Source organism: Rhodoferax sp. GW821-FHT07F03 (assembly GCF_059418745.1).
The window spans coordinates 1-111,611 of the sequence record NZ_JBWKQM010000007.1 but is presented as its reverse complement, the minus strand read 5'-3'; the positions used below and the strand labels follow the sequence as shown (position 1 = coordinate 111,611).

Below are 111,611 nucleotides of genomic sequence, written 5' to 3'. Positions count from 1 at the left end.
GTGCTGGAAAACATCCTGCGCAGCGCCAGTGCCCGCGCCCTGCTGCTGCGGCCCGACCGCTATGTGCTGGCCTACCTTGGCTGCGCTGGCACACCGGACCAACAGCGCCTACAGCAACTGGCCCCTTATTTCAATCGACCTACCGTTACTTTAGAAAGCGCAGCATGAAACTGATCAGTTATCTCTACCAAGACCAACCCGGCTGGGGTATGGTCACCGATGCCGGCGTGCAGCCCTTGGGCAGTGCCCGCTACCCGAGCTTGCTGAGCGCGCTGCAAGCGGGCCAGCTGGATGCCATCGCCGCCGAGGCCAGTGCGGCCGTGTTGCCGCTGGCCGACATCGTGTTCCTGCCGGTGATTCCCGCACCGGGCAAGATTTTTTGCGTAGGCCACAACTACGAGGAACACCGCATCGAGACCGCACGCGACAAGACCCAGTTCCCCCTGCTGTTTATGCGGGTGGCTGAATCGCAGACGGCCCATGGCCAGGCTATCTTGCTGCCGCCTGAATCCACCCAGTTGGACTATGAGGGCGAGATCGCCATCGTTATCGGCAAGGCCGGGCGCCGTATCCGCGAGGAAGACGCATGGGAGCATGTGGCCGGCTACAGCGCTTACAACGACGGCTCCATCCGTGATTGGCAGCGCCATACCCTGCAGTTCACCGCTGGCAAGAACTTCACAGGTACTGGCGCCTTTGGCCCCTGGCTGGTGACGCGCGGCGAGATCGCCGACGGCGCCGAACTGACGCTGGAGACGCGCCTCAACGGCGAGACCATGCAGCGCACCACCACCGCGTCGATGATCTTCCCCATTCCGGTGCTGATCCACTACATCTCCACCTTCACCACGCTGCAGCCCGGGGATGTGATCGTCACCGGCACCCCCGGTGGTGTGGGCGCAAAGCGCAATCCCCCCGTGTGGATGCAACCGGGCGACCGCGTCGAGGTGGAGGTCAGCCAGGTGGGCGTGCTGACGAATACGGTAGAGCGCGACCCTGGTTGAACCCGCCGGCTTGCCGGGGGCGGGCTCAGGCCAGCGCCAGCGCCGTCCTGTCCACCACCCTACGCAGCACAAAGCTGGAATGCACACCGGTCACGCCCTCAATGCGCGTCAGCTTGTTCAGCAGCAAGTCCTGGTAGTGGTCCATGTCGCGCACCGCCACCTTGATCTGGTAGTCGGCAGACTGGCCGGTGATCAGCAAGCACTCCAGCACCTCGGGCAATACGTTTACCGAGGCCTCGAAGTTGGCGAAGCGTTCCGGCGTGTGCCGGTCCATGGAGATGTGCACCAGCGCCATCAGCGACAGCCCCAGCTTCTTCGCATCCAGCAGGGCGCGGTAGCCCAGAATCAGGCCGGACTCTTCCAGCGCCCGCACCCGCCGCAGGCAGGGCGAGGGCGACAAGCCAATGCGGTCCGCCAGGTCCTGGTTGTTGACCCGGCCATCGACCTGCAGAATATCCAGAATTTGCCTGTCATACCGGTCTAAATCCATGTGTATGCCTTGAATCTTAAGAATTTTGGCAGATTATGCCAAGAATAAAGAATTTAGAGCCAATAACGCAATATTCTGCCCCTGGCCTTGGCCTACACTGAAGTCTCTGCAACACACAGACCCCCGCCACCCTGGTCACAAGCCAGCAGCGCACCCACCGACCCCACAAAGGTCGCGACCACCAAGCCGAATCCCCGGGCGTATCCAGGCCCGGGGAGCATGCTTCCCCCTCCCCATCCAGCGCCGTGCGGACATTCCGCTCCCCATCTTTACTTGCCCCTGGCCCAAAGGTTTGCAGGGTGGCCGAGTGAGGTTCGTCTTCGCGATTGCTACCAAATAGATAGCTACTACCGTAGGTAAATACTGCGCCAGAGGCCATTTCGACCTATATCCTGCGGACACAAACCCGGCCCGCTTGCCCCATTTCCACAGAACCGTCGTTTGTTGATCTAGGTCACTGAAGCCGGCTGGTGGCAGGCCTAGAGTGACATGGTGCGCGCTGCCAAGCGCGCGTTACGGGCTGGTCAGCCTGCAGTCGTTGGTTGCCTCTTTAAAACCACAGTGATCGCAGGCCAGCTAAGGGATTTAACGGTGTGTCACTGGAGATGAATATGTCAGTTGTTGAACAAACATTTGGTTTTTTTACGCCCACGGTAGCTTTGATGGGTGTGGGTTGCGCCAAGGAGATTGGGCCGCAGGCCAAGTCCCTGGGGGCCCGCCATACCTTTCTGTGCACCGACGCCGGCATGGTGAAGCTGGGCCTGGCGGCCAAGGTCACGCAGATGCTGGAAGCGGCGGACATCCAGGTTACTGTATTTGGCGGGGCCGAGCCCAATCCCACGGACCGCAATGTGCATGACGGTGTGAAGCTGTACCAGGCTAAAGGCTGTGACTCCATCGTCACGCTGGGCGGTGGTAGCGCACATGACTGTGGCAAGGGCATTGGCATGGTGATTGGCAATGGCGGCCACATTCGGGACTACGAAGGTCTGGACAAAACGACCAAGCCCATGCCGCCGTTTCTGGCGGTCAACACCACAGCTGGTACCGCCGCAGAGATGACGCGGTTTTGCATCATCACCAACACCGACACGCATGTGAAGATGGCGCTGGTGGACTGGCGCTGCACACCCAATATCGCCATCAACGACCCGCTGTTGATGGTGGACATGCCCCCCGGCCTGACCGCCGCCACCGGCATGGACGCTTTGACACACGCCATTGAAGCCTATGTGTCCACCATTGCCACACCTATTACCGATGCGTGTGCGTTGCAGGCCATCCGCCTGATTTCCGAATGGCTGCGCCCGGCTGTGGCTTGCGGCACCAACGTACAGGCGCGCGACAAGATGGCTTACGCCGAGTACCTGGCGGGCATGGCCTTCAACAGTGCCAGCCTGGGCTATGTGCACGCCATGGCGCACCAGTTGGGTGGCTTCTACAACCTGCCGCATGGGGTGTGCAATGCCGTATTGCTGCCCGAGGTGTGCACCTTCAACCTGATTGCGTGCCCGCAGCGCTTTGCCGACATTGCGCAGGCCTTGGGAGAAAACACCCGCGGCCTGTCCACCATCGCCGCAGCCGAGAAGGCCATCAGCGCCATCCGCCGCCTGGCGCGGGATGTGGGCATTCCCCCAAACCTTACCGCCTTGGGCGTGCTGGAAAAAGACCTGGAAGTCATGGCCGTCAACGCCAAGAAGGATGCCTGCCAACTGACCAACCCGCGCACCGCCACGCTGGCGCAGGTCGTGGACATCTTCAAGGTAGCGCTGGTCGCCTAAGAGTTAAAGGCGCCCGTCATTGCTTTCCTGCACAAGTCGATGGGCGTGTTTTTTTATAACGTGCAGGTCTGGAGAATGTAGTGAAAGTTTCTGACCATATCGATAGCAATTACCAGCTTTTCATCAACGGAGAATGGGTGGATGGCGCCTCGGGCAAGACCTTCGAAACCTTCAGCCCCTCCACCGGCGAGCGCTTGGCCACCTGTGCTGCGGCTGACAAAGAAGACGTGGACGCCGCCGTCAAAGCCGCCTGGGATGCATTTGCCACCTGGAAGCACACCAGCCCCACCGAGCGCGCTGCCTATCTCACCAGAATCGCCGATGCAATGGAGGCCAAGGCCCAGCACCTGGCCATGGTGGAGACGCTGGACAACGGCAAACCGCTGCGCGAAACCACCGGCGCGGATGTGCCCTTGTCGATTGACCATTTCCGATACTTTGCCGCTGCGATCCGCACCGAAGAAGGTAGCTCCACGCTGCTGGACAAAGACACGCTGAGCCTGGTGATGCGCGAACCGCTGGGCGTGATTGGGCAAATCATTCCGTGGAACTTCCCGCTGCTGATGGCGGCGTGGAAGATTTCGCCCGCGCTGGCCGCAGGCAATTGCATCGTGATAAAGCCCTCGTCCGACACACCTTTGAGCCTGCTGGAGCTGGCCAAGATCTTGGCCGACATCTTGCCCAAAGGCGTGGTCAACGTGGTCACCGGCAAGGGCTCCACCACTGGCGACTACATGCTGCAACACGAGGGTTTCCGCAAGCTGGCGTTTACCGGCTCTACCGATGTGGGCTACACCGTGGCCGAGGCCGCCGCCAAAAAGCTCATCCCCGCCACGCTGGAGTTGGGCGGCAAATCGGCCAACATCATCTTCCCCGATGCACCTTGGGACAAGGCCCTGGAAGGCGTACAACTGGGCATTCTTTTTAACCAGGGACAGGTCTGCTGCGCCGGCTCGCGCCTGTTTGTGCACGCCGACATCTACAACAAGTTTGTGGACGAAACCGTCAAGGCGTTCAACAAGGTCAACGTCAATCTGCCCTGGCTCAGCGGTACGCAAATGGGCCCGCAAGTCAACCGCAAGCAGCTCAACGGCATCCTGGAATATGTGGACATTGGCCGCAAAGAAGGTGAGGTGCTGGCCGGCGGCTCGGCCGTCACCGAGGGCGAGCTGGCAAATGGATGCTTCATGCGCCCGACGCTCATCGCGGTGCGCAACAACCAGGCCCGGCTCTCGCAAGAGGAAATCTTTGGCCCCGTGGCCACGGTGGTCAAATTCACCGAGGTGGATGAAGTCATCGCCATGGCCAACGACAGCGAATACGGACTGGCAGGCGCCGTCTGGACCCGCGACCTCAACCGCGCATTGCGCGTGGCCATGGGCGTAGAGACCGGGCGTATGTGGGTCAACACCTACAACCAACTTCCCGCGCACGCGCCGTTTGGCGGCTACAAAAAATCCGGCATTGGCCGCGAGAACCACAAGATGATGCTGGACCACTACTCTCAGTGCAAAAACATCTTCATTAGCATGGCCGAATCCAAAGTCGGCATGTATTGACCATGGCGACACCTTGCTGCCCAGCAGCGAGGTGTGTGCGATAGGGGTTCCATCGCCCAGACTCCTTGCTACTTTGGAAGAATCCGGTTGCTCTTAATTTGAGAGCTGCTTGCGCAGGTTTTATGTGCGCTGGAGCACGATTTAACCTCAAGGAATTGTGGGGGTACTTTGGGGGCGATTGGCGCCTACTCGTCTTCCGAGCCATCGGCCATCCAGGCTGGGATGTCGCGCTGCACATGGAGCACGCGCCATACGTCGATATGGTCAGTGCGCTCAACATAGAAAACCAGGTAGGGATACTTGCTGAGACTAAGGCATGCGCGTAGCGTGGGGACCTTGTGGCGGGGTGCTTGCCGATATGGATATAGGCACGCTCCAACGCATCCACAAAACCCAGCACCGCTGCCCCGGCGTCTTGTTCCAGGTAATGCGTGATGGCCTGGTCCACGTCGTCCAGCGCCTTGGGCTTCACTTGGATTTCTTGTTGCTGATGCGCTGGCGCAGGGCGTCGAAGTAGGCGGTATCTGCAGGCGTTGCAGGTGCTGACTGGGCACCTGCCAGCAACAGACCGCGCAACTGTTGCCGGTCTTGGTCCTTGCGGATCAGCTCGCGCACGTACTCGCTGCTGGTTTCATAGCCTCGCGAATTGACTTGCGTGTCCACGAAATCCTTGAGGCTGTCGGACAGGGAAATATTCATGGTGCTCATACCAGTAATCCTATGGATTTTGGCAAAATCAGACGGATCGATAGAGGACGTTGCTGGACTACGTTGCAGCCAAAATCACCCGCCCGCTACCGCCGAGGCACCGACCGGATCGATTCGTACCGGGGTAACTGCCGGATTTAGGGTTATTCGACAATGTACGCCGTTTGTACTAACATCGGTATCTCCATTTGCTTCCCCGAGTTAAAGCCATGAGCGCTGTCACTGTCGATCCTTTCGCCCCCAACCCCCGTTCTGCACGCTTGGGTCTGCGTGCCACGCCGGCCCAGGAGGCAGTGTTGCGCCGCGCGGCGGACGTGGCGCATAAATCCTTGACCGACTACATCCTCGACAGCGCTTGCCGCGCTGCCGAACAGACCTTGATAGACCAGCGTCTGTTCACCGTTTCGGGCCTGCAGTACGAGGATTTCCTGGCTTTGTTGGACCGCCCGGCGCAAGACAACGCGGGCTTGCGTGACCTGTTTTCTCGGCCTGCTCCCTGGGCTACGCTGTGAGCTTGAGCGGCCCGCAGCCGCTGACCGCACAACACGTTCTGGAGCCGTTTGATTGCGGCAAGCCCGCGCTCAACGAATGGTTGTTGCGGCATGCCCGGCAAGCCCAGGCCAGCGGTTCCGCCAAGACCTACGTGGTGTTGGATGGCGAGAGCATCGCCGCCTACTACAGCCTGACAGTCGGCCAGGTCGAACCCGTGGACGCGCCTGAGCGGGTGCGCAAAGGCATGGGCCAGTACCCGATTCCTGTGGTGATTTTGGCGCGCTTGGCAGTGTCCTTGCGCCACCAAAAACAAGGCCTGGGTGTCGGCCTGCTGCAAGATGCCATCCGTCGCACCGTGTTGGTGGCCGAGCAGGCCGGTATCCGTGCCATGCTTACGCACCCCATTGACGAACAGGCCGCTCAGTTCTATGTCCGGTTTGGGTTCGAGGGTTCGGATTTGCGGCCACAGCAGTTGCTGCTGCTGTTGAAGGATGCGAAGCGGTGGGTGGGGTGAGCTTGTCGGAGTGGATGCTGGAGGCCGTCGCTAGGAAGCGGCGTTCGGCAGGTGCATGGCACCAAGCTTTTTGTGGTGAACCATACCGACATACTCACCAATCTGTTCCCAAGGTCGCAGGGATAGCGCGTTCGTTCGGGGAATGCGAACAGTAATCGTAGTTTGGTCCCTTTTGGGTTGGGGTACATCTTTCAACAAAAGCCAATAGGCCTCTTGCTCGGACGAGACATACTTGACGATTACCGCCACCTCAAGGAGCTGACGTAGATAGTTGAACGTCGTAACTTTAAGTCGGACGGTTACTGTGGGGCCTTTAGGTGCGTTATCACTTGCCTTGAGCTGAACCACGAATGCTTGGCCGTTGAGATAGTCTTTGTTAGCTAAGCCAATGCGTAGATCAACACCGTAGTCATTATTTGGTTCGTCGCATGTCCACCCGACTTCTAAGTTGTTGCGGAAGAACTGATTTGACTCAGTCTCTAATTGATGCGCTCTTGGGCGCTTTGGAAACTGAGTAGCCATGGATGTCGATGGAATATTGTTTATGAGTAGCTAGCCTGACTACGTCGTAATGCCCGCGAGCAAATCTGGGATCCACGGGACTTGCTAGTCATGAATTTCTCTTGAGAATGGCTCTGAGTCTTTGATTCCTGGGTTTATCTAATATGGTTGATTTAACCAGAATCTAGCAAATAACAGTCTCAAAAAAGTGGCCCCAATTTGCTACCAAATAAGGAGCTGCTTACGCTGATTCCACCAGCACAAGAGGCCAATTCCGCTTAAATACAGCAATTCAAGTCCCCGCCCGCTCCAACATCGCATGCAACAGCACATTGCACCCAGCGGTAATGTGCTCCGGCTTGGCATCCTCGATCTCGTTGTGGCTGATGCCGTCTTTGCAGGGGATGAAGATCATGCCGCTGGAGGTCAGCTTGGCCATGTAGACGGCGTCGTGGCCGGCGCCGGATACGACGGGCATGTTGGAGTAACCCAGGCTTTTGGCGGCGCGGGCCACGGCGTCCACGCAGTTGTCGTGGAAGGCGATCGCGTTGTAGCTGGAGACCATCTCGATCTTCACGTCCACGCCGTGCTCTGTGGCCACGGTAGCGGCAAAGGCTTTGACTTCTTCGACCATCTGGTCTACCAGTGCGTCGGTGCTGTTGCGCAGGTCGATGCTGAACTTCACGCGGCCGGGAATCACGTTGCGGCTGTTCGGGAACACCTGGACCATGCCCACGGTGCCACGGCCGTGCGGCGGGTGGCGGTGGGCTGCGGCCACTACGTCTTGCATGATGCGGGTGGCGGCCAGCATGGCGTCTTTGCGCAGCGCCATGGGCGTGGGGCCGGCGTGGGCTTCCATGCCGGTGACGGTGCAGTCGAACCAGCGGATGCCCAGCACGCCCTGCACCACGCCGATGGTCACGTCGTTGTCTTCCAGCACCGGGCCTTGCTCGATGTGGGTTTCAAAGTACGCGCCAATCGGGTGGTCGCCGGGCTCCTGGTCGCCGATGTAGCCGATGCTCTGCAGCTCGCTTTGCACGCTCTTGCCCTCGGTGTCCACCGCAGCGTAGGCATGCTCCAGCGTGAAGGCCTTGGCGAACACGCCCGAGCCCATCATCACCGGCACAAAACGCGAGCCCTCTTCGTTGGTCCAGAACGCGACTTCAATCGGCGCCTCGGTCTCGATGCCGTGGTCGTTCAGCGTGCGTACCACCTCGATACCGGCCAGCACGCCGTAGTTGCCGTCGAACTTGCCGCCTGTCGGCTGGGTGTCGATGTGGCTGCCGGTCATGATGGGTGGCAGGCTGTTGTTGCGGCCAGGGCGGCGCATGAAGCCGTTGCCGATCTTGTCGATGGTGACGGTCATGCCGGCCTCTGTGGCCCAGCGGGTGACCAGGTCGCGGCCTTGTTTGTCCAGCTCGGTCAGGGCCAGGCGGCAGACGCCGCCCTTGGGCGTGGCGCCGATCTGGGCCAGCTCCATCAGCGAGGACCACAAGCGGTCGCCGTTGATGCGCAAGGCCTGGATTTTTTCGGAAAGAGGGGCGAGTGCGGTGTCCATATGGAACTCCAGATTAGCGGGCGACGGGGTGGGGCGCATGTAGTGCGGTCTTCTTGGCCAGCGCGTCAAACTGCGGGCCGAATGGTGGGCGCTTCACGTACTTGCCGACGCCGCGCTCGGCGCGCAGGTCGCCGTTGGCGTAGACCACCTTGCCCTGGCTCAGTGTGTGGCTGGGCACGCCGGTGACGGTGCGGCCTTCGAAGATGTTGAAGTCGCCCAGCGACTTTTGCGTCTTGACGGACAAGGTCTTGGTGCCCGCCGGGTCCCACACCACCAGGTCGGCATCGGCGCCGGCCACCACGCAGCCTTTGCGCGGGTAGATGTTGAACAGCTTGGCGGCGTTGGCCGAGGTAATGGCGACGAACTCGCTGGGCGTGAGCCGGCCGCTGTTCACACCTTCGTCCCAGATCACGGCCAGGCGTTCTTCCACGCCACCGCAGCCGTTGGGGATCTTGCTGAAGTCGTCTTTGCCGGCGGCCTTTTGCGCGGCGCAGAAGGTGCAGTGGTCGGTGGCCGTGGTGTGCAGATGGCCGGCCTGCAGGCCGTGCCACAGCGCGTCCTGGTTGGTCTTGTTGCGGAACGGCGGGCTCATCACGTGACCGGCGGCGTAGGCGAAATCGGGGTTGCGGTACACGCTGTCGTCCACCGTCAAATGCCCGGCCAGCACCTCGCCGTACACGCGCTGGCCGGCGGCGCGGGCGCGGGCAATGGCCTCGGCCGATTCGGCACACGACACATGCACCACGTAGATCGGCACGTTCAGCACATTGGCGATGGCGATGGCGCGCTGCGCGGCCTCGGCCTCTACCGCGGGTGGGCGCGACAGCGGGTGGCCTTCGGGGCCGAGGATGCCCTTGGCCTTCATGTCGGCTTGCAGCAGATACACCAGTTCGCCGTTCTCGGCGTGCACCGTGGGCATGGCGCCCAGTTCCAGCGCGCGCTTGAAGCTGTTCACCAGGGTTTCGTCGTCGCACATGATGGCGTTTTTATAGGCCATGAAGTGCTTGAAGCTGTTCACGCCTTCGTCTTGCACCAGGGTGCCCATGTCGCGGTGCACGGTTTCGTCCCACCAGGTCACGGCAACGTGGAAGCTGTAGTCGGCGGCGGACTTTTCAGCCCATTCGCGCCAGGTGCGGTAGGCGTCCATCAGCGGCTGCTTCGGCGATGGGATCACGAAGTCAATGATGCTGGTGGTGCCGCCGGCCAGGCCGGCCGCCGTGCCGCTGTAGAAGTCGTCCATGGTCACCGTGCCCATGAACGGCAGTTGCATATGCGTGTGCGGGTCGATGCCGCCGGGCATCACATACTGGCCGCCGGCATCCACCACCTGGGCGCCCGCAGGTGCTGCCAGGTTGTCGCCGACTTCGGCGATCTTGCCGTCGATACACAAGACATCGGCGCGGAATGCGCGGTCGGCGTTAACTACCGTGCCGCCTCGGATCAAAACACTGGTCATGGTTGCTCCTAAATTAGTAGCTGGTGGCGCAGTTATTGTCTGCGCTACAAGCATATTTAATGCCTGAATAACGACTCACCCCCAGGCTCCACACTTCGTGTTTCCGCCAACCCCCTTGCAGGGGGCGAACCCAGTGGCCCGGCAAAGCCGGTTCCACGGGTTCCCGGATTGAAAACCGTCATGTCCGTCGTTGGTTGGTGAGTAGTTGTCCTAAATGGACGCTCGCATCGGATTGTTTCTATGCGTCGTCCAATCCGCATGTTTATCGCTCACGATGAGGCCGGTGCGCAAGTCTTTTTCGCCGGGCTGCAAATCGCGCAGGCTGATGGTGTTCGGCACGGGGCAGACGGTGACGCACAGGTTGCAGCCCACGCATTCGTCTTCCATCACCTCGAAGTGGCGCACGCCGTCTTTCATCTTGGTGATGGCCTGGTGCGAGGTGTCTTCGCAGGCGATGTGGCAGCGGCCGCAGGAGATGCACGAGTCCTGGTTGATCACGGCCTTGCTGACGTGGTTCAGGTTCAGGTTCTTCCATTCCTTCACCGTCGGCAGGGCCGCGCCACGGAAGTCGTCCAGGCTCTTGAAGCCCTTGCTGTCCATGTAGTCCGACAGGCCGGATGCCATCTCCTGCACGATCTTGAAGCCAAACACCATGGCCGCGGTACACACCTGCACCGTGCCGGCGCCCAGGGCGATGAAGTCCAGCGCATCGCGCCAGTTGCCCACGCCGCCGATGCCGCTGATAGGCAGGCCGCGGGTTTCGGCGTCGCGGCCGATCTCGGCCACCATGTTCAGCGCGATGGGTTTTACTGCCGGGCCGCAGTAGCCGCCGTGCGAGCCCAGGCCACCGGTGGTGGGCGACATCATCAGCGTGTCCGGGTCCACGCCGATGATGGAGTTGATGGTGTTGATGAGAGACACCGCGTCGGCTCCGCCGCGCTTGGCGGCGCGGGCCGGCATGCGGATGTCGGTGATATTGGGCGTGAGCTTCACGATGACCGGCAGCTTGCTGTACTGCTTGCACCAGGCGGTGACCATCTCGATGTATTCGGGCACCTGGCCCACGGCAGCGCCCATGCCGCGCTCGCTCATGCCGTGCGGGCAGCCGAAGTTCAGCTCGATGGCGTCGGCGCCGGTGTCTTCGACGCGCGGCAGGATGGCCTTCCAGGATTCTTCGACGCAGGGCACCATCAGCGAGACGATCATCGCGCGGTCGGCCCAGTTGCGCTTCACCTCGGTGATCTCGCGCAGGTTCAGTTCCAGGTCGCGGTCGGTGATCAACTCGATGTTGTTGAAGCCCAGCATGCGGCGGTCATTCGACAGCAGCGCGCCGTAGCGCGGGCCGTTGACGTTGACCACCGGCGGGCCGGCTTCGCCCAGCGTCTTCCAGACCACGCCGCCCCAGCCGGCTTCGAAAGCGCGGTTCACGTTGTAGGCCTTGTCGGTGGGCGGCGCGGAGGCCAGCCAGAAGGGGTTGGGCGTCTTCACGCCGGCGAAGGTGGTGGACAGATCAGCCATGGTTCAATTCCTTGTGCATGCTTTCAGCGGCGCGTTTGCCGTGCTCTACGGCTTCTACAGTCAGGTCGCGGCCGCCGGCGCGGCAGTCGCCACCGGCCCATACGCCATTTAGGTTGGTCTTGCCGTCTTCGGCGGTCACGATGCGGCCGCCTTGCAGGGTCAGGCCTGTGGCTTGCAGCGGGCTGTCGTCCAGCTTCTGGCCGATGGCTTTGAACACCATGTCGGCGCCTAGGACCAGCTCTTTGCCGGTGGCCTGCAGCTTGCCGTCCACCAGGGCTTGCTCGGCAAAGCGCACGCCGGTGGCGTGGCTGCTGCCCAGCACTTCCACCGGGGCCAGCCAGTGGTGCAGCACCACGCCGTTGGTTTGCGCCCACTCTTGCTCGGCCGCCGACGCACCCATGGTTTCCACGCCGCGGCGGTAGACCATGTGCACCTCTTCAGCGCCCAGCAGCTTGGCCTGCACGGCGGCGTCCACAGCGGTCATGCCGCCGCCGATCACCACTACGCGGCGGCCCACGGGCAGTTGGTTCACGTGTTCGATCTGGCGCAGCTCGGCGATAAAGTCCACCGCGTTGCGCACGTTCGCCAGCGCCTCACCGGGCACGCCCAGGGCTTGCACCTTGGACAGGCCCAGGCCCAGAAACACGGCGTCGTATTCGGTCTGCAGCTTGTCGAGCGAGGCGGCGCCGTCAAAGCGCCAGTCGTTTTGGATGCTGATGCCGCCGATGTCCAGCAGCCACTGCACTTCCTTCTGTGCGAAGTCGTCGGTGGTTTTGTAGCTGGCCAGGCCGTATTCGTTCAGGCCTCCGGCCTTGGGCTTGGCGTCGAAGATGACCACATCGTTGCCCAACCGCGCCAGGCGGTGTGCGCAGGCCAGACCGGCCGGGCCGGAGCCGACCACGGCGATGCGCTTGCCGGTGGGGGCTGCGCGGGTAAACAGCTGTGGCTGGGGGCTGGCCATCAGCGCATCGACGGCGTGGCGCTGCAGGCGGCCGATCTGGATGGGCGTGTCGGTTTGGGTGTTGCGCACACAAGATTGTTCGCACAGCACCTCGGTGGGGCAGACCCGGGCGCACATGCCGCCCAGCGGGTTGGCTTCCAGGATGGTGCGCGCCGCGCCGCGCAGGTTGCCATCGGAGATGCTTTTGATGAAGCTGGGCACGTCGATGTCGGTAGGGCAGGCCGTTTGGCAGGGCGCGTCGAAGCAGTACAGGCAGCGCTCGGATTCGAGCATGGCCTGGGATGCGTTCATGGGGGGCGTGGCGTCGGCAAAGTGCTGCGCGTACTGCGCGGCGCTGAGGCGGCCGGCGCGGATGTCCGGTGCGGCCGGTGTGGATAGTTCTGGCACGGTAACTCCTGTGGCTGTGGTTCCCAGGTGGGGCGTACTGCACCAATCTGCAGCACGCCATGCCCGGAATTGGCTGGGGGCGTCCAAATCCTGACCAAATGGTCAAGAAGTGCCGACGATATTGCAAAAGCCATGCCAGGCGCATAGGGAATCTACTGAGCTGCTTTGGGGCTATGTCGCAGAACGCAAAGCTGCCGCCTAATTACCCCTAGACTGCGGCCATGGACTTCTTCACCACCGTCTTCCGCCCCTTCGCCCCCCATGACAGCTTCTGGACCCAGCGCACGGAGGACTACGGCGCCATCCGTGCCTCGCGTGCCTATCTGTGCCAATGCGGGCGGCCGGTCTTCTTTCGCAACAGTGCCTGCCTGTCCTGCGGCACGCCGCTGGGTTTTGTGGTTGAAAGCTCGCGCCTGGAGCCATTGGCGCAAGTGGCCGATGCGCCGGGCCAATGGACGCTGTGGAGTACCCCTGACGGGCCGCGTTTTCGGCGTTGTGCCAATCTGGACATGGTGGGCTGCAACTGGTTGGTGTCGGGCGATGCAGCGCCCGGCACGGTGTGCCTGGCCTGCAGCTTGAACCGCACAGTGTCCAACCCGTCGGACCCCATGAACCTGGCCGCCTGGCGTGCGTTGGAGATGGCCAAGCGCCATCTGGTGGCGCAGCTGTTGGCCATGGGCTTGCCGGTGGAGCCACGCAACGCGCAAGCGCCGGAGGTTTTGGGCCTGGCATTCGACTTCCTGCGGCCCACGCCTGAGCAGCCGGTGCTGACCGGCCACGACCACGGCCTGATCACGCTGAATATGGACGAGGCCGACGACGCCCGTCGCGAGCAGGTGCGCACGCAGATGGGCGAGTCCTACCGTACGCTGCTAGGGCATTTTCGGCACGAGGTGGGCCACTACTACTGGGACCGGCTGGTGCTGAACAGCACCTGGCTGGACGACTACCGCAGCCTGTTTGGCGACGAGCGGGCCAACTATGCCGAGGCCCTGCAGCGCAACTACACCCAGGGCCCGCCGCCCGACTGGGCGCAGCATTTTGTCAGCAGCTATGCCAGCACCCACCCTTGGGAAGACTGGGCCGAGACCTGGGCGCACTACCTGCACATGGTGGATACCCTGGGCACGGCCATGCGCTTTGGCCTGGACGCGAAAGATGTGGAGCTGCCCTACGCGCCGTTCACGGTCGATGCGCTGTGGCGCCCGCAAAACCCGGATGCCGAGGGTTTTCTACAGATCGTCAATGGTTGGGTGGAGTTGACCGGCGTGCTCAACGAGATGTCGCGCAGCATGGGCGAGCCAGACTTCTACCCCTTTGTGCTAACGCCGGCCGTGGTGGCCAAGCTGCAGTTCATCCACTGCGTGGTGCTGCAGGCGCGCCAGCCAGGGCCGGCGGATGCGCCGGCTCCGATGCAGACACAAACGCAAACGCAGGCGCAGCAGACTACTTCTTAAAACGCAGCCCAGTCGTCATCGTTGGGCTTGGCCACCGGTGCCGCGGCGCGCGGGGCGGCTAGTGGCGGGCCTGCAGGCTTTTTGGCCAATGCCTTGGGTGCCGCTGGTGGCTTGGGCATGGCCGGGCGGTGCGGTGCCGCCACTGCGGGCCGCGAGGGCGCAGACACCCTGTGGCTGTCTTCCAGCTTGAACAGCGACACCACCTGTACCAAGTCGGCGGCCTGGGTTTGCAGGCTGCCTGCCGCAGCGGCCATCTGTTCCACCAGGGCGGCGTTTTGTTGCGTGACCTGGTCGATCTGGTTGATAGCCTCGCCCACCTGGGACACACCCTGGCTTTGCTCACTGCTGGCTGCGCTGATTTCTCCCACGATGTCGGTCACGCGGCGGATGGAGCTGACCACCTCGGTCATGGTGGTGCCGGCCTGGTCCACCAGTACCGTGCCCTGGGCCACCCGTTCCACGCTGGCATTGATGAGTTGTTTGATCTCCTTGGCGGCCTCGGCGCTGCGCCCGGCCAGGCTGCGCACCTCGCTGGCCACCACGGCGAAACCACGGCCTTGCTCGCCGGCCCGGGCGGCTTCCACGGCGGCATTGAGCGCCAGGATGTTGGTCTGGAAGGCGATGCCGTCGATCACGCTGATGATGTCGGCGATCTTCTGCGAGCTTTCGTTGATGCCCTTCATGGTCTGCACCACCTGGCCCACGACCTCGCCGCCCTGTATGGCCACGGTGGAGGCCTGCATGGCCAACTGGTTGGCCTGGCGCGCGTTGTCGGCGTTTTGCTTGACGGTGGAGTTCAACTCTTCCATGGACGCGGCGGTCTGCTCCAGTGCGCTGGCCTGGTTCTCGGTGCGCGCGCTCAGGTCGTTATTGCCCTGGGCGATTTCGGCGCTGGCGGTGGATACGCCGTCTGCCCCCTGGCGTACGCTGGACACCACCTTGACCAGGTTGGCCTGCATGTCCTGCAGGCTGGACAGCAGCTGGCCGACTTCGTCGTTACCACTTTTCTCGATATGCCCGGTCAGGTCGCCGGTGGCTACCTGGCGCGCCGCACCATTGGCCTGGGCCAGTGGGAGGATGATGGAGCGCGACAGCCACCAGGCGCAGCCCACGCCGAACACCACGCCGAACAGGCCCAGCCCGATCAGCAGGTTGCGGCCCTGGGTGCTGCTGTCGGCTAGGCCTTGAGCGTGTCGGTCGATTTCCTTACGCTGGGCCTGCATCAGGGCGTCCAGCGTGTCCATATACGCCTTGCCCGCTGGAGTGACTTTTTGCGCCAGCAACTGGTTGGCTTCGTCCGATTTGTCTTCTTTCTTCAGCGCGGATACCGCGTCGCGGTTCGCGACATAGGTCTTGCGTGCCTCGAGAATGGCGGCAAACAGCTTCTTTTCTTCGTCGGTGCGCATCAGTGCTTCCACCGCCTTCTGGGCCTTGCTGGAGCGTTCAGTCGCCTCGGCAATGTCTTGTGCGAAATAGGTTACCAAGGAGGGATCGCTACTCTTGGCTATCGCCATGGTGCGGCGCACGCTGGTGTGGATGTCCCGGTACCAGTCGCTGATGATGCGCTCTGTCTGGATCGGGTTGTTCAGCATGTATTGGGTCGAGTCCGCCGAGCTGTTGAGCTTGCTGATACCTACCAGCATGGAGATCAGCGAAAGCAGCAGAATGAACGCGAATCCCAAACCCAGGCGCTTGGTGATGGAGAGGTTGGAACTGGAGACTGCCATGGCGGGGTCCTTGTAGCGTAGAAGGTGTTGCTTTGTACAAGCGCCGTGCATGAATTACAAGCGCGATTGCGCTCTTGCACATTGTTGCAAATAGGCATTAGTAATTTGACAATCGCTATGGGGTGGCACCGTACGCCACAATGTGTGGATTCGCCCGCGTGGGCCTGTTTGATCTCTTTCTATGGCTCGTAGCAGCAAAATCCTGGCCCTGTTGATCGCCGTACTGTTGGCCGTTTACGCGGCTATTGCGGTCGTCCAGCTGAAGCAGCAGGATGGTTTGAGCCAGGTCAGCCGGCGCGGTGACCGGGACGTGGTGTGGAGCGTGGTGCAGCTGGAGGTTGAGTATTTCCGTTTCTCTGCTGCGCTGGACCACCGCATCTTCAGTCCCCAGGATGCCGCCCAGGATGAACTGCAGCTGCGCTACGACCTGTTTGTGAGCCGCGTGGCCTCGCTCTATACCGGCGAGTCGGCGGCCTTGCTGAGGAACCAGAAACTGATGCAGGAGGTGCGCTCTTCGGTACAGCAGTTTGTCGCGCAGGCCGATGCGGTATTGGACCCGGCGGCCAGGCCTCCAACCCGGGAGCAGCTGCTGGCATTGCAAAGCCATGTGGCCACGTTGCGCGAGCCCATACGCAATCTGTCGCTGGAGGCCGCGCAGTCCGCATCCGAGGTGGTGGACCGGCGTACGGTGGAGGTGCATCGCCAGACCACCACCACCCGGCTGTTGACGCTGTTCCAGGCATTGCTGACCTTTGGCCTGGTGCTGGCGTTCTATCTTCAGTACCGCCAGCGTGAGGCGGCCCGTCAACAGGCGCAGACGCAGCGCCTGCAAGTGCTGGAGGCGGGAGCCCGGTTGGAGACCGAGGCCGTGCAACGCGCTGCCCAGGCCGATCTGCAGGAGATCACGGCCGCGCTGCCCCTGGTGGTGTACCGCCTGCAGTGCTTTCCCGACGGCCGCCGCCGCTATACCTATATGAGCGATCGGGCGCAGGAGATTCTGGGTATCTCGGTGGACGCGGTGTTGCGCGATCCTGCGGAACTGGACCGCGTGGTGCATGCCGCCGACCGGGCTGATCGGGTGCGGCTGGAAGCCGAGGCCCTGCTGCATATGCAGCCCGCCGCGCAGGACCTGCGCATCTGGCATCCGAATGGCAACACGCACTGGGTGCACTGCGCCTCGGTACCCCGGGCCTTGCCTGATGGCTCGGTGCTGTTCACCGGCTATCTGCAGGTGGTGGACGCCATCAAGGAGCGTGAAAACCGCCTGCGCGAGGTGACCGAGCAGCAGCAAGTCATTTTTGACAACATTCCCTCGGGCGTAGTGTTCGCCGCTGACGGCCTGATTCGCCAGTACAACGCCGGTTTTGCCAGCATCGTCGGCCTGCCCGGCGTGGACCTGGGCGAGCGCAGCCTGGCCATGCTGTTTGACACGCCGCAGGCTTTTGCCGAGTTTGAGGCCGAGGTGGGGCTGCCGCTGGCCAATGGCGAGCGGGTGGAGTTGGAGCGCAGCTTCTGCCGGGCCGATGGCAGTACTTTCGAGGGGCGTCTGGTCGGCTTGCGGGTTGCCGTGGCGGCCTATGTGGAGGCGGTAATCTGGCTGCTGGATGACATCAGCGAGCGCAAACACGCCGAAGCCGAGATGCGCCGCGCCAAAGAGCTGGCCGAGGACACCAACCGTTTCAAGAGCGACTTTCTGGCCAATATGAGCCATGAAATCCGTACGCCCATGAACGCCGTCATCGGCATGTCCTACCTGGCCCTGAAGACCGACCTGTCGCCGCGCCAGCGCGACTACCTGGGCAAGATCCACCAGTCCGGCCAGCACCTGTTGGGCGTGATTAACGACATTCTGGACTTCTCCAAGGTCGAGGCCGGCAAGCTGACGGTGGAAAACCAGCCCTTCACGCTGGACGACCTGCTGAACAACGTAGCCAATGTGGTGGCCGAGAAGGCCAGCGCCAAGGGCCTGGAGCTGGTCTGCGATGTGCGCTCCGACGTGCCGCAAAGTCTGAGCGGTGACGTGCTGCGCCTGGGCCAGGTTTTGATCAATCTGGTCAACAACGCCGTCAAGTTCACCGAGCAGGGCGAGATCAGCATTACCGTGCGCGTGCAGGACAGCACGGCCGAGCACATCCTGTTGCGCTTTGAGGTGCGTGATACCGGCATTGGCATGACGGCCGAGCAGCAAGGCCGCCTGTTCCAGAGCTTCAGCCAGGCCGATAGCTCCATCACCCGCAAATACGGCGGTACCGGCCTGGGCCTGGCCATCAGCAAGGCGCTGGCCGAGGCCATGGGCGGCGCGGTGGGGGTCAGCAGCGAATTTGGCGAGGGTTCGACCTTCTGGTTCACCGCCCGCGTCGGCCTGGATAGCACACGCCCGTCTCAGCGCCGGGCCGACCTGGACCTGCGCGGCCGCCGGGTGCTGGTGGTGGACGACAACGCGCACGCCGCCCAGGTGCTGGCCGAGATGCTGCAGGCCATGGGTTTCGAAGTGGAGGCCGTACATTCCGGGGTGCTGGCGGTGGCTGCGGTCAGAGACGCCGCGGCCCGGGCCCAGGCTTTCGACATCGCTCTGCTGGACTGGCAGATGCCCGGCATGGACGGCCTGCAAACCGCCCGCGCCATCGCTGCACTGCCCTTACCCAAACAGCCCAAGCCCATACTCGTGACCGCCTACGGCCGCGAGGAATTGGTACCTAACGCGCACGACGCCGGCATCCAGGATCTGCTGATCAAGCCGGTCAACGCCTCGCTGCTGTTCGACACCCTGATGCAGGCCATGGGGCGCGGCGTGCAGTCGGCCCGCGTGGTGGACGATGCCCGCGCCGGGCTGGATGCGCTGGCCCCCCTGGCCGGTGCCCGGGTCTTGCTGGTGGAAGACAACGACCTCAACCAGCAGGTCGCCAGCGAGCTGCTGGCCGAGGCCGGCATGCTGGTGGTCCTGGCCGACAACGGCCAGCAGGCGCTGGACATGATTGCCCAGTCGCATGCCACCCAAACCTACGACCTGGTGCTGATGGACATGCAGATGCCGGAGCTTGACGGTGTGAGCGCCACCCGCCTGATCCGCCAGGATAGCCGTAGCACCGCGCTGCCGGTTATTGCCATGACGGCCAATGCCATGGCCACCGATCGCCAGCGCTGCCTGGATGCCGGCATGAACGACTTTGTGGCCAAACCCGTAGAACCCGAAGAGCTGTGGCGCGTTCTGGCCCGCTGGATACGCCCGCACCGTGGCCTGGGCCAGGTACGGCGCACCGAGGGCACTTTTGGCAGTCCGACCGACGAGGCCCACATGGCCGCCTTGCGTGCGATTTCCGGGCTGGATGTGGCATCCGGCCTGCGCCGCGCCATGGGCAAGCCGCAGCGCTACTTCGACATGTTGCGCAGCTTTGCCGCCGGCCAGGGCGGGGCGGTGGATGCGGTGCTGGAGCGCTTGCGGGCCGGTGATCTCGCCAGCGCCGAGCGTGCTGCCCACACGCTGAAGGGCACGGCGGGCAATATTGGCGCCACGGCTCTGCAGGCCGCGGCCGAGGCGCTGGAGCAGGCTCTTCACCACCAACCCGCAGATACGGTGCAGGCCCTGGCCGACCGCACCCGCCAACAGCTGGACGCCCTGGTTGCCGCCATCACTCCGCTGTTGCCGGCAGAGCGCGCGCCAGCGGAGCCGCTGGTGGTGGATCTGGAGCAGGCCCAAGCCGTGCGTGCGCAGCTGGCCCGCCTGCTGCGGGAGGACGATGCCGAAGCCATTGAGTTGCTGCAGCAGCACGCCAGCCTGCTGCGCCACGGCCTGCAAGACGCCTATGCCGGCATCGCCGCTGCGATAGCGCGCTACGACTTCGGGGCTGCGCTGCAACAGCTGGAGCAGGCGCAGGCCTGAATGCTATTGAATTAAGAGCTGCTTGCGCAGATAGAACCTGCGCTGCAGGCCATTTTGGCAGTGAATTTTTGAACGTTCAACCGTTCAACCGCTCAGTCGTTTGCCAGATAGGCTGGATGGCTGGTGCGGATCTGGTCCACCTGGTTGAGCGTACCTGACAAATGCTTGCGCAGCGTCGCTTGGGCGGCCGTGGCATCGCCTTGTTCAATGGCATCTACGATCTCGGTATGGTCGCGCACCACCGCCAAGGTTTTGCCCTCGACTGGCAGATGCAGGCGGCGCAACCGGTCGATGTGGCCGCTCAGTCTGCGTACCAGGTTCCACAACTCGGGCACGCCGGCGGCTTCATACATCTGGCGGTGAAAAGCCTGGTCGTACAGCGCGAATTGCTCGTAGTTCTTCAGGTCGCACAGCTCGGTCTGCCGGACAATGGTTGTGCGCAGCTGCGTGATCAAGCCGGCGTCGCGCCGTTCCGACAGGGTGCGCACCACTTCCAGCTCGATGGAGCGGCGCAGGAAGTGCGCCTGCAGTGCCGAGGTCACGTTGATCTGGCTGACCACGGTGGCGTGCTGCGGAAAGATGTCTACCAGCCCCTCTTCGCCCAGTTTCATGAGCGCATCGCGCACCGGCGTCTGGCTCAGACCATAGCGGCTGGCTAGCTCGGCACGGGACAGTACCGTGCCGGGGGCGAGTTCCAGAGACAAGATCATGTCGCGCAAACGCTCGAAAACTTGCGGCGCCGCGTGGCGGGAACGGTCTAGGCGGGTGACCGGTAGTGGGGAATCGCTGGCTGGCATAAGCACTTATTACAGAAATAACCAGGCGGATTATAGGTAGTACTTACCCTGTTGACGCACTAATACATTAGTACTTTAATAGAGGGTCTAGCGCAAATGCCCCACCACTACTACTGCCACGTTCCATGACACGCCAAACCACCATTACCCATGTCCGCATCACCCCGATCGCCTTTCGCGACGGCCCCTTGCTAAATGCCGCCGGCATCCACGAACCGTGGGCGCTGCGCTCCATCGTTGAATGCGAGACCAGCGATGGGCGGGTCGGCATTTCCGAGACCTATGGCGATGAGCCCATGCTGCGCGTGCTGGAGCAGGCCAAATCCCTGGTGTTGGGGCTGTCGCCGTTTGACCTGAACGCCATGGAGCAGCGGGTGCGTGCCACCATCCAGCCCAGCGTCGGGGCCATCGAGTTTGAACTGGCCCCGGGCTCGCACACCGCGAAGAACGCAGCCAAGGTGATCAGCACTTTCGAGGTCGCCATGTTGGATTTGCAGGGCCAGATCGTCGGCGCGCCCATCGTGGATCTGCTCGGTGGCAAAGTGCGTGATGCCGTGCCCTACAGCGCCTACCTCTTCTTCAAGTACGCCGAGCACGTGGACAAGCCCTATGCGCCAGATGCCTGGGGCGAAGGCCTGAGCCCGGAACAAATCGTGGCCCAGGCACGCCGCATGATCGATCTGTATGGCTTTCAAAGCATCAAGCTGAAGGGCGGCGTGTTTGAACCGGCGCACGAGATCGCCTGCATGCGCGCGCTGCACCAAGCCTTCCCCGGCCTGCCTCTGCGCCTGGACCCGAACGCCAACTGGTCGCTGCAAACCAGCATCCAGGCCGCACCCGAGCTGGACGAATTGTTGGAGTATTACGAAGACCCCTGCCCCGGTCTGGCCGGCATGGCGACGCTGGCCACGCATACCCGTTTGCCCTTGGCCACGAATATGGTGATCACCACCATGGAGGACTTCCGCCGTGGTGCCGAGATGGGTTCGGTCAAGGTTCTGCTGTCTGACCACCATTACTGGGGGGGCCTGCGTGTGACGCAGACCCTGGCCCGCATGTGTGCGCTGTGGGGGTTGGGCATGTCCATGCATTCCAACTCGCACCTGGGCATCAGCCTGATGGCCATGACCCATGTGGCCGCGAGTATTCCCAACCTGACCTATGCCTGCGATACCCACTACCCCTGGCAGGAGGAAGAGGTCATCCAGGGCGGCCGCGTGGTATTCGACAACGGCGCGGTACGCGTACCCACCACGCCCGGCCTGGGTGTGGAACTGGACCGCGAGCGCCTGGCCGAGTTGCATGCGCAGTACCTGTCCTGTGGCGTACGCAACCGCGACGACCTGAAGCAGATGCAGAAGTACGAGCCCAGCTTCACCGGCAAGAACCCGCGTTTTTAAGCAGAGACAAGGGCCACCAGTGCCTCACCCGTGCCAATAAGGAAACCAGTCCATGAATACATCCCATCCGTCCGCGTCCCGGTCCGCCAGGGCCGATACGCTGGCCCGCGCCGTCAGCAAGATCAAGTGGCATGTGCTGCCACTATTTGTCGTGATGTTCATAGTGAACTACATCGACCGGGTGAACATCGGCTTTGTCCGCCAGCATCTGGCGACAGACCTGGGCATAGGCGCGGCAGCCTACGGACTGGGTGCCGGGCTGTTTTTTGTCAGCTATGCGCTGTTTGAAGTGCCGTCCAACATGATGCTGCAGCGCTTTGGTGCGAAGGTGTGGTTGACCCGCATCATGGTCACCTGGGGGCTGGCCGCCACCGGCATGGCTTTCGTGCAGGGCGAGACTTCGTTCTATGTGATGCGGCTGCTGCTGGGCGCAGCCGAGGCGGGCTTTTTTCCCGGCGTGCTGTACTACTTCACCCAGTGGTTGCCACGCGACCAGCGCGGCAAGGCTATGGCGATCTTTCTCAGCGGATCTGCGCTGGCGTCGGTTCTGTCTGGGCCGATTTCGGGTGGGCTGATGCTGATCAACGGCGCAGGCCTGCATGGCTGGCAGTGGATGTTTCTTATCGAAGGCATGGCCTCGGTGGTGCTGGCTGGCTTTGTGTGGTTCTGGCTGGACTCCAAGCCACAGGATGCGCAATGGCTGAGCCGCGCGGAGCAGGACGCGGTGGTGGATGAGATCGCCGAGGAACAGCGCGAGCGTGACGCCATGCACACGGCCAAGCCCTCGGTCTGGAGCTTGTTGCGTGATCCACAAATATTGATCTTCTGCCTGATCTATTTCTCGATCTCTCTGACCATTTACGGCGCCACCTTCTGGCTGCCCAGCATCATCCGCAAGATGGGCCAATTGAACGACTTCCAGGTTGGGCTGTACAACTCGATTCCCTGGCTGATCTCCATCGTGGCGATGTATTTCTTCGCCGGCATGGCGGGGCGCTTCAAATTCCAGCAAGCCTGGGTGTCTTGCGTGCTGGTCATTGCGGCACTGGGCATGTACGCCGCAGGCAAGGGCAGCCCGGCGTTCTCGTTTGTCGCTATCTGTTTCGCGGCCATCGGCTTCAAGGCAGCGTCTTCTTTGTTCTGGCCGATTCCACAGGGCTATCTGGACGCACGCATTGCGGCGGCGGTACTGGCGCTGATCAATTCCATCGGCAATCTCGGCGGCTTTGTGGCGCCAGCCACCTTTGGCTACTTGGAGCAGCAAAGCGGCTCGATCGAGGGCGGCATGACCGGGCTGGCTGCGATGTCCATCCTCGCCGCAGTGGTGGTTTTCTTTGCGCGCATGACGCCGCGCGGGGGCAAACCTGCCGCCGCACGAGGCGTGGCCATCTGAGTGGTATGTGCGGGTGCCGTCGGGTTAAAACCTTGAACGGGCAATCAGGAATAGACGCCCTGCATGTGCTTCATCCGTGTATCCGTTGGCCCCAAAGCCGTGCGCTCAAAGCCCGAGGGCGTGGGGAACATGCGCTGCAGGCTTTTGCGTACGCGGGCCAGACGCGGGTCCTGCGGCATGGCGTTGTCGGTGGTGTCGTTCAGGCAAAAGAAGTCCACCGCGCCTATGGCGGCCTCTAGCTGGGCCAGGCCGACCTGGCTGTTGCTGTCGCCGGTGGACAAGTGCATATGGCGGTATTCGCGCAGCTGCGCCATGCCATGCGCCAACGCCCAGCGCAGCACGAAGTCGGACACGATGGCCGGCTTGTCCCAGCTGCGGAACACGGTGGAGCGCACGCTGGCAAACATCTCCGGCGCCTCGCGCTCCAGCAGGCTCAGCAGCGACTTGCGCAGTGGGCGCGGCGCATGGGCAAAGGTGCGGAAGGTGTGCTGGTAGCCCGGCTTCAGCGGCGGATGCGCCCGCAACCACTGGTGCGACAGCCGGCAGGCGTTTTCCAGCGCGGTGGCATCGGGGCGCAGCGCCTCGTCGCTGACGGCGGGCTCGTCCGACCAGGCAACAAACACGCCGTCGGCCGAGAACCAGTCTGCGGTGTGTACAGGTGCACCAAAGAACACGTCGTCGTTGAGGTAGAAGTAGCGCTCGGACAGGCCCGGAATGCGGTGTACATAGGACTCGATATGGCCCGAGTCAAACGTGGGCAGCTGCGTCGCAGGCATCAGCGTGCGGTGGTCCACCACCGTCAGGCCGTCGTTGGGCTCCAGCCAGGAGGGCGTCTGGCCGTCGGTCACGATGTACACATGGCCATGCTGCGGAAAGAACCGCTCCAGCGCCCGCAGGCTGTAGCGCAGCTCATCGTTGTCGCGGTAGCGGCCCTCCACATTGCCGTACAAGGCCATGTGGTCCAGGGTGTCGCTGCTCAGGGCAGCGGCCGCACGCTGCCGTTTGGCACGCCATACGGGGTCGTTGCCATCGACCCACAGGTAGACGACATCAATCGCTGGCTCGTTAAACGCAAAGTGATCCATGGGCCCGTGGTTGTTGCGTGGAATACAGCCTGTGGGCGGCCAGAAGGAGGAGGGCGCCACCCGCAGGCAAGTCGCGCATATTAGCCAGATTTGCCGAGTCTCTTTGTAAAGTCGTTAAATTGACTTACTTCTGCGCTATGTGCTGCAGCCAATCTCGCACCTGGTGGGCTACCCAGGTGCCGTCGTCCAGTGGCAGGTCGTGCCCGGCCCAAGGGTGCTCCTGCAGGGTGCAGCCCCATTGCAGCGCCAGGCTACGCGAGCAATTTACCGACACCAGACCATCCTGTGCGCTGGCCAGCAGCAGGGTGGGGGTCTGCGGCGGGCTGGCAGAGGCCTGGTAGCGCGCCGCTGCCAGCAACTGGCGCAACGCATTGCCCCGCGTGACCGGATGCTGTTGGCGCAGTCTCAGCCATTGCGCCAACACGTCTGGATGCTGGCCGTGGCTGGTGATGCGCAGAATGCTGCGCTCCCAGTCCAGCGCGGATGCTCCCCCCAATGCCAGGCGCAGCAGCAGGCCGTAATGGCGCGGCCGCAAGCGCTGGTAGAACGGGCTGAACGGCCGCAGGCTGGTGTTGACCAGCACCTGGGCAGCCACCTCCTGCGGGGCGCTGCTGGCCCAACTGGCTGCCACCATCGCACCCAGGGACATGGCCAGGATGTGCACCGGGCCAGTGATCTGCTGCGCTTGTAGCGCAGCCCGGCAGCACGCCACTATGGCGCTGATGTGGCTGGGGCTGCGCTGTGCATACAGGCTGCCGTTGCCTGGCAAGTCCAGTGCCACGATGCGGCTGTCCGGCTGCGCGGCCTGGAGCTGCGCTACGAAGCCGCCCCAGTGGCCGCTCTCGCGCGTCAGACCGCGCAGCAGTAGCCAGGTCTTCATTTGGGGCCGTACCAGTCGTGCCGGGCTTGGGCGTGGTGGTAGGTGCGCGCATCCACGTTTGGCAGCCACAGCCTGTGCCCCTGCGCGGCGCGGCCCAGAAAGTCCAGCAAGGACTGGTGCTGGCGCAGCACCCGCTGCTGGCGGTGGGCAATTTGCGGGTTGAAGATGCCGTGGCGCGAGAACAGCTGGCGCGGGTTCTTCTTCACCCACAGCCAGGACCCCATTTCTAGCGTCAGCGGCAGAAAGATGCGTTCGGGCGACTGGCTGCAGGCTTGCTGGTACAGGTGGTCCCACAGGTCGCCATGCGCCAGGTACTGCAGGCTTTGCGGCTCAAAAATATAACGGTAGTGGCTGTGCGACTCCATGAAGATGCGTTTGAGCGCATGCATTTCCGCCAGGTGTGCAATCGGTGTGCGGGTATGCGCATACGGGAACCACAGCCGGTCGCTTACGCCAAAGCCCGAATGGCAGTCCACCGATACGCTGAAGGCGCGCGACAGCAGCTCGGCTTGCACCACTTCGCATACCGCCTGGTTCTCGGCTTCCATGGCCGCCGCATAGCGGCCACGGTACCAGGGCAGGCGGGCACTCAGACGTTGGCCCCCTACCAGAAAGGGCACGGGGTCGCGCGCCTCCACGGGCGCATTGCGCATCAGGTCCACCCCCTGTGGGTTGGCCCGCGTGCCCAGTGCCATGCCGCCGGGGTTGATGATGGGCATGAACACCAGGCGCACGGCTTCCAGCTGGCGGTGCAGCGCGCTGTCCCACTGCAGGCGCGTCACCAGGCTGTGCAGATAGGCGATGACCACGCCCGCGCCTATGCGCTCCAGCCCATGCACGCCGCCAAAGTAGCCCACGGCCGGCACGTCCAGCGAGGGGTTGCCAAGCGTGATGGCATGCACCGGGTAGCGGGTGCCGCTGGGCAGGGGCACCGTGCACACGGTGCGAGCCTGCAGATGCTGCCCACCCAGCGCGATGGTGCGCTCCAACGCCACCAGTTCGGGCAGTTCAGGGGCGGTGGAGGAAGTGGCAGGCACAGCACCGCAGCACAGCCACACAGGCGCTTTCGCGGTGCGAAATATGGTCTGGTGTGCGGCTATTACACGGCTGACACGCCACTGTCACATGGCATGCCTAAGGTGGTTTGCACACCACCCAAGGGGAGTCCCGACATGCTGCTTCGCAGAACCACGCTGATGCGCTTATTCGCCGTGCCCGCCTGCCTGGCCTGGGGCTTGGCGGAGCTGTGGGCCTTGCAGCGGGCGCGTTGGGAGCAGCGCCGTTTCGGGCACTGAGATACCCAATATGTATGAAGCTTTGGAGCGCAGTTGGCGTGCCCAAGGTGCCCCGTTTGGTGCTGTCGCCCACGCCGCAATAAGCTCTAGCTGCACTATCTCCGTGCTTCTAATTTGATAGCTTTTGGCGCAGTATCCATGTGCGCTGCAGTCATTTCTGATTCGTGAGTGGTGGCCCTTGTTGGCGGCTGCTAACAGCCTGCCGGCCAGCACGTTTTCAGCAGCTGCGCTGCCATCTGCCGTGCGTTGACACACCCTGGGGCGGTGGTTAATGTGGGCCGCGCATCGGGGCGGGCACAGCGACCCGTTTGGCAATCCCCATCATTCACCCATTATTTCTACACAGGAGAATTGCATGCTGCATCCCAAGTGGCTTCGGGCCTTGGCTTTGACGTTCGTGGCAGGTATGGCGGCGGCGGCCCACGCCGATGACGAGGGCTGCAGGGAGCGTGGGCAGCCGCAGATCAGCTTCATCCAGTTCCAGTCGCCCAACCTCGCCGCGCCGGCCAGCCCGCTGACCATCAAGGGCAAGCTCAGCCTGCCCGGCAAGGTGGACGGCCGCTGGAACTGCTTCCCCTTTGGAAATAAAAAGTACCACAATGAAAAGCTACCGGCGGTGGTTCTATTGCACGGCACCGCCGGCATCGATGCGCGCGGCAATTTTTATGAAGAGGCACTGAACGCCGCCGGCATTGCCACTCTGCAGATCGATATGTGGGAAGCACGCGGCGTGACCGGGCTGGCCAACCGCCCGCAACTGCCCATCCTGACCTACCCCGACGCCTTTTCGGCGCTGGCCTTCTTGAGCAGCCAGGCCAATATCGACCCGGAGCGCATCGGCGTGCTGGGCTTCTCCTGGGGCGGCGTGATCAGCCTGGGCACATCGGAGCGCCTGTATGCGGGCCAGTTCGGCGGTGGTCGCAAGTTCGCGGCCCATGTGGCCAACTACCCTGTCTGCTACGGTGCCAATAACGCGGCCATCCTGCACGCATTTGGCGTGGCGCCAGCCCAGGCAGGCACCCAGTACCTGAACCTCACCGGCGCCCCGGTGCTGATCCAGATCGGCAGCAAGGACAGCTATGACAACAGCGCAGCGCCCTGCCAGGCGCTGGCGGCTGGCGTCAACCCCAGCAACGGCGGCGTGGTGAGCGTGGCGGAGTACCCCGGCGCCTACCATGACTTCGACCGCCTGATGGTGCCCATCACCGCACCCGACCCGTTCGCCAACCAGGGCAGCTATCTGCTGGGCTTGTCTGCCATACCCAACGTTATCGCCATTCCTGATGTGGCCCAGGCCTATAAGTCACGTGAACGCGTGACACGCTTCTTTCGCAACAACCTCTGACACCACATGCAAAAAGCCCGGAATGCGCGGGGCATTCCAGGGCTTTTTTGTGAGCTTGTTGCTATAAATTTAGAAGCTAATGGTGCAGATTCCTATTGCGCTGGCGGCATATTCCCAATGCGGAGTTATCGATGGTGGGCAGGCTATTCACAGGCTGATTTTCAGCTTACGGCCACCGCTGATGGTAAAACCCTCGCGCTCATAAAATGCCAGCGTCCGGTCGAACTGCGGCAACGGTGGCGTGGTCACCTCCAGCCGCGTCCAGCCCCGCGCCGCGCCAAAAGCCTGGGCCTGCGCCACTAACTGTTGGCCCACGCCATGCTTGCGTTGATCTGGCCGCACATATAACTCGGGGATGGTGCCAAACGCACCCTCCGCATACAAGGCATAGCTTTCATACACGGCGATAAAACCGGCCGGATGCCGGTCGCTGTCGCGGGCCACAAACACAAAATATTTCCCCTGCTGGATAAAGTCCTGCAGCCGGGACGTGGTGGCGCCCAGATCGAAATTGAAGGCCTGCACGCCAATGGCCTGCATGATCTCGGTCAGCAATTCGCCTACCATGGTGGCGACCTCGGGTACGTCTTCGGCGCCGGCTGTTTGGATGGTGAAGATGGAGGGCATGGCTAGCGGTGCGCCTTTGGCTGGTCCGGGTCGTAGACAGTGGTGCCGGTCCCCACGCCAACCCCCACCTGTGCGCCGCCGACATTGGTGCTGGTACCCACGCCCACCCCGGCACCCACCTGGCCACGCTGGTTCACACCTACTCCAACTCCCACCGGCCCCACCCCGGCCCCCACGCCCAGATGCACCCCGCCCGAGCCTGCACCCACCCCCACACTGACCCCGGGGAACAGCGGTACGCTGACGCCTACGCCCACCGAGCTGCAGGCGCTGAGCAGAAGGCTAGAGACGACGACAGCGACAGTACGTGTGTTGGACATCAAGGTAAGCCTAACAGGATGCGGACAGTCTCTTGTAAGCAATTGCGGCAATGCGACTGGTGCACCCTGTACCGGTTAGTTCCGTGAAGCTAGCTGCGCGCCGGCCATAAAAAAGCCCCGTCAGTCTCACAACTGTGGGGCTTTTAGATTGCGTTTTTGCTATCTATTCGGCAGCTTTCGTTCCAGTATTTATATGGGATAGAGGCACATTTCAATCCTGTTTTCACAAGCGACACGTGCTTGGCTTGAACGGAATTTGGACGGTGAGATCTAAACCTCCCGGAAATCCTCTCCTTTAAACGTGCGTGTAGCGTTGCCGCGCTCAACTTGGTGGTGCTGCATTCTCCGTGCAGCTTTACTTTTGCCAGCTGCATCCTGCGTCAGCGAGGCCAGCTTACCTGTCAGCCAGGCGCGAGCCAAGCGCTTGTTGGCATGCTGGCTGCGCTCGGTTTGCACTTTGACGCTGAGCCCACTCGGCACGTGCGTAGCCCGGACGGCAGAGTCGGTTTTGTTCACATGCTGGCCGCCCGGTCCGCTGGCGCGCACGGCTTCAAAGCGTATATCCTTGTCGAGCAAGGCGTCGGAAAAACTTGGGGACTCGGGCGCAAAAATGTCCGCACCAATGAACCAGTTCTTGCGCCGATGACCAGGGCGGTAAGGGCTGGGGCAGATCCACAGCACGCTGCCTTGCCAGCGCTGCGCTAAGGTCTGCGCCATGTCGCCGTCCAGCACTACCAAGACTGAGCGCAGCGTGTCTACTGTGTTAGCGGGCACTTGCTCAATGACATCTACACGGACCGCCAATTGGGCGGCTTCTTGTGTCAATCGGGCTAAGGCTTTGTGCACCGCCAGGCAACACTCTTCAGGGCCGGTATTGGCGGAAAGTTGCAACAAGATCATTCGCAGCACTCCCCGCGGGTTTTGTAGGTCAGCACCGGCTTGGTCCGCGCCAGCAGCTCCATCAACCCGGCGCCCACCAGCGCCTGCACCACGCTGTCGATACCCTTGTACGCCTGCGGGGCTTCTTCGTAGATGAGCTGTTTGTCGTTGCAGATCACGCGGCTGCCCAGTGCGGTACGGCCCATCTGCGTGGGCGTCAACAGCTTGAACAAGCGGTCTTTGCAGGCCGAGCGAATCCACTTGCGCCCCGCACCATGCGCCAGCGACAGCAGCGTGTCGTGGCACAGGCGTGTGGGGCGCACCAGGTAGCTGTAGTCCCCACGCGAACCGGGTATCAACACCGCACCGTGGTCAGACGGCGTGGCCCCCTTGCGGTGTAGCCAACCGGCTTGGCCGTGGATGTTGACGCTGGCCACAAAGTTGTGGTGCACGTCCAGCACGCAGTGACCATCGGCTCGCACATTGGTCAGCAGTCGCTGTGCCACCAGTTGACGGTTGCAGCGCGCGTAGCGCAGAGCCGCATCGTGCTGCGCCAGATAGTCAGCAGCCTCTGCCGTGCCTGCTTTCAGGCCGCGGTGTCCAAAAGCATCGACGTGCTGACGCAAGATGCGTTCGCCCAAGCCGCGCGAGCCGCTGTGCACCAACAGCAGCAGCTGCTGCTTGTTGATGCCCAGCGCAGCAAGCGCTGCCGGGTCGTGCACCGTGTCTACTTGCTGAAACTCCGCAAAGTGATTGCCCCCACCAATGGTGCCCAGAGATGCCTCGTAGCCACAGGGTTGCACATCACAGCTCGCCATGGCTTGCGCCACCGCCGCTGTGTCCTCCATGGGGCCATCGATATTGCCCACGCGCTTTTCCAGCTTGTCGAGCTTGATGGCACTGGCGCGCAAGTCGGTTTGCCACAGCGCCATGCCGCAGCCAATGTCGTTACCCACCAAGGCGGGATAGAACTGTTGTGTTGAGAAAAATGCGGCCCCTACCGGATAGCCGCGCCCAGGGTGCAAGTCGGGCATGCCCGCGACGCGTTGCATGCCCTCCAGTTGCGATGTGGTGATGAGCTGCGCAATGGCAGCATCCTCCATCCACGTAGCGTCAGACGCGACCACACAGGCGCGGTCCGACACGTGTTTGACAAAATTGCCCATAAAAATCCAGATTCAAAAATCGTTGAAACCGGACCGGGACAGACGCGCGCGCCAACGCTGCGCCGCATACGCATCAAGCGTTGTGCCGCGTACCGTGGGGCGCTAGAAAAAGAGGGAGAGGCTTATTGGATAAGTCCCGCCACCGCTGACCCAGCCCACAGGGAGGTCGTGTTCTTTTGCATGTTGTTCTCCTGGTAGGTGGATGAAAGGGGAGGGAGTGCAGTGTTTGCACGGTGGCTAGGTGCCATGGCGAAAACTGCAGGGCGCGACTTTAACGGGGGATACGGTGTGTGGCAAATGGGCAATGCATTGGTGACGCGTTTATGCGACAGCGCATTCTGTTCAACCCCAAGTCTCTTTGAGAACTGCGCGAAACAAGTCTGACAGCAGAGGCTCAACGTCTGCCCTGTCCTTGCGCGCGGGGGAAAGCTTTTCGAGGCGCTCCAACTCGTGTTCGATGAATCTTTGAATAGGCGCGATCTGGGGTGAGAGGCCCATCTCGGGGGACGCCCGTTTTACGTCCAGCAGATCATTGATGGCCGTAACGCCATTGGTACGCACTTCATTGAGCTGGCGAAGAAGGATGCCGAGATGCACCAGCGCAACCTGCCGGACCAGGACCTGGCCTACTTTGAAGAAGGTGCCCAGTACTTTGGTGACTACGTGCGTGGCGTGGGTTGGGCGCAAAAGTTTGCGCGCCTGAACCGCGAGGTGATGATGCAGGCCGTGATTGGCGCACTGCGCAAAACCATAACCAAGCCGTTCGAGACGCACCTGGAAGCGGTGAACTGCCACCACAACTATGTGCAGAAGGAGACTCACTTTGACCAAGAAGTATTTGTGACCCGCAAGGGCGCAGTGAGCGCCAAAGCAGGTGAGCTGGGGATTATTCCCGGCAGCATGGGCGCCAAGAGCTTCATCGTGCGTGGCAAGGGCAACCCAGATAGCTTCAATAGCTGCAGCCACGGTGCCGGGCGCACCATGAGCCGCACCAAGGCCAAGAAGCTGTTCACCGTGCAGGACCAGATTGATGCCACGGCCGGTGTGGAATGCCGCAAGGACGTCGACGTGATCGACGAGATCCCGATGGCCTACAAGGACATCGACGCCGTGATGCTGGCCCAGAGCGATCTGGTGGAAGTGGTGTACACGCTGAAGCAGGTGGTGTGTGTAAAGGGGTAGCGCCTCCGATGGAGGGGCTGGAAAGCGACAAGAACAATGAAAACAGAACTTGAAAACTCGATAGAAATCGATGGATCGCAAGGTGAAGGCGGTGGGCAGATACTGCGCACAGCACTTGCCTTGAGTCTGATCACTAGCCAGGCCTTTAGTCTCGTCAACATCCGTGCCAAACGTCCCAAGCCGGGCCTGATGCGCCAGCACTTGGCCTGCGTGCAGGCCGCCGTCGCTGTGGGTGGTGGGCCGGAGCATTGTCAGGCGGCGGATGCGAACGGTGCTGTGGTGCAGATTGGTGCCAGCCAGCTGCACTTTGTGCCGGGACCAGTGCGCGGCGGTGATTACGAATTTGCGGTCGGCTCTGCCGGCAGTTGCATGCTGGTCTTGCAAACCGTACTGTGGCCGCTGGCGTTGGCAGCGCAGGCGTCCAACATTGTGCTGCGTGGTGGCACGCACAATCCGATGGCACCGTCTGCCACCTTTCTAAGCCGCATGGCGCCGTATTTTTCGGGCGGTGGTCAGGCTGTGTATGCGTTGGACATGCAGCGCCACGGTTTTTACCCTGCGGGTGGCGGTGAGGTGCGGGTCTGCGTCGCACCACCATCAGGCGGACTGCCTGCGATCCAACTGATGGAGCGTGGTGCGCTGGTGGAAGCCTGGGCCGAGTGCCTGCATGCGGGTATTCCCAAAGGGGTGGCCAGCCGTGAATTGGATGTGTTGGGGCGTGCGCTGGGTTGGGCAGATGACCAACTACGCGACCGTGGCCTGCGCAGCAACGAAGGACCTGGCAATGCGCTGCAAGTCATTCTGCAGTTTGAACACGTCGCCGAAGTGCTGACAGCCTTTGGTGAGAAAGGTGTGAGCGCAGAGGAAGTGGCGCGCAAGGTGTTGCTGGAGGTACAAACCTATTTGGCACATCGCGCGCCGGTGGGTGAGCATCTGGCGGACCAACTGATGATTCCCTTGGCATTGGCGGCGCTGCAAGGCAAGGCGGGCCAGTACTGGGCAACCAGTTTGTCGGAGCATGGGCCTGCGCATGGCAAACAACGAACAACGCGTGGCGGCAGCGCAGGTGCAAGAACTGGTGCAGTCCCAACTGGGTAACGTGGACGACACCATCAACGCCTACTTCCGCGCGCTGCAAGACGACTGGGTGATTCGCCTACGCGCGCAGCCGCTCGACACCCAGGCGCTTGCCATCTTGCCCCAGGAGCTGGGTGTGGTGCAGCAAGCGTTTGTGATTGGTGCAGACGGCAAGCGTGTGTATCCCTCACCCTCTGCCGCCCTGACTGAGTCACAAAACCAGTTTGTCCAGCGCACCGTGGCGATTTGGGACAACCCCGGGTTGCTCACCCAGGGGGCGTCGATTGGTGGGGCGGTGGGAAGCGCAAGTGCAAATAGTCTTGTGTCCAAACGCTATGGCGCTAGCGTAGCCAGCGCCGATACGGGCCCTGCGCAGTGGGGCTGGTACACATGGCACTGGAATGCTGAGCTGCACCACATCTTTTGGCTGCGCGATGCGCAGAACCGCCTGGTGGGGGTGGAGCTAACGCCCGTGGCGCTGGTGGCCGACATCATTGCACTGCTGCCTTCTACCAATGCCGATGGCTCGCAGGCCAAGAGCAGCACCCGTCTGGTCAATGGCAATGGACAGGTGGTGTACGAGTGGGGAAGCTACCAGCCCGCCAGTGGTGAAAAGAGTTTGGCCATGCGCCCACTGAGCCACCCCTTGGGCACCTGGAGGCTCGAATACTTTGGCCCCGCGCTGGCCACAGCGGGCGTGGTGAATACCTGGGGCCTGGTGGCTGGTTTGCTGGGGCTAGCCCTTGCGCTGGTGGGCTTGGCCCTGTATCTGTACCGCGAACACACGCGCGAAATGCGTCTGGCCCAGCAGCGGGTCAACTTTGTGAACCAGGTGTCGCATGAGCTAAAGACACCCTTAACCAACATACGCCTGTACGCAGAGCTGATGGAAGATGAGTTGGACCCTGCGGTGGACGAGCAGGCGGCAGGCAGCAGCAAAGCGCACCGGTACCTGCGCATCATCACCGCGGAGAGCCAACGCCTCTCGCGCTTGATTGCCAACGTGCTCAGCCTGGGGCAACTCCAAAAAGCGCAGTTCACACTGGCCTTGCAGCAAGGCGTGGTGGACGAGGTGGTAGCGCGCTGCATTGCCGCATTCCGCCCCGCGCTGGAGGCCAAATCCATCACCGTGCAATGCACAGCGCAGGCACCGCGCTCGGTCATGCTGGACGCGCAAGCGCTAGAGCAAATTTTGAACAACCTCTTGAGCAACGCCGAGAAATATGCCGCCAGCGGTGGCGCAATCCAACTAGAGACCACCCAAGCCCATGGCGTGAGCACCATCGACGTGCGCGACTTGGGCCCCGGCATCGCTGCTAGTGAGCGTGAGCGGGTGTTTGAGCCCTTTTACCGCATCAGCTCCAAGCTGACCGATGGCGTGGCTGGCACCGGCATTGGGCTGGACATTGCCCGCCAATTGGCCCGCCAGCACGGGGGCGACGTCACCCTGCAAGCCGCAGAGGTAGGGGCGGTGGGCGCGCACTTTCGCGTAACCCTGCGCACCGAGTTTGTGGAACAGATGCCATGAAAGTATTGATCGCTGAAGACGACCTGCACATTGGCGAGGGCCTGCGCGACGTGGTGGAGGCCGAAGGCTACACCCCCATGCTGGCCAGCGATGGGGAGCAGGCACTGGCCCTGTTTCACGTGCAGCGGCCGCAGCTGGTGCTGCTGGACGTCATGATGCCCAAGCGTGACGGCTACACCGTGTGCCGCGAGATACGGCGCGTGGACAACGACGTACCCGTTATCTTCATCAGCGCCAAGTCCGAAGAGATAGACCGCGTGCTGGGCCTGGAGCTGGGGGCCGATGACTACATCATGAAACCCTTTGGCGTGCGCGAGGTGGTGGCCCGCATCCGCGCGGTAACGCGCCGCACACTAGCGCGCACGCCCACGCCAGAGCTTGCGACAGATGCCGTGCGCATTGGCGACTTGGAGTTGTACCCATCGCAACTGCGCGCCCGCCGGGGCGACACGCAAATCGACCTGAGCCTGCGCGACGTCAAAATCTTGCAGCACCTGCTGCAACACAAAGGCCAAGTGGTGGACCGCGACAGCCTGTTTAACCACTGCTGGGGGCGAGATTACTTCCCCAACAGCCGCACGCTAGACCAACACATCTCCAAGCTGCGCAAACTCATTGAGTGCGACCCCAAGGCCCCCGCCATCATTGCCACCGTGCATGGAGTGGGCTACCGGTATGACGAGCCGGAGGCTTCTTGAGTTGGTGGTTGCTATTGTTTGTATAGCTGCTTGCGCAATATCCACGGGGCTAGAGAGGTGAAAGCTCTGCACCGCCCAATGTGCGTTTGCGTCAGCTCGTTTTTGTGCTGGGTGGGGTGGCGGTAGTCGACCCAAAGCGGAATTCCGATAGGGCGGGTTCATGCCCTGAAAGCAGATAGTCATCCCGTGCACAATGCGTGGGCACGACGTGGAGCCTGAATGCAGCGGAAACTGACCTCGTAGGAGCCGAAACAAAAGTCGGCTTGGCAGTGCGCGGCGTACATTCGCCAAACTTGGCGGCGGTTGTACTAATCGCCTGCTAATTGGCTGAATACTTACTTTCCAGCGAGGCCGATCGGTTGCTGTTGATCCGCTCGGACGTCGACCTGATGGGATAGGTTGGGCCACTGGGCCTTAGTTAGCTCTCGCCCCGCTTCTGCACGCGCCGTCTCAACTCTGGCTTCAATAAAAGCGGCGTCGATGAACTGGCGCACGCGCTGCTGTGGTTCTCCCACGCACTTGTATAGTCTTCAGCAATCATTTTGCCTAAGCTCGCGCTGACTGGCGGCCAGTGGGTACTCCGGTGAGAATGGGTGCCAATCGGCGCGCTCGATCTCGTCTTAAGCCAGCGCCCACCAGTCGTCCCCCGTTTTTTTTCTGAGACCCAATGACTCCAGCCGCCGTGCCAATCACAACCGCCGTTGACTTGCATGACTACCTAATAAAGTACAAGAACTTCGATTTCCAGCCGGATCATGATCGCGATGTGGCCCTGTACGGCGCCCTTAAGCGAGCGTTGAACCTGCCCCCTGGCGAGTTCAAAAAGGCGCTCCGGGCCTGCAACATTTCTGCTGAGGCCTATCTGCGAGCGCTGATGGCTGCTGCCGAACCTCTGGCCGGAATGTACCGGGAAATCCTAAGCTATTGCGGAAAGGCCCGTTTTCTGCGCTCGAGAGACGGCGCGCATGTGGCGTGGGACCTCGAATCCGACGGCCAGCAGATCGGCTTCTCCTTTGAGGACTTCCGGCTATTCGACGAAATCCGCACCCGTGTTGATCCGTCGGTGACAGCCATGGCCCAGGCCAAGAACGACATCATGGATTGGCTGGCCCATCAGGTCTTCGCGCCCAACCATCGAGGATTGACGTCCCTTGATTTCGATTGGAGCGCAGTGGAGCTGTTCCGTGTCCTCGCGGAAGCGCGACGCCGGTACGGTTCACAGCATCGGCATCTCTTCGGTGGCCTGGGGCGGATGTACCTCGACGGCTCGGGTGGCGCTGTGCCAAAGCACCTGCAGGCACTTGTCGAGAACCATCCGGATTACCCCGGCCAACTGGCTGCCGCCGTCCGGGCATTTGTGCCCGAAGATGTCGAATCGATTGCATCGAAGTTCATTGGCCTGCCGTTCTGGAAATTCCGTTGGCAGGTCTACGAGATTTGGAACGTCGCCTTTGCGCTTTCAGAATTCCAGCAGGTCGGATTCGAGCTTGTCGACAACCCTGGGGGCGCCTCGCTGATCGAGCTAGGTCGCCAGGCGACACTCGCGACCCATGCGGGTGCCAAAGCGAGCTTCATCTACCAGCCGACGTACCGCAATCACACCGGTGACGAGATTCGGCCAGACATTGTCGTCACAATGGGTCTACAGGCGACTCCCGAAGAAGTGCAGTTGATCATCGAATGCAAGCAACGCAGCGCGTTGGAGGTCACGCATCTTGACGAGGTACGTCGCAAATACGAATCTGGACTCAATGCCGACGACGGCGCACTCTTGATCGTGAACTACGACGATGCGCCACCGATGACGTTGCCTGTCTCCACCCGGACGACCCTGCTGGGCAACGTGCATCCGGAATCAGCAGCCGAAGCCACGCTAAGGAGATTCTTGCAAAACTCTCATATCGCGACTCTGTGTCGCCGAGAAACTTGGTTCGTAGACATCTCAATAAGCATGGCAGGTGCCCTCGACTCCGATCTCCGCCAACTACTAATCAATCGCCGCCAAAAGTTCGAACCGGGACTATTCGAGGTGTATGGGTTCGCACAGGAGATCGTGCCGATGGACCCGTCAGAACTCCGCGGCAGCGTCGCGATGTCCGTCTCGCAAGAAGATACCAACTGGCAGCTGGCAGTGTTGAGCCCGCTGCGCGACAAAGTCCTTGAGTGCTTGCGCAATGGCGGCCGCCGGTTGTTCATCGTCTCCGACCTCGCCACCGAGATTGACAGCTTATTGCCCAAGGGCGTCAATCGGACTGACCGACTGGCCATCATCGATCCCACCCGAGGCACCTGGTTGAATGATTTGCCGGCTGCACTCTAGACCCGGCGGGTGATGAAGCTCGACCGAGACTTTCAAAAGTTCGCCGAAAGGCTGATGCCACGACCACCTCCCGCGAATAGGCAGCGAGCGGTAGCGTAGGTCGGCTTCGGACTTCAGCCGACACTCAGCGTATTGACGGCGATCGGCGCCAATCAGCGTGAAGCTGAATTTTCGACTCGGAAGAGTGCACCAGGTGGAAGCGTCAAAGTCGCTGCCCCAAAGCCGTCATTGGCCAATGGCGGCACTTGGCCCAGTTCAGCCTTTCCCGCTCCCATAGCTCCAACAAAAAGCCCCGCCAGTCTAGCGACCGCGGGGCTTTTTTACGAGTCAATTGCTACAAATTCAGTAGCTGCTTGCGCATATTCCACGTGGGTTGGAGGTCGATTTAACCTCTAAACCCCTCTCGCTTCACACCAGCAAAGCATTCACCCGCTTCACATAAGCAGCCGGGTCCGCAGGCAGTCCGCCTTCGGCCAGCAGCGCTTGGTCAAACAGGATGTGGGCCAGGTCGTTGAAGTGCACCGAGCCTTCCAGCTTCTTGACCAGGGCGTGTTCGGCGTTGACTTCGAGCACGGGCTTGGTTTCAGGCGCTGTCTGGCCGGCTTGCTTGAGCATGCGGGCCAACTGGGTGCTCATGCCGCCATCTTGGACCACCAGGCAGGCAGGGCTGTCCACCAGGCGGGTGGTGACGCGCACGTCTTCGGCCTTGTCTTTCAGAGCTTCTTTCAGCTTGGCCAGCAGGGGCTTGAAGGTTTCGGCGGCTTCTTCGGCGGCTTTCTTTTCGTCTTCGTCGAGCAGCTTGCCCAGGTCTACGGCGCCCTTGGCGACGGACTGCATTGGCGTGCCGTCGAAGTCGTGCAGGTAGTTCAGCGCCCATTCGTCCACGCGGTCGGTCATCAGCAGCACTTCGATGCCCTTTTTCTTGAAGACTTCGAGTTGCGGGCTGCTCTTGGCGGCGGCGGCGTTGTCGGCGGTGATGTAGTAGATGGCCTCCTGGCCTTCCTTCATGCGGGCCTTGTAGTCGGCCAGCGACACGCTGGTGCTGTCGGTGGTGCTGCTTGCGAAGCGCAGCAGCTTGGCCAGGCGTTCGCGGTTGGCGAAGTCTTCGCCCAGGCCTTCTTTCAGCACGGCGCCGAACTCGGCGTAGAACTTGGCGTATTTGCCTTCTTTGGCCTTGTCTTCTTCGGACAGCACGTCGGTGACTTCGCCTTCGGCTGCTGCGGGAGCCTTGTCAAACTTGGCTAGGTCTTCCAGCATGCCCAGGACACGCTTGGTGCAGCCTTCGCGGATGGCTTTGACGTCGCGGCTTTCTTGCAGCAGCTCGCGGCTCACGTTCAGTGGCAGGTCGACGGAATCCACCACGCCCTTCACAAAGCGCAGGTAGCTAGGCAGCAGGGCTTCGGCGTCGTCCATGATGAAGACGCGCTTCACATACAGCTTCAGGCCGCCCTTGTGGTCGCGGTTCCACAGGTCTTGCGGGGCCTTGGCCGGAACGTACAGCAGCTGGGTGTATTCGGTGCTGCCTTCTACGCGGTTGTGGGTGTGGGCCAGCGGGGCTTCGAAGTCGTGGCTGATCTGCTTGTAGAAGTCATCGTACTGTTCTTGGCTGATGTCCTTCTTGGCGCGCGTCCAGATGGCGCTGGCCTTGTTGACGGCTTCCCATTCGCCGGTGGCAACCATGCCGCCGGGCTGGCGGCCACCTTCTTCGTTCGAAGGGTCGATCAGATCGCCGTCTTTCCACTCTTCCTTTTCCATCAGGATGGGCAGGCTGATGTGGTCAGAGTACTTGCTGATGATGGCCTTGAGCTTCCAGGCGCTGGCGTATTCCAGAGCGTCGTCGCGCAGGTGCAGGATCACGCTGGTGCCGCGCTTTTCGCGGGTGATGGATTCCACCTCGAAGGCGCCGCCACCGCTGGCGCCACCATCGCTTGTCCAGCGCACGCCTTCATTGGCGGGCAAGCCGGCGCGGCGCGATTCCACGGTGATGCGGTCGGCCACGATGAAGCCGGAGTAAAAGCCTACGCCGAACTGGCCAATGAGCTGCGAGTCGGCTTTCTGGTCGCCAGACAGTTTGCTGACGAAGTCTTTGGTGCCGCTCTTGGCGATGGTGCCCAGGTTGTCGATGGCTTCTTGTTGCGACAGACCGATACCGTTGTCGGTGATGGTCAGGGTCTTGGCATCCTTGTCGAAGGACACGCGCACTTCCAGGTTGGGTGCGTCTTCCAGCAGGGCGCTGTTGCTGATGGCTTCATAGCGCAGCTTGTCGCAAGCGTCCGATGCGTTGGACACCAGCTCGCGCATGAAGATTTCTTTGTTGGAGTACAGCGCGTGGGTTACCAGGTGCAGCAGCTGGGCTACTTCGGCCTGGAAATTCATGGTTTGCTTGGTCATGTTGGGATAAATGCCTTGGAAATATCAAAAAAACTGAACTCCGGCAGCCAGGTGCCGGGCAGCCTTTAATTATGGCCGGAGCCGCAAACTTCAAGTCCCGGCCGGTTTTCATGCAGATTGCGTACAAATTTATTGATGGATTGTTAAAAAAATTGCTTTTGTCATAGCCGATTGCGACCATCGCCCACTGCAAAAGTGCGTGCTGGCGCTCGTTCGCTCACGCGCAAACATCCAAACAAGGGGTAAATATATGGATAGCAATCTGAAGAAATGCACGGCCGAGTTCATTGGTACCTTCTGGCTGACACTGGGCGGCTGCGGTAGCGCGGTGCTGGCAGCCGCCTTCCCGGGCGTGGGCATCGGCCTGCTGGGTGTGTCGCTGGCCTTCGGCCTGACGGTGGTGACGGGTGCCTATGCCTTGGGGCCGATTTCTGGCGGGCATTTCAACCCCGCCGTGTCGATTGGCCTGGCCGTTGGCAAGCGTTTCCCGGCGTCTGGTCTGTTGGGCTACATCGTGGCCCAGGTGCTGGGCGCCTGCGCGGCGGCCGGCGTGCTGTACCTGATCGTGTCGGGTAAGGTGGACTTCGACGCGGCCAAGGCCTTCTCCGGTGCCGGCGCGTTTGCCACCAATGGTTATGGCCCCCATTCGCCCGGCGGTTTCAGCATGCAGTCGGTGCTGATCACCGAGGTGGTGATGACGGCCATCTTCCTGATCGTCATCCTGGGCAGCACGGCCAAGCGCGCGGCCGGTGCCTTTGGCGGCCTCAGCATCGGCCTGTGCCTGACGCTGATCCATTTGATCTCGATCCCGGTGTCCAACACCTCGGTGAACCCGGCCCGCAGCACCGGCCCGGCGCTGTTCGTACCCGGCGCCATGGGCGATTTGTGGCTGTTCTGGGTGGCGCCCATCGTCGGCGCGGTTCTGGGTGCGGTGATTTACAACGTCTTGCTCAGCGACGACTAAACCGGCTCGTGCCTCCATAGGCGGATGCTTATGGAGCCGCCTTGGCTTTGAGCAGGCGCGGAATATTGCCTTCGATCCAGTCGGTCAGCAGGCGCACCTTCTCGGCGGCTTCGCGCCCCAGCGGAGTGAGGCTGTATTCCACGTGCGGTGGCACGACCTCCAAAGCGATGCGATTTACCAGGCCATCGCCCTCGAGGCACTGAAGCGTCTGGACCAGCATGCGCTCGCTCACGCCATTGACCTTGCGCCGCAGCTCGCCAAAACGCAGCGTGCCCGACTCCAGCGCGATCAGCACCAATACGCCCCAGCGGCTGGTGATGTGCTGCAGCACCTCCCGCGAGGGGCAGGCGGCAACCAGCACGTCGCCCCGCTGGAACTTGGCGGCAATTCCCATGTTTAGCTCCTGGAGAACACAGCCTGGATTGTAGATACGCGCTCTGCGCTAGCACTTACTATTTTATGTGTACTTGCAGAAAGTAAGTGATATGCCTACATTCAATCCCCACCCGGGCGGCTCTACTGCCCGGTCCCAGAAACCTGAAAGGAATTGAATGAAGACATCCCTACTGGCTGGTATGCTGGCCGCCGCCTGCGCGCTGCCGGCCCTGGCCCAGGAGGCCGTGCGTAGCGCAGCCAACGCCGACGCACTGTTTACCAGCCCCGATCCCAAGCTGCACGCCAACAAGCAAGTGGCCTACCACATCGTCAAGGACTTGCTGGAAGCCAACCACTGGGAACTGGCCGAGCGCTACATCGACAAGGACTACATCCAGCACAACCCCAACGCGCGCAATGGACGGGATGCCGTGGTGTATTTCTTCACCCAGATACTCAAGGTCCAGCCCACGCCGATTCCAGACAAGCTGGGCCTGCCGGTCGCCGAGGTCATGGCCGAAGGCGATCTGGTGACGGTGGTCTACCCCCGCCGGGTGATCGACCCCAAACACCCCAACGGGAGCTACAGCACAGCCTGGTTCGACACATGGCGCATCAAGGATGGCAAGGCTGTCGAGCACTGGGACCCGGCGCTCATGAACGAAGCGCCCAAGCTGTCCAACTGACAGACACCATCCAAAAAGCCGCGAAGTTCGCGGCTTTTTTGTTGGCAACGTCTGGTGCGGTGCCGGTGCGTCGTCAGGTGATGTGCGTGATGCGCAGCAAATTGGTGGTACCTGAGGTGGCGAAAGGCATGCCGGCTGATATCACGATGGTTTGCCCGGCTACGCCGAAGCCTTCCTTCAAGGCGGTGCGGCTTGCCAGATCGCTCATTTCGGGTACGTCCACGACGTCGTGGCACAGCACGGCATGCACGCCCCAGACCAGCGCCAGGCGGCGTGCCGTGGCCAACCTGGGTGTCATCCCGATGATGGGGGCCTCGGGTCGCTCGCGGGCCATGCGCAGGGCCGAGTAGCCAGAGCTGGTATAGGCCACAGTGGCCGCGGCATGCAGCAGGCTGGTGACATGGCGCATGGCATAGCCTATGGCGTCTGCGGCCAGGGCCTGGGGTTCCGAGCGCGACAGGTCGATGGAGCGGCGGTAGTTCGGGTCGGCCTCGGTATGGCGGATGATGCTGCCCATCATCTTCACCGCCTCTACCGGGTAACGGCCGCTGGCGGACTCGGCCGACAGCATGACTGCGTCCGCGCCCTCGTAGATGGCGGTGGCCACATCCGAGGCCTCGGCCCGCGTGGGTACCGGGGCCGTGACCATGGATTCCAGCATCTGCGTGGCCACGATCACCGGCTTGCCGGCCTTGCGGCAGGCCTGGACGATGCGCTTCTGGATGGCCGGCACCTGCTCCGCCGGCATTTCCACCCCCAGGTCGCCACGTGCCACCATGACAGCGTCAGTCTCCGCCACGATTGCGTCCAGAGAGGCAATCGCCGCCGGCTTTTCGAGTTTGGCGACGATGCCGGCCCGGCCGTTGACGATGTTGCGCACCTCCATCACATCTTCCGGCCGCTGCACAAAAGACAGCGCCACCCAATCGACACCCAGGCTGAGGCCGTAGTCCAGATCGGCACGGTCCTTGTCCGTCAGGGCTGATAGGGGCAGCACCACGCCGGGCACGTTCACGCCCTTGCGGTCGGACAGCGTGCCGCCGTTGATGACGCGGGTTTCTGCGTGGTCCGCGCCAAATGCCTCGACCCGCAGTCGCAACCGGCCGTCGTCCAGCAGCAGCTCGGTTCCCTGCTCCAGTGCGGCGAAGATTTCCGGGTGGGGCAGAGTCACGCGGGTGCTGTTGCCCGGTGTGTGGGTGTCCAGGTCCAGTCGAAATGATGCGCCTTCCACCAGGGTGATAGGGCCGTCCGGGAAGCTGCCTATGCGCAGCTTGGGGCCTTGCAGGTCTAGCAGCACAGAGATGGGGCGGCCGCTGTCGCGCTCTATGCGGCGTATCAGCTCCAGCCGGCGTTTGTGGTCCTCTTGTTTGCCATGGCTGAAGTTGAGCCGGAAGACATCCGCGCCGGCATCGAACAGTGCCTGGATGGTGGGGCCGTCATCGCTGGCGGGGCCGAGGGTGGCGACGATTTTGGCGTGCTTGTTTCTGCGCATATCAAATGGTCCTGCTGGCGCCTGCAAGTCCACCGCTCGGGGTGGTAATCAGAATGGCGCGAAAGTCGTTTACGTTGGTCAAAGTGGGGCCGGTGATGACAGCGTCGCCCAGTGCTTCGAAGAAGCCGTGGCCGTCGTTGTCGTCCAGCCGTTCGCGCGGCCGCATGCCCAGGGCCCAGGCACGGGACAGCGTGTCGGGCGACAGCATGGCGCCGGCAATTTCTTCCTGTCCATCGACACCATCGGTGTCGCCCGCCAGGGCGTACACGCCGGCTTCGCCATTCAGGGCAATGCCCAGGGACAAAAGAAACTCCACATTGCGCCCGCCCCGACCCCGGCCACGCACGGTGACCGTGGTCTCGCCCCCCGACAGCAGCACGCAGGGCGCCTGAAACGGCTGGGCCCGGCGGGCAATCTGCATGGCCATGCCGGCCATCGTCTTGGCGACATCGCGGGCTTCTCCTTCGATGGCATCACCGAGGATATGGACGGCAAAGCCGGCTTGTCGGGCAACCGCGGCTGCGGCCTCCAGCGCCATCTGCGGCGTGGCGATGAAGCGGGTTTCTATGTGCGGCAAGCGGCTGTCGCCGGCCTTCAGGCTCTCGCCCTGGCCGCTTTCCAGCAGTGCCAATGCAACTGGCGGAATCGGGATGCCGTAGCGGCGCAGGATGTCCAGTGCATCTGCGCAGGTACTGGGATCGGCCACCGTGGGGCCCGAGGCGATATCAATAGGGTCGTCGCCCGGCACGTCCGACAGCAGCAGGTTCAGCACCCGCGCGGGGTAGCAGGCCGCGGCCAGGCGGCCACCTTTGATGGCGGACAGATGCCGTCGCACGCAGTTCATTTCGCGGATGCTGGCACCGCTGGCCAGCAGGGCGCGGTTCAGCGTCTGCTTGTCGGCCAGGCTGAGGCCGGGCAAGGCCAGCGGCAGCAGGGCGGAACCGCCACCGGAAATCAGGCACAGCACCAGGTCATCCGGGCCTAGCCCTTGCACCAGCGCCAGCATGCGTTTGGCGGCCGCTTCGCCAGCCGCATCCGGTACCGGATGCGCAGCTTCCACGATGTCTATGCGCTCGCAGGGCACGGCGTATCCGTAGCGCGTCACGACCAGGCCGGACAAGGGGCCGGGCCAGTGCTCTTCCACGGCTTTTGCCATGGCCGCCGATGCCTTGCCCGCGCCAATGACGACAAGTCGCCCCTTGGGCGGGCTGGGTAGGTGGGGCGGCACACAGAGCGCCGGCTGGGCTGCCGCAATTGCGGCATCGAACATGGCGCGCAGCAGATCGCACGGTACATCGGCGGACATGGCGGTTTGCTTGCCGGTCATGCTGCGTGGGCGCGCCGGTCACCCGGCGCAAACTCTTCGGTCGGGGCCACCCGTGCGGGGTTGCCGTCGGCAACGACTTCGATGGCGTGTGGGTGGGAGGCTTCCTCAGGCAGGGCTTTTCCGTCCAGCACCTGGGCCAGGCGCTCCCGGTCCACGGAGCCCACCCAGCGGGCAATGGCGACCGTACCCACGGCGTTCCCGATGGTGTTGGTAATGGCCCGGGCTTCGGACATGAACCGGTCCACACCCAGCAGCAGCACCATGCCGGCGACGGGGATTTTGCCCATGGAGGCCAGCGTTGCCGCCAGCGTGATGAAGCCCGAGCCGGTGACGCCGGCTGAACCCTTGGACGTCAGCAGCAGCACGCCCAGCACGACCAGTTGGTCGGTGATGGTCAGCGGCGTGTTGGTGGCCTGGGCGATGAAGATCGCGGCCATGGTGTAGTAGATGCACTGGCCATCGGGGTTGAAGGTCAGGCCCGCTGGCACCACCAGGCCCACTACAGGTTTGGACACACCAGCGAGCTCCAGCTTGCGCATCAGTTGGGGGACCACGGATTCAGAAGAACTGGTGCCCAGGACGGTGAAGAGTTCATCCTTGATGTATTTGAGGAACTTCCACAGGCTGAAGCCGGACATGCGGGCGATGGCGCCCAGCACCAGGGTCACGAATAAAAAGCAAGTCACGTACATCGTGGCCATCAGCTTGCCCAGCGAAACAATCGATCCCAGGCCGTATTTGCCTACCGTAAAGGCCATGGCGCCGAAGGCCGCTAGCGGCGCCAGCCGCATCACCATGCCGACGATGGAGAAGATGCCATGCGTGAATGAGTCCAGGAAGTCCACCACCGGTTTGCCGCGCGGCCCGATCTGCGAGAGCGCGACGCCGAAGAAGGTGGCGAACACCAGGATTTGAAGAATGTCGTTCTTGGCCAGCGCATCCACGATGCTGGTGGGCACCAGGTTCAGCATGAAGTCTATAAAGCCCGTGGGCTTGGCGCCCGCTGCGGTGTAGGACGCGATGGCCTTGGTGTCCAGCGTGGCGGCATCGATGTTCATGCCGTCGCCGGGACGCACCACATTCACCACCAGCATGCCTACCGCCAGCGCGAAGGTGGACAAGATCTCAAAGTAAATCAGGGCGCGCAGGCCGACCCGGCCCAGCTCCTTCATGTTCTCCATCCGTGCGATGCCCAGGGCCACGGTGGCGAAGATGATGGGCGCGAACACCATCTTGATCAGCTTGATGAACACATCGCCCAGGGGCTTGAGGTCACTGCCGAGATGGGGGGCGAAAAAGCCCAGGCCGATGCCGGCGCATACGCCGATCAGCACTTGGACGTACAGCTTTCCGAAAAAGCGACGCATGGTTTGTCTCCAGATATGGGGGTACGGCGAGGTACTGCAGCTCTGCGTGGCTGCATTGGCTGGGGCCGGCCGCAGGGCGCCGGCCCGGTGTCGTTCGCGTGGAGGCGGCTGGCTGCCACCACCAGGTTGTGCGCCAATTCGCGCTTAGGCGGCTTTGCGCTGCTTGTCGGCCAGCAGCTGGTCGCACACGGCGGTGGTGACCTGCGCGGTAGTGGCCTTGCCGCCCAGGTCGCCGGTGTGCAGCGTGGGGTTGGCCGTCACGCTTTCTATGGCTCGCATGACGCGGGCTGCTGCCTCGTTTTCACCCAGGTGTTCCAACAGCATCACCACGGACCAGAAGGTGCCCACGGGGTTGGCAAGGCCCTTGCCCATGATGTCGAAAGCCGAGCCGTGGATGGGTTCGAACATCGAGGGGTAGCGGCGCTCCGGGTCGATGTTGCCGGTGGGGGCAATGCCCAGGCTGCCGGCCAGCGCGGCAGCCAGGTCGCTCAGGATATCGGCGTGCAGATTGGTGGCGACGATGGTGTCCAGGGTGGCCGGGCGGTTCACCATGCGCGCGGTGGCCGCATCCACCAGCTCCTTGTCCCAGGTGACGTCAGGAAATTCCTTGCTGATCTGGAGTGCGATTTCGTCCCACATCACCATGGCGTGGCGCTGGGCATTGCTTTTGGTCACGACGGTCAGCAGCTTGCGGGGCCGCGACTGGGCCAGCTTGAAGGCAAAGCGCATGATGCGTTCCACACCGGCGCGCGTCATCATGGACAAGTCGGTTGCGGCTTCGATGGGGTGGCCCTGGTGCACGCGGCCGCCCACGCCGGCGTATTCGCCTTCGGAGTTTTCACGCACGATGACCCAGTTCAGGTCATCCGGGCCGCAGCGCTTCAGCGGGCCGTCGATGCCGGGCAGGATGCGGGTGGGCCGGACGTTGGCGTACTGGTCGAAGCCCTGGCATATTTTCAGGCGCAGGCCCCAGAGGGTGATGTGGTCGGGGATGTGCGGATCGCCGGCCGAGCCGAACAGGATCGCGTCCTTGCCGCGCAGCGCGTCCAGGCCGTTGGCCGGCATCATCTCGCCGTGCTGGCGGAACCAGTCGCCGCCCCAACCAAAGTCTTCAAACTCGAATTGGAAGCTGTTGCTGGTGCTGGCCAGGGCTTCCAGAACGTGCCGGCCGGCGGGCACGACTTCTTTGCCAATGCCGTCGCCGGGAATGGTTGCAATGCGGTAGGTCTTCATGGGTTGTCTCCGTAAGGTAGGTAAGTGGCCGTACTGTAGGGACTGGACGCATGCAAAAATCACCGTTAAATTTAAGCTATTGTTTACTTGTATTTAACAATTAAGAGCATGGGACAGAACGCCATCCAAGCCGCAGACCTGGGCTTTTTCTCCGCGCTGGCCAGTGCCGGCAGCCTGAGCGCGGCCGCCCGCGAGCTGGGCATCACCACGCCGGCCGTCAGCAAGCATCTGGCGCTGATGGAGTCGCGCGTGGGCGTGTCCCTGGTGAACCGCACCACCCGGCGCATGAGCCTGACGCAGGAGGGCGAGCTGTACCTGCAGCATGCGCGCCGCATCCTGGGCGAAATCGACGATATGGCGGAGCTGCTGGGCGGTGCGAAGTCCACCGCCAAGGGCCTGCTGCGGGTGAATGCCACGCTGGGCTTTGGCCGCAGCCATATCGCACCGCTGATATCGAAGTTCGTGCGCTTGCATCCCAAGGTGGAGGTGCAGCTGCAGCTATCGGTGAACCCGCCGCCACTGACGGACGACACTTTTGACGTCTGCATCCGCTTTGGCGCGCCGCCGGATGCGCGTGTCATTGCCAAGCATATTGCGCCCAACCGCCGGCTGCTGTGTGCGGCGCCGGCCTATATCGAGGCCCATGGCATGCCCAAGGTGCCGCACGATCTGGTGCGCCACAACTGCATCGGCATACGCCAGGGAGAAGAGGCCTACGGCGTATGGCGCCTGACCAGCGAGCGCGGCCGATCGGCGAAAACCGAGGCCATCAAGACCCGGGGTAACCTGACCACCAACGACGGGGAGATCGCAGTTAACTGGGCTCTGGACGGCCACGGCATCTTGATGCGTGCCGAGTGGGATATCCAGCGCTATCTGCGCAATGGCCGGCTGGTGCAGGTCTTGCCGCAGTGCTACACGCCGGACGCGGACATCCACGCGGTGTACCCACCGCGCCACCAGACCACCGGGCGGGTGCGTGCGTTTGTGGACTTTCTGACGCTATCGTTCCAGCAGCAGGGCGTGGCGCCAGAGCCGACGCCCACCGGTTCCTAGAACTTCTCGTGCGGCGCCAAGTAGCGCCACTGGCCTACCGGCAGATTGCCCAGCATCACATGGCCCACGCGCACGCGCTTCAGGCCCACCACCTTCAGGCCCACCAGCTCGCACATGCGGCGGATCTGGCGCTTCTTGCCTTCGGTCAGCACAAAGCGCAGTTGCTCGGGGTTTTGCCAGCTGACCTGGGCCGGCTTGAGGGCCTGGCCGTCCAGGCTCAGGCCGTGGCGCAGGCGCGCCAGCATGGCCGGCGGGAAGGCGCTTTGCACATCGCTGGTGATGGGGTCGTCATCGTCAATGCGCACCAGCTGCTGGACCTTGCCGCGTGACGCCAGGCCGGGGTAGGTGGCGGCAGGCGAGGTGGCGGCGGCCGGGTTGGCCACGCCGGTATAGGCCACGCGCACCAGGTATTCCTTTTCCATCACCGAGTCTTCGCCGATCAGCTGGCGGGCGATGCGGCCGTCCTGCGTCAACACCAGCAGGCCGGTGGAGTCGATGTCCAGCCGGCCGGCCGGTACCAGGCTTTTCAGCTGGCTGCCATGGAAGAAGAAGCGGGCGTTGTCATCGCGCCAGCGGTTTTGCGGCTGCACCAGGGTGATGGCGGGCTCGTGGCCATCCTCGGCCTGGCCGCTGACAAAGCCCAGGGGTTTGTTGATGAGGATGGTGACCTGGTTGGCCTGCTGGCCGGCGGCGGCCTTGTCGATTTGGATGCGGTCGCTGGGGGTGACCTTGACGCCCATCTCGGCCACCTGGCCGTTCACCTTGACCCAGCCTTTGGCGATCCAGTCGTCGGCTTCGCGGCGCGAGCACATATTCAGCTCGGCCATGCGCTTGTTCAGCCGCGTGGGCTCGCTGCTGGCGGCGGGGCCGGTAGGCGGCGCGGCACGGCGAAAGGCGACGCCGGCGGGATTGGGTGGTTTGATGGGGGTGTTCATGGTGCGCTATACATTTGGTAGCTGCTTGCGCTGGATTTATAAGCGCTGGAGGCAGTATTTGCCTATATTTTAAGCGACCAGGCGTTCAGCCACCACGGTTGTCACCCGCGCCCTGTTTCGCGCCCACCGGTGGGTGGGGCGCGAAACTGCACCGGCTTCAGCTGCCGTTGCGGCTGGCCAGGGCGGGTACAAACAGATCGGACCATTTTTCAGGCTTGGTCTTGATGCTGCCGGCCAGGCCCATGAACTGCACGTACTGCATGATGCCGTTGGGGAGGGTGGAGAACTGCGTGTCCTTGTCGGCCAGCATCTTCTCTACTTCATCGCGTGGCAGGTCAATCTTGGATACGCGGATGAAGGTGTCCGCCGCGCCCTTCTTGTCGCGCAGGATGTAGGCATTGGCTTCCTCCTGGGCCGCCATGAAGGCTAGGGTCAGCTTGGGGTTCTGGTCGGTGAACTGCTTCAGCGCATAGACCACGTCCAGCGTGATATTGCCCAGCACGTCCGAGGAGTTGAGCACCCGTGAAATCCGCTTGTCTTTGATCTCCTGGTAGGAGAAGGGCGGGGAGGTGAAGTGGGCGGTGATCTCGGTTTTGCCGGACAGCAGCGCGCCGACGGCTTCTGGGTGGCCCAGGCTGACCGTCAAGGGGTCGAGCTTGGCGTAGTTGGCCTGGCCAAAGGCCTTTGCCACGGCCATTTGCAGCACCACGGCCGACAAGGAGGTCTTGATGCCCGGAATGGCAATCTTGTCCTTGGGCGTGAAGTCATTCAAGGACTTGATGGCCGGGTTGTTGGTGTTCAGCCAGAGCGGCGATGTGCTCATGGCGCCCAGGCCAATCACTTCGGAGCGCGGGATGCCATGCGCCTTGGACCACAGGGTGATGAAGCCGGGCGCGCCGGTGCCGGCAATATCGAGGTTGCCGGACAGCATGGCGTCGTTGATGACGTTGCCGCCGTCCAGCGTGGCCCAGGTGGTCTTGACGTCGCCCAGGCCCATTTTCTTGGCCTGCTTTTCGATGAGCTGTTGGTCGCGCATGACCATCAGCGGCAGGTACAGGATGCCAAAGCCATGCGACAGGCGCACGGTGTCGGCTTCGGCATGGGCCGTGCCCGTGAAGCTGGTGAGCGAGAGGGCGGCGAGCGCCAGGCTGCAGACGGTGGTTTTGAGTTTCATGTTTGTCTCCTTTGTTGTGTAGGTCTTGGGTGCTGCGTCAGATATGCATGCCCCAGCGGCGGATGGTGCGTTTTTCCACACTGGCAAAAATCACGTTCTCCACGAACAGGCCGATGAGGATCACAAAGAACAGGCCGGCAAAGACATTCGCGGTCTCCAGCTGGTTGCGGTTCTCAAAGATGTACCAGCCCAGGCCGCCCTTGCCGGACGACACGCCAAACACCAGCTCCGCCGCGATGAGCGTGCGCCAGGCGAAGGCCCAACCCACTTTTAGCCCGGTGAGTATGCTGGGAAAAGCGGCCGGAATCAGGATCAGACGCACCAGCGAGAAGCGTTTCAGCCCGTAGTTCTGCCCCACCATGCGCATGGTGTTGGACACGGCGCGGAAACCGCTGTGCGTATTCAAGGACACGGCCCACAGCACCGAGTGCACCAGCACGAAGATGATGCTGCCCGTACCCAGCCCGAACCAGATCAGGGCCAGCGGCAGCAGAGCAATCGCGGGCAGGGGGTTGAACATGGATGTCAGGGTTTCCAGAAAGTCCGTGCCAATCTTGGAACTGATGGCCAGCGTGGTCAGCAAGGTGGCCAGACCTATGCCTATGCCGTAGCCGATCAGCAGCGTTTGCAGGGATACAGCGGCGCGCTCCAGCAGCACCCCGCTGCGGATTCCCGACTGGAATGCGTCGAAGGTGTCGGTGAACGAAGGGAACAGCAGGGCGTTGTTCAGCCAGCGCCCGTACACCTCCCACACCAAGGCCAGCAGGGCCAGTATCACCAGCTTGCGCAGCCAGGCTTTCTGGTACAGGTTCTCGAATGCGGACAGTGGGCGCTGTACCTGCTCCACATCGCCCTTCACAGGGTTCAAGACGATTTCGGGGCGCACAAAGGGTTGCGCGGTGCTTGTGGCGGTATTCATGGCGATGGAACCTCGGCGTGTTCGTGGGCGAAAAGCATGTCGTTGATGCGCGCTTCCAGCTCGGCCTGCGCGGATGTGCCCATCTGCTCGGCGGGAATGCTGTTGAGCTCGGCCTTGACTTGGCCAGGGTGCGGCGACAGCAGCAGGATGCGGGTGCCGATCTTGATGGCTTCTTCAATCGAGTGGGTCACAAACAGCACGGTAAAACGGGTGTCGTCCCACAGGCGCAGAAGCTCGTCCTGCATCTTGCGGCGCGTCAGCGCATCCAGTGCGGCAAAGGGCTCATCCATCAGCAAGACCGCGGGTTCCATGGCCATGCCGCGGGCGATGGAGACGCGCTGCTTCATGCCCCCGGACAGGGTATGCGGGTAGCTGTCGATGAACTTGGCCAAACCCACTTTATCGATGTAGTAGGCCGCGCGTTCGGCGGCTTCCCGGCCCTGGAGCCGGCCGCTGGCATGCAGGGCAAACTCCACGTTCTGGCGCACGGTCTTCCAGGGCAGCAGCTGGTCGAACTCCTGGAACACCATCATCCGGTCCGGTCCGGGCTCGCGCACTTCCTCGCCATGGAGACGGATTACACCGTGGGTGGGCTGCAGGTAACCCCCTATGGCTTTCAGCAGTGTGGACTTACCGCAACCTGATGGGCCCAGTAATATGTAGCGGTCCGATGGATAGACTTTGAAGCTGACCTGTTGCGCTGCGGTGACCAGGAAGTTGCTCGTCTTGTATTGCAGTGTGACCTTGTCAATTTCAAGCAAAGGCGCCTGTGCCGTGCCGGCGCCCATGCCTTGCGGGGCGCGCGTGTTGGGTGGATGTTCCACTTTTGTCTCCAGATGTTTTTATGAACTTACGGAGACGGATGCTAGGAAGCTTGCCTGTAATGAATCTGACAGCTATGGAGAGTCCCGATGCGCATACTGCTGGTGGAAGATACGGTCGATGTGGCGCAGGCGGTGGTCGCCGCCATGGCACATATTGGCCATGTGGTGGATTGGGAGTCGAACGGGCGCAAGGCCTTGCCCATGGTGGTGTCCGCGCACTACGACCTGGTGGTGCTGGACGTGATGTTGCCGGAGGTGGATGGCTTTGAATTGCTGCGGCAGATCCGCGCCAAGGGCTTGCCAACGCAGGTGCTGATGCTGACCGCCTGCGCGGAAATCGACGAGCGTGTGAAGGCCCTGGACATGGGGGCGGACGACTATCTGGTCAAGCCCTTTGACTTCCGGGAACTGGAGGCCCGTATCCGCTTGCTGCTACGGCGCAGGGAGGGATCGCACACGAATGCCCTGGTGTGCGGCAACCTCACCATCGACCGCAAGACCCGTGGCGCCCTGCTGAACGGCCAGCCGCTGGAGCTGACCCGGCGTGAGGTCACTTTGCTGGAAATCATTGCCTCGCGTCCGGGCCGTATCTTTGGCAAGGACGAGCTGATGGACAAGATGTTCACCATCGACGACAACCCGAATGCCAACACCGTGGAGCAGTACATCGCCCGCATCCGCAAGAAGCTGACGCAGGCAGACTTCGAGATCCGCACGCTGCGCGGGCTGGGCTACCAGGTGACGATGAAATGATTGTCGCGCGTGGTTCGCTCTACACCCGGCTGGTGGTGCGCATAGGCGGTGTGCTGGGCGTCAGTGGGGTTCTGTTGTTGGTCTCTATCTGGGTGACGACGCAGCTGGCTGCCAACGAGACCTATGACCGCATGCTGGTAGGCAACGCCCTGCAGATCGCCGAGAACACCATCGTGCAGGAGGGCTCGGTGAGCGTGGATGTGCCCCTTGCCGCCTTCACCCTGACGCCCGGCGACCAGACCTTTTATGCGGTGCAGGACCACAAGGGCCGCGTCATTGCGGGCGACCCCAATTTCCGCCCGCGGATCGAGTGGAGCAGGCTGGAGGAAGGGCCTTTGCTCTACGACGGCGAGTACCAGGAGCAGGCTGTGCGCATCGCCGTGGTGGGCCGGCGCATGACCATCGCCGGCGAGCACCCCTGGGCGGTGATCACTATTGCACAGACCACCGCGGGGCGGCGCTCATTCGCCAAGAGCCTGGACCTGAAAGCAACCCTGATCATCGTGGTCATGGGCCTGCTGACGGTGGCCGCCGCGCTGTTCACCCTGTACCAGGCGCTGTCTCCCCTGGTCCAGATGGAAAAGGCGATTGCCAGCCGCGACCCCAATGATTTGTCGCCCCTGGCGCAGGCCGTGCCGGTTGAAATCTTTGCGCTGGTGAATGCCATCAACGGCTTCATGCGTCGGCTGGCGGACCATCGGTTTGCGCTGGAGCACATGATTGGCGATGCGGCGCACCAGTTGCGTACGCCGATTGCTTCCATGGTTTCGCAGACGGAAATGCTCTCCATGCAGACCGACGACGGCCTGCGCCGCGGCCATGTGGAGCGCTTGCGTGAACTCAGCCTGAATTTGGCAAAGCTGGTCAACCAGCTCATCAACTACGCCATGGTGCAACACCGCTCCATGAACCCGGAGATTGCCGACATAGACCTGGCCGAACTGGTGCGCCGAGAGGTGGCCGAGATACTGTCTGCCGGTGTGCCCCGCGATCTGGATATCGAGCTGCGGGTGCCTGACGGACCGTGCCGGGTCAGTGGCGACCCCACCACGCTGGCGGAGTCCATCAAGAACGTGACCCACAATGCCTTGCAGTATGGGGCGCCGGGGCTGTTCCATGTGAACATCTGGGAGGATGGTGCGGATTGGGTGGTGCAGTTCGAGGACGATGGTCCCGGCATAGACGCCGCCCAGCAAGCGCGCCTGCGGCAACCGTTCGCGGCCCGCATGGGTGGGCGGGTGGGCGCCAGTCTTGGCTTGTCCATCGTGGACCGGGTCATGCGTGCGCATGGCGGGCACTTGCGCTTTTCGCGCACGGCGAATGCGCATTTCGTGGTGCAGTTGGTGCTGCCCAAGCGGCTATAGCCTCAGAGCGTAAGCAGGTTCTTACACCATCAATCGGTAGCCCACTGCGGTTTCCGTCAGCAGGTGTTGGGGCTGGGCCGGATCGGCTTCCAGCTTTTGCCGTAGATGGCCCATGTAGATGCGCAGGTAGTGGCTTTGCTGGGTGTGCGCCGGGCCCCAGACCTCGCGCAGCAGCTGGCGTTGCGTCAGTACCCGGCCGGCATTGGCGATCAGCACGGCCAGCAGGCGGTACTCGATGGGGGTCAGGTGCACTTCTGCGCCATCGCGGCGCACCAGGCGGGCGGTGCGGTCCACCTCCACCGTGCCGAAGCGGAACACGGGGTCGGCCTCTACGCTGCCGTCGGCGGTGGCGGCCCGCGGGCGCCGCCGGTTGGCGCGCACGCGGGCCAGCAGCTCGCCCACGCCAAAGGGCTTGGTCAGGTAGTCATCGGCGCCGGCGTCGAGTGCGGCGATCTTGTCGGCCTCGTCGCTGCGCGCTGACAGCACGATGATGGGCACGGCGGACCAGCCGCGCACGTCGCGTATCACGTCCAGCCCGTCGCCATCCGGCAGGCCCAGGTCCAGCACCAACAGGTCGGGCTTGCGCGTGCCGGCCTCGGTCAGGCCGCGCTGGGCGGTGTCGGCCTCGAACACCTGCCAGCCCTCGCCCTCCAGCGCGCTGCGCACGAAGCGGCGGATGTGGGGTTCGTCTTCGATGAGAACGGCGACAGGTGTGCTCAAGGTATTTCCGGTGCGGGCCGGCGTGGCAGGGTAATGCTGAATTCTGCCCCACCGCCGACGGCGTTGGTGGCAATGATTTGCCCACGGTGGGCGTCCACGATGGCTTTGCAGATGGCCAGGCCCAGGCCCACGCCGGGCGTGGCGGACTCGGCGTTGCCACGGGTGAATTTGTCGAACAGCGCGGCCTCGCGGCCCAGCACGGCCTTGGGCAGACCGGGGCCGTGGTCGCGTACGGCCAGTACCAGGCTGGTGGGCGTGGCGTGGGCGCGCAGCACGATGGAGGGGCGGCCGTATTTGGCGGCATTTTCCAGCAGGTTTACCAGCACGCGCTCCATCAGCACGGCATCGAATTCCACCAGCGGCAGATCAGCGGGCACTTCGGTCTGCACGCCGATGCCCTGCAAAGCTGGGGCGGCAGCGCGAATGGCCGCGCCCACCAGTTCCTCCACCGACTGCCATTCGCTGCGCAGCGCCACACCATCGTTCTGCAGCCGTGCCATGTCCAGTAAATTCGTGACCAAGGCCGACAACTCGCGCGCTTGCACCACCATGGACTGGGCCATGCCGATCTGCGCGGAGGCCAGTGGTGGTTGCGAGCTTTGCAGCGACTCGGCCAGGCCCATCAGCGCCGTCAGCGGTGTGCGCACATCGTGCGAGATGGCGGCCAGCAAGGTATTGCGCAGGCGTTCGGACTCCATATGCACCACGGCCTGTTGCGCTACCTCCACGTAGTGCACGCGCTCCAGCGCAATGGCGATCTGCCGGGCCAGGGTCTGCAGCAGCTGCTGCTGTTCGGGTATCAACAGCCAGCGCGCCTGCGTGGGCTTGAGTGCCAGCACGCCGCGCACTCGCATGGGGGCTTGCAGTGGCACGCAATGCCAGGGGTGGGCGGGCAGGGTGGTGGTGGCCAGGCCAGCGCTCTGACCGGTGCGTAGCGCCCAGTCGGCAATGCCGGGGTCGAAGTCGTGCGGCAGCAGGGTGGGCAGCTGCAGATGGCTGGCACCGCCTTGCGCGGCATCGCCGTGTTCGGCGACCAGCACCATCACCTTGCCGCCTTTGACCGGGTCGTAAACCAGGCCCTCTACCTGTGTGAACAGGCGCTGCACGGCGGCCTGGCCGATCTCCACTACCTGGCTGGTCAGCAGGGCGCCCGACAGCTCCCGGCTCAGGTCGAACAGCGCCTGGGCGCGGCGCTCGCGGCTGGCTGAGATGCGCGCGGCAAACCGCAGCCCGGCCGTCAGCTGGCCGATCAGCAGGCCAATCGCCAGCATGACGGCAAAGGTCACCAGGTACTGGATGTCGCTCACCGCAAACGAGAAGCGTGGCGACACGAAAAAGAAGTCAAAGGCCACTACGTTCAGTACCGCCGCCAGCGCCGCCGGGCCACGGCCAAAGCGCAGCGCCACCAGCACCACGGCGGCCAGGAACAGCATCACGATATTGGCCAGGTCCAGCCGGTTGGCCAGAGGCAGCACCAGCAGGGTGACCAAGGCAGAGCTGCCGGCGGCCCAGGCGTGCGGCAGCCAGGGGTGGCGCTGCGCGGCCTGTTCCTCGTCCTCCACATTGCGCACCAGGCTGATGGGCAGGCGGCGTGCACTGTGGCTTTGGCCTACCTCCACCAGCTCCAGTGTGGGCGCCAGGGTGGCCAACTGGCGCGTCATGGAGCGCTCCCAGCGGCGCCAGACTTGCCAGCGTGGCGGTACGCTGGGTCGGCCCAGCACCAGGGTGGCGCAGTTCAGGGTTTGCGCTTGGCGCACCAGTTCCACGGCGGGGTTGTTGCCGGTGAGCACCGCGGTGTCTGCTCCCAGGGTTTCGGCCAGTTGCAGCACGGTGAGGATGCGGTCGCGTTCGGTAGCCACCAGCAGCTGCAGCTGCGGGGTTTCCACATAGGCTGCGTACCAGCGCACGTTCAACTGGCCGGCCAGGCGGGCGGCGCTGCGCACCGTGTGCTCCGCGCCTTCCTGCGGGCCGATGCAGGCCAGGATAGCGCCCGAGGTGTTCCATACGGCCTGTTGGCCGCCGCCAGACTGCTCCACCCGGTAGCTGCGCACATCGTCTTCCACATGCTCGGCGGTACGGCGCAGGGCGATTTCGCGCAGCGCTATCAGGTTGCCCTTGCGGAAGAAGTTCTGCGTGGCGCGCGCGGCCTGTTGCGGCATATAGACCTTGCCCGCCTGCAGCCGGGCGGTGAGTTCGTCCGGTGTCACATCGACCAGGATGACTTCGTCGGCACTGTCCAGCACGGTGTCGGGCACGGTTTCATGCACGCGGATGCCGGTGATGGCGCCCACCGTGCCATTCAGGCTTTCCAGGTGCTGCACATTGATGGCTGACCAGACGTCGATGCCGGCGGCCAATAGTTCCTGCACGTCTTGCCAGCGCTTGGGGTGGCGCGAGCCCTCCACATTGGTGTGGGCCAGCTCGTCCACCAGCAGGATGGCGGGCTTGCGTGCCAGCGCCGCATCCAGATCAAATTCGGGCAGCGACTTGCCTCGGTAAGGCAGCTGGCGCAGGGGGAGTTGATCCAGGCCAAGCAGCAGTGCAGCGGTTTCACTGCGACCGTGGGTTTCCACCACGCCCACCAGCACTTCTTTGCCGGATTTCTGGGCCTGTTGTGCCGCACTGAGCATGGCGTAGGTTTTGCCCACCCCGGCATTGGCACCGAAGTAGATGCGCAAGCGGCCCCGCGTGCGCGCTACATCCTGCTCCTGCAGGCGCTGCAGCAGGGCGTCGGGGTCGGGGCGGTTTTCGGTCATTCGCAGAGGTTACTGCATGGCATTACTGTAGGGCGTCCAGCGCCAGGTTCAGTTGCAGCACATTCACCTGCGCCTCACCCAGAAAACCCAGCAGCGGGTGCTCGGTATATTGGCCTACCAGCGCCTCTATCTTGGTCAGTTCCAGGCCGCGTGCCTTGGCCACGCGGGCAATCTGGAATCGGGCCGCCGCCGGGCTGATGTGCGGGTCCAGCCCGCTGGCGGATGCCGTCACCAGGTCCACCGGCACCGGCGCGGTGTTGCCGGGGTCGGCATCGCGCAGGGCCTGGATACGGCCTTTCACCGCGTCCACCAGCGCGGGGTTCAGCGGCCCCTGGTTGGAGCCGCTGGAGGCCGTGCCGTTATACGGCTGTGGGCCGGTGGCCGACGGGCGGCCCCAGAAGTGCTTGGGGTCGCTGAAGTTTTGGCCAATCAGTGTGGAACCTACCGGCTTGCCGTCACGCAGCACCAGGCTGCCAGCGGCTTGGGTGGGAAACACCGCCTGGCCCACACCGGTGACGACCAGCGGGTAGGCCACACCGGTGAGCACGGTCAGCGCGGTGAATAGAACCAAGGTAGGGCGAAGAATTGCGTTCACGTTGAACTCCTTAAACAAGGTGCAAGGCAACCAAAATCAGGTCGATGATCTTGATGCCGATGAAGGGCACGACCAGCCCGCCCAGGCCGTAGACCAGCAGGTTGCGGCGCAGCAGGGCGGCGGCACCTACGGGCCGGTAGCGCACGCCCTTCAAGGCCAACGGCACCAGGAACATGATGACCAGGGCGTTGAAGATCACCGCCGATAAGATGGCCGAGGACGGGCTGCCCAGCCGCATCACGTTCAGGGCCGAGAGCTGCGGGTAGGTGGTGACGAAGATCGCCGGGATGATGGCGAAGTACTTGGCCACGTCGTTGGCAATCGAGAAGGTGGTCAGCGAGCCGCGCGTCATCAGCAGCGCCTTGCCGGTTTCCACGATCTCTAGCAGCTTGGTGGGGTTGGAATCCAGGTCCACCATATTGCCTGCCTCCTTGGCGGCCTGCGTGCCGCTGTTCATGGCCACGGCCACGTCGGCCTGGGCCAGCGCAGGTGCGTCGTTGGTGCCGTCACCGGTCATGGCCACCAGGCGGCCTTCGCTCTGGTACTGGCGGATCAGGGCCAGCTTTTGCTCGGGCGTGGCTTCGGCTAGGAAGTCGTCCACACCGGCTTCGGCGGCGATGGCGGAGGCCGTGAGTTTGTTGTCGCCGGTGATCATCACCGTCTTGATGCCCATGCGGCGCAGCTCGCCAAAGCGCTCCTTGATACCGGACTTGACGATGTCTTTCAGCTCCACCACGCCCAACACCGTGCTGCCTTCGACCACCACCAGCGGCGTGCTGCCCCGGCGGGCCACGTCGTCGGCATGGCGGGCCACTTCGGTGGGCATGCGGCCATTCTGGGCCTGCACGTATTTGCGCATGGCATCCACCGCGCCCTTGCGCAGCACGCGCAGGTTGCCGTCGGCGCTGTGCACGTCCACGCCGCTCATGCGGGTCTGTGCGGTGAAGGGCACTTCGATGATGTTGCCGACCAGCGGCTGTACCGCACCCAGGCGCTGGGCCAGGGCCACGATGCTGCGGCCTTCGGGGGTTTCATCAGCCTGCGAGGCCTGTGCGGCGCAGGTCGCCAGTTGGGTATCGCCCACGCCGGGGGCGGGGAAGAAGGCCGAGGCCTGGCGGTTGCCGTGGGTGATGGTGCCGGTCTTGTCCAGCAGCAGCACGTCCACGTCGCCAGCGGCTTCCACCGCGCGGCCCGAGGTGGCGATCACATTCGCCTGCATCATGCGGCTCATGCCGGCCACGCCCACGGCCGACAGCAGGCCGCCTATGGTGGTGGGGATCAGGCATACCAGCAGTGCGATCAGCGCCGTCATGCTGACCACGGTGCCTGCGCCTGCCGCCTGCGCGCTGAACACCGAGAACGGCAGCAGCGTCACGGTGACCACCAGGAACACAATGGTCAGCGCCACCAGCAGAATCGTCAGCGCGATCTCATTGGGTGTCTTCTGGCGCTTGGCGCCTTCGACCATGCTGATCATGCGGTCCAGGAAGGACTCGCCGGGGTTCACCGCGATGCGCACTACTAGCCAGTCGGACAGCACGCGGGTGCCACCGGTGACCGATGCAAAGTCGCCACCCGACTCGCGCACCACGGGTGCCGATTCGCCGGTAATGGCGCTTTCGTCCACCGAGGCCACGCCTTCGATGACCTCGCCGTCCAGCGGGATCAGGTCGCCGGTTTCCACCAGCACCACGTCGCCCTTGCGCAAGTTCTCGGCTTCTTCGGGCAGCCAGGTGGAACCATGTTTGGGTTTGCTCAGCTTTTTGGCCACCGTGCTTTTCTTTAGGCCACGCAGCGATGCGGCTTGGGCCTGGGCCCGGCCTTCGGCCAGGGCTTCGGCAAAGTTGGCGAACAGCACGGTAAACCACAGCCACACCGCCACGTTCAGCACGAAGCTGGCCGTGCCGTCGCCGCTTTGCAGCGCCAGCGCGCCGAACAAGGTGGTCAATATGCTGCCGATGTAGACCACGAACATCACCGGGTTGCGCCATTGCACGCGGGGGCTGAGCTTGGTGAAGGCGGCGCTCAGCGCCGGCTTAAGCAAAGCCGGGTCTAGCAGCACCAGGGACTTGGATGTAGTCATACCAATGACTTTCTGAAATTTAAACAATTAAGGCCTGTAGCGCAGTTAATATCTGCGCAGGTAGCTATGAAATATGTAGCGTTCATCGACCGGCCCACAGCGTCAGGTGTTCGATCACCGGGCCCAGGGCTAAGGCTGGGACGTAGTTCAAAAGGCCCACCAGCAGCACCGTGCCGATCAGCAGGGTGACGAACAGCGGGCCGTGCGTGGGCAGGGTGCCGCTGGTCACTGGCAGGCGCTGCTTGGCGGCCAGTGCACCGGCAATCGCCAGCACCGGCACAATCACGCCAAAGCGGCCCAGCCACACGGCAATGCCCAGCAGCACGTTGTAGAACGGTGTGTTGGCCGACAGCCCGGCGAAGGCGCTGCCGTTGTTGTTGGCCGCCGAGCTCAGCGCATACAAAATTTCGCTGAAGCCATGCGCCCCAGGATTGGCAATACCCGCCACACCTGCACCGGACAGCACCGCCACCGCCGTGCCCGCCAGCACCACGATGGGTGTGACCAGGATGGCGATGGAGGTGAGCTTCATCTCATGCACCTCGATCTTCTTGCCCAGGTATTCGGGCGTGCGGCCAATCATCAGCCCGGCGATGAACACCGCCAGGATGGCGAAGATCAGCATGCCGTACAGGCCCGAACCCACGCCACCAAACACCACCTCGCCCAGCTGGATCATCACCAGCGGCACCATGCCACCCAGAGGCGTGAACGAGTCGTGCATGGCGTTCACCGCGCCGCAGGATGCCGCGGTGGTGATCACCGCAAACAGGCTGCTGGCGTTGATGCCATAGCGCAGTTCCTTGCCTTCCATATTGCCGCCGGCCTGCAGGCTGCTAGACACCTGGTCCACACCCAGCGGTGTGAGCAGCGGGTTGCCAGCTTGCTCTGCGGGGATGATGGCGATGACCGCCACCACGAACATCACGGTCATGGCCGCCAGCACGGCCCAGCCCTGGCGCTTGTCGCCCACCACGCTACCAAAGGTAAAGCACAGTGCAGCCGGGATCAGGAAGATGGACAGCATCTGAAAGAAGTTGCTCAGCGCCGTGGGGTTCTCGTACGGGTGGGCCGAGTTGGCGTTGAAGAAGCCGCCACCATTGGTGCCCACCATCTTGATGGCTTCTTGCGACGCCACCGGGCCCATGGGTAGGGTTTGCGTCTGGGTCTTGGCGTCTTCCAATACCGGTTGGCCCTTGGCATCCAGCACGGGCTGGCCGGTCGCGTCCACCTTGGGTTGCTGGAAGGCGGTGACTTCAAGCGTGGTTACATCCTTGTAGCTGTCAAAGTTCTGTACCACGCCCTGGCCGATGAGGAACACCGCGAACACCAGCGACAGCGGCACCAGCACCCAGGTGGTGACGCGCACCATGTCGACCCAGAAGTTGCCGATGACGGCGGTGGAGCGCGCCGCAAAGCCGCGCATCAGCGCAAACACCACGGCCACGCCGGTGGCGGCCGAGAAGAAGTTCTGTACCGCCAGCGCCAGCATCTGCGTCAGGTAGCCCATGGTGGACTCGCCTGCGTAACCTTGCCAGTTGGTGTTGGTCACAAAGCTCACGGCGGTGTTGAAGGCCGAGTCGGGGCTGATAGGCGTCAGGGCTTGCGGGTTCAGCGGCAGCCATAGCTGCAGGCGCTGCAGCGCGTAGACCACCAGCACGCCCAGGGTGTTGAAGGCCAACAGGGCCAGCGTGTAGTGGGCCCAGTGCATGGACTTGTCGGGGTCGGTACCGGCCAGGCGGTACAGCGGTGCTTCGACGCGGCGCATCCAGCCAGGAATGCGCCCCTCGGCCAGCCGTGCCAGCCACAGACCCAGCGGCCAGGCGGTGGCCAGCAAGACCACGAGATACAGGGCCAGCAGGCCCCAGGCATTGGCGTTCATCAGAACTCCTCGGCGCAGATCAGCGCGTAGACCAGGTACGCCAGCAACAGCACGGCGCACACACCACCCAGGCCATAGAGCATGTCGAGCGGGATCATGCGCGGCCTCCCTTTGGTTTTTCGAGCTTCTGGAAGCCCTTCACCAGCAACACCATCACACCCCACAGCAAGCCTGCGCCCGCCAGATAGACCACGTCCATACGACACCTCTTTTTCAGAAATTGATGGGGGAAGCTTATGTAAGCAGGCGTAAAAACGGGGTAGAGAGGAGGTGCAGGGGTATAAAGAAAGCGTAAAAATGCGGGGGGGCTTTGGGGGGGCGTCTGCGGGTAGGCGTCTCAAACCGGGTTCCGTCGTTGCCCGCAGAACAGATAGGCACCATGTCCAAGCTGCGCGGTGAGAGTTTCAGTCGCCAAAGGCCAGGATGTTCGCCTGGGTGGCGGCGTAAATGCCATCTAACAGTATCTTCGCCAGCGCCTGATCGACGAGATGCACATAGCCATATCGCCGGTCCTGCTCGGCTCCGGTGAGCGGCTCTTCAACGGGGTGCATCTTCTGGCCTTGGCCATGCCTGCGCCCAGCACGAAGCCTCAGCATGGGCTACGCATGTGGTGCTGTCTCGGCAGCGAGTACCGCTATGCCTCAGCTGCTGGTCGACTGGCTTGCGCTGACCGGTTATCAACAATGTTGAGCATGTAGAGGATCCTGTGATACGGCATTGCGCCCCGCTCCATCAAGGACCGAATGCACACAGCTCGGCATCAAGAAAAATGGCACTCCAGCGCATATAAATACTGCGCAAGCAGCTATGTTTTATATAGCGTATGCTGGCTTTCTGTGGACTCTGTACGCGCGCACTTTTTGGCCTGGCGCGGTGCATCGTCCGCTACAGGCATGGGCCATAGTCGCTGTAAAGTTGGCGGCCCGCCGTCTGGCCTATCCACGCCGTACGGATTGCCACGCGCGCGGGCGCATCACTGCCTTCGGGCATGCACCTCATTTCAAACCACTACTCTTCAAAGGAAAACCATGGCGATACAGACTCAACGGCCTACCGCCGCATTTGTGGGCGCATCCTGGATTGCGCTCCTGGTCGGGGCCGCCGTCTACATGTTTGGCCTGTCCAACGCGACCATGCAGCTGAACGAGAAGGGCTACTACCTGACCGTGCTGCTGTACGGCCTGTTTGCCGCCGTGTCTTTGCAAAAGTCGGTGCGTGACCGGATGGAGGGCATCCCTGTCACCGGCATTTACTTTGCCCTGTGCTGGCTGTCGCTGGCGATCGTGGTGGTGCTGCTGTCGGTAGGCCTGGTGAATGCCACCCTGGCGCAAAGCGAGAAGGGTTTTTACGCCATGTCCTTCCTGCTCAGTTTGTTTGGCGCGGTCGCGGTGCAGAAGAACACCCGTGACATCGCGCTGTTCAAAAGCGATGCGCCAGCTTTTGAGGTCAGTAAAGACCGTTCTTGAGCCAGGCTTTCAACGGGTGCGCTTGCGCTTGACCGCTGCGACCGTTAGCCATGCACCGGCAGCGGCAGCGCGTTCAGCGGGATGCGCAGATAGGCCACGCCATTGTCGTCCGCAGGCGGCATGTTGCCTGCGCGCACGTTGACCTGGATGGATGGCAGTATCAGCGTGGGCACGTCCAGTGTGGCGTCGCGGGCAGTGCGCATAGCGACGAATTCGACTTCAGAGATGCCGTCGCGTACATGGATGTTGTGGGCGCGCTGCGCGGCCACCGTGGTCTGCCACGCGGGCGCACGGCTGTTGGGCGGGTAGTCGTGGCACACGTACACCGTGGTGTCGGGCGGCAGGGCTAGCAGGCGGCGGATGGAGGCGTAGAGCTGGTGCGCGTTACCACCGGGGAAGTCGGCGCGGGCCGTGCCGACGTCGGGCATGAACAGGGTGTCGCCCACGAACACCGCGCCGTCTACGTCACCGTCGATGTAGTACGCCATGTCGGCCGGGGTGTGGCCAGGCACCGGCAGGGCGGTGGCCTCGATCTCACCTATGTGGAAGGTTTCAAAGTCGCGGAACAGGTGGTCGAACTGGCTGCCGTCGGGCAGGAAGCTGCGCTCCAGGTTGAACAGCTTTTGGAACGTGGCCTGCACAGTGCGGATGCACTCGCCAATGGCGATGCGGCCGCCCAACTTGTTTTGCAGGTAGCGTGCACCTGACAAGTGGTCTGCGTGGGCATGGGTTTCCAGAATCCAGTCCAGCTGCAGGCCATGCGTTTGCACATAGGTGGCTAGCCGGTCGGCTGACGTGGTGGACGTGTGGCCGGATTTGAAGTCGTAGTCCAGCACCGGGTCGATGGCGGCGGCGCGGCGGGTGGTGGGGCACCAGGCGACGTACGACACGGTCCAGGTTGCGGGATCGAAAAAGCCTTCGGTATGCAAGCGGGTGGTCATGACTGGGTTCTACAGTTGTTTGATAAATATTATATAAATTTGTATAATAAAACAAGAGCCACTTTCGATATGTACCCATGACACAAGCCTCCGATGCCATCGACCCCGCCGTGCTGCGCGGTGCCGCCCACCATGCGGTGGCCGCCATGAAGGTGCTGGCCAATGAAGACCGTTTGCTGCTGTTGTGCCAGCTGTCGCAAGGCGAGATGTGTGTGGGTGATCTGGAGCAGCGGTTGGATATCCGCCAGCCCACCTTGTCGCAGCAACTGGGTGTGCTGCGCAACGAGGGCGTGATCGCCCCGCGCCGCGAGGGCAAGAACATCTACTACAGCGTGGCCGACCCCGCGATGCTGGAAATCCTGGCGGTGCTGTACCGCCTGTACTGCCCCAAGGAGGCGTGATGACCCTGGACTGGAACCATTTCACCCCGCTGGCTGCGCTGGTGGGCGGCGCCTGGATCGGCCTGGCCGCAGCGCTGTTTGTGCTGCTGAACGGGCGCATTGCCGGCATCAGTGGTGTGCTGGGCGGTCTGCTGGTGCCCGCGCGGGGTGATGTCGCCTGGCGGCTGGCTTTTGTGTTGGGCTTGGTGGGCGCACCCCTGGTGTACCGGTTGTTCGCCGCGCTGCCCAGGCCGCAGATCGACGCAGGCTACGGGACCTTGTTGCTGGCCGGGCTGCTGGTGGGTATCGGCACGCGCTATGGCGCGGGCTGCACCAGCGGGCACGGTGTGTGTGGTCTGTCGCGCTTGTCGCCGCGTTCTTTGGTGGCGACGGCGGCCTTCATGGTTGCGGGCTTTGTCACGGTGTTCGTGGTGCGCCACGTATTAGGCTGGTAAGGAGTTGGCCATGGTGTTTATCTCTGCATTGCTGTCGGGCCTGGTGTTTGGCCTGGGCCTGATCGTCTCCGGCATGGCCAATCCGGCCAAGGTGCTGGGTTTTCTGGACTTGGCCGGCCTGTGGGACCCGTCGCTGGCGTTCGTGATGGGTGGTGCCATCGCCGTGGGGGCTGTGGCTTTTGCGGTGGCCAAGCGGCGCGGCGTGTCGCTGCTGGGTGCCCCCATGCGCCTGCCCAGCGCCCGCCACATCGATCGCCGCCTGGTGCTGGGCAGCTTGCTGTTTGGCGTGGGCTGGGGGGTAGCGGGCTTCTGCCCGGGTCCGGCCTTGGTCGGCGTGGGTATGGGCCTGGCCAAGGCCATGGCGTTCGTGGCGACCATGCTGGTGGGTATGGGCTTGTTTGAGTGGCTGGAACGGCGTTCAGCCAAGCAGCCATGACCGATAACGCAAGCTGGCTGGCCGCGCTCACCACCGTGCTGATTCTGGTGGGCTATGAGGTGGCATTGGCGCAGGCCCAACGGCGTCATCCCGAGCGCCTGGCCCGCAGCGCCCATGCCGCGCTGCGCGAGGAGTGGTTTGCGGCGGTGTCCGCGCTCAGCGGCTCAGAGCTGCTGGCGGTGCAGACGCTGCGCAATTCGCTGATGTCGGCCACCATGGTGGCCTCTACCGCCGCGCTGGGGCTGATGGGCACCGCTACGCTGGCCGTGCCGGCCCTGCACGCGAGCATCGACGCCGCAGCCGACTGGCCCATTTTTACTGCCCGGCTGGCGCTGGAGTTGCTTTTGCTGGCCGTGCTGCTGGCGTCGCTGGTGGCGTCGGTCACGGCGGTGCGCTACTACCACCATGCCAGCTTTATTTGCGCCATGCCCGTCGGCTCTGCTACCCGCGAGCGCTGGCACACAGTGGGTAGCGTCTACGTGCGTCGGGCCGGCATTTTGTACAGCTGGGGACTGAAGCAGCTGATCCTGGTGGTACCCATTCTGGCGTCCATCCTGCACCCCGCGGCCGGCCCCGCGGCGGCCGTGTTGGTGGTGGCGGCGCTGGTAGGTTTTGACAGGTTCGGACTACGGAGTGCATTGGCGGGTGGCTAGATCTGTGCCGCATAAACTGGGGTTTTGACCACGCCACGCCAGATGCCTTCCAACCGCCTTCCTCCGAACTGGATTCGCAACCGCCATTTGCCCTTGGCCGTGGGTGTTGTCAGCGGGGCCCTGGCTGCCGCGTTGGCCTGGCTGGTGATCAATATCTCGCACCACAAGGCGCAGGCCGAGATTGCCGTGCAGGCGCAAAGCCACTTGCTGCAGATACGCGACCGCATGGACCGGCAGCTGCAGAGCACCCTGTCCGTACCGGAAACGGTGGCTGCTTTTGTGGCCGCACAGGGGCGCATGCCGCCGGATATTTTTGCCACGGTGGTAGGGCGTCTGCTGGAGCACCAGCGCAATATCCGCAACCTGGCACTGGCGCCAGACAACGTCATTGCCGACATCTATCCGCGCCTGGGCAATGAGAAGGCCCTGGGCTTGCACTACATGGACAACCCGCAGCAGCGCGGCGCGGTGGAGCGCGCCATCCAGACCCGCCGCACCGTGGTGGCTGGGCCGATACAGCTGGTGCAGGGCGGGCTGGGCATTACCAGCCGCACACCGGTGTTCCTGGCGCCGGTACAGGACGGCAAGCACAACCCCGAGCCTGCCTACTGGGGCATTGTGTCGCTGACCGTGAATGCCGACACCTTGTTCGCCGACGTGGGCTTGACGACCGAGCAAATGGGCTTCCAGGTGGCGGCACGTGGCCAAGATGCCACCGGTGCCGGTGGCGCGGTGTTTTTGGGGCGCGCCGAGCTGTTCAATGAAAACCCGGCTACGCTGGAGGTACCCTTGCCCGGTGGCGGTAGCTGGCTATTGGGGGCTGTGCCCACCGGCGGCTGGCGTGCTGCGGGCAGCGCCCCAACGTTGGTGGTTTGGCTGTCGTACGCTTTTGCTGTGCTGCTGGGCTTATTGAGTGCGCGCCTGATGCGTGCGCACCAGCAGGTGCTGGCACTGGCTAGCCACGACCGCCTGACTGGCCTGCCAAACCGCCGCTTGTTTGAAGACCGCCTGTCGCAGGCGGTGCTGACGGCGCACCGCGACCACCGTCCAGGGGCCTTGCTGTTGATCGACCTGGATGGCTTCAAGCCCGTCAATGACAGCCTGGGACACCGCAGTGGCGACCAGGTGCTGGTGCGCGTAGGGCAGCGTTTGCAGGGCCTGGCCCGCGCAAATGACACCGCGGCCCGGATTGGTGGTGACGAGTTTGCCTTGGTGCTGAATGCCGTGGCCTCACCCGAGGCTGCGATGGAGGTGGCCCACAAGGTGTTGCAAACCATGCTGACCCCGGTGGGGCTGGACAACGGCGAGCACGTGTCCATGGGCGCCAGCATCGGTGTTGCGATGTTCCTGGGCGGCACGGTGGAGAGCCTGCCCAATCTCATGGACCGCGCCGACCAGGCTTTGTATGAGAGCAAACGCAATGGCAAGGGCAAGGCCAGCATGGCGCCGTTGGCGGTGCGCGACGCAGCCGTGTTGGCGATTTAGAAGTCCGTGCCTTTTGGGTCTCCAGTGCAGGAAATACCTGCGCTGAGAGCTATTATTTCAATAGCAATCTGATTTTCAGCGCTGCGCCAGCGCCAGCCGCGCCGCCATGCCCAAGAACACCGTGCCCGCCATCCGGTTCAGCCAGCGCTGGGCTGATTCGGAGCCGTGCAGCCGGCTGCTGACCGTGGCGGCGAAGTAGGTGATGGTGCCAAACGCGATCAGCGTGGTCAGGATGAAGATGCCGCCCAAAGCGCACAGCTGCAGCGCTACTGCGCCGCGTTCGGCGTGCACAAATTGCGGCAGCAGGGCCAGAAAGAAGAACACGATCTTGGGGTTGGTCAGATTCATGATCCAGCCGCGCAAAAACATGCGGCGCATGCTGGGCTGCTGGTCCACGCTGGATGCCAGCGCGCCCACCGGCGCGCGGAATGCCTGCCAGGCCAGGTACACCAGATAGGCCGCGCCCACCACCTTGAGCACGGTGAAGGCCGTGGCCGACGCGGCGAACACGGCTGCCAGACCAAAGGCTACCGCCAGGGTGTGCACCACCAGGCCGGCGCACAGGCCCAGCGTGACCACAAAGCCCGCCTTGCGCCCCTGGGTGGCAGACTGCATCAGTACAAAAATATTGTCCGGCCCGGGGGTGAAGCCCAGCAGCAGCGACAGGGTGAAGAAAGCGATACAGGTATCCAGTGTCAGCATGTGGGCCTCACAACTGCAAGAGAAATAGGCTGCCGGCGCAGGCAATATCTGCGTCGGCAGCTATGTTTTTAATAGTGGCTGGGTCAGCCCTTTTTGCCACCAAAGGCGAGCAACAGGCCACCCACCACGATGGCACCCACGCCGGCCCAGACCGGGACATTGATGGTTTCCTTCTCTTTCACCGACAGCTCCAGCGGGCCGATTTTGACGGCGGTAGTGTCCTTGGTGTAGCTGAAGCTGCCGTACACCAGGGCCAGGGTGCCGGCGGCGATGAGGACAATGGCAAACAGTTTGACTGCGTTCATGGAGGGACTTTCTGGAGGGTGGCAAAGCGGGCTTGAGAGCCCGCGCTAGATGCCATTTTGCGCCATGCGGCGTGGGTGCTGGCTCAGGCTTCGGCGCGTTGCATCCAGCGTTCGCGCCAGAGCATGAAATCGGCCACCGGCACGGGGCGGCTCATGTGGTAGCCCTGGGCCTCGTCGCAGCCCTGCTCGCGTAGCAGGTCCCAGATGGCGGCGTTTTCCACGCCCTCGGCGACCACGGTCAGGCCCATGTTGTGGGCCAGGTCGATGGTGGAGCGCACGATCTTGGCGTCATCTACCTCGCGCTCCATGGCCATCACAAAGGACTTGTCGATCTTCAACTCGTCCACCGGCAGGCGCTTCAGGTAGGCCAGGGACGAGTAGCCGGTGCCGAAGTCGTCGATGGACAGCTTGAAGCCCCGGTCGGACAGTCGTTTGAGCGTGCTTTCGGCGCGCAGCGGGTCGTCCATGATGGCGCTTTCGGTGATCTCCAGGCAGAAGCCTTCGGGCGCCACGCCGTGTTTGGACAGCAAGGCCTCCAGCCGGGCCGGAAAGTCCAGGTCCAGCAGGTCGCGGGTTGACAGGTTGACGGCGATGCGCAGCGGCTGGTTGGGCAGCTGCAGCTGGGCCCATTGGCGGGCGGCTTCATTGAACATCCACAGCGTCAGCTGGCGCACAAAGCCGGTCTGCTCGCAAAAAGGAATGAAGCTGTCCGGCGGCACCAGGCCGCGTTGCGGATGCTGCCAGCGCACCAGGGCTTCGGCGGCCACTACCCGGCCGGTGGCCAGGCAAATCTTGGGCTGCAGGAACAGCCGCAGCTCGTTGTGTTCCACCGCGTGGCGCAGCTCGGACAGCAGCGACAGGGTTTGCTTGCTGCTGGAGTCCAGCGCCGGGTCGTACAGCTGGGTCACGGTGGTCTTGCGCTTGGCCGCGTACATGGCGACTTCGGCCCGGCCCAGCAGGGTGTCTACGTCGGTGGCGTGCTGGGGCCAGCAGGCCACGCCCAGGCTGGCGCTGAGGTCCACCGTGTGCTCGTCGTAGGTCAGCGGAGCTTCGAACGAGGTGCCAATTGCCTGCGCCACCACCATGGCACTGGCGGCATTGGCCTGGGGCAGCAGCACGGCAAATTCGTCGCCGCCCAGGCGGGCCACCAGCACCTGCTCGCCCATGCGTAGCAGCAGGCGCTCGGCTACGGCCACCAGCAGGCGATCGCCCACGGCGTAGCCCAGGATGTCGTTGACGTGTTTGAAGCGGTCCAGGTTCAGCGTGATGACGGCCAGGGACTGCGTGTTGCTGCCGCTGGGGCTGCGCTGGGCAATGATGTCCTGGATTTCGGTGCGGAAGCGCACCCGGTTGGGCAGGCGCGTCAGCCGGTCCCAGTAGGCCAGCTGCTGGATCTCGTTGCGGTTGATGGAGATGCTCTTGCGCATGCGGTCAAACGCGTTCGCCAGGTCGCCGATCTCATCGCGCCGCTCGGTGTAGAGCATGCGCTGTTCGTAGTTACCGCGGCCCAGGCGGTCCGCACCTTCGACCAGGGAACGCAATGGCGTGGTCACGCGGCGCGCAGCCCAGGTGCTGCCCAGGCCGAACAGGACCACACCCAGCAGGCTAATGACCAGCAGCACCAGCTGCACCTTCTGGAACGGGGCGACCACCTCGCTCAGCGAGCGCAGCAGCAGCACCTGCACATTGCCCGTCACTGCATGCAGATTGACGTGCCGGATGACCAGGGTGTCGCCGTCGTCCTGCAGCTCGCTTGCGCTGACCCCCGTGGTCTGCAGGGTTTGCAGCACCGTAGGCGACAGGGTGGAAATGCCGACCTGGACGGCTTGGCCGTGGGCTTGCGTCAGCATGGCCAGATGCAGGCCGGACAGCGCCAGCATGTCGTTGGCCAGCGACTGGTCGATGGGGAAGCCCATCAGTACCCAGCCAATCACCAGCGGGGCACGCAGCGGCACCATCACGAACTGGTAGGCCGTGTTGCCTACCAGCGCCACGGTGCCCCCCGATTCGCTGCGTGACAGTGGCGTGGCGATCTGGGCCAGCACATCGCTCAGGGCCGGGGTGTCGGGCGTGTAGTTGGTGGCGCGCAGGGCCAGTTGGTTGTCCAGCAGGGCGGATACCGTGGCGCCGATGCGGGCGCCCTGGTTGTCCAGGGCCGAGCGAATGGTTTCTACGTCATCGGAGTTGACGGCGGCGCGAAAGCCGAAGTCTCCGGCCAGCAGGCCCGCGCCCTGGCGCAGTTTTTCCGCGTTCTGGTCCAGCAGGCGACGCCATACGCGTTCGCCCAGCTGGAGTTCGTTGGCAATCTGGCTGCGGGCATTGCGCTCGATGCTGGCGCGCACTACCAGCAGACCGGCAGCTTGCACCACCAGCAGCAATACCAGCGACATCATCACGATGCGGGTGGACAGGCGCCAACCGCCTATGTCTGGCCACCAGGTCCAGCGTCGCTTCATGGAACCAGTCCTGGCACACGCACGCTCAGGTTGCCACCGGCGGCAGCGAGCGCCAGGGGCTGGTCCAGCGCGGGCGCGCCCACGGGCAGGTTGGCATGCCAGATGCGCAGGCGGTAGTTGCCAGGCGGAATGTTGTCGAGCTGGAACTTGCCATCCGCACCGCTGCGGCCGAAGTAGGGCGTCTCCACCACCACGATCCAGGCCACCATCTTGTCGTGGATATTGCAGCCCAGCACGGCGATGCCGGGCTTGTCGAAGACCACCGGGTTGGCGGTGGTGCCCGCATACAGCTTGAGCTCAAAGGTCTTGGTGGGCGAGAACGAGTACACCTGGTGGCGTACCGTGTCCTGGTTGGGGAAGCTGACGGCGGTGCCCACGGTGACCACGCGGACCTGCGGGTCGAATTGCTTGTTGATCTGCGCCACTTCGGCGCCCTGCAGCGGTTTGACGGCAGCCTGCGCCTCGCGCGACTCCAGGAACACCACGGCTTCGCTCAGCGGCCGCCCGGTGTCATCCTGCACTTGTACCTGCAGCTTGGCCGCCAGCGCGGGCGCAGCGGCACAAAGCAGGGAGCCGAACAGCAAAGGTAAGCGCATGTTGGTGATCTTGGTGGAGGTGCGCTGGGCAGAACGCTGTGGGATATTAATACGTAATACGCGCGGTGCTTGGCGGGCTGGCGCGGCTTCAGCTTCAAATACTTGCCATCAGATAGTGCGCGCCGGGAATGGGGTTGTGGTAGTACGGGGGAATGCCCTGAAAGCCCAGGTCTTCGTACAAGGTGCGGGCGGCCTCCATGTCGTCCAGTGTGTCCAGCAGCACATAGCTGTAGCCAATCGAGCGTGCGCTGTCCAGGGTGGCCTCGACCAGCTGGCGTCCCAGGCCGAAGCCTCGGAAGGCCTTGCGCACAAACAGGCGCTTCATTTCGCAGGCATTGGCATAGTCCACATTGTCCAGTGGGCGCAGGGCACAGCAGCCGGCGATTTCGCCGTCCACCAGGGCCAGCAGCAAGCTGCCGCGCGGCGCGGCATAGTCCCAGGGTAGCTGGGACAGTTCTTCGTCAAAAGACTGGAAGCACAGATCGATACCCAACTGGGCCGCATATTCCTGGAAGATGCTGCGGGTGGCGTCCAGTGCACCCTCGGACGTGGGCGTCACGATCTCAATCAATGGAGTGGTCAAGGCGGGCGTTAGAGAAAAGCAACGCCGCCAGTTTAGTCCTGTGCAGTGGGCTTCCGGTCAAGAATGCGGTGTGCTATTGTTTTTGCAGCTTCCGCCGCAGTTGCTGTCTGCGCTGGAGCCGCCTCAGGCTTCTGCCAGCAGTTTTTCGATCAGGCGGTGCAGGTCGTCAAAATCAGGCTCACCCACGAAGCGTTTGACGATTTCACCGCGCTTGTTGACCAGAAAGGTGGTGGGTGTGAGCTGTATCTGGCCCCAGGCGCTGGCGGCCGCACCGGTGTTGTCTATGGCCACCTGGAAGGGCAGCTTGCGGGTTTCCGCGTAATTCACCACGTAGCTGGGCGGGTCGTAGGACATGGCCACCGCCAACGTATCAAAGCCCTGGGTATGGTATTTGTTGTAGGTGGCGATGATCTTGGGCATTTCACCCACGCAGGTGACGCAGCTGGTGGCCCAGAAGTTCACCAGGGTGACCCGGCCCTTGAGGTCGGCGGTGGTCTTCTGGCTGCCGTCCAGCAGCACATAGGTGGCCATGGGTGCCGCATTGCTGCTGCCTGCAGTCAGATAATAGGCCCCTGAACCTGCGGCCAGAATGGCTGCGATACCGGCTATGTAGATGGCTTTTTTCATTTCAAGGGGACCCTATGGAACGCCGCGATTTTAATTCCGCTTCACTTTCTGCGCTGGCCATGCTGCTTTGGGGCACGGCGCAGCAGGTGCATGCCCTGTCGCTGTCCGACCTAAGTGACAAAGAGGCTTCCCAGGGACTGAAGGCCGCACTGGAGAAGTCCGCTGTAACGGCCGTTGGCTTGCTGGGCCGCACCGATGGATTCCTGGGCAATGAAAAAGTTCGCATTCCCCTACCTGGTTTTTTGGATGACGCCGCCAAATGGCTGAAAAAGCTGGGCCAGGGCCAGCGCGTGGACGAGCTCGTCACCGCCATGAACCGCGCCGCCGAGGCCGCCGTGCCCCTGGCCAAGGACCAGTTGGTTAGCGCAGTGAAGAGTATGAGCTTTACCGATGCCAAGAACATCCTGAGCGGCGGCGACACCGCCATGACCACATTTTTCGCCGAGAAAACCCGTGAGCCGCTGTTTGGCAAGTTTCTGCCGGTGGTCACCCAGGCCACAGAGCGCGTGGGCGCCGCCGAGAAATACAACCAGCTGGCTGGCAAGGCCGTGGGCCTGGGTCTGCTGAAGCAGGAGGATGCCTCCATCCAGCAGTACATCACCCGCAAAACCCTGGACGGTCTGTACGTGATGATTGGCGAGCAGGAAAAGAACATCCGTCAGGACCCGGTGGGTACCGGCAGTGCGCTGTTGAAAAAGGTGTTTGGCGCTTCCTGAATGCGCTGTTTGCCCCTGTTTGTGCTGGCCCTGGCGGCCTGCAGCCCCACGCTGAACTGGCGCAGCGTGCGATCTGACCAGCATGCCTTGCAGATGTTGCTGCCCTGCAAACCCGACAAAGGCAGCCGCGAGGTGCCCATGGCCGGCGCCAGCGTGTCGCTGGACATGCAAGGCTGCGAGGCCGGTGGCGCCACCTTTGCCGTCTCCCATGTACGCCTGGCCGACCCGTCGCGGGCCGATGAGGCCCTGGCCGGCTGGAAGAGCGCCGCGCTGGCGAATTGGCACGCCAGCGCGGTGCAGGAGCAGCCGTTTGCCCTGCCTGGCAGTGCGCCCCAGCCCGCCGGCTTGCGCTTGCAGGCCCAAGGCCAGCGGGTGGACGGCCGTATCTTTAGCGCCCAGGCTGTGTGGTTTGCCCGCCGCAGCCCAGCCGGCGTGGACCTGTTCCACGCGCTAGTACTGGCCGACCAGCCGGATACTGCGGTTGCTGATACTTTTTTCGCCGGATTGAAACTTGAATGAGCCAAACCGGCTCAGACCATAATAAAGCGCTATGAACAGCATCCTCATCATCGCCCACGCTCCGTTGGCCCATGCCTTGCGCGAATGCGCGTTGCACGTGTTCCCCGACTGCGCGGAAGGCGTGGTAGCGCTGGACGTACAGCCCCATACATCTCCCGAAGAGACCTTCTCCATGGCGCGCATCGCCATGGAGCAGATGCGCTCTTCCCATTTTTTGGTGCTGACCGACGTGTTCGGTGCCACGCCCTGCAATGTGGCGCAGAAGCTGGTGGATGGCGTCAAGTCCAAGCTCATCACTGGCGTCAATCTGCCCATGCTGCTGCGCACTGTCAGTTACCGCCATGAATCGCTGGAGGCCCTGGTGTCCCGTGCGCTGATTGGCGGTTCGCAGGGCATCATGCAAGTCGCCATCACCGCACCCCAGAACCAAGCCCGCAAGAAGCATGATCAAAGCCACTACGACCATCAGCAATAAATTGGGCCTGCATGCCCGCGCGTCCGCCAAGCTCACCAAGCTAGCGGGCAGTTTTCCCTGCGAGGTCTGGATCGCCCGGGGCGAACGCCGCGTGAACGCCAAGAGCATCATGGGCGTGATGATGCTGGCCGCAGGCATAGGCTCCACCGTGGTCATCGACACCGACGGCCCGCAAGAGCAAGAAGCCATGGACGCGCTGTTGGCGTTGATTGACGACAAGTTTGGTGAAGGACAGTAATTGACGGCATGGCCGCGTCACTTTTACTGCTGATAATTCATCCATGACTTTTTCCATCCACGGTCTTCCTGTTGCCCGCGGCATTGCCATCGGGCGTGCCGTGCTGGTGGGCTCCAGCCGGGTCGAGGTGGCGCATTACTTCATCACGCCCGACCAGGTCGAGGCCGAGATCAACCGCGTGCGCGTTGGCCGCAATGCGGTGGTGGACGAGCTGCAGCGCCTGCAGCACGACATGCCCAAGGACGCGCCGCACGAGCTGGCCGCGCTGTTGGACGTGCACCTGATGCTGCTGGAAGACGAAACCCTGACCATCGGCATCAAGCACTGGATTACCGACCGCCTGTACAACGCCGAATGGGCGCTGACCACCCAGCTGGAGATCATCTCGCGCCAGTTCGACGAGATGGAGGACGAATACCTGCGTGAGCGCAAAGCCGACCTGGAGCAGGTGGTCGAGCGTATCCTGCGCTATATGAAGGGCGTGGTGTCGCCCGTTGCACCACCCGTGCCGGCGCGGCGCAAGTCCGGTGAAGGTTTGTTCCCCGACGAAAACCTGGCCGTGCCGCTGGTGTTGATCGCGCACGACCTTTCGCCGGCCGACATGCTGCAGTTCAAGCAAAGCGTGTTCGCCGGCTTTGTGACCGATGTGGGCGGTAAGACCTCGCACACCGCCATCGTGGCGCGCAGCATGGACATCCCCGCCGTGGTGGGCGCGCGAACCGCCAGCCAGTTGGTGCGCCAGGACGATTGGGTGATCATCGACGGCGACGCCGGCGTGGTCATCATCGACCCGTCCACCATCATCCTGGCCGAATACGGCTTCAAGCAGCGCCAGGGCACGCTGGAGCGCGAGCGCCTGGTGCGCCTGCGCCATACCCCGGCCATCACCCTGGACGGCCAGAAGGTCGAGCTGCTGGCCAATATCGAGATGCCCGAAGACGCTGTTGGCGCGGTGGAGGCCGGCGCCCTGGGCGTGGGCCTGTTCCGTAGCGAATTCCTGTTCATGGGGCGCCAGGGCCGCCTGCCCGACGAGGAAGAACAGTACCAAGCCTACCGCCGCGCGGTGGAGGGCATGCAGGGCATGCCGGTCACCATCCGCACGGTGGATATCGGCTCCGACAAGCCGTTGGACAAGGGCCAGAAGGAAGACACCCACCTCAACCCCGCGCTGGGCCTGCGTGCCATCCGCTGGAGCCTGGCCGATCCGGCCATGTTCCTGACCCAGTTGCGCGCTATTCTGCGGGCCGCCGTGCACGGCCAGGTGAATCTGCTGATCCCCATGCTGGCGCACGGCAGCGAGATCCGCCAGACCCTGTCGCTGTTGGATTTCGCCCGGGCCGAGCTGGACAACCGGGGCATTGCCTACGGCCCGCTCAAGCTGGGCGCCATGATCGAGATTCCGGCTGCAGCCCTGTCGCTGCCGCTATTCCTGAAGTACTTTGACTTTTTGTCGGTCGGCACCAACGACCTGATCCAGTACACCCTGGCGATCGACCGTGCCGACGAGTCGGTGGCCCACCTGTACGACCCCCTGCACCCGGCTGTGCTGCGCCTGCTGGCCGACACCATCCAGGCCTGCCATGCGCAGGGCAAGGGCGTCAGTGTCTGCGGCGAAATGGCCGGTGATGTGTCCATGACCCGGTTGCTGCTGGGCCTGGGTCTGCGCAGCTTCTCCATGCACCCGGCGCAGATCCTGGCCGTGAAGCAGGAGGTGTTGCGCGCCGATACTTCGCGCTTGGCACCCTGGGCGCTGGGCGTGCTGCAGTCCGAAGACCCGTCGGAGGCCATCAACCTACCGCTGAGCGCCCGCAGCGAAGGCGTGGAGTGGGATTCCGGCATGGGTCCGCTGAGCACTTACTGAAATCCTGGCCCGCGCCGGGTTTTGTCCCCACAAAAATCTTTCGCCATGCTAGAGTGCGATGGCGCAAATTGCTGCATTGCAACATCGCGGCGCCGTACCCCGGCACAGGGGCGGCCTGTGCCCTGACCGGGTGGTGTGACCGTCCCGGCTGCGGCCTGAAATTTGCCCACTTCGGTCCGTAACGGCGGGAGGAAAGCAGATATGGTCGTCAGCTTAAATTCACAGATAGTCCAGCTCGGGGACTATGCGGTGCAGAAAGGGCAGAGCTCGGTTTCTGGCCTGTCGTCCGGGGCTTTCATGACGGTGCAGCTGCACCTGGCGCATTCGGCCAGCTTTTGCGGCGCGGGCATTATTGCGGGCGGGCCGTTTCGCTGTGTCGAGTCCTACCACGCGCCGGCCACGCTGGACGAAGACGCTTTTGCGCAGAACGCGCTCTACATCTGCATGAACCCGCTGCTGCCCAATGCCGGGCCGAACCCGGCGCTGCTGGCCCAGCTGGCGCGCGAAACCGCTTCGGCCAACCAGATCGACGCCATAGACAACCTGGCCGACGACAAGGTCTACCTGTTCACAGGCAAGGCCGACACCGTGGTGTATTCCGACGTGGTGGAGCGCACCCGCCGCTTCTACGAGTTGTTGGGCGTGAAGCCCGCGCAGATCTTCTACGACAACAGCCTGGACGCCGGCCACTCCATCCTGACCGACAACCCCGAAGACTCGGTGCTGCATACCAACCAGCCGCCCTACATCAACAACGGCGGCTTCATGCAGTCGCACCACATCCTGCAGCATATCTACGGCCCGCTGAACCCGCCGGCCGAACAGCTGACCGGGCGTATGTTGCGCTTTGACCAGACCGAATTTTTTGGCAAGCAGAAGCGCGCCAGCATGAGCGACTTTGGCTATGCCTACGTGCCCAAGGCGGTGGAAGAGGGTGCGCCGGCCCGCGTGCATATTGCCCTGCATGGCTGCAAGCAGGGCTACAACTACGTGGACTATGTTTACGGCCGGGCCGACATCAGCAACCAGCCGCCCTACGGCAACCGCTACTTCACCACCACTGGCTACAACCATATGGCCGATAGCAACAACATCATCGTGCTCTACCCCCAGGCCGAGGGCCGTGACGACGGTGAAACGCAGAACCCCGAGGGCTGTTGGGACTGGTGGGGCTATTCCAGCCCCGACGCACAAAAGCCCGACTACTACTCGCGCGAGGCCATCCAGATCAAGGCCATCCACAGCATGCTCAGCCGCCTGGGCGGCTAAGTCACGGTCTATACCCACACACCAGGAGCCCACCATGCCCAAGAAAGCCGATTCTTCCACTGCCGCCAGCAACACCACCAACGCTGTCGCCCTGGTGCCAGCACCTGCCACACCTTCTGCAGCCGCGCTTATGCCGGTCACTGCCATCACCGAGGTCGTGCCCATCGCCATGGCCCAGACCGCCCATGCGACCCGAGCCGCCACCCCGGGGCCGGTGCAGCATATGCAGACCTTCCAGATACTGATGGGCCAGTGGTTTGCCCGCATCAGTGGCAATGCGGCCAGTACCGCGGCGCTGCTGCCCCAGGCCTGGAGCACCGACATCTGGCAGGAGATGGGTCAGATGCAGGCGGCCGTGCTGCGCCGCCTGCAACAGCAGCAACAGGCCTGGGTGGTTGGCTGCACCGGCCTGGCCAAGGAGTACCAGGAGGGCAAGCGCGCCAATACCATGTCCAAGCTGGTCGAGCAGCAGTACAACCTGGCCGCCCAGTTCGGCCAACTGCTCAGCCAGCAGGCCACCAACCTGGTGGGCCTGCAGGAAAACATCGAGGTGGACTACGGCTACTGGGTATCGCAGAAGCTCTGGCGCTAGCCTGCGGAATTTAAGGGAAATCGGGCTCTGGCGCAGGTATTACCTGTGCAGGCAGCTCCTAATTTTGTAGCGACTACGGTTTGGGGATGCGGATGCGGCTGATCATCAGCGAGCCCGACACGGCAAACATCAGCACCAGCGGGTGGAAGTGGAAGCCGCCCAGCTCCATGCTGCCGAACCACAGGTTCTCGCGCAGCGCACCCGACCAGGCGGCCAGTGCCATCACAAATACCGGCACGATGGAGGTGGGGATGGGCGTGCCCTCGAAGTACTTCACCTTGTCGCCGCCGTCAGACAGCATTTCCGCCGTGACGTTGAAGCGGGCCAGCCGCGACACTCCGCAGGCCACGAAGAAGGCCAGCACGATGCGGTCGTACAGGCCTTGCATGCCGCAGCCGTAGGCAATGATGGCGGGGGCCACGCCGAAGGAGATCACGTCGGCCAGCGAATCCAGCTCGCGGCCCATGATGGAGGTCTTTTGCCGCCAGCGGGCGATCTTGCCGTCCAGCACGTCGAACACAAAGGCCGCCAGCACCAGCCAGCAGGCAAAGTACACATGCCGCACGTCGCGTATCTCCAGGTAGGTCATGATGGAGAACAGCGCGCCCACCCCGCACACGGCGTTTGCCAGCGTGAACCAATCGGCCAAGTGGAATTCGCGGATCATCGAAAACGGCTTGGGCGGTGTACCGGGTGTCATGGGATATCAATTCCTTTGCGTGCAAGTAGGTGGTCAACCCGCCAAGGATAGCGGCTGTGGCTGCGCTAGGCCACCTGCGCCGCAGTCTGGTCGTCGGGGATTTATAGGAAATAGGCCGCTGGCGCAGGTAATACCTGCGGTGGCAGCTCTTATTTCGATAGCGGTTTCAGCAGCTCCTGCAGATCATCCTCCGAGAACAGCGGCTCTTTGCGGGCCTGGGCGCCGCTGTACATGCTCTCGGCCAGTGCGGCCTTGCGGTCCTGCAGGGCCAGGATACGCTCCTCAATCGTGCCCTGGGCCACCAGCTTCACCACCCAGACGCTCTGGGTCTGGCCGATGCGGTGGGCGCGGTCGGTGGCCTGGGTTTCCACCGCCGGGTTCCACCAGGGGTCGTAATGGATCACGGTGTCGGCCTGCGGCAGGTTCAGGCCCACGCCGCCGGCCTTCAGGCTGATCAGGAACAGCGGCACGGCGCCGCTGGTGAACTGCTCGATGATCTCGTCGCGCTTTTGCGACTGGCCAGTGAGCTTGGTCCAGGCGATGCCGCGTTTTTTCAGCTCGACCTCGATGCGCGCCAGCATGCTGGTGAACTGCGAGAACAGCAGTACCCGGCGGCCCTCGGCCAGCATCTCGGGCAGGACTTCCATCAGCTGCTCCAGCTTGGCCGACTGCTGCATGTTTTGCGCCGCTTCCAGCGGCAGCAGCCGCGGGTCGCAGCAGACCTGGCGCAGCTTGAGCAGGGCGTCGAGGATGGTAATGTGCGACTTGGCCAGGCCCTTGCCGCTGAGGGCTTCGCGCACGGCTTTCTCGGTGCTCAGGCGTATGGTTTCGTACAGGTCGGCCTGGGTGCCGGCCAGCTCCACGCGCAGCACGGTTTCCACCTTGGGCGGCAGCTCGTGCGCCACCAGGGCCTTGGTCCGGCGCAGCATGAAGGGCGTGATGCGCCGGCGCAGCTGGGCCAGGCGCTCGCTGTCGCCGGCCTTCTCGATGGGCGCGCGAAACAGGGTGTTGAACTGCGCCTGGCTGCCCAGAAATCCGGGCATCAGAAAGTGGAACAGGCTCCAGATCTCGCCCAGGTGGTTTTCCATGGGCGTGCCGCTCAGCGCCAGGCGGTGCTGGGTGTTGAGCTCGCCCACCACCTGCGCGGCCTGGGTGCTGGCGTTTTTGATGTTCTGCGCCTCGTCCAGCACCACTGTGTGCCAGGGGGCTTGCAGCCAGCCGTCGCGGTCGCGCTGCAGCAGGGAATACGGGGCGATCACCACATCGTGCGCATGCGTGGTGTCGGCCACCTCGTGGCGGTCGGCACCGTGCAGCACCAGGGTGCGCAGGCCGGGGCAGAAGCGCTGGGCCTCGCGCTGCCAGTTGCCCATCAGGCTCACCGGGGCAATGATCAGCGCCGGGTTGCTCAGCCGGCCGGCGTCTTTTTCGACCTGGATGTGGGCCAGTGTCTGCAGCGTCTTGCCCAGGCCCATGTCGTCGGCCAGGATGCCGTTCAGCCCGGCGCGGCGCAGAAACTGCAGCCAGTTCAGGCCCTGCTGCTGGTAGGGCCGCAGGCTGGCCTGCACGCTGGCGGGTAGGGCCACTTCGGGCAGGGCCTGCTGACCGGCGAGCTGGGCTACCAGCTCTTGCAGGGCCTGGGCTCCGCTCCATACCGCGCCCTGGCCGAGTGCTGCACCGGCGCGCAGGGCTTCCATGCGGCTCAGGCGCAGGCTGTCGCCGCCCAGGTCGTGCTGGCGGCTGCCCGCCAGTTCCAGCAGGGCCGAGAGCCAGGGCCGCAGCGGTTCGGTGGGCACGCGGATGAAGGCATCGCCCTCGGGCTGGCGCAAAAAGACATGGGGCGGCAGCACGCGTTCGCCGCTGTGCGCATCCACCGGGGCATTGGCCAGCTGCGCCAGCAGGCTGGGCAGCCAGGGCAGGATGTTGTGCCGCTGGCCGTTGATTTCCATGCCCAGCGACAGGTCGAACCAGGGCGATGCCTCAGGGTCGGCTGCGCCCTGGGGTTGCATTTCCACCTGCAGCACATCGGCGCGCTGCAGCCAGTGCTGCAGGGCGTCATCCTGGCTGACCTGGAAGCCGGCTGTGCGGAACACGGCAAAGTCGGTATCGGCCCAGTCCAGCCAGGGTTGTTGTGACATGCGGCCCGGAATGCGGTAGCCCTCCGTGGGCGAGCCCAGCAGGCCCAGGCGATCCAGCTGACCCCGCAGGTCAGCTTCGGTGTCCAGGTCACGGAAGAGCAAGGTGCGGGTGCTGCCGTTTTGCACCAGTACCGTGTGTTCGTAGTGGTCCCAACTGCCGCGTAGGCCCGCATAGTCGAAGCTCAGCTGCGCCCGCAGCAGGCCCTCGGTAGCCTCATTCTTGGGGCTGACAGGTGATATGTGCAGATGGCCGACGGGCTTCACGCCTTGCGCCGTGGGCAGGGGTGTCAAGGTGGGCGGCATGGCCACGGCGGCCAGGCGGCGTAACAGCGGTGCCTGCAGCGGCTGCAGGGCGGACTGTGGCACGGGTGGCGCGTTCAGCAGCAGGGGCAGTTGGGCGGCGGGTATGCCCTGGGTCTGTGCCAGGCCACAGGCACCCTGGGCCAGGTCCAGGTACAGCGGCGGGTGATTGGCGTAGATCTGTGCAGTGTCCTGGCCGCCGTCCAGCCTGGCGCGCAGGTTCCAGAACGGCTCATCGGCCTTGCTGTCCTTGCTGGCCTGCCATTCCCAGGCCATGTCGCGCGGCGGGCTCCACTGCAGGGTTTTGCCCAGAAAGCCGCCGTCGGCCAGCGCAAACAGCCGCCCGGTGGCGGAGGCCAGCTGCAGCGCCAGCAGGCCGGCCGCACCTGCCACCACGGCGCTGATGCCGTAGGACGGGCTGGGCGAGGCCACGCTCTGGCCCTTCAGCAGTAGCAGCAGTTCCTGGTCTTGCGGACTGGCGTCGTCCCACATGGGGTGGCCGGGCGTGGGCAGGGTGGAGACGCTCTTGGGCTTGCTCCAGTCGCCGTTTTTCTTGGGCCGGGACTTGTGCAGCTGCAGCTCCAGCATGCCCGCCAGATGCGCGCCGGGGCTGGGGCTCAGCACATAGACAAAACTCTCCCACAGCTCGGTATGGGCGGCCGAGGGACCACGCTCCAGCGCATCGAACTGGGCCAGCCAGTGGCCCACCTTGGCCTGCGCTGCGGCGCGGCTGCGCTCGGCGGCGGCCTGGCGGGCTGCGGCCAGCTCCGCCTCGGTCGGCGGTTTGGCCGGTGGCTGGGTGTTGCTGGTCTGGGTGCGGTAGGCGGCCTTCAGCGATAGCGCGACCGCGTGCTTGCAGTCCACGCCCACCGGGCAGCTGCAGTCGGCATCCCAGTGCGTCAGCATGCCGTGCACATTGATGTGCAGGCGGATGTTTTGCGTGTACGGGCTGCGTTCACTGCCCTGTACCGCGCCGCTGAGCTGCCAGCGTCCGTTGTCGATGGCGCGGACTTCCATGTCCAGCACCTTCTGGCCCCGGTACAGGGTCAGGCCCCGCTCCAGCACCGCGCTGGAGACGAAGTTGCCCAGGTTTCTAGGGTTGAACCACAGGCCCCCGACAGTTGCCATTTATTGCTGGGCGGCCAATGCGTGTTCGGCTTGTTGGTCGGCGTGGTAGCTGGAGCGCACCATGGCGCCCACGGCGGCATGGCTGAAGCCCATGGCGTAGGCCTTTTCCTCGAACATCTTGAAGGTGTCGGGGTGCACGTAGCGCTTCACCGGCAGGTGGCTGTTGCTGGGCGACAGGTACTGGCCGATGGTCAGCATGTCGATGTTGTGGTCGCGCATGTCCTGCATCACCTGCAGGATTTCTTCGTCGGTCTCGCCCAGGCCGACCATGATGCCGCTCTTGGTCGGCACATTGGGGTGCAAGGCCTTGAACTTCTTCAGCAGGTTCAGGCTGAACTGGTAGTCGGAGCCGGGGCGGGCTTCCTTGTACAGGCGCGGCGCGGTTTCCAGGTTGTGGTTCATCACGTCCGGCGGGGCCAGTTTCAGGATCTCCAAAGCGCGGTCGTCACGGCCACGGAAGTCGGGCACCAGCACCTCGATCTGGGTTTCTGGAGACAGTTCGCGGATGTTCTTGATGCAGTCCACAAAGTGCTGGGCGCCGCCGTCGCGCAGGTCGTCGCGGTCCACGCTGGTGATCACCACGTATTTGAGCTTCAGCTTGGCGATGGTCTTGGCCAGGTTCAGCGGCTCGTCCACGTCCAGCGGGTCGGGGCGGCCATGGCCCACGTCGCAGAATGGGCAGCGGCGCGTGCACTTGTCGCCCATGATCATGAAGGTGGCCGTGCCCTTGCCGAAGCACTCGCCGATGTTGGGGCAGCTGGCTTCTTCGCACACCGTGTGCAGATTGCTTTCGCGCAAAATTTGTTTTATTTCGTAAAACCGGGTACTGGGCGAACCGGCCTTCACGCGTATCCATTCGGGCTTCTTCAACACTTCGCCTTGCACGACCTTGACCGGGATGCGCGACAGCTTGGCGCCCGCTTTCTGCTTGGCCAGCGGGTTGTAGGACTCTACGGATTGCGCGTCGCGGACGACTTCATTGGTGCTCATGGGCGTGGTGCTTCGAATGGTTTGCCAGGGGGTGGATTATCGCCCGGGCTGCGGATTAGAGCTTCCTGTCTTGGTATTGCCATGACTTGGGGCGTATAGTTTGGATTATGTTGCAGTGCAACATATTGTTGTACTGACCGACCTGATCACCACCGTTTACTACCACTGGAGCTATCCATGCTGAATTTCGAAAACATCATCGCCACCCAAAAATCCGCTGTTGCCGGCCTGTTCGATCTGTCGAACTCCCTGTTCGGCAGCGCTGAAAGCCTGGTTCGCCTGAACCTGCAAGCCGCCAAGGCCACGCTGCAAGAAGCCGCCGATGCCAGCCAGACCCTGGCCGGTGCCCAAAACCCCCAGGCTTTCGCCGACCTGCAAAGCCAGGCCCTGAAGGCTGCTCCTGAAAAAGCCGCTTCCTACCTGCGCCATGTGCAGTCCATCGTGACCTCCAGCGGCAATGAAGTGCGCGAATACGTGGAAGCGGCTGCAAGCGATGCCAAGGCTGAAATCAGCAGCTTCGTGGAAGCCGCTGCCAAAAATGCCCCAGCCGGCAGTGAAAACGCCGTGGCCTTGGTGAAGTCGGCTGTGGCTGCCGCCACCAACGCCATCGAATCCGCCCAACAAGTAGCTAAGAAAGCCACCGACAAGGCAGTGGAAACCGTGGAAGCCACGCTGGAAGCCAAGGCTTAAACCCTGCACCCGGGCGTTACGGCGTCCATCCCTGACAAAATATGCCCTGCGGCCTGGTGGATCACCGGGCCGTTTGTCTTTGTGGAAGGACTTGACTCACCCCCAGGCTGCAGCGCTACGCGTCTTGCGCCAACCCCCTTGCAGGGGGCGACACCAGTAGCCCGGCAAAGCCGGTTCTACGGTGTCCTTGGAGGGGTGCGTTGTGCCTAAATTATTTGTGGAGAAATGAATGCCGAGTCAAAGCCCCTCTTTTTTCAGCCGCCTGGCCCTGGCATTTGCCGTGCTGGGCGATGGCGCACTGGCCGCCCGCCTGCAAGCGCTGCGTGATGGCGTGCCAGCTGCACCTACCCCGTCTCCCGTTGCGCCACCCGCGCCCGTGCCAACGCCCGCACCTGTGGTGAAAGTCTCCACCCCCGACGCCGCCCTGCAACTGCTGGGCCTGCTGCAGCGTGAAGCCCGGTTTGTGGACTTCATCCAGGAAGACGTGGCCGCCTATTCTGACGCCGACATTGGCGGCGCCGCGCGCCTGGTGCACACCGGCTGCCGCAAGGTGCTGCAAGAGCATTTCACTCTGGTGCCTGCGCTCAGCGAGGCCGAAGGCAGCCGCGTGGTGCTGGATGCCGGCTTTGACGCCAGCAGCGTGCGCCTGACGGGCAATGTGGTTGGCCAGGCCCCGTTCCGTGGCACGCTGCGCCACCCGGGCTGGAAAGCCACCGACGTGCGCCTGCCCCGCACCACCGAGGGCCACGACCCGCACGTGATCGCCGCGGCCGAGGTGGAACTGTGAGTGCAGCTCCAAACGCTGCCCGCTACGCCATCGGCATCGACCTGGGCACGACCCACTGCGCCCTGTCGTTTACCGACCTGAACGACCCCAGCGCCACCCCGCAGATACTGCCCATACCGCAGCAAAGCGGCCCTGGCGCGGTGCAGGACTACGCGCTGCTGCCGTCCTTCATCTACCTGCCCCACGCCAGCGAATTCGCCTCCGGCGACCTGGCCCTGCCCTGGCAGGCCGCGCCCACGGCGGTGCTCGGTGAATGGGCACGCAGCCACGGCGCGCAAACCCCGATCCGCCTGGTGTCCAGCGCCAAGAGCTGGCTCTGCCACCCCGGCGTGGACCGGCGTGCGGCCATCTTGCCGCCGGACCTGCCCGGTGCGGCGGCCGACGAGGTAGCCCGTATCTCGCCGCTGGAAGCCAGCACCCGCTACCTGGCCCATCTGCGCGACGCCTGGAACTACACGCACCCCGACGCGCCGTTTGACCAGCAAGCGCTGACGGTGACCATCCCCGCGTCCTTCGACCCGGCTGCGCGCGAACTCACGGCCGAGGCCGCCCAGGCCGCCGGCTACACCGGCGTCACCCTGCTGGAAGAGCCGCAGGCCGCGCTGTACAGCTGGATCGCCCAAAGCGGCGGCGGCTGGCGCAAACAGGTCAAGGTCGGCGACGTGATCCTAGTGGTCGACGTAGGCGGCGGCACCAGCGACTTCTCGCTGATCGCCGTGGTCGAATCCGAAGGCAATCTGCAGCTGCACCGCGTGGCCGTGGGCGAACACATCCTTCTCGGCGGCGACAACATGGACCTGGCCCTGGCCCATGGTGTGGCGCGCCAGCTGGCGGCGGACGGCAAATCGCTGGACGCCTGGCAGCTGCGCGCCCTCACCTACGCCTGCCGGCTGGCCAAGGAAAAGCTGCTCAGCGACGCCGATGTGCAGTCGGTTCCGCTGGTCATCCCCAGCCGCGGCGCGCGCCTGATCGGCGGCTCCATCAGCGCCGAGCTGCGCCGCGAAGCGCTCACCGCCACCATCCTGGAAGGCTTCTTCCCCCAGGTGGACAGCAGCGCCCGCCCCATCAGCCGGGCCCGTGCGGGTTTGACCCAGCTCGGCCTGCCGTATGCGCAGGACGCGGCCGTCACCCGCCACCTGGCCGCCCTGCTGGGCCGCCAGGTCGGCGCCACTGCGGCCCTGGGCGGCTTTGCGCCCGCGCAGGACGCGAGCTTTCTGCACCCCACGGCCGTGCTGTTCAACGGCGGCGTGTTCAAGTCGGACCTGCTGGTGCAGCGCACCCTGGCCACGCTGAACAGCTGGCTGGAAGCCGAAGGCGCGCCGGCTGCGCGCCTGCTCGACGGTGCCGACCTGGACTACGCGGTAGCCCGCGGCGGCGCCTACTACGGCACGGTGCGCCAAGGCCAGGGCATCCGCATCCGCGGCGGCACGGCCCAGTCCTACTACGTGGGCATTGAATCCGCCATGCCCGCCGTGCCCGGCCTGGAGCCACCGGTGCAGGCCCTGTGCGTGGCGCCCTTCGGCATGGAAGAAGGCAGCCAGGCGGACTTGCCGCCGCAGGAGTTTGGCCTGGTGGTCGGCGAAGCCGTGCGCTTCCGCTTCTTCGGCTCGTCCGTGCGGCGGGATGACACGGTCGGCATGCTGCTGGACTTCTGGACCCCGGACGAGCTGCAGGAGCTGGCCGAGATCGAAGCCCATCTGCCGGCCGAGGGTCGCGCCCCTGGCGAAGTGGTGCCGGTCAAACTGCGCGCCGCCGTCACCGAGGCTGGCACGCTGGAGCTGCATGCGATTCCACGCAACGGCGGGGAGGGCTGGAAGATCGAGTTCGAAGTCCGTGCCGACGGGCAGTAAGGATTTATAAGAAATCGACCTCTGGCGCAGGTTCTACCTGCGCAGGCAGCTATTAAAAATGGAGCATCTCGCTTACCTGAGCTCGGTCTTGCGCTCAATGATCCGCGATACCAGCCCGTACTCCACGGCTTCCTCGGCCGACAGCCAGCGGTCCCGCTCTATGTCCACCAGCACCTCCTCCAGCGGCTTGCCGGTTTCGCGGGCGATGGTGCGGGCGATGCGCTCGCGGGCCTTGACGATCTCGCGCGCCTGGATGGCGATGTCACTGGCCGGCCCGCCGGCGCCGCCGCTGGGCTGGTGGATCAGAAAGCGCGTGTTCGGCAGGCAGTAGCGCCGCGCACGCGGCACGGCCAGGAACAAATGGGTGGCGGCGCTGCCAACCCAGCCGGTGCCGACCATGTTCACCGGCGCGGCGATGAAGCGCAGGATGTCGTGGATGGCGTCGCCCGACTCCAGGTGGCCGCCCGGCGAACTCACTAGCACGTCAATCGGGTCGGCGCTGTCGGCGTCCAGCGCGATCAGCCTGCGCGCCACGTCGGCGGCCATCACGTCGGTGACGGTGCCGAAAATCAGCAAGGTACGCGACTTGAAGGCTTTTTCCTCCAGGTAGGAGGTGCGCGGCTCGGTGGCGCTGGAGGGCGGGGTGGTGTCTGGGGTGTCCATATCGGAGTCCTGGTAGTTGAACTGCCTTGACGAACAACACACGGCTTTCGTGACACCGCAGCCCTGGCTGCGCTATGGCACCATGTAGACATGTACGACGAACACCATTGGGTTCTGCTGGATTCCGACCGCCGCCGCCTGCTGCGCGCTGCCACCCGCTTGCTGGGCCCGGCGGAAGCCGAGGACGCTGTGCAGGACGCCTACCTGCGCGCGCTGACGCCAGACACGCAGGCGCCCTTTGTTGCCCAGGCCTGGCTGCTCACCGTGGTGCGCAACCTGGCCATAGACCGCCTGCGTCGCCGCGACTGGATGCGGCACTGGCTGGCCGGAATGGACGCTGACGACGCCACATCCCCCTCGGCCGAGATGGATGCGGCGCTGGCCGAAGAAACCACCTACGCCTTGCGCCTGCTCGCGGCCCAACTGGCGCCGGAGGACGGCGCGGCTCTGCTGCTGCACGAAGTCTTCGAGGTCGCCCATACCGAGATCGCAGCCGCCAGCGGCCGATCCGAAGCCGCGAGTCGGCAGCAGCTGCGGCGGGCGCTGTTGCGGCTGCGCCAAACGGCAGGCCCCGGGGCCGATACGGAGCCAGCGGAGGAGCAAGAGACCGTCTTCCGCCTCTACCTGCAGTCGCTGCAGCTGCGCGATCCGCAGACCCTGTGGGCGATGCTGCGCCAGCCGCCGATCAGCGCCTTGGCGGCCATGTCCACGCTGGCGGCAGCAACCACGACAGCGTCGCCTGCGAGCACCTGCGGCGTCGTGCAGATAGGCGGTCAACTGGGCCTGGTGCTCAGCCTGGACGGCGTCCGGCTGTGCGTGCTGCCGCTGGGCGTGCGGCCCGAGCCGGAAGCCGTGCTGCTGTAGTGCGCATCCGCCTGGATTCTGCGAATAGCTCGATTAGCATCGAGCCCTCGGTTCGCGCGCCAACCCCATCGGCTTCGAAGGCGGCAAGGAGAGAAAAAGTATGAGTAGCAACGCCAACACGGTGCCGGCCAGTCTGGTTCCGCCCCCAGAAGGCTATGCCGATTGGCTGGCCGATCTAAAGGGGCGCATCCACGCCGCCCAGCAGCGCGCCACGCTGGCCGTGAACCGCGAGCTGGTGCTGCTGTACTGGCAGATGGGGCAGGACATCCTGGCACGGCAGGCCGCACAAGGCTGGGGCGCCAAGGTCATTGAGCGGCTGGCGCATGATTTGCGCGCGGCCTTTCCGGACATGAAGGGCTTTTCTCCGCGCAACCTCAAGTACATGCGCGCCTTTGCCCAGGCCTGGCCGGACGCGGAGTTTGTGCAACAGGCTGTTGCACTATTGCCTTGGGGCCACAACCTGGTCTTGCTGGAGCGCTTGGACACACCGGAAGAGCGCCGCTGGTATGCCGCCAAGGCCGTGGAGCACAACTGGTCGCGCAATGTGCTGAACATGCAGATTGAAACCCGCCTGCTGGCGCGTAGCGGTGCGGCAGTCACCAACTTTGCAGCAACCTTGCCACAGCCGCAGTCCGACTTGGCCCGCGAGTCGGTCAAAGACCCCTATCGCTTCGACTTTTTGGGACTGACCGACGAGGCGCAGGAGCGTGCGGTTGAAAACGCCCTGGTCCAGCATGTCACCGAATTTTTGCTGGAGCTGGGTGCGGGCTTTGCGTTCGTTGGACGGCAGGTGCTGCTGGACGTGGGCGGGGACGAGTTTTTCATCGACCTGCTGTTCTACCACCTCAAGCTGCGCTGCTATGTGGTGATTGAACTCAAGGGTGGCAAGTTCAAGCCCGAGCATTTGGGGCAGCTGGGTTTTTACCTTACCGCCGTAGACCGCCAGGTCAAGAGTGCGCTGGACAACCCCAGCATCGGCTTGCTGCTGTGTAAAAGCAAAAACAAGATCGTGGCCGAATACGCCCTGGGCGACAAGAGCCAGCCCATGGGCATCGCCGAATACAAGCTGCTTGAATCCCTGCCCGCGGAGCTGCTGACCAGCCTGCCCAGCATTGAGCAGATTGAGCGCGAGCTGGCCAAGGGCGACACATCCATGGAAGACGATTCTGAATGACGCCACCCTGGCCGCCACGGTGGGCAACGCCCAAAAAATACATAGAAACAGCCTCTAGCGCATATTTAACCTGCGCAAGTAGCTATGGTTAATGTAGCAAACAAGAAGCCACGCTACACCGTTGGCATCGACCTGGGCACCACCCACACGGTGGTGGCGTTTGCCGAACGCGGGGCGGCGCAGATCCAGCTGTTCCCCATCGCCCAGCTGGTGGCGGCGGGCGAGGTGGCGACGCTGCCGCAGCTGGCTTCGGTGCGCTTTCACCCCGCGGCCGGTACGCTGGCGCCGGCGGATGTGCAGTTGCCCTGGCCGTCTACCGAGTCGGCGGAATCTGCGGTATTGGGCCGCTTGGCGCTGGAGCTGGGTGCGCAGCAGCCTGGCCGGCTGGTGGCCAGCGCCAAAAGCTGGCTGTCGCACGCCGCGGTGGACCGCACCGCGCCCATCCTGCCCTGGGGCGCGCCGGCCGACATTGCCAAGGTTTCGCCCTTGGCCGCCAGCGCCAGCACCCTGGCCCATGTGCGCGCCGCCTGGAACGCCCAGCACCCCAAGGCCCCGCTGGAACAGCAAGAGCTGGTGCTGACCGTGCCCGCGTCCTTCGACGAAGGTGCGCGCGCACTCACGCTGGAAGCCGCGCGCCTGGCGGGTTTGCCCGGCGTGCGCCTGATCGAGGAGCCTCAGGCCGCGTTCTACGACTGGGTCTACAGCCACCGCGACACCTTGGCCGAAGATTTAAAGAAAACCCGCCGCGTGCTGGTCTGCGACGTGGGCGGCGGCACCACCGACCTGACGCTGATCGACGTGGAGATCGTCGGCGGCGAACCCAAGCTCACCCGCAGCGGCGTGGGCGACCACCTGGTGCTGGGCGGCGACAACATGGACCTGGCGCTGGCGCATCTGGTCGAGTCGCGCCTGGGCAGCGAGCGCCTGAGCGCTACCCAACTGGCGCAGCTGACCCAGCGCTGCCGCGCCGCCAAGGAGCTGCTGTGGAGCCCCGGCGCGCCCGAGAGCACCACGGTGACGCTGCTGGGCAGCGGCTCCCGCCTCATCGGTGGCGCGCGTTCCGCGCCGCTGCACCGGGCGGATTTGCAGCAGCTGCTGGTTGAAGGCTTCTTCCCATTGGTCGCCGCCGACGCGCAACCCCAGCGCGCCCATAGCGGACGTGGCGGCCTGGTGGCGTTCGGCCTGCCGTATGCGAGCGACGCTGCCATCACCCGGCACATTGCGGCCTTTCTGCAGCGCCACCCCGGTGTGCGTCCCGATGCGCTGCTGCTGAACGGTGGCGTGTTCCACGCCGAGGCCTTGGTCCAGCGTCTGCATGACACCTTGAACAACTGGAGCTCCCAGCCGCTGCAGCTGCTGCACAACCCGCAGCTGGACGCCGCCGTGGCGCGCGGCGCCGTGGCCTACGCCCTGGCCCGCTCCGGCAAGGCACCGCGCATAGGCGGGGGCTCGGCGCGCAGCTATTTCCTGGTGCTGGACGACGGCGACAACGGCGGCCTGACCAGCCAGCGCGGCATCTGCGTGCTGCCGCACGGAGCGGAAGAGGGCAAGCCCATCATGCTGGCCGATCGCACGTTTGCGCTGCGCCTGGGGCGGCCGGTGCGCTTCTATCTGGCCTCCAGCGTCACTGATACCCAGCACCAGCCGGGCGAGCTGATCGACCTGTCTACGGGCAGCTTCGTGCGCCTGCCTCCGATCGCTACCGTGGTGCAGGGCACGGCCCGCGAGGTGCTGGTGCAGCTGAGCACGGCACTGACCGAGGTGGGCACGCTGGAGATGCATTGCATCGCTGTGGACGACCCGGCCCAGCAGTGGCAGCTGGAATTCCAATTGCGCGGCGATGCGCAGGAAGCCGCCCAGGAGGCCCCGCCACACCCGCGCCTGGCGGACGCCAGCACAGCCATAGACCGCGTCTACGGCGACCGCGCCCAGGGCGTGGACGCCAAGGAGGTGAAGCAGCTGCGCGCCCATCTGGAGCGCCTGCTGGGCAGCCGCGATAGTTGGGATACGCCACTGCTGCGCACCCTGTTCGGCCAGCTGTTGGAGCGCGCCAAGCGTCGCCGCCGCACGGCCCAGCACGAGCGCCAGTGGTTCAACCTGACTGGCTACGCGCTGCGGCCCGGCTTTGGCCACCCGCTGGACGATTGGCGCGTGCAGCAGATGTGGGACTTGTTCGAGCCCGGCATCGCCCACAGCCACGAGCCGCAGCAGTGGTCCGAATGGTGGACGCTATGGCGCCGCGTGGCCGGTGGGCTGACGGCCGAGCAGCAAGACATGGTCTATGAAGCCATCGCCTACTACCTGCAGCCCGTGGGCGGGCAGGACATTGAAGCGCCCGGCGGCCCGCCCATGCTGGCGCTGGACGAGATGCTGCGCATGGCGGCTTCGTTCGAACGCATCTCCGTAGCCAACAAAGTGCAGCTGGGCGGGTGGCTGGTGCAGCGCTTGGAAAGACCGGGCGAGAACCCGCAGGCCTGGTGGGCGCTGGGCCGCATCGGCGCGCGCCAGCCGCTGTACGCCAGCCTGCACCATGTGGTGCCGCCGGAGGTGGCAGCGCAGTGGCTGGAGGCGGTGCTGGCGCAAGACTGGGCGAAGGTGGAGCCGGCAGCCTTTGCTGCGACCCAGATCGCCCGTGCCACCGGAGACCGCGCCCGCGATGTGCCCGATGCGCTGCGCCAGCGCGTGGTCGACCGTTTGCTGGCCGCCCGCGCCGCCCCCGCCTGGGTGGCCATGGTGCGCGAGGTGACGGTGCTGGACGAGGCCGATACCCGGCGCGTATTCGGCGAATCGCTGCCGGTGGGGCTGAAGCTGGTGGATTGAGTCTGCTATTGCTTTGATAGCTACTTGCGCAGGTATTAACTGCGCTGCAGGCCTAAAACCTTCAAGACTGCAGAATGAAATTTCCCGTTCGCCCTGAGCCTGTCGAAGCCCTTCGACAGGCTCAGGGCGAACGGTAGACGCAGCCTCAAGCCTGCTTGCTACGGCGCTTTGCGATGGCACCCGCCGCCAGCAGGCCGGTGAACACCAGCACCATGCTGCCGGGCTCGGGCACCTGGTTGGTGGCGCTGAAGTTGGACGCCACGGTGGTGGCGCCGCCAAACAGGCTGTCCACCGACGTGGTTTCAAACCCGAAGGTGCTGCCAGCATTCACCAGCAGCGACAGGCTGCCCGATTGCGGGTCGAACAGGCCGTCGGTGCTGAGCTGGTGCAGCACGCCGTCCAGGATGTAGCCAAAGCTGTCGTTACTGGAGCCGCCGTCGTCGGCTGTGCTGTAGTTCCAGTTGAAGCTCAGCAGGGTGTTCTGGTTGAACAGCAGGCTGTAGCTCAGCGTGGTCGGGTCCAGCGGTGCGCTGCTGAAGTCGCTGAAGTTGGACGAGTTCAGGGTCAGCGTGCTGCTGTTGGCCGCCACGGTGCCGTTGCCACCGTTGCTGTTGACCGTGGTCCAGTTGGCGGGGGCGGTGTTCAGCACAAAGTCGGCGTGGGCGCTGCCGGCCAGGCCGAGGGCCAGGGCGGAGATGGCGAGGAATTTGGAGTGCATGGTGTAAGGGCTGAAAAGTATTTAGTTGGGCAGGGTCTGGTTCACGAAGCTGGAGCCGCCCAGGTCGGACTCGTCAAAGGTGAAGACGAACCACTGGTTGGGGTTGGCCAGGCCACCGGCGGTGACGGGCAGGAAGTCGTTGTCGTTGCCGATGTACAGCGTGTGCTTGACGGCGCGGTCTACCACCACGTCCTGGCCAAAGGCCATGCCTTCGAGCTTGGCGGGGATTTGCGTGTTCTTCAGGCCGGCGGCTTGCAGCTTGGCGGCGATGTCCAGGAACAGGGTCTTGGGCACGGCATAGGGCAGCAGGTTGGCTTCGCCGCTGAGCTTGCTGACGTCGGTGGCGCCGGCCAAGTCAATCTTGTAGACGCGCTTGACCACGGCCTTGCTGTCGTCGCCCAGGCCCTTGCCGTCGCGCTCCAGCACCAGGATTTCATGGCTGTTCAGCGCCAGGATTTCGCTGCTGTTGTAGGCCTTGGCCATGTCGGCCAGGTAGTTGTCGTAGACGTATTGCTGGGTGGCGCCGGAGGCGATGTTGATGCTCAGGATGCGGTTGGCGCGGCCACCGTCGCCGCCGTCCTGGATCAACGGGCTTTGCATGAAGCCGAACAGGGTTGTGCCGTCGGGCGAGATGGCCAGGCCTTCCATGCCCTTGTTGGCCACGCGGCCGCTGGTGTTGCTGCTGATTTCGGTAGCGCCGGAGGAGGATTTCTTGGCGATGGCCAGGCTGGCCGGCAGGGTGATGGTGCGGCCGCGGCCGCCGCTGGCGCGGTCAAACTGGTAGATGTAGGGGCCGTATTCGTCCGAAATGAACACCGAGGTACCGCTGCGCGACAGGCGTATGCCTTCGGGGTCGAAGCGGGCGTCGGCCACATCGGCGGAGGTGCTGGTGGCGGCAAAGTTGTCCGAGCGGCCCGAGAAGTAGAACTTGCCCGTCGTGTTGGCCGCTGGCACGGCCGAGAAGCCGGCGACCGGCTCACCGTAGTGCAGTGCGGTGCGGCTGTACAGCAGCGTGGTAGCCAGCAGGCTGGGGCTGAGGGTGAAGGGCAGGCCGGTGCTGGCGTCGGGCGTTTGGCTCAGCGCCAGGTTCAGGGTATGGAAGCGGGGGATGTAGCTGGCGGTGTTGTCCACGCTGGCGTTCCAGGCGGTGGCGTTGGGGCCACGGTCGGGCAGGGCCAGAAAGGTGCTGCCGCCGGCCCAGGTGAGGCCGGACCCACGCCACCCAGCAGGTCGCCGCGTACACCGTTTTCCAGTGCACCGCTTTGGCCGGAGAGGTCGCTGGCGGTGGCGGAGAGTTTGCCAATGGCGACCAGGTCCACCGCGTGGACGGAAGTGGCCACCAGGGCTTGGAGCAGTGCGGCTGTCAGCAGGGCTAGACGCGGGTGGCGCATGGGTGGTCCTTGGGCAAAAGGAACACATATTGCGCACACCGTGTGACGGCGCAGTGACACTGCGGGCCGTCGCGCATGGTGGCCCGCAGCTTGGTCTAGCGGAACTGCTCGGGTTTGTAGAAGCCGCTGTCCACCAGAGCGGCACGCCAGTTTTTCACGTCCACCAGCAGCGGCTTGAGCAGCATGGCGGGCACGACTTTTTCACCGTTGTTATAGGTTTTCTCGTCGTTGATGGCGGGCTTTTTGCCGGACAGGATGGCGTCCACCATGGTGGCGGTGACCTGGGCCAGTTCGCGCGTGTCCTTGAATACGGTGGAGGTCTGCTCGCCCCGGATGATGGAGCGTACCGAGGGCAGCTCCGCGTCCTGCCCTGTGGTGACGGGCAGGGGCTGACCGCCCTGGCCGTAGCCGGCTTTTTTCAACGCCTCGATCAGGTCGATGGTGATGCCGTCGTAGGGCGAGAGGATGGCGTCCAGGTGCTGCTTGGCGTAGTTGCGCTCCAGGATGCCGACCAGGCGGGCGCGCGCCACGCTGCCGCTCCAGCGCATGGTGGACACCTTGTCCATGCCCATCTGGCCCGAGCCCACTACCAACTGGCCTTTGTCGATGAATGGTTTAAGTACCGACATCGCGCCGTTGTAGAAGAAGTGGGCGTTGTTGTCGTCGGGCGAGCCGGCGAACAGCTCGATGCGGAATGGCCCCTTGCCCGTTGCCAGGCCCAGCCGGTTGGCGATGTCGCTGCCCTGCAGCACGCCGACCTGGAAGTTGTCGAAGGTGGCGTAGTAGTCCACATGGTTGCTGCCGCGTATCAGCCGGTCGTAGGCGATGACCTTGACCTTTTTGTCGGCGGCGGTCTGCAGCACCGGGGCCAGCTTGGTGCCGTCGATGGCGCCAATCACCAGCACCGAGGCGCCTTTGGCGATCATGTCCTCGATCTGGGCGGTCTGGGCGGCCAGGTCGTCGTTGGCGTACTGCAAAATGGCGCGGTAGCCCAGCTTGTCCATAAAGCGCGTCATGGCCAGGCCTTCGATCACCCAGCGTAGCGAGGTGATGGTGGGCAGGGAGATGCCGATCACCCCCTTTTCCGCAATTTGGGAAAAGGCGCCCAAAGGTAGCAATCCGCCCACCAAACCTCCTAATAGCTGTCTGCGCACAGATTGCATGGCTATTTGTCTCCAAATGTGTATTGTTGTGATTTGATCGTAGCAGACCGGCTGCTTCCCTCTTGGTACTGAAAAATGAAAAAGAACGCACCCACCAAAGCCGAAACCGGTGTGCTGCCGCCGTTCCAGGGCCTGCCGCTGGACCGCATTCTGGTGCCCCACACCGAGGCTGAATTCGCGGATGCCACGGCGCAGATCCTGGCGGCCGGTGCCGTGGGTTTTGATACCGAGGCCAAGCCCACGTTTGCGCCGGGCGAGGTCAGCAGCGGGCCGCACGTGGTGCAGTTCGCGCTGCCCACCCAGGCTTTCTTGTTCCAGTTGCATCGGCCGGAGTCGCTGCCCTGCCTGGTGCAGATACTGCAGTCACCCGCGGTGCGCAAAGTGGGCTTCGGCCTGGAACAGGACCGTGGGCAAATCCATGCCCGGCTGGGCGTGACGATGCAGGCCGTGCTGGACCTGAACAGCATCTTCCGCCAGCAGGGCTATGGCACCTCCATGGGGGTGCGCGCGGCGGTGGGCGTGGTGCTGCGCCAGCGCTTCCACAAGTCCAAGAAAACCACCACATCCAACTGGGCCCAGCCCCAGCTCAGCCCGACGCAGATGCTGTACGCGGCCAACGATGCCTATGCGGCGCTGCGGGTGTACCAGGCGCTTTAGCCTTCCACGACCCGTACACTTCTGGTCATGAAACTCAAAATGGCCAAGAACTCTCTTTTCGCAGTCTTGCTGCGCTCGCCGTGGTGGATCAGCATGCTGCTGGTGCTGGCTTTCGGCCTGGCTTCGGCGGCCCTTCTGCCCAAGGCCTATGTGCCGTTCGGCGTGATGGGCGCGTTGCCCTTCTTTGTGATCGGCTTGATGGCCCTGCAGCGCCAATGGAATGTGCCCAGCGCTGCCCGTGTGGCCGAGCTGCTGGAGCGCGCTGGCGCCATGCCCTGGCGCGACTTTGCCGACAGCCTGGACGCGGCCTACCGCGCCCAAGGCCATATGGTGACGCGGCTAAATGTGCCGGCCGCAGATCTACAGCTGGCGAAAGACGGTAAAAACACCTTGGTGGCGGCCAAGCGCTGGAAGGCGGCAAACCACGGCGTCGAGGCGCTGCGCGATCTGGCGGCTGAGAAGGAGCGCCGTGGCGCCGATGCCTGCATCTATCTCAGCGCTGGCGATGTGAGCGACAAGGCCCGTGTATTTGCCCAGGAGCAGGGCATACAGCTGGTGTCGGGTACGGCCCTGGCGCAGTTGCTCAAGACGGCCGAGGCTTGATAACGCGTCAGGCGGGCAGGTAGCGGCCCAGTTTTTCGCCCAGCACCAGGGCAGCGTCCTGCCAGGGCAGTTGCACGCCCAGGCTGGCTAGGTCCACGGTTTGCAGTCCGGCGTAGCCACAGGGGTTGATGCGCTGGAAGGGCTCCAGGTCCATGGCCACATTCAGCGCCACGCCGTGGTAGGTGCAGTGCCGGCTGACCTTGATGCCCAGCGCGGCAATTTTGCCCAGGTAGTGGGGCTGGGTTTCCAGCTCCTTGGCGGTAAAGCCGGCTTCCAGGCGCGCATGGCCAAACGGGTCTTGCAGGCGCACGTAGATGCCCGGCGCGCCCGGCACGCGCAGGCCGGTCACACCGAAGTGCGCCAGGGTTTGCACCACGGCTTCTTCGATGCGAAACACATATTCCTTGACGAAGTAGCCGGCCCGCTTCAGGTCCAGCAGCGGGTAGGCCACTACCTGGCCCGGCCCGTGGTAGGTGACCTGGCCGCCGCGGTTGGTTTGCACCACGGGGATGTCGCCGGGCAGCAGCAGGTGTTCAGCCTTGCCGGCCAGGCCTTGTGTGAATACCGGTGGGTGCTCACAAATCCATAGCTGGTCCGGCTCATCCGGTGTGCGCTGGGCGGTGAAATCCTGCATGGCCTGCACAGTGGGCAGGTAGTCCACGCGGCCCAGCAGCTGACAGGGCAGAGAGGCGGTCACAGGACCATCTTCACCATGGGGTGGGTGCTCAGCGTGCGGTACAGCTCGTCCAGCTGTTCGCGGCTGGTGGCCGTGACAGTGATGGTGATGCCCAGGTAGTTCCCGCCCTTGCTTTCGCGCAGTTCGACCGTGCTGGCGTCATAGCTAGGGTCGAACTGTTTGGCGATGCTGGTGATGGCATGGACAAAGCCCTCGGCGCGCAGGCCCATGACCTTGATAGGGAACTGGGACGGGTATTCGATCAGCGACTCTTTGCGTGGATCGATGGGCTCGGCGGGAGTGTCGGTGGTCGGTGTGCTCATGGGGTTCAAAGGCTTTCTTTGGCGGCGGTGTATGCCGCATACAGTTTTTGGTAGACCGGCCCGGGCTGGCCGTTGCCAACCGGCCGGCCGTCCAGGCTGGTGATGGCCAGGACTTCCTTGGTGGCACTGGATAGCAGAAGCTCGTCTGCGGCCCGCACCTCATCACGACTGATGCGGCGCAGCGTGAAGGGAATGCCTTGGGCCTGGCAGAGTTCGGCGATTAGGCCGTAGCGTATGCCTTCCAGTACCAGATTGTCGTTGGGCGGGCCGTAGACCGCGCCGTCCTTGACCAACCACACATTGCTGGAGGCGGCTTCGCTCAGAAAGCCGTCGCGGAACATCACGGTTTCCACCGCACCCGCATCCACGCCAATTTGCCGGGCAAACACCGCGCCCAACAGGCTGGTGCTTTTGATATGGGCCTTTTCCCAGCGGAAGTCTTCGGCGGTGACGCACATCACGCCCAGGCGGCGCTGCGCTTCCGAGGGCAGGTTCATGGTGTTGGCCATGGCGAAGACCGTGGGCTGCATATCGGCCAGCATGGCATGGTCGCGCATGGCCACACCACGGCTCACCTGGATGTACACCAGTTGGTTGTTGTGTGAGGTCTTTGTGCCTTCGGTGCTGGTATGTTCTGCGCGTGCTGCTATTAATTTGGAAGCAATCGCATGCCAGGCCTCGTGCGTGTGCGGGTTGGGTATGCGCAGCTCGGCTAGGCTGCGGTCCAGCCGCGCCATGTGCTGCTCAAAGCGGAACAGGCGACCGGCATAGACCGGTACCACCTCGTAGACGCCATCGCCGAAGATGAAGCCGCGGTCCATGACGCTGATCTTGGCGTCGCACAGCGGTGTGTAGTTGCCGTTGAGGTAGCAGGGAAAGTCGGGCAGGGAATGCATGGAGTGGAAGGAGAAGCTAAGGGGGCTATTTTGGACTGTTCCTGCGAGCAGTTCACGCACGGGCCTCGCCAATCGTGGATACGCTAAACGCGGTGTTGGCCTGGTGCTTGTGCGAGAGGCCGGATTGATTCAGGGGCTTCAGGGTTTTGCATGCACCGAATAAGGGCACAATCTGCCCCCGGCGGGTGCGTGTAAGCCTGGCGCCAGCCGCGACGGGTACGATCTGTGTAAAGCTTGCGTAAAACAGGCCTTTTCTCACACTCCGTCATTGTCATTTGGTCGCCAGCAGTTTCTACATATAATAGTAGGCTTTGCTAAATTGTTCAGGGTAAACCTGGGTGTCATAAAACAGGTGAACAATGACCTTTGACCAAGAAGATGGGGAGCAAGACGAGGGTTTCAAGCCCCTGACGGCAGCCGAGGCGCAAGAGTGGCGCAGGCGCAATCCGCCACTGTCGATGTGGCGGGTGCTGATGGGGCAAAGTCTGGCGGGATGTCTGGTTGCAATGGCAGCTTGGCTTCTGACGGGCAAGTCCAGCATGGGGTGGTCAGCCGCTTATGGCGCACTTTCGGTGGTGTTGCCTGCTGCGGTTTTTGCGCGCGGCGTCACGGGACGTTTAGCGCGGGCTGTGCCGGGTGCTGCGATGCTGGGGTTTTTTGTGTGGGAATTGGTGAAGATCATTTTGACCGTCGCAATGTTGTTTGCGGCACCGAAATGGGTCACGGATTTAAATTGGTTGGCCCTGGTGGCCAGCTTTGTAGTGACGATGAAGGTGGTTTGGTTGGCGCTTATGTTCCGCTCCAAACGCCCACATCCGGCTCAACATAATTGATGGACTGCTAAATATGTCGACTGAACACGCTGCTACAGAAGGCCCGAAGGCCGGCGAATATATCGTTCACCATTTGCAGCATTTGCAAAGAGACTTTTCGTTCCAGAGCGTCAAGCAAAGCCATATCGTGGATTTCAGCTTGTTCAATCTGGACTCCGTGCTGTATTCGATCATTCTCGGTATCGTTGGGTGCTTCTTTTTGTGGCGCGCCTCGCGCAAGGCTACGCCCGGCGTACCCGGTCGTTTCCAGGCCGCGGTTGAAATCCTGTCTGAGATGGTTGATACGCAGGCCAAGGGTGTGATCCACAACGCCAAAAGTCGCAAGCTGGTTGCTCCTTTGGCGCTGACCGTTTTTGTCTGGATCTTCATGATGAACGGCATGGACATGCTGCCGGTCGATTTGTTGCCCAAGCTGTGGGAGCATGCCTACGTATCCGCTGGCAATGATGCACACCATGCGTTCATGCGGGTGGTGCCCACGGCCGACTTGTCGACCACCCTGGGTCTGTCAGTCAGCGTTTTGTTTGTTTGCCTGGTCTACAACATCAAGATCAAGGGCTTGGGCGGCTGGGCGCACGAATTGGTGGCAGCGCCATTCGGTGACCACTGGTTCCTGTACCCCATCAACTTGCTGATGCAAGTGATCGAGTACTTGGCAAAAACGGTTTCGCACGGCATGCGGTTGTTCGGCAACATGTTCGCTGGTGAATTGGTATTCATGTTGATCGCCTTGATGGGCGGCACGTGGGCCTGGCAGTTCAACCCCCTGGTGGGCGGGTTCTGGCTGGGTGTTGGGCATGTTATCGCTGGAGCAGCGTGGAGCATCTTCCACATTCTGGTGATCACCTTGCAAGCCTTCATCTTTATGATGCTGACGCTGATTTACGTGGGCCAGTCCCATGAGGCGCACTAAGGTTCGTTTTCGCTTTTCTTTTTCTTTTACCTGTAATTTTTAGGAGCAATCATGGAAAACATTCTGGGTCTCGTCGCTTTGGCTTGTGGTTTGATCGTTGGTCTGGGCGCGCTGGGTGCCTCCATCGGTATCGCTTTGATGGGCGGCAAGTTCCTCGAGTCTTCGGCTCGCCAACCTGAGCTGATGAACGAATTGCAAACCAAGATGTTCATTTTGGCCGGTCTGATCGACGCGGCTTTCCTGATCGGCGTGGCTATTGCCCTGCTGTTCGCTTTCGCCAAGCCTTTCGCGATTTAATTTTTGGCCGACCTTTCACGACCGAAAGGAATTAAGCCGTGAACATTAATTCAACCCTGTTCCTGCAGGCCGTTGTCTTTGCGATTCTGGTGTGGTTCACGATGAAGTTCGTGTGGCCTCCCATTACCAAGGCACTGGACGAGCGGGCGCAGAAAATCTCTGACGGTCTTGCCGCCGCCGATAAAGCCAAGTCTGAACTCACCAGCGCCAACAAGCGCGTGGAAGAAGAACTGGCCAAGTCGCGCACCGAGACCGCATCGCGTCTGGCTGATGCCGACCGCCGTGCCCAGGCCATCATCGAAGAAGCCAAAGCCCGTGCGACGGAAGAAGGCAACAAGATCGTCGCCGCAGCCCGTGCCGAAGCCGAGCAGCAAACCGTGAAAGCCCGTGAAGCACTGCGTGAGCAGGTCGCCGCACTGGCCGTTAAGGGTGCCGAGCAGATTCTCCGCAAGGAAGTCAATGCCGGTGTCCATGCGGATTTGCTGAACCGACTCCAAACTGAACTCTGAGCGGCAGAACGACCATGGCTGAAATAGCAACCATTGCCCGTCCTTACGCAGAAGCGCTGTTCAAGGCAAGCGCGTCCGACTTGGCCGGTACAGCTGCATGGCTTGATGAATTGGCTGCAATTGCAGGTAATTCGCAGCTGTTGCAGTTTGCCGATAACCCCAAGGTGGAAGCCGGTCAGGTGTTTGAAGTGATTGCTGGTGTGGCCAAGTCGGTCTTGCCAGAAGCTGCCAAGAATTTTCTGCAGCTGGTCATTGAAAACGGCCGCCTGAGCGTGCTGCCCGAGATTGCTACCCAGTTCCGCGCATTGAAAAATGCGGTGGGCGGCTCTTCCGATGCAACGGTCTTCAGTGCCTTTGCGATGGATGCAGCGGCCTTGGCGGGCGTGGCTTCAGCCTTGGAAAAGCGTTTTGGACGGAAGCTCAATCTCACCGTAGCGTTAGAGCCGGAGTTGATTGGCGGAATTCGCGTCGTGGTGGGTGACGAGGTGCTGGACACTTCGATCAAAGCCCGCCTGGAACATATGAAATTGGCCCTGACCGCCTAAGGTCGGAGCCAGCGTTTTCGGCCAGAGCCCGTGGCTCCGGTTGTTTGCTAACCAAAGAAAGAGAAGGAAAGAGTCATGCAACTCAATCCCGCAGAAATTTCTGAACTGATCAAGAGCCGTATCGAAGGCTTGACGGCTCAGGCTGACATCCGCAACCAGGGCACCGTGGTGTCCGTGACTGACGGTATTTGCCGCATTCATGGTCTGTCCGACGTGATGCAAGGCGAAATGCTGGAATTCCCCGCCGGCAGCGACGGTCAACCCACCTACGGCCTGGCCTTGAATCTGGAACGCGACTCGGTCGGTTCCGTGATCTTGGGCGAATACGAACACATTTCCGAAGGCGACGTCGTGAAGTGCACGGGTCGTATTCTGGAAGTGCCAGTCGGCCCCGAATTGCTGGGCCGTGTGGTGAACGCACTGGGCCAGCCTATCGACGGCAAGGGTCCTATCAACGCCAAGCTCACCGACGTGATCGAAAAGGTCGCACCGGGCGTGATCGCCCGTAAGTCGGTGGACCAGCCCATGCAGACCGGCCTGAAGTCGATCGACTCCATGGTGCCTGTGGGTCGTGGCCAGCGCGAACTGATCATTGGCGACCGCCAGACAGGTAAGACCGCCGTGGCTATCGACGCCATCATCAACCAAAAGGGACAGAACATGTCCTGCGTTTACGTCGCGATTGGCCAAAAGGCCTCGTCGATCAAGAACGTGGTGCGCGCTCTGGAACAAGCTGGCGCGATGGAATACACCATTGTAGTGGCGGCTTCGGCTTCTGAATCGGCTGCCATGCAGTACGTCAGCGCCTACTCCGGTTGCACCATGGGTGAATACTTCCGTGACCGCGGCCAAGACGCACTGATCGTGTACGACGACTTGTCCAAGCAAGCCGTGGCCTACCGTCAAGTGTCCTTGCTGTTGCGTCGCCCACCAGGCCGCGAAGCCTACCCTGGCGACGTGTTCTATCTGCACAGCCGCTTGCTGGAACGTGCCGCCCGCGTGAACGCCGACTACGTCGAAGCCTTCACCAAGGGTGAAGTCAAGGGCAAGACCGGTTCTTTGACGGCTCTGCCTATCATTGAAACGCAAGCCGGTGACGTGTCTGCTTTCGTTCCGACCAACGTGATTTCGATTACCGACGGCCAGATCTTCCTGGAAACCTCGTTGTTCAACGCTGGCATCCGTCCCGCGATCAACGCCGGTATCTCGGTGTCTCGCGTGGGTAGCGCAGCACAAACCAAGATCATCAAGGGCCAGTCCGGCGGTATCCGTACCGACCTGGCGCAGTACCGTGAATTGGCGGCTTTCGCCCAGTTCGCTTCTGACCTGGATGAGTCCACCCGCAAGCAATTGGACCGCGGTGCCCGCGTGACCGAGCTGCTCAAGCAAGCCCAGTACAGCCCGCTGTCCATCTCCTTGATGGGCGCCACGCTGTTCGCAGTGAACAAGGGCTTCATGGACGATATCGCGGTCAAGAAGGTGTTGGCGTTTGAGCACGGCCTGCACGGCTACCTCAAAGACAAACACGCTGCCTTGTTGTCCAAGGTTGAAGCTTCCAAGGCGTTGGACAAGGAAGCTGAGGCTGAATTGCTCGCCGCTGTGGCAGCGTTCAAAAAGACGTTCGCTTAATTCCAAACTAGGAGCCACCCATGGCATCAGGCAAGGAACTACGCAGCAAGATCAAATCGGTGGAAAACACCAAGAAGATCACCAAGGCGATGGAGATGATCTCTGTTTCCAAGATGCGTAAAGCGCAGGAGCGGATGCGCGCAGCACGTCCGTACAGCGAGAAGATCCGTGACATCGCTGCAAACCTGGGTCAGGCGAATCCAGAGTACGTGCATACCTATATGCAAACCAACGGCGCCAAAGCCGAAGGTTTTGTGGTCATCACGACCGATAAAGGTTTGTGCGGTGGTTTGAACACCAATCTGTTTCGCGCCTTGACCATCAAGCTGCGTGACTCGCAGGCTGCGGGCAATAGTGCGCAAGCGGTGGCCATTGGTGGTAAGGGTTTGGGCTTCCTGACTCGTATTGGTGCCAAGGTGGTGTCCCATGTCACCCATCTGGGCGACAAACCGCATCTGGACAAGCTGATCGGACCGCTGAAGGTTTTGCTGGACGCCTATGAAAAGGGCGAAATCAGTGCCGTGCATTTGGTCTACAACAAGTTTGTCAGCACGATGAAGCAAGAGCCGGTGATTGAGCAGTTGCTGCCTTTGTCGGCTTCCAAGATGCTAGCGGAAACCAAGGCTGCAGGTGCGCATGCCTGGGACTACATCTACGAACCGGATGCGCAATCGGTAATTGACGACCTGTTGGTGCGTTATGTCGAAGCGCTGGCTTACCAGGCGGTCGCTGAAAACATGGCTTCGGAACATGCTGCGCGCATGGTCGCCATGAAGGCTGCTACGGATAACGCAGGTAGTGTGATTGGCGAGCTGAAACTGGTCTACAACAAGACCCGTCAGGCAGCGATCACCAAAGAGCTGTCCGAAATTGTGGCAGGTGCTGCGGCTGTTTAAACAGCCAACCGCCCCGGTTAGTCATCGGTCGATTTAAAGATTCAATTTATTGGAGCAAACATGGCTCAAGAAAATGCAGAAGTGAACGCCCGCGTTCAGGGAAAAATTGTCCAGTGTATTGGCGCCGTGGTGGACGTGGAATTTCCACGCAACCACATGCCCCGCATTTACGACGCACTGAAAATGGAAGGCTCCGCGCTGACCCTGGAAGTGCAACAGCAATTGGGTGACGGCATCGTTCGTACCATTGCGCTGGGTTCTTCCGACGGCCTGCGCCGCGGCTTGATGGTCTACAACACCGGCGCTGGCATTACGGTTCCCGTGGGCAAGGCCACCCTGGGCCGCATCATGGACGTGCTGGGTTCGCCCATCGACGAACGTGGTCCTGTCGGCCAGGAACTGACCGCCACCATCCACCGCAAGGCTCCTGCCTACGACGAACTCAGCCCTTCGCAAGAACTGCTGGAAACCGGCATCAAGGTGATTGACTTGATCTGCCCGTTCGCCAAGGGCGGTAAGGTCGGTCTGTTCGGTGGTGCTGGTGTGGGCAAGACCGTGAACATGATGGAGTTGATCAACAACATCGCCAAGGCGCACAGCGGCTTGTCCGTGTTTGCTGGCGTGGGTGAGCGTACCCGTGAAGGGAACGACTTCTACCACGAGATGGCCGACTCCGGTGTGGTGAATCTGGAAAACCTGCCTGAGTCCAAAGTGGCCATGGTCTACGGTCAGATGAACGAACCCCCAGGCAACCGTCTGCGCGTGGCTTTAACCGGTCTGACCATTGCGGAATCCTTCCGTGACGAAGGCCGTGACGTGCTGTTCTTTGTGGACAACATCTATCGCTACACCTTGGCCGGTACCGAGGTGTCCGCACTGCTGGGCCGTATGCCTTCCGCTGTGGGCTACCAGCCTACCCTGGCCGAGGAAATGGGCCGTCTGCAAGAGCGTATTACCTCGACCAAGGTCGGTTCGATCACCTCCATCCAGGCCGTATACGTGCCGGCGGATGACTTGACCGATCCATCGCCTGCAACGACTTTCGCCCACTTGGATTCCACCGTGGTGTTGAGCCGTGACATCGCTTCGCTGGGTATCTACCCTGCGGTCGATCCGCTCGACTCGACCAGCCGCCAGCTGGACCCGCTGGTCGTTGGCGAAGACCACTACAACACGGCCCGTGCTGTGCAAGGTACGCTGCAGCGCTACCGTGAACTGCGCGACATCATCGCCATCATGGGTATGGATGACTTGGCTCCTGAGGACAAGCTGGCTGTGGCCCGCGCCCGCAAGATTCAACGTTTCCTGAGCCAGCCTTTCCACGTGGCCGAAGTGTTTACCGGTTCGCCCGGCAAGTACGTGCCATTGTCGGAAACCATCCGTGGTTTCAAGATGATTGTCAGCGGCGAATGCGACCACATGCCAGAACAAGCGTTCTACATGGTCGGTACGATCGACGAAGCCATTGAAAAGGCCAAGAAGGTTTAATGTCTTGGGCGTGGGCAGTGCCGTTGTGGCTCTGCCAGCGTCTTGCCTTTTCCCTTCAACACGCTGACCCCAAAGGAAACGTATGTCGACCATTCATGTGGACGTTGTCAGTGCCGAAGCCTCCATCTTCTCCGGCGAAGCCAAGTTTGTGGCTTTGCCAGGTGAGTCTGGCGAGCTGGGCATTTACCCACGTCACACCCCGCTGATCACCCGGATCAAGCCCGGTTCGGTTCGCATCGAAAAGGCTGACGGCACAGAAGAGTTCATTTTCGTGGCCGGTGGCATTTTGGAAGTGCAACCCAACTGTGTGACCGTGCTCTCCGACACCGCCATTCGCGGCAAGGATCTGGACGAAGAAAAAGCCAACACGGCCAAGGCCGCAGCCGAAGACGCGCTGCGCAATGCTAAGGGTGAACTGGATATCGCCAAGGCGCAATCCGAGCTTGCCATCATGGCGGCCCAGATTTCTGCTCTGCGCAAGTTTCGCCAAAAGCGTTGATCCTCAAAAGGACGACGATCTTCACAAAGCCGCTTTCGAGCGGCTTTTTTGTGCGCGTCGGCCAGGATACCCTCCGGCCACCGATCCATGTTTTGCGCTGGTTGCGACGATGCGCGCAGCTCGCGTAAAGCAGGGCAAAATCAAAGCTTGTTCCACGCGGGTGCGTTTTATGTCCAAAGCCAAGCTGCACGCCGCCACCATAGGTGGCAGTGCTGACGATACGGAAGCTGCTTTTTACGAGGCCTTGCAAAACGGCGACATCGACAAGCTGATGGCCTGCTGGGCCGACGAGGACGATGTGGTCTGCGTGCATCCAGGCGGACTGCGTGTGGTGGGTGTGGCGGCTGTGCGTACGACCTTCGAGGCCATGTTTGCGCAGAGCAGTATCCGCGCCACGCCTCTACAGGTGCGCAAGGTTGAATCGCTGGGAAGTGCCATGCACAACGTCGTCGAGAGTATTGACGTCATGACAGCCGACGGACCGCGCCAAGCCTTTGCCATTGCCACCAATGTTTACCACAAGACGGCCCAGGGCTGGCGCATGGTGGCCCACTATGCCAGCCCCGGCACTGGATTGGAGATGCAGGAAAGCAGTGGCGCACCCCAGGTGCTGCACTGATGTGTCCCGTAAAGCTTTTAGGCTTCTGCCGCACATTTCACCTACGAGGTGTGCTATGAATTATGTAGCACCCTGGTGGTTGCCCAGTGGCCACGCGCAGACCATTTGGCCGGCGCTGTATTCGCGTCGGGTGTTTGGGCCGTCTTTGCGCTTCAGGCGCGAACGCTGGATCACTCCCGACCTGGACTTCATGGATGTCGATTTCTGTGACCCACCGGCCATGGTGGCCGATCCCGCGCTCAGCGAGGATGTGCGCCCCTTGCTGGTGCTGTTCCATGGTCTGGAAGGTTCGTCCTCCAGCCACTATTCCGAGGCTTTTGGCGACTACGCGCGAGCCCACGGCATGGGCTATGCAGTACCGCACTTTCGGGGCTGTAGCGGCGAGCTGAACCTGGCGCCTCGCGCCTACCACTCGGGCGACTACGAGGAGATCGGCTGGGTCTTGAAGCGCCTCAAGGCACGCCACCAGGGCGAGATCATTGCGGTCGGCGTGTCGCTTGGCGGTAATGCTTTGCTACGCTGGGCCGAGGAAATGGGCGAGCGCGCCGGCCGCATCGTGCGCGCGGTGGCTTCGGTCTGCGCGCCGCTGGATCTCGCGGCTGCAGGCTGGGCCATAGGCAGGGGTCTGAACCGGCAGGTGTACACCCGCATGTTTCTGCGCAGCATGAAGCCCAAGGCCCTGCAAAAGCTGGACCAGCACCCGGGCCTATTTGACCGCGAAGCGATGCTGGCGGCCCGTGACCTCTATGAGTTCGACAACGTGTTCACAGCCCCGTTGCATGGCTTCAGCAGCACGGAAGATTACTGGGCCCGCGCATCGGCCAAGCCGCACCTGGCACGCATCCAGATTCCTGCCCTGGTGGTGAACGCCATGAACGACCCTTTTGTCCCGGTATGGAGCTTGCCTCACCAGGACGCAGTGGGCGACCACGTCACCCTTTGGCAGCCAGCGCACGGCGGCCATGTCGGTTTTCCGCAAGGGCCGATTCCGGGCCATGTGCGCAGCCTGCCGGATGCCGTGGGTGGATGGTTGCTGCAGGCCAGCCAGGCCTGAGCCGGGGAGCGGTTGAAGCCATGGACGACATTGTCAGACAAGCCATCGCCAAATGGCCGAACGTGCCCGACTGCTACGGCTGGCTGGGCCTGGATGCCCGCGGCAGCTGGTACATGCGTGACGACGCGGCCCAGGCGGCGGGGCCGTTTGCGGCATCTGCTGGTGGCAATGCGCTCAGCAAAGGCAGCCGCTTGCAACATACCAAGCTGATCGACTTCATTCAACGCAACTACGAGGCCGATGCGGCCGGGCAGTGGTTTTTCCAGAATGGCCCGCAGCGTGTGTATGTGGAGCTGGAAGTGGCGCCGCTGGTATGGCGGGTGCATCCCGACTTCTCGGTCATTGCCCATACCGGCAAGGCGGCCCGTGTGCAGCGTTGCGTGCTCGACGGCGAGGGGCGTGTTTATCTGGAGACCGATATCGGTTTCGGTCTGGTGCACAGCCTGGACATGGGGTTTGCTGCTGAAGCGGTGGAGCAGGGGCTGTGGGTGCCACAGCCGTTTGAGACGCAAGAACTGCCGGCCCGTTTTGGGTATGTTCTGAGTCCTCAGGTGCTACATAAAAAATAGCTGTCAGCGCAGGTAAATCCTGCGCTGACAGCTATTTTGATAATAAGAAGGCCGGTTATACCGGCCTATCGGATGTGCCGGAATCTCGGCTTACTTCGCAGCTTCTGCTGGTTCGGATGCCGCAGCCGCAGGCTTCTGGGGAATTGGGAATTTGGCGCCGCCTGCATTCGCCATATACACCACGGCACGGGCCACTTCGGTATCTTCAAAGTCGCCGCCGCCCTGCGCGCCCATGGCGCCCTTGCCGGTCAGCGCGGAATGCAGCAGCGATTCAAAACCGGTGGCAATGCGCGGACCCCAGGCGGCGGCATCGCCGAATTTGGGAGCCCCAGCAACGCCTGCGCTGTGGCAGGTGGTGCACTGTGCCTTGAACACTTCTTCACCCGATTTGAGTTCGCGGTTGGCGTCGCGAATTTCGACCACGCCCACCTTCTGGATGCGCTGTGCGACCGCGATGTTTTGCGATTGCTCGGTCACGCCACCCAGGGTCATGGACTCCTCGTTATTGGTACCCGCAGGTTTGGCGGCGGACACTACGAAGTACACCAGGCCAATGATGGCAAAAATAGGCACAACGAACGAGAAGAAGACCGCCACCAGCAATTGCTTGGGGTTTTTGATGGGGCCGGTGTGGGCTTCTTCGGCCGCATGATCGTGGGAATTGGCGCTCATGATGTCCTCAAAAAAATCGGGGGCTTTGTTCAACGCGCGAGTATACCCGTCACCCCTCGCCCGGCCTTGTCTCGCGCGGCGTCCGGGTATCTGCGCAAGGCCTCGTACGCAGCGGCTACAATCGCCTGCGTTGCGGCTGTAGCTCAGTGGATAGAGTATTGGCCTCCGAAGCCAAGGGTCGTGGGTTCGATCCCCGCCAGCCGCACCAATGAGTATTCCCCTCGCTGACGTTCTGTGTAGCGTGGGCTATCGCCGCGTTGCGTCGTCCTATTTTTGACTACGCAGCGCGCGATCAGAATTCAGGGTGCCTTCAAGCGATGGAGGCCTATTCATGGGACATTGAATTCTTGGAATTAACGCTGCTACCAGCGGGGCAATCACCACACCACCGATGCTAATGTCCGTATGGTGTCGGTCAGTCTCTAGTACAGCATCTCAACAGCACGAGGGGAGACTTACGTGGGAATTGAGAGCCTCAAGTGCGGTAGCGAACACGTGCAGGCGAGCCGCATGATTTTGTAGTCGGGTAGCATGTCGTGCCGCAGAAGTCAGGAATTGATCCAAATGCAAACCCCTCCCGAAGGTCTCCCGGCCTACCGCATCCTCACCGGCGTAGATGACGCCACGTTCTGCAGGCGTGTAAGTGAGGCAATTGCCCTGGGGTACAAACTCTATGGCTCACCCTCCGCAACGTTCAATGGGCAGAGCGTAATCGTCGCTCAGGCGATCATCTGGCCGACGATCGAATCTTCAATTGCTCAGAGCTGAAATCCGCTCTTGTAATGTGCTGTGTGCGGTCGATTTTGGTGAGCGTGACAACGCAATCGGCAAGAGGTGATCTCGTGTCAGCGGGGGTGCGGCGTAAAACTTGGACTGGTTTATGCCGTTATTCCGAGGCTCGCCCGGTATTCGATGGGACTGAGT

General features: G+C 63.0%; 106 protein-coding genes, 1 tRNA gene and 3 pseudogenes (1 of these 110 running past the window's edge). 58 read left to right on the top strand and 52 right to left on the bottom strand.

The features are described from left to right. A protein-coding gene (locus AC07R0_RS12110; protein WP_495105003.1) for a bifunctional 3-(3-hydroxy-phenyl)propionate/3-hydroxycinnamic acid hydroxylase crosses the window boundary here: on the top strand, nt 1-168 show its end. Its footprint begins 1,497 nt before the window's first position; only the last 168 of its 1,665 coding nucleotides appear in the window; its start codon lies beyond the left edge, outside the window; it ends in the stop codon at nt 166-168. Beyond that, nucleotides 165-1,004 (top strand): fumarylacetoacetate hydrolase family protein, encoded by an 840-nt coding sequence (locus AC07R0_RS12105; RefSeq protein ID WP_495105002.1) that lies wholly within the window; start codon nt 165-167, stop codon nt 1,002-1,004. Before AC07R0_RS12110 ends, AC07R0_RS12105 begins: the two co-directional genes overlap by 4 nt. A gap of 25 nt (nt 1,005-1,029) precedes the next feature. Here AC07R0_RS12105 and AC07R0_RS12100 read toward each other — a convergent pair whose 3' ends face one another. Then, on the bottom strand, nt 1,030-1,494 hold the full coding sequence (locus tag AC07R0_RS12100) for an Lrp/AsnC family transcriptional regulator (RefSeq protein WP_495105001.1): 465 nt from the start codon (nt 1,492-1,494) through the stop codon (nt 1,030-1,032). 605 nt (nt 1,495-2,099) lie between these two features. Between AC07R0_RS12100 and AC07R0_RS12095 the strand changes: the two genes are divergently transcribed. Both AC07R0_RS12095 and AC07R0_RS12090 read left to right on the top strand, forming a co-directional pair. After that, nucleotides 2,100-3,275, top strand: a complete 1,176-nt coding sequence (locus tag AC07R0_RS12095) for an iron-containing alcohol dehydrogenase (protein WP_495105000.1) — start codon at nt 2,100-2,102, stop codon at nt 3,273-3,275. Nucleotides 3,276-3,355: 80 nt separating this feature from the next. Continuing rightward, nucleotides 3,356-4,834, top strand: coding sequence for an aldehyde dehydrogenase family protein (locus AC07R0_RS12090; RefSeq protein WP_495104999.1), 1,479 nt, complete (start codon nt 3,356-3,358; stop codon nt 4,832-4,834). Between the two features lie 468 nt (nt 4,835-5,302). On the opposite strand, the gene AC07R0_RS12085 is transcribed toward AC07R0_RS12090, so the two are convergent. Beyond that, complete coding sequence (locus tag AC07R0_RS12085; protein WP_495104998.1) at nt 5,303-5,542, bottom strand: type II toxin-antitoxin system ParD family antitoxin; 240 nt, start codon at nt 5,540-5,542, stop codon at nt 5,303-5,305. Nucleotides 5,543-5,751: 209 nt separating this feature from the next. On the opposite strand from AC07R0_RS12085, the gene AC07R0_RS12080 reads away from it, so the two are divergent. After that, on the top strand, nt 5,752-6,054 hold the full coding sequence (locus AC07R0_RS12080; protein WP_495104997.1) for a type II toxin-antitoxin system TacA family antitoxin: 303 nt from the start codon (nt 5,752-5,754) through the stop codon (nt 6,052-6,054). Then, nucleotides 6,051-6,548, top strand: a complete 498-nt coding sequence (locus AC07R0_RS12075; RefSeq protein WP_495104996.1) for a GNAT family N-acetyltransferase — start codon at nt 6,051-6,053, stop codon at nt 6,546-6,548. The genes AC07R0_RS12080 and AC07R0_RS12075 overlap by 4 nt, the downstream gene beginning before the upstream one ends. Nucleotides 6,549-6,578: 30 nt before the next feature. Here AC07R0_RS12075 and AC07R0_RS12070 read toward each other — a convergent pair whose 3' ends face one another. The 5 genes from AC07R0_RS12070 to AC07R0_RS12050 form a co-directional block, all read right to left on the bottom strand. Continuing rightward, the gene (locus tag AC07R0_RS12070) at nt 6,579-7,070 is read right to left on the bottom strand and encodes a DUF4365 domain-containing protein (protein ID WP_495104995.1); all 492 of its coding nucleotides are present in this window, start codon (nt 7,068-7,070) and stop codon (nt 6,579-6,581) included. Nucleotides 7,071-7,341: 271 nt separating this feature from the next. Further along, nucleotides 7,342-8,607, bottom strand: coding sequence for a Zn-dependent hydrolase (locus tag AC07R0_RS12065; RefSeq protein WP_495104994.1), 1,266 nt, complete (start codon nt 8,605-8,607; stop codon nt 7,342-7,344). Nucleotides 8,608-8,620: 13 nt separating this feature from the next. Then, the gene (gene hydA, locus AC07R0_RS12060) at nt 8,621-10,063 is read right to left on the bottom strand and encodes a dihydropyrimidinase (protein WP_495104993.1); all 1,443 of its coding nucleotides are present in this window, start codon (nt 10,061-10,063) and stop codon (nt 8,621-8,623) included. Between the two features lie 210 nt (nt 10,064-10,273). Further along, nucleotides 10,274-11,581 carry an NAD-dependent dihydropyrimidine dehydrogenase subunit PreA gene (gene preA / locus AC07R0_RS12055; protein WP_495104992.1) on the bottom strand — a complete coding sequence of 436 codons (1,308 nt, stop codon included), beginning with the start codon at nt 11,579-11,581 and terminating at the stop codon, nt 10,274-10,276. Continuing rightward, nucleotides 11,574-12,929, bottom strand: coding sequence for an NAD(P)-dependent oxidoreductase (locus tag AC07R0_RS12050; RefSeq protein WP_495104991.1), 1,356 nt, complete (start codon nt 12,927-12,929; stop codon nt 11,574-11,576). The genes preA and AC07R0_RS12050 overlap by 8 nt, the downstream gene beginning before the upstream one ends. Nucleotides 12,930-13,150: 221 nt before the next feature. Here AC07R0_RS12050 and AC07R0_RS12045 point away from each other — a divergent pair, with 221 nt between their 5' ends. Beyond that, nucleotides 13,151-14,386: a zinc-binding metallopeptidase family protein gene (locus tag AC07R0_RS12045; RefSeq protein WP_495104990.1), complete on the top strand. Its 1,236-nt coding sequence runs from the start codon at nt 13,151-13,153 to the stop codon at nt 14,384-14,386. On the opposite strand, the gene AC07R0_RS12040 is transcribed toward AC07R0_RS12045, so the two are convergent. After that, nucleotides 14,383-16,113 carry a methyl-accepting chemotaxis protein gene (locus AC07R0_RS12040; RefSeq protein WP_495104989.1) on the bottom strand — a complete coding sequence of 577 codons (1,731 nt, stop codon included), beginning with the start codon at nt 16,111-16,113 and terminating at the stop codon, nt 14,383-14,385. The two genes, AC07R0_RS12045 and AC07R0_RS12040, sit on opposite strands and share 4 nt — an antisense overlap. 181 nt (nt 16,114-16,294) lie before the next feature. Here AC07R0_RS12040 and AC07R0_RS12035 point away from each other — a divergent pair, with 181 nt between their 5' ends. Next, nucleotides 16,295-19,993 carry a hybrid sensor histidine kinase/response regulator gene (locus tag AC07R0_RS12035; RefSeq protein ID WP_495104988.1) on the top strand — a complete coding sequence of 1,233 codons (3,699 nt, stop codon included), beginning with the start codon at nt 16,295-16,297 and terminating at the stop codon, nt 19,991-19,993. Between the two features lie 92 nt (nt 19,994-20,085). Here the strand turns inward: AC07R0_RS12035 and AC07R0_RS12030 are convergent, their stop codons facing one another. Next, the gene (locus AC07R0_RS12030; protein WP_495104987.1) at nt 20,086-20,790 is read right to left on the bottom strand and encodes a GntR family transcriptional regulator; all 705 of its coding nucleotides are present in this window, start codon (nt 20,788-20,790) and stop codon (nt 20,086-20,088) included. Between the two features lie 125 nt (nt 20,791-20,915). Here AC07R0_RS12030 and AC07R0_RS12025 point away from each other — a divergent pair, with 125 nt between their 5' ends. Both AC07R0_RS12025 and AC07R0_RS12020 read left to right on the top strand, forming a co-directional pair. Further along, nucleotides 20,916-22,190, top strand: coding sequence for a glucarate dehydratase family protein (locus AC07R0_RS12025; RefSeq protein ID WP_495096206.1), 1,275 nt, complete (start codon nt 20,916-20,918; stop codon nt 22,188-22,190). A 52-nt stretch (nt 22,191-22,242) separates the two neighbouring features. After that, complete coding sequence (locus tag AC07R0_RS12020) at nt 22,243-23,583, top strand: MFS transporter (protein ID WP_495104986.1); 1,341 nt, start codon at nt 22,243-22,245, stop codon at nt 23,581-23,583. Nucleotides 23,584-23,627: 44 nt separating this feature from the next. Here AC07R0_RS12020 and AC07R0_RS12015 read toward each other — a convergent pair whose 3' ends face one another. From AC07R0_RS12015 to AC07R0_RS12005, 3 genes are all read right to left on the bottom strand, one after another. Next, nucleotides 23,628-24,668: a Stealth CR1 domain-containing protein gene (locus tag AC07R0_RS12015; protein ID WP_495104985.1), complete on the bottom strand. Its 1,041-nt coding sequence runs from the start codon at nt 24,666-24,668 to the stop codon at nt 23,628-23,630. A 124-nt stretch (nt 24,669-24,792) separates the two neighbouring features. Then, nucleotides 24,793-25,548 carry an alpha/beta fold hydrolase gene (locus tag AC07R0_RS12010; protein WP_495104984.1) on the bottom strand — a complete coding sequence of 252 codons (756 nt, stop codon included), beginning with the start codon at nt 25,546-25,548 and terminating at the stop codon, nt 24,793-24,795. Beyond that, entirely contained in the window at nt 25,545-26,585 is a 1,041-nt protein-coding gene (locus AC07R0_RS12005) for a M14 family zinc carboxypeptidase (protein WP_495104983.1), read from the bottom strand. The genes AC07R0_RS12010 and AC07R0_RS12005 overlap by 4 nt, the downstream gene beginning before the upstream one ends. 135 nt (nt 26,586-26,720) lie before the next feature. Here AC07R0_RS12005 and AC07R0_RS12000 point away from each other — a divergent pair, with 135 nt between their 5' ends. After that, complete coding sequence (locus AC07R0_RS12000; protein WP_495075749.1) at nt 26,721-26,843, top strand: hypothetical protein; 123 nt, start codon at nt 26,721-26,723, stop codon at nt 26,841-26,843. Between the two features lie 355 nt (nt 26,844-27,198). Further along, a complete protein-coding gene (locus tag AC07R0_RS11995; RefSeq protein ID WP_495104982.1) occupies nt 27,199-28,188 on the top strand; it encodes a dienelactone hydrolase family protein in 990 nt (329 codons plus the stop codon). Nucleotides 28,189-28,335: 147 nt separating this feature from the next. Here AC07R0_RS11995 and AC07R0_RS11990 read toward each other — a convergent pair whose 3' ends face one another. The 5 genes and pseudogenes from AC07R0_RS11990 to AC07R0_RS11970 all read right to left on the bottom strand — a co-directional run bounded on the left by AC07R0_RS11990 (nt 28,336) and on the right by AC07R0_RS11970 (nt 31,777). Further along, a complete protein-coding gene (locus tag AC07R0_RS11990; RefSeq protein ID WP_495104981.1) occupies nt 28,336-28,815 on the bottom strand; it encodes a GNAT family N-acetyltransferase in 480 nt (159 codons plus the stop codon). An 11-nt stretch (nt 28,816-28,826) separates the two neighbouring features. Next, nucleotides 28,827-29,135 (bottom strand): annotated as a pseudogene (locus AC07R0_RS11985) (hypothetical protein); the annotation flags it as partial. 270 nt (nt 29,136-29,405) lie between these two features. Beyond that, nucleotides 29,406-30,035: a peptide chain release factor H gene (prfH, locus tag AC07R0_RS11980; protein WP_495104980.1), complete on the bottom strand. Its 630-nt coding sequence runs from the start codon at nt 30,033-30,035 to the stop codon at nt 29,406-29,408. Further along, the gene (locus AC07R0_RS11975) at nt 30,032-31,180 is read right to left on the bottom strand and encodes an RNA ligase RtcB family protein (protein WP_495104979.1); all 1,149 of its coding nucleotides are present in this window, start codon (nt 31,178-31,180) and stop codon (nt 30,032-30,034) included. Before AC07R0_RS11975 ends, prfH begins: the two co-directional genes overlap by 4 nt. Nucleotides 31,181-31,522: 342 nt before the next feature. Then, entirely contained in the window at nt 31,523-31,777 is a 255-nt protein-coding gene (locus AC07R0_RS11970) for a DNA polymerase beta superfamily protein (RefSeq protein WP_495104978.1), read from the bottom strand. Here AC07R0_RS11970 and AC07R0_RS11965 point away from each other — a divergent pair. The 5 genes and pseudogenes from AC07R0_RS11965 to AC07R0_RS11945 all read left to right on the top strand — a co-directional run. After that, nucleotides 31,724-32,362: pseudogene (locus AC07R0_RS11965) on the top strand (RtcB family protein); the annotation flags it as partial. The gene AC07R0_RS11970 and the pseudogene AC07R0_RS11965 sit on opposite strands and share 54 nt — an antisense overlap. Before the next feature lie 36 nt (nt 32,363-32,398). Then, on the top strand, nt 32,399-33,460 hold the full coding sequence (gene rtcA / locus AC07R0_RS11960) for an RNA 3'-terminal phosphate cyclase (RefSeq protein ID WP_495104977.1): 1,062 nt from the start codon (nt 32,399-32,401) through the stop codon (nt 33,458-33,460). Beyond that, nucleotides 33,393-34,967 (top strand): sensor histidine kinase, encoded by a 1,575-nt coding sequence (locus tag AC07R0_RS11955; RefSeq protein WP_495104976.1) that lies wholly within the window; start codon nt 33,393-33,395, stop codon nt 34,965-34,967. Before rtcA ends, AC07R0_RS11955 begins: the two co-directional genes overlap by 68 nt. After that, on the top strand, nt 34,964-35,665 hold the full coding sequence (locus tag AC07R0_RS11950; RefSeq protein WP_495104975.1) for a response regulator transcription factor: 702 nt from the start codon (nt 34,964-34,966) through the stop codon (nt 35,663-35,665). Before AC07R0_RS11955 ends, AC07R0_RS11950 begins: the two co-directional genes overlap by 4 nt. A 682-nt stretch (nt 35,666-36,347) precedes the next feature. Then, the gene (locus tag AC07R0_RS11945; protein WP_495104974.1) at nt 36,348-37,985 is read left to right on the top strand and encodes a hypothetical protein; all 1,638 of its coding nucleotides are present in this window, start codon (nt 36,348-36,350) and stop codon (nt 37,983-37,985) included. Between the two features lie 408 nt (nt 37,986-38,393). Here AC07R0_RS11945 and htpG read toward each other — a convergent pair whose 3' ends face one another. Next, nucleotides 38,394-40,376, bottom strand: a complete 1,983-nt coding sequence (gene htpG / locus AC07R0_RS11940) for a molecular chaperone HtpG (RefSeq protein ID WP_495104973.1) — start codon at nt 40,374-40,376, stop codon at nt 38,394-38,396. Nucleotides 40,377-40,626: 250 nt separating this feature from the next. Between htpG and aqpZ the strand changes: the two genes are divergently transcribed. Further along, nucleotides 40,627-41,340: an aquaporin Z gene (gene aqpZ, locus AC07R0_RS11935; RefSeq protein WP_495104972.1), complete on the top strand. Its 714-nt coding sequence runs from the start codon at nt 40,627-40,629 to the stop codon at nt 41,338-41,340. Nucleotides 41,341-41,368: 28 nt separating this feature from the next. On the opposite strand, the gene AC07R0_RS11930 is transcribed toward aqpZ, so the two are convergent. Beyond that, nucleotides 41,369-41,734, bottom strand: a complete 366-nt coding sequence (locus AC07R0_RS11930) for a winged helix-turn-helix transcriptional regulator (protein WP_310343473.1) — start codon at nt 41,732-41,734, stop codon at nt 41,369-41,371. Between the two features lie 157 nt (nt 41,735-41,891). Here AC07R0_RS11930 and AC07R0_RS11925 point away from each other — a divergent pair, with 157 nt between their 5' ends. Beyond that, a complete protein-coding gene (locus tag AC07R0_RS11925; protein ID WP_116606677.1) occupies nt 41,892-42,401 on the top strand; it encodes a nuclear transport factor 2 family protein in 510 nt (169 codons plus the stop codon). A 73-nt stretch (nt 42,402-42,474) separates the two neighbouring features. Here AC07R0_RS11925 and pyk read toward each other — a convergent pair whose 3' ends face one another. The 4 genes from pyk to AC07R0_RS11905 all read right to left on the bottom strand — a co-directional run bounded on the left by pyk (nt 42,475) and on the right by AC07R0_RS11905 (nt 47,820). Next, complete coding sequence (gene pyk / locus AC07R0_RS11920) at nt 42,475-43,893, bottom strand: pyruvate kinase (protein ID WP_495104971.1); 1,419 nt, start codon at nt 43,891-43,893, stop codon at nt 42,475-42,477. Between the two features lies 1 nt (nt 43,894). After that, complete coding sequence (locus AC07R0_RS11915; RefSeq protein ID WP_495104970.1) at nt 43,895-45,220, bottom strand: glycerate kinase type-2 family protein; 1,326 nt, start codon at nt 45,218-45,220, stop codon at nt 43,895-43,897. Next, on the bottom strand, nt 45,217-46,587 hold the full coding sequence (locus AC07R0_RS11910) for a dicarboxylate/amino acid:cation symporter (RefSeq protein WP_495104969.1): 1,371 nt from the start codon (nt 46,585-46,587) through the stop codon (nt 45,217-45,219). The genes AC07R0_RS11915 and AC07R0_RS11910 overlap by 4 nt, the downstream gene beginning before the upstream one ends. Before the next feature lie 144 nt (nt 46,588-46,731). Then, nucleotides 46,732-47,820 carry a tartrate dehydrogenase gene (locus AC07R0_RS11905; RefSeq protein ID WP_495104968.1) on the bottom strand — a complete coding sequence of 363 codons (1,089 nt, stop codon included), beginning with the start codon at nt 47,818-47,820 and terminating at the stop codon, nt 46,732-46,734. A 108-nt stretch (nt 47,821-47,928) separates the two neighbouring features. Between AC07R0_RS11905 and AC07R0_RS11900 the strand changes: the two genes are divergently transcribed. Then, nucleotides 47,929-48,876 (top strand): LysR substrate-binding domain-containing protein, encoded by a 948-nt coding sequence (locus AC07R0_RS11900; RefSeq protein ID WP_495104967.1) that lies wholly within the window; start codon nt 47,929-47,931, stop codon nt 48,874-48,876. Here AC07R0_RS11900 and AC07R0_RS11895 read toward each other — a convergent pair. The 4 genes from AC07R0_RS11895 to AC07R0_RS11880 form a co-directional block, all read right to left on the bottom strand. Then, a complete protein-coding gene (locus AC07R0_RS11895) occupies nt 48,873-49,811 on the bottom strand; it encodes a pseudouridine synthase (protein ID WP_495104966.1) in 939 nt (312 codons plus the stop codon). The two genes, AC07R0_RS11900 and AC07R0_RS11895, sit on opposite strands and share 4 nt — an antisense overlap. 157 nt (nt 49,812-49,968) lie before the next feature. Beyond that, a complete protein-coding gene (locus tag AC07R0_RS11890; RefSeq protein WP_495104965.1) occupies nt 49,969-50,985 on the bottom strand; it encodes an ABC transporter substrate-binding protein in 1,017 nt (338 codons plus the stop codon). A gap of 37 nt (nt 50,986-51,022) precedes the next feature. After that, a complete protein-coding gene (locus AC07R0_RS11885; protein WP_495096186.1) occupies nt 51,023-51,904 on the bottom strand; it encodes an ABC transporter permease in 882 nt (293 codons plus the stop codon). Further along, nucleotides 51,901-52,692 (bottom strand): ABC transporter ATP-binding protein, encoded by a 792-nt coding sequence (locus AC07R0_RS11880; protein WP_495105140.1) that lies wholly within the window; start codon nt 52,690-52,692, stop codon nt 51,901-51,903. The genes AC07R0_RS11885 and AC07R0_RS11880 overlap by 4 nt, the downstream gene beginning before the upstream one ends. A gap of 123 nt (nt 52,693-52,815) precedes the next feature. On the opposite strand from AC07R0_RS11880, the gene AC07R0_RS11875 reads away from it, so the two are divergent. Both AC07R0_RS11875 and AC07R0_RS11870 read left to right on the top strand, forming a co-directional pair. Next, nucleotides 52,816-53,481 (top strand): response regulator transcription factor, encoded by a 666-nt coding sequence (locus AC07R0_RS11875; RefSeq protein ID WP_495096185.1) that lies wholly within the window; start codon nt 52,816-52,818, stop codon nt 53,479-53,481. Then, the gene (locus AC07R0_RS11870; RefSeq protein ID WP_495104964.1) at nt 53,478-54,845 is read left to right on the top strand and encodes a sensor histidine kinase; all 1,368 of its coding nucleotides are present in this window, start codon (nt 53,478-53,480) and stop codon (nt 54,843-54,845) included. Before AC07R0_RS11875 ends, AC07R0_RS11870 begins: the two co-directional genes overlap by 4 nt. A gap of 21 nt (nt 54,846-54,866) precedes the next feature. On the opposite strand, the gene kdpE is transcribed toward AC07R0_RS11870, so the two are convergent. The 6 genes from kdpE to kdpF form a co-directional block, all read right to left on the bottom strand. Further along, nucleotides 54,867-55,565 carry a two-component system response regulator KdpE gene (gene kdpE / locus AC07R0_RS11865; protein ID WP_495104963.1) on the bottom strand — a complete coding sequence of 233 codons (699 nt, stop codon included), beginning with the start codon at nt 55,563-55,565 and terminating at the stop codon, nt 54,867-54,869. Then, nucleotides 55,562-58,321, bottom strand: a complete 2,760-nt coding sequence (locus AC07R0_RS11860; RefSeq protein ID WP_495104962.1) for a DUF4118 domain-containing protein — start codon at nt 58,319-58,321, stop codon at nt 55,562-55,564. Before AC07R0_RS11860 ends, kdpE begins: the two co-directional genes overlap by 4 nt. 22 nt (nt 58,322-58,343) lie before the next feature. Then, a complete protein-coding gene (gene kdpC / locus AC07R0_RS11855; RefSeq protein ID WP_495104961.1) occupies nt 58,344-58,916 on the bottom strand; it encodes a potassium-transporting ATPase subunit KdpC in 573 nt (190 codons plus the stop codon). A gap of 10 nt (nt 58,917-58,926) precedes the next feature. Then, on the bottom strand, nt 58,927-60,999 hold the full coding sequence (kdpB, locus tag AC07R0_RS11850; RefSeq protein ID WP_495104960.1) for a potassium-transporting ATPase subunit KdpB: 2,073 nt from the start codon (nt 60,997-60,999) through the stop codon (nt 58,927-58,929). An 82-nt stretch (nt 61,000-61,081) separates the two neighbouring features. Continuing rightward, entirely contained in the window at nt 61,082-62,881 is a 1,800-nt protein-coding gene (gene kdpA / locus AC07R0_RS11845) for a potassium-transporting ATPase subunit KdpA (RefSeq protein WP_495104959.1), read from the bottom strand. Further along, complete coding sequence (gene kdpF, locus AC07R0_RS11840) at nt 62,881-62,979, bottom strand: K(+)-transporting ATPase subunit F (RefSeq protein WP_490592047.1); 99 nt, start codon at nt 62,977-62,979, stop codon at nt 62,881-62,883. The genes kdpA and kdpF overlap by 1 nt, the downstream gene beginning before the upstream one ends. A 312-nt stretch (nt 62,980-63,291) precedes the next feature. Between kdpF and AC07R0_RS11835 the strand changes: the two are divergent. Beyond that, a pseudogene (locus tag AC07R0_RS11835) lies at nt 63,292-63,551 on the top strand (dihydrofolate reductase family protein); the annotation flags it as partial. Between the two features lie 358 nt (nt 63,552-63,909). Next, entirely contained in the window at nt 63,910-64,347 is a 438-nt protein-coding gene (gene yiaA / locus AC07R0_RS11830) for an inner membrane protein YiaA (RefSeq protein ID WP_495104958.1), read from the top strand. 44 nt (nt 64,348-64,391) lie between these two features. Here yiaA and AC07R0_RS11825 read toward each other — a convergent pair whose 3' ends face one another. Beyond that, nucleotides 64,392-65,288, bottom strand: coding sequence for an MBL fold metallo-hydrolase (locus tag AC07R0_RS11825; protein ID WP_495104957.1), 897 nt, complete (start codon nt 65,286-65,288; stop codon nt 64,392-64,394). 77 nt (nt 65,289-65,365) lie between these two features. Here AC07R0_RS11825 and AC07R0_RS11820 point away from each other — a divergent pair, with 77 nt between their 5' ends. The 5 genes from AC07R0_RS11820 to AC07R0_RS11800 are packed head-to-tail and all read left to right on the top strand — an operon-like array spanning nt 65,366 to nt 68,697. Then, nucleotides 65,366-65,689, top strand: coding sequence for an ArsR/SmtB family transcription factor (locus AC07R0_RS11820; RefSeq protein WP_495104956.1), 324 nt, complete (start codon nt 65,366-65,368; stop codon nt 65,687-65,689). After that, nucleotides 65,689-66,123, top strand: a complete 435-nt coding sequence (locus AC07R0_RS11815; RefSeq protein WP_495104955.1) for a YeeE/YedE family protein — start codon at nt 65,689-65,691, stop codon at nt 66,121-66,123. Before AC07R0_RS11820 ends, AC07R0_RS11815 begins: the two co-directional genes overlap by 1 nt. Before the next feature lie 10 nt (nt 66,124-66,133). Next, entirely contained in the window at nt 66,134-66,559 is a 426-nt protein-coding gene (locus AC07R0_RS11810) for a DUF6691 family protein (protein WP_495104954.1), read from the top strand. Next, on the top strand, nt 66,556-67,212 hold the full coding sequence (locus tag AC07R0_RS11805; protein WP_495104953.1) for a DUF599 domain-containing protein: 657 nt from the start codon (nt 66,556-66,558) through the stop codon (nt 67,210-67,212). The genes AC07R0_RS11810 and AC07R0_RS11805 overlap by 4 nt, the downstream gene beginning before the upstream one ends. Before the next feature lie 42 nt (nt 67,213-67,254). After that, a complete protein-coding gene (locus AC07R0_RS11800; RefSeq protein ID WP_495104952.1) occupies nt 67,255-68,697 on the top strand; it encodes a diguanylate cyclase domain-containing protein in 1,443 nt (480 codons plus the stop codon). 75 nt (nt 68,698-68,772) lie between these two features. Here AC07R0_RS11800 and AC07R0_RS11795 read toward each other — a convergent pair whose 3' ends face one another. The 6 genes from AC07R0_RS11795 to AC07R0_RS11770 form a co-directional block, all read right to left on the bottom strand. Beyond that, nucleotides 68,773-69,399 carry a LysE family translocator gene (locus AC07R0_RS11795; protein ID WP_495104951.1) on the bottom strand — a complete coding sequence of 209 codons (627 nt, stop codon included), beginning with the start codon at nt 69,397-69,399 and terminating at the stop codon, nt 68,773-68,775. Nucleotides 69,400-69,482: 83 nt separating this feature from the next. Then, nucleotides 69,483-69,704 (bottom strand): hypothetical protein, encoded by a 222-nt coding sequence (locus tag AC07R0_RS11790; RefSeq protein WP_495075771.1) that lies wholly within the window; start codon nt 69,702-69,704, stop codon nt 69,483-69,485. 83 nt (nt 69,705-69,787) lie between these two features. Then, the gene (locus tag AC07R0_RS11785; RefSeq protein WP_495104950.1) at nt 69,788-72,160 is read right to left on the bottom strand and encodes a putative bifunctional diguanylate cyclase/phosphodiesterase; all 2,373 of its coding nucleotides are present in this window, start codon (nt 72,158-72,160) and stop codon (nt 69,788-69,790) included. Continuing rightward, entirely contained in the window at nt 72,157-72,756 is a 600-nt protein-coding gene (locus tag AC07R0_RS11780) for a methylamine utilization protein (protein ID WP_495104949.1), read from the bottom strand. The genes AC07R0_RS11785 and AC07R0_RS11780 overlap by 4 nt, the downstream gene beginning before the upstream one ends. A gap of 94 nt (nt 72,757-72,850) precedes the next feature. Beyond that, nucleotides 72,851-73,339, bottom strand: coding sequence for a GNAT family N-acetyltransferase (locus AC07R0_RS11775; RefSeq protein ID WP_495104948.1), 489 nt, complete (start codon nt 73,337-73,339; stop codon nt 72,851-72,853). A 123-nt stretch (nt 73,340-73,462) separates the two neighbouring features. Then, complete coding sequence (locus AC07R0_RS11770) at nt 73,463-73,966, bottom strand: TlpA family protein disulfide reductase (RefSeq protein ID WP_495096165.1); 504 nt, start codon at nt 73,964-73,966, stop codon at nt 73,463-73,465. 14 nt (nt 73,967-73,980) lie between these two features. Between AC07R0_RS11770 and AC07R0_RS11765 the strand changes: the two genes are divergently transcribed. The 7 genes from AC07R0_RS11765 (at nt 73,981) to AC07R0_RS11735 (ending at nt 79,636) form a co-directional block, all read left to right on the top strand. Further along, nucleotides 73,981-74,682 carry a DUF4197 domain-containing protein gene (locus tag AC07R0_RS11765; RefSeq protein WP_495104947.1) on the top strand — a complete coding sequence of 234 codons (702 nt, stop codon included), beginning with the start codon at nt 73,981-73,983 and terminating at the stop codon, nt 74,680-74,682. Continuing rightward, nucleotides 74,683-75,201, top strand: coding sequence for a hypothetical protein (locus AC07R0_RS11760; RefSeq protein WP_495104946.1), 519 nt, complete (start codon nt 74,683-74,685; stop codon nt 75,199-75,201). 31 nt (nt 75,202-75,232) lie between these two features. Further along, nucleotides 75,233-75,676 (top strand): PTS sugar transporter subunit IIA, encoded by a 444-nt coding sequence (locus tag AC07R0_RS11755; protein ID WP_490592060.1) that lies wholly within the window; start codon nt 75,233-75,235, stop codon nt 75,674-75,676. Beyond that, complete coding sequence (locus tag AC07R0_RS11750) at nt 75,645-75,914, top strand: HPr family phosphocarrier protein (protein ID WP_495075778.1); 270 nt, start codon at nt 75,645-75,647, stop codon at nt 75,912-75,914. The genes AC07R0_RS11755 and AC07R0_RS11750 overlap by 32 nt, the downstream gene beginning before the upstream one ends. Before the next feature lie 43 nt (nt 75,915-75,957). Beyond that, nucleotides 75,958-77,775, top strand: a complete 1,818-nt coding sequence (gene ptsP, locus AC07R0_RS11745) for a phosphoenolpyruvate--protein phosphotransferase (RefSeq protein WP_495096162.1) — start codon at nt 75,958-75,960, stop codon at nt 77,773-77,775. A 201-nt stretch (nt 77,776-77,976) separates the two neighbouring features. Further along, complete coding sequence (locus AC07R0_RS11740; RefSeq protein ID WP_495096161.1) at nt 77,977-79,044, top strand: extracellular catalytic domain type 2 short-chain-length polyhydroxyalkanoate depolymerase; 1,068 nt, start codon at nt 77,977-77,979, stop codon at nt 79,042-79,044. Between the two features lie 34 nt (nt 79,045-79,078). Next, complete coding sequence (locus AC07R0_RS11735; protein WP_495104945.1) at nt 79,079-79,636, top strand: hypothetical protein; 558 nt, start codon at nt 79,079-79,081, stop codon at nt 79,634-79,636. Between the two features lie 73 nt (nt 79,637-79,709). Here the strand turns inward: AC07R0_RS11735 and pssA are convergent, their stop codons facing one another. From pssA to lipA, 3 genes are all read right to left on the bottom strand, one after another. Further along, on the bottom strand, nt 79,710-80,336 hold the full coding sequence (pssA, locus tag AC07R0_RS11730) for a CDP-diacylglycerol--serine O-phosphatidyltransferase (RefSeq protein ID WP_495075782.1): 627 nt from the start codon (nt 80,334-80,336) through the stop codon (nt 79,710-79,712). Between the two features lie 149 nt (nt 80,337-80,485). Continuing rightward, complete coding sequence (locus AC07R0_RS11725) at nt 80,486-83,899, bottom strand: DEAD/DEAH box helicase (protein ID WP_495104944.1); 3,414 nt, start codon at nt 83,897-83,899, stop codon at nt 80,486-80,488. Continuing rightward, nucleotides 83,900-84,889: a lipoyl synthase gene (gene lipA, locus AC07R0_RS11720; RefSeq protein WP_495096159.1), complete on the bottom strand. Its 990-nt coding sequence runs from the start codon at nt 84,887-84,889 to the stop codon at nt 83,900-83,902. It abuts the gene before it with no gap. Nucleotides 84,890-85,066: 177 nt separating this feature from the next. On the opposite strand from lipA, the gene phaP reads away from it, so the two are divergent. From phaP to AC07R0_RS11705, 3 genes are all read left to right on the top strand, one after another. Further along, nucleotides 85,067-85,579 carry a TIGR01841 family phasin gene (gene phaP / locus AC07R0_RS11715; protein ID WP_495104943.1) on the top strand — a complete coding sequence of 171 codons (513 nt, stop codon included), beginning with the start codon at nt 85,067-85,069 and terminating at the stop codon, nt 85,577-85,579. Nucleotides 85,580-85,808: 229 nt separating this feature from the next. Beyond that, entirely contained in the window at nt 85,809-86,366 is a 558-nt protein-coding gene (locus AC07R0_RS11710) for a DUF2760 domain-containing protein (RefSeq protein ID WP_495104942.1), read from the top strand. Next, nucleotides 86,363-88,216, top strand: coding sequence for an Hsp70 family protein (locus tag AC07R0_RS11705; protein WP_495104941.1), 1,854 nt, complete (start codon nt 86,363-86,365; stop codon nt 88,214-88,216). The genes AC07R0_RS11710 and AC07R0_RS11705 overlap by 4 nt, the downstream gene beginning before the upstream one ends. A gap of 72 nt (nt 88,217-88,288) precedes the next feature. Here AC07R0_RS11705 and AC07R0_RS11700 read toward each other — a convergent pair whose 3' ends face one another. Beyond that, a complete protein-coding gene (locus AC07R0_RS11700) occupies nt 88,289-88,879 on the bottom strand; it encodes an ATP-dependent Clp protease proteolytic subunit (RefSeq protein ID WP_116606632.1) in 591 nt (196 codons plus the stop codon). 90 nt (nt 88,880-88,969) lie between these two features. Between AC07R0_RS11700 and AC07R0_RS11695 the strand changes: the two genes are divergently transcribed. The 3 genes from AC07R0_RS11695 (at nt 88,970) to AC07R0_RS11685 (ending at nt 93,737) form a co-directional block, all read left to right on the top strand. After that, entirely contained in the window at nt 88,970-89,743 is a 774-nt protein-coding gene (locus AC07R0_RS11695) for a sigma-70 family RNA polymerase sigma factor (RefSeq protein WP_495104940.1), read from the top strand. A gap of 100 nt (nt 89,744-89,843) precedes the next feature. Then, nucleotides 89,844-90,917, top strand: coding sequence for a PDDEXK nuclease domain-containing protein (locus AC07R0_RS11690; protein WP_495104939.1), 1,074 nt, complete (start codon nt 89,844-89,846; stop codon nt 90,915-90,917). Between the two features lie 84 nt (nt 90,918-91,001). Beyond that, nucleotides 91,002-93,737, top strand: coding sequence for an Hsp70 family protein (locus AC07R0_RS11685; protein WP_495104938.1), 2,736 nt, complete (start codon nt 91,002-91,004; stop codon nt 93,735-93,737). Nucleotides 93,738-93,882: 145 nt separating this feature from the next. On the opposite strand, the gene AC07R0_RS11680 is transcribed toward AC07R0_RS11685, so the two are convergent. From AC07R0_RS11680 to chvE, 4 genes are all read right to left on the bottom strand, one after another. Then, a complete protein-coding gene (locus AC07R0_RS11680) occupies nt 93,883-94,455 on the bottom strand; it encodes a PEP-CTERM sorting domain-containing protein (RefSeq protein ID WP_495104937.1) in 573 nt (190 codons plus the stop codon). A gap of 21 nt (nt 94,456-94,476) precedes the next feature. Continuing rightward, nucleotides 94,477-95,628, bottom strand: a complete 1,152-nt coding sequence (locus AC07R0_RS11675) for an esterase-like activity of phytase family protein (RefSeq protein WP_495105139.1) — start codon at nt 95,626-95,628, stop codon at nt 94,477-94,479. Next, nucleotides 95,544-95,846 carry a hypothetical protein gene (locus tag AC07R0_RS11670; protein WP_495105146.1) on the bottom strand — a complete coding sequence of 101 codons (303 nt, stop codon included), beginning with the start codon at nt 95,844-95,846 and terminating at the stop codon, nt 95,544-95,546. Before AC07R0_RS11670 ends, AC07R0_RS11675 begins: the two co-directional genes overlap by 85 nt. Before the next feature lie 95 nt (nt 95,847-95,941). Further along, a complete protein-coding gene (chvE, locus tag AC07R0_RS11665; protein WP_495104936.1) occupies nt 95,942-97,009 on the bottom strand; it encodes a multiple monosaccharide ABC transporter substrate-binding protein in 1,068 nt (355 codons plus the stop codon). A gap of 75 nt (nt 97,010-97,084) precedes the next feature. On the opposite strand from chvE, the gene AC07R0_RS11660 reads away from it, so the two are divergent. Next, nucleotides 97,085-97,666 (top strand): 3'-5' exonuclease, encoded by a 582-nt coding sequence (locus AC07R0_RS11660; protein ID WP_495104935.1) that lies wholly within the window; start codon nt 97,085-97,087, stop codon nt 97,664-97,666. A gap of 27 nt (nt 97,667-97,693) precedes the next feature. Further along, entirely contained in the window at nt 97,694-98,269 is a 576-nt protein-coding gene (locus AC07R0_RS11655) for a restriction endonuclease (protein ID WP_495075794.1), read from the top strand. Nucleotides 98,270-98,276: 7 nt separating this feature from the next. Here AC07R0_RS11655 and lipB read toward each other — a convergent pair whose 3' ends face one another. Genes lipB through AC07R0_RS11640 form a run of 3 tightly spaced genes read right to left on the bottom strand, consistent with a single transcriptional unit; the run spans nt 98,277 to nt 100,164 of the window. After that, complete coding sequence (lipB, locus tag AC07R0_RS11650) at nt 98,277-98,903, bottom strand: lipoyl(octanoyl) transferase LipB (RefSeq protein ID WP_495096405.1); 627 nt, start codon at nt 98,901-98,903, stop codon at nt 98,277-98,279. 59 nt (nt 98,904-98,962) lie between these two features. Further along, nucleotides 98,963-99,268, bottom strand: coding sequence for an HP0495 family protein (locus AC07R0_RS11645; protein ID WP_495104934.1), 306 nt, complete (start codon nt 99,266-99,268; stop codon nt 98,963-98,965). A 5-nt stretch (nt 99,269-99,273) separates the two neighbouring features. Further along, on the bottom strand, nt 99,274-100,164 hold the full coding sequence (locus tag AC07R0_RS11640) for a D-amino acid aminotransferase (protein WP_495104933.1): 891 nt from the start codon (nt 100,162-100,164) through the stop codon (nt 99,274-99,276). A 359-nt stretch (nt 100,165-100,523) separates the two neighbouring features. Between AC07R0_RS11640 and AC07R0_RS11635 the strand changes: the two genes are divergently transcribed. The 12 genes from AC07R0_RS11635 to AC07R0_RS11580 all read left to right on the top strand — a co-directional run bounded on the left by AC07R0_RS11635 (nt 100,524) and on the right by AC07R0_RS11580 (nt 110,015). Next, nucleotides 100,524-100,997 (top strand): ATP synthase subunit I, encoded by a 474-nt coding sequence (locus AC07R0_RS11635; protein ID WP_495104932.1) that lies wholly within the window; start codon nt 100,524-100,526, stop codon nt 100,995-100,997. Between the two features lie 13 nt (nt 100,998-101,010). After that, on the top strand, nt 101,011-101,910 hold the full coding sequence (gene atpB / locus AC07R0_RS11630) for a F0F1 ATP synthase subunit A (protein ID WP_495104931.1): 900 nt from the start codon (nt 101,011-101,013) through the stop codon (nt 101,908-101,910). Nucleotides 101,911-101,961: 51 nt separating this feature from the next. Then, a complete protein-coding gene (atpE, locus tag AC07R0_RS11625) occupies nt 101,962-102,207 on the top strand; it encodes a F0F1 ATP synthase subunit C (protein ID WP_058721792.1) in 246 nt (81 codons plus the stop codon). 38 nt (nt 102,208-102,245) lie between these two features. Next, complete coding sequence (locus AC07R0_RS11620; protein WP_495075800.1) at nt 102,246-102,716, top strand: F0F1 ATP synthase subunit B; 471 nt, start codon at nt 102,246-102,248, stop codon at nt 102,714-102,716. A 14-nt stretch (nt 102,717-102,730) separates the two neighbouring features. After that, entirely contained in the window at nt 102,731-103,261 is a 531-nt protein-coding gene (locus tag AC07R0_RS11615; RefSeq protein ID WP_495075801.1) for a F0F1 ATP synthase subunit delta, read from the top strand. Between the two features lie 75 nt (nt 103,262-103,336). Further along, nucleotides 103,337-104,890, top strand: coding sequence for a F0F1 ATP synthase subunit alpha (gene atpA, locus AC07R0_RS11610; protein WP_495075802.1), 1,554 nt, complete (start codon nt 103,337-103,339; stop codon nt 104,888-104,890). 20 nt (nt 104,891-104,910) lie between these two features. After that, on the top strand, nt 104,911-105,786 hold the full coding sequence (atpG, locus tag AC07R0_RS11605) for a F0F1 ATP synthase subunit gamma (RefSeq protein ID WP_495075803.1): 876 nt from the start codon (nt 104,911-104,913) through the stop codon (nt 105,784-105,786). Nucleotides 105,787-105,846: 60 nt separating this feature from the next. Next, nucleotides 105,847-107,274 carry a F0F1 ATP synthase subunit beta gene (atpD, locus tag AC07R0_RS11600; RefSeq protein ID WP_495104930.1) on the top strand — a complete coding sequence of 476 codons (1,428 nt, stop codon included), beginning with the start codon at nt 105,847-105,849 and terminating at the stop codon, nt 107,272-107,274. Between the two features lie 82 nt (nt 107,275-107,356). Continuing rightward, nucleotides 107,357-107,773: a F0F1 ATP synthase subunit epsilon gene (locus AC07R0_RS11595; protein WP_495075805.1), complete on the top strand. Its 417-nt coding sequence runs from the start codon at nt 107,357-107,359 to the stop codon at nt 107,771-107,773. Between the two features lie 169 nt (nt 107,774-107,942). Beyond that, the gene (locus tag AC07R0_RS11590) at nt 107,943-108,392 is read left to right on the top strand and encodes a YybH family protein (RefSeq protein ID WP_495104929.1); all 450 of its coding nucleotides are present in this window, start codon (nt 107,943-107,945) and stop codon (nt 108,390-108,392) included. Nucleotides 108,393-108,447: 55 nt separating this feature from the next. Beyond that, nucleotides 108,448-109,446 (top strand): YheT family hydrolase, encoded by a 999-nt coding sequence (locus AC07R0_RS11585; RefSeq protein ID WP_495104928.1) that lies wholly within the window; start codon nt 108,448-108,450, stop codon nt 109,444-109,446. 20 nt (nt 109,447-109,466) lie between these two features. Then, complete coding sequence (locus AC07R0_RS11580; protein ID WP_495075808.1) at nt 109,467-110,015, top strand: DUF2946 family protein; 549 nt, start codon at nt 109,467-109,469, stop codon at nt 110,013-110,015. Nucleotides 110,016-110,105: 90 nt separating this feature from the next. On the opposite strand, the gene AC07R0_RS11575 is transcribed toward AC07R0_RS11580, so the two are convergent. Next, entirely contained in the window at nt 110,106-110,687 is a 582-nt protein-coding gene (locus AC07R0_RS11575) for a c-type cytochrome (RefSeq protein ID WP_495104927.1), read from the bottom strand. Nucleotides 110,688-110,819: 132 nt separating this feature from the next. On the opposite strand from AC07R0_RS11575, the gene AC07R0_RS11570 reads away from it, so the two are divergent. Continuing rightward, nucleotides 110,820-110,895 (top strand) — tRNA-Arg (locus AC07R0_RS11570). A gap of 356 nt (nt 110,896-111,251) precedes the next feature. After that, complete coding sequence (locus tag AC07R0_RS11565) at nt 111,252-111,455, top strand: DUF1737 domain-containing protein (RefSeq protein ID WP_495104926.1); 204 nt, start codon at nt 111,252-111,254, stop codon at nt 111,453-111,455. Nucleotides 111,456-111,611: the final 156 nt, after the last annotated feature.

What these genes read in the sequence shown, in the direction of transcription:
- AC07R0_RS12105 (WP_495105002.1), top strand. Translation starts at nt 165, where the DNA reads ATGAAACTGATCAGTTATCTCTACCAAGACCAACCCGGCTGGGGTATG.
- AC07R0_RS12100 (WP_495105001.1), bottom strand. Translation starts at nt 1,494, where the DNA reads ATGGATTTAGACCGGTATGACAGGCAAATTCTGGATATTCTGCAGGTC.
- AC07R0_RS12095 (WP_495105000.1), top strand. Translation starts at nt 2,100, where the DNA reads ATGAATATGTCAGTTGTTGAACAAACATTTGGTTTTTTTACGCCCACG.
- AC07R0_RS12085 (WP_495104998.1), bottom strand. Translation starts at nt 5,542, where the DNA reads ATGAGCACCATGAATATTTCCCTGTCCGACAGCCTCAAGGATTTCGTG.
- AC07R0_RS12080 (WP_495104997.1), top strand. Translation starts at nt 5,752, where the DNA reads ATGAGCGCTGTCACTGTCGATCCTTTCGCCCCCAACCCCCGTTCTGCA.
- AC07R0_RS12070 (WP_495104995.1), bottom strand. Translation starts at nt 7,070, where the DNA reads ATGGCTACTCAGTTTCCAAAGCGCCCAAGAGCGCATCAATTAGAGACT.
- AC07R0_RS12065 (WP_495104994.1), bottom strand. Translation starts at nt 8,607, where the DNA reads ATGGACACCGCACTCGCCCCTCTTTCCGAAAAAATCCAGGCCTTGCGC.
- hydA (WP_495104993.1), bottom strand. Translation starts at nt 10,063, where the DNA reads ATGACCAGTGTTTTGATCCGAGGCGGCACGGTAGTTAACGCCGACCGC.
- preA (WP_495104992.1), bottom strand. Translation starts at nt 11,581, where the DNA reads ATGGCTGATCTGTCCACCACCTTCGCCGGCGTGAAGACGCCCAACCCC.
- AC07R0_RS12045 (WP_495104990.1), top strand. Translation starts at nt 13,151, where the DNA reads ATGGACTTCTTCACCACCGTCTTCCGCCCCTTCGCCCCCCATGACAGC.
- AC07R0_RS12040 (WP_495104989.1), bottom strand. Translation starts at nt 16,113, where the DNA reads ATGGCAGTCTCCAGTTCCAACCTCTCCATCACCAAGCGCCTGGGTTTG.
- AC07R0_RS12035 (WP_495104988.1), top strand. Translation starts at nt 16,295, where the DNA reads ATGGCTCGTAGCAGCAAAATCCTGGCCCTGTTGATCGCCGTACTGTTG.
- AC07R0_RS12030 (WP_495104987.1), bottom strand. Translation starts at nt 20,790, where the DNA reads ATGCCAGCCAGCGATTCCCCACTACCGGTCACCCGCCTAGACCGTTCC.
- AC07R0_RS12025 (WP_495096206.1), top strand. Translation starts at nt 20,916, where the DNA reads ATGACACGCCAAACCACCATTACCCATGTCCGCATCACCCCGATCGCC.
- AC07R0_RS12020 (WP_495104986.1), top strand. Translation starts at nt 22,243, where the DNA reads ATGAATACATCCCATCCGTCCGCGTCCCGGTCCGCCAGGGCCGATACG.
- AC07R0_RS12015 (WP_495104985.1), bottom strand. Translation starts at nt 24,668, where the DNA reads ATGGATCACTTTGCGTTTAACGAGCCAGCGATTGATGTCGTCTACCTG.
- AC07R0_RS12010 (WP_495104984.1), bottom strand. Translation starts at nt 25,548, where the DNA reads ATGAAGACCTGGCTACTGCTGCGCGGTCTGACGCGCGAGAGCGGCCAC.
- AC07R0_RS12000 (WP_495075749.1), top strand. Translation starts at nt 26,721, where the DNA reads ATGCTGCTTCGCAGAACCACGCTGATGCGCTTATTCGCCGTGCCCGCC.
- AC07R0_RS11995 (WP_495104982.1), top strand. Translation starts at nt 27,199, where the DNA reads ATGCTGCATCCCAAGTGGCTTCGGGCCTTGGCTTTGACGTTCGTGGCA.
- AC07R0_RS11990 (WP_495104981.1), bottom strand. Translation starts at nt 28,815, where the DNA reads ATGCCCTCCATCTTCACCATCCAAACAGCCGGCGCCGAAGACGTACCC.
- prfH (WP_495104980.1), bottom strand. Translation starts at nt 30,035, where the DNA reads ATGATCTTGTTGCAACTTTCCGCCAATACCGGCCCTGAAGAGTGTTGC.
- AC07R0_RS11975 (WP_495104979.1), bottom strand. Translation starts at nt 31,180, where the DNA reads ATGGGCAATTTTGTCAAACACGTGTCGGACCGCGCCTGTGTGGTCGCG.
- rtcA (WP_495104977.1), top strand. Translation starts at nt 32,399, where the DNA reads ATGAAAACAGAACTTGAAAACTCGATAGAAATCGATGGATCGCAAGGT.
- AC07R0_RS11955 (WP_495104976.1), top strand. Translation starts at nt 33,393, where the DNA reads ATGGCAAACAACGAACAACGCGTGGCGGCAGCGCAGGTGCAAGAACTG.
- AC07R0_RS11950 (WP_495104975.1), top strand. Translation starts at nt 34,964, where the DNA reads ATGAAAGTATTGATCGCTGAAGACGACCTGCACATTGGCGAGGGCCTG.
- htpG (WP_495104973.1), bottom strand. Translation starts at nt 40,376, where the DNA reads ATGACCAAGCAAACCATGAATTTCCAGGCCGAAGTAGCCCAGCTGCTG.
- aqpZ (WP_495104972.1), top strand. Translation starts at nt 40,627, where the DNA reads ATGGATAGCAATCTGAAGAAATGCACGGCCGAGTTCATTGGTACCTTC.
- AC07R0_RS11930 (WP_310343473.1), bottom strand. Translation starts at nt 41,734, where the DNA reads ATGGGAATTGCCGCCAAGTTCCAGCGGGGCGACGTGCTGGTTGCCGCC.
- AC07R0_RS11925 (WP_116606677.1), top strand. Translation starts at nt 41,892, where the DNA reads ATGAAGACATCCCTACTGGCTGGTATGCTGGCCGCCGCCTGCGCGCTG.
- pyk (WP_495104971.1), bottom strand. Translation starts at nt 43,893, where the DNA reads ATGCGCAGAAACAAGCACGCCAAAATCGTCGCCACCCTCGGCCCCGCC.
- AC07R0_RS11915 (WP_495104970.1), bottom strand. Translation starts at nt 45,220, where the DNA reads ATGACCGGCAAGCAAACCGCCATGTCCGCCGATGTACCGTGCGATCTG.
- AC07R0_RS11910 (WP_495104969.1), bottom strand. Translation starts at nt 46,587, where the DNA reads ATGCGTCGCTTTTTCGGAAAGCTGTACGTCCAAGTGCTGATCGGCGTA.
- AC07R0_RS11905 (WP_495104968.1), bottom strand. Translation starts at nt 47,820, where the DNA reads ATGAAGACCTACCGCATTGCAACCATTCCCGGCGACGGCATTGGCAAA.
- AC07R0_RS11900 (WP_495104967.1), top strand. Translation starts at nt 47,929, where the DNA reads ATGGGACAGAACGCCATCCAAGCCGCAGACCTGGGCTTTTTCTCCGCG.
- AC07R0_RS11895 (WP_495104966.1), bottom strand. Translation starts at nt 49,811, where the DNA reads ATGAACACCCCCATCAAACCACCCAATCCCGCCGGCGTCGCCTTTCGC.
- AC07R0_RS11890 (WP_495104965.1), bottom strand. Translation starts at nt 50,985, where the DNA reads ATGAAACTCAAAACCACCGTCTGCAGCCTGGCGCTCGCCGCCCTCTCG.
- AC07R0_RS11885 (WP_495096186.1), bottom strand. Translation starts at nt 51,904, where the DNA reads ATGAATACCGCCACAAGCACCGCGCAACCCTTTGTGCGCCCCGAAATC.
- AC07R0_RS11880 (WP_495105140.1), bottom strand. Translation starts at nt 52,692, where the DNA reads ATGGGCGCCGGCACGGCACAGGCGCCTTTGCTTGAAATTGACAAGGTC.
- AC07R0_RS11875 (WP_495096185.1), top strand. Translation starts at nt 52,816, where the DNA reads ATGCGCATACTGCTGGTGGAAGATACGGTCGATGTGGCGCAGGCGGTG.
- AC07R0_RS11870 (WP_495104964.1), top strand. Translation starts at nt 53,478, where the DNA reads ATGATTGTCGCGCGTGGTTCGCTCTACACCCGGCTGGTGGTGCGCATA.
- AC07R0_RS11860 (WP_495104962.1), bottom strand. Translation starts at nt 58,321, where the DNA reads ATGACCGAAAACCGCCCCGACCCCGACGCCCTGCTGCAGCGCCTGCAG.
- kdpB (WP_495104960.1), bottom strand. Translation starts at nt 60,999, where the DNA reads ATGACTACATCCAAGTCCCTGGTGCTGCTAGACCCGGCTTTGCTTAAG.
- kdpA (WP_495104959.1), bottom strand. Translation starts at nt 62,881, where the DNA reads ATGAACGCCAATGCCTGGGGCCTGCTGGCCCTGTATCTCGTGGTCTTG.
- kdpF (WP_490592047.1), bottom strand. Translation starts at nt 62,979, where the DNA reads ATGATCCCGCTCGACATGCTCTATGGCCTGGGTGGTGTGTGCGCCGTG.
- yiaA (WP_495104958.1), top strand. Translation starts at nt 63,910, where the DNA reads ATGGCGATACAGACTCAACGGCCTACCGCCGCATTTGTGGGCGCATCC.
- AC07R0_RS11825 (WP_495104957.1), bottom strand. Translation starts at nt 65,288, where the DNA reads ATGACCACCCGCTTGCATACCGAAGGCTTTTTCGATCCCGCAACCTGG.
- AC07R0_RS11820 (WP_495104956.1), top strand. Translation starts at nt 65,366, where the DNA reads ATGACACAAGCCTCCGATGCCATCGACCCCGCCGTGCTGCGCGGTGCC.
- AC07R0_RS11815 (WP_495104955.1), top strand. Translation starts at nt 65,689, where the DNA reads ATGACCCTGGACTGGAACCATTTCACCCCGCTGGCTGCGCTGGTGGGC.
- AC07R0_RS11810 (WP_495104954.1), top strand. Translation starts at nt 66,134, where the DNA reads ATGGTGTTTATCTCTGCATTGCTGTCGGGCCTGGTGTTTGGCCTGGGC.
- AC07R0_RS11805 (WP_495104953.1), top strand. Translation starts at nt 66,556, where the DNA reads ATGACCGATAACGCAAGCTGGCTGGCCGCGCTCACCACCGTGCTGATT.
- AC07R0_RS11800 (WP_495104952.1), top strand. Translation starts at nt 67,255, where the DNA reads ATGCCTTCCAACCGCCTTCCTCCGAACTGGATTCGCAACCGCCATTTG.
- AC07R0_RS11795 (WP_495104951.1), bottom strand. Translation starts at nt 69,399, where the DNA reads ATGCTGACACTGGATACCTGTATCGCTTTCTTCACCCTGTCGCTGCTG.
- AC07R0_RS11790 (WP_495075771.1), bottom strand. Translation starts at nt 69,704, where the DNA reads ATGAACGCAGTCAAACTGTTTGCCATTGTCCTCATCGCCGCCGGCACC.
- AC07R0_RS11785 (WP_495104950.1), bottom strand. Translation starts at nt 72,160, where the DNA reads ATGAAGCGACGCTGGACCTGGTGGCCAGACATAGGCGGTTGGCGCCTG.
- AC07R0_RS11780 (WP_495104949.1), bottom strand. Translation starts at nt 72,756, where the DNA reads ATGCGCTTACCTTTGCTGTTCGGCTCCCTGCTTTGTGCCGCTGCGCCC.
- AC07R0_RS11770 (WP_495096165.1), bottom strand. Translation starts at nt 73,966, where the DNA reads ATGAAAAAAGCCATCTACATAGCCGGTATCGCAGCCATTCTGGCCGCA.
- AC07R0_RS11765 (WP_495104947.1), top strand. Translation starts at nt 73,981, where the DNA reads ATGGAACGCCGCGATTTTAATTCCGCTTCACTTTCTGCGCTGGCCATG.
- AC07R0_RS11760 (WP_495104946.1), top strand. Translation starts at nt 74,683, where the DNA reads ATGCGCTGTTTGCCCCTGTTTGTGCTGGCCCTGGCGGCCTGCAGCCCC.
- AC07R0_RS11755 (WP_490592060.1), top strand. Translation starts at nt 75,233, where the DNA reads ATGAACAGCATCCTCATCATCGCCCACGCTCCGTTGGCCCATGCCTTG.
- AC07R0_RS11750 (WP_495075778.1), top strand. Translation starts at nt 75,645, where the DNA reads ATGATCAAAGCCACTACGACCATCAGCAATAAATTGGGCCTGCATGCC.
- ptsP (WP_495096162.1), top strand. Translation starts at nt 75,958, where the DNA reads ATGACTTTTTCCATCCACGGTCTTCCTGTTGCCCGCGGCATTGCCATC.
- AC07R0_RS11740 (WP_495096161.1), top strand. Translation starts at nt 77,977, where the DNA reads ATGGTCGTCAGCTTAAATTCACAGATAGTCCAGCTCGGGGACTATGCG.
- AC07R0_RS11735 (WP_495104945.1), top strand. Translation starts at nt 79,079, where the DNA reads ATGCCCAAGAAAGCCGATTCTTCCACTGCCGCCAGCAACACCACCAAC.
- pssA (WP_495075782.1), bottom strand. Translation starts at nt 80,336, where the DNA reads ATGACACCCGGTACACCGCCCAAGCCGTTTTCGATGATCCGCGAATTC.
- AC07R0_RS11725 (WP_495104944.1), bottom strand. Translation starts at nt 83,899, where the DNA reads ATGGCAACTGTCGGGGGCCTGTGGTTCAACCCTAGAAACCTGGGCAAC.
- lipA (WP_495096159.1), bottom strand. Translation starts at nt 84,889, where the DNA reads ATGAGCACCAATGAAGTCGTCCGCGACGCGCAATCCGTAGAGTCCTAC.
- phaP (WP_495104943.1), top strand. Translation starts at nt 85,067, where the DNA reads ATGCTGAATTTCGAAAACATCATCGCCACCCAAAAATCCGCTGTTGCC.
- AC07R0_RS11710 (WP_495104942.1), top strand. Translation starts at nt 85,809, where the DNA reads ATGCCGAGTCAAAGCCCCTCTTTTTTCAGCCGCCTGGCCCTGGCATTT.
- AC07R0_RS11700 (WP_116606632.1), bottom strand. Translation starts at nt 88,879, where the DNA reads ATGGACACCCCAGACACCACCCCGCCCTCCAGCGCCACCGAGCCGCGC.
- AC07R0_RS11695 (WP_495104940.1), top strand. Translation starts at nt 88,970, where the DNA reads ATGTACGACGAACACCATTGGGTTCTGCTGGATTCCGACCGCCGCCGC.
- AC07R0_RS11690 (WP_495104939.1), top strand. Translation starts at nt 89,844, where the DNA reads ATGAGTAGCAACGCCAACACGGTGCCGGCCAGTCTGGTTCCGCCCCCA.
- AC07R0_RS11685 (WP_495104938.1), top strand. Translation starts at nt 91,002, where the DNA reads ATGGTTAATGTAGCAAACAAGAAGCCACGCTACACCGTTGGCATCGAC.
- AC07R0_RS11680 (WP_495104937.1), bottom strand. Translation starts at nt 94,455, where the DNA reads ATGCACTCCAAATTCCTCGCCATCTCCGCCCTGGCCCTCGGCCTGGCC.
- AC07R0_RS11670 (WP_495105146.1), bottom strand. Translation starts at nt 95,846, where the DNA reads ATGCGCCACCCGCGTCTAGCCCTGCTGACAGCCGCACTGCTCCAAGCC.
- chvE (WP_495104936.1), bottom strand. Translation starts at nt 97,009, where the DNA reads ATGCAATCTGTGCGCAGACAGCTATTAGGAGGTTTGGTGGGCGGATTG.
- AC07R0_RS11660 (WP_495104935.1), top strand. Translation starts at nt 97,085, where the DNA reads ATGAAAAAGAACGCACCCACCAAAGCCGAAACCGGTGTGCTGCCGCCG.
- AC07R0_RS11655 (WP_495075794.1), top strand. Translation starts at nt 97,694, where the DNA reads ATGAAACTCAAAATGGCCAAGAACTCTCTTTTCGCAGTCTTGCTGCGC.
- lipB (WP_495096405.1), bottom strand. Translation starts at nt 98,903, where the DNA reads ATGCAGGATTTCACCGCCCAGCGCACACCGGATGAGCCGGACCAGCTA.
- AC07R0_RS11645 (WP_495104934.1), bottom strand. Translation starts at nt 99,268, where the DNA reads ATGAGCACACCGACCACCGACACTCCCGCCGAGCCCATCGATCCACGC.
- AC07R0_RS11640 (WP_495104933.1), bottom strand. Translation starts at nt 100,164, where the DNA reads ATGCATTCCCTGCCCGACTTTCCCTGCTACCTCAACGGCAACTACACA.
- AC07R0_RS11635 (WP_495104932.1), top strand. Translation starts at nt 100,524, where the DNA reads ATGACCTTTGACCAAGAAGATGGGGAGCAAGACGAGGGTTTCAAGCCC.
- atpB (WP_495104931.1), top strand. Translation starts at nt 101,011, where the DNA reads ATGTCGACTGAACACGCTGCTACAGAAGGCCCGAAGGCCGGCGAATAT.
- atpE (WP_058721792.1), top strand. Translation starts at nt 101,962, where the DNA reads ATGGAAAACATTCTGGGTCTCGTCGCTTTGGCTTGTGGTTTGATCGTT.
- AC07R0_RS11615 (WP_495075801.1), top strand. Translation starts at nt 102,731, where the DNA reads ATGGCTGAAATAGCAACCATTGCCCGTCCTTACGCAGAAGCGCTGTTC.
- atpA (WP_495075802.1), top strand. Translation starts at nt 103,337, where the DNA reads ATGCAACTCAATCCCGCAGAAATTTCTGAACTGATCAAGAGCCGTATC.
- atpG (WP_495075803.1), top strand. Translation starts at nt 104,911, where the DNA reads ATGGCATCAGGCAAGGAACTACGCAGCAAGATCAAATCGGTGGAAAAC.
- atpD (WP_495104930.1), top strand. Translation starts at nt 105,847, where the DNA reads ATGGCTCAAGAAAATGCAGAAGTGAACGCCCGCGTTCAGGGAAAAATT.
- AC07R0_RS11595 (WP_495075805.1), top strand. Translation starts at nt 107,357, where the DNA reads ATGTCGACCATTCATGTGGACGTTGTCAGTGCCGAAGCCTCCATCTTC.
- AC07R0_RS11590 (WP_495104929.1), top strand. Translation starts at nt 107,943, where the DNA reads ATGTCCAAAGCCAAGCTGCACGCCGCCACCATAGGTGGCAGTGCTGAC.
- AC07R0_RS11585 (WP_495104928.1), top strand. Translation starts at nt 108,448, where the DNA reads ATGAATTATGTAGCACCCTGGTGGTTGCCCAGTGGCCACGCGCAGACC.
- AC07R0_RS11580 (WP_495075808.1), top strand. Translation starts at nt 109,467, where the DNA reads ATGGACGACATTGTCAGACAAGCCATCGCCAAATGGCCGAACGTGCCC.
- AC07R0_RS11575 (WP_495104927.1), bottom strand. Translation starts at nt 110,687, where the DNA reads ATGAGCGCCAATTCCCACGATCATGCGGCCGAAGAAGCCCACACCGGC.
- AC07R0_RS11565 (WP_495104926.1), top strand. Translation starts at nt 111,252, where the DNA reads ATGCAAACCCCTCCCGAAGGTCTCCCGGCCTACCGCATCCTCACCGGC.